Raw genomic sequence first — 112,844 nt, forward strand, 5'->3', positions numbered from 1 at the left:
CCGCTGCTGCCCCGGGGTGCGGTGCTGGCGCGGCACGGGGGCGACGAGTTCTCCCTGTTGCTGCCCGGCTCCGACGGCGAGCGGGCGCTGGCCGTCGCGGAGTCGCTGCGGGCGGCGCTGCCGCAGGTGGGGACGTCGGTGGGCGTGGCGCAGCTGGCGCTCGGCGACTCGCCGTCGGACCTCATGCGCCGGGCCGACGCCGCGCTGTACCGGGTGAAGACGCTCGGCCGCGGGCGCAGCGAGCTGGACGCCGACGGGCAGAGCCCGCTGGCGCGCGACCTCGCCGCCGCGCTCGCGGCCGGCCGCTCCGGTGGGCTGTCGGTCCATCTGCAGCCGATCGTCACCCCGGCGGACGGCGACGTCGTCGGCGTGGAGGCGCTGGTGCGCTGGGCGCACCCGTCGCGCGGGCCCGTCCCGCCGGCGGAGTTCGTGCCGGTGGCCGAGCAGGAAGGCCTCGTCGGCGCGCTGGGCGCGTTCGTGTGGACGGCGGCGTGCGAGGACGCGCGGACGCTGTCGGAGGCGACCGGGCGCACGCTGTTCCTGACGGTCAACGTGTCGGGTCTGGAGCTGGACGACCCCGGGTTCCCCGACCGGGTGCTGGCGACGCTGGCCGCGACCGGCTGGCCGGCGGAGCGGACCGTCGTCGAGGTGACCGAGAGCCTGGTCGAGGCGGAGACGACCCGGTCGGTGGCGGCGCTGCACGCGCTGCGCGAGCACGGGCTGCAGGTGGCGATCGACGACTTCGGCACCGGCTACTCGGCGCTGGCGCGGCTGGACACGCTGCCCACCGACTTCCTGAAGCTGGACAACTCCTTCGTCTCGGCGATCACCACCTCCAGCCGGCGGGCGCGGCTGCTGCGCAGCGTCATGGCGCTGGCCGACGCGCTGGAGCTGGTCCTCGTCGCCGAGGGCGTGGAGACACCGGAGCAGGCGCGGGCGCTGGTCGACCTCGGCTGCCCGCTGGCGCAGGGCTACCTGTACGGGCGGCCGAGGCCGGTCGGAGAGCTCGTCGCCGAGCTCGCACCCGGCGTCCGGGTGTAGCCGGCCGCCGTCGCCCGCGATACCGCCACGGCGCACGTACGGCCCCGGCCTGCGTGGCCGGGGCCGTCCGTGGAGAGGTGGTGGGCTCAGAAGCTGGACCGGGGCACCCCCATGCCGGGGTCGATGCGGGTCGGGCCCGACGCCGAGGGCTCCACGTCGAAGTCGAAGATCCCGGTGGGCAGGTAGACCGTCGAGCACGAGTTCGGGATGTCGACGACGCCGGAGAGCCGGCCCTCGATCGGTGCGGCCCCGAGGATCATGTAGCCCTGCTCCGGCGTGTAGCCGAACTTGGTCAGGTAGTCGATCGCGTGCAGGCAGGCGCGCTGGTAGGACAGGTGCGAGTCCAGGTAGCGCTGCTCGTCGTCCAGGGTCACCGACGTGCCGGAGAACGCCAGCCAGCGCTCGTACCGCGGGTCGACGTTGCCGGGCAGGAAGATGGCGTTCTCGCTGACGCCGTAGGTCTCCATGCCGCCCTTGATGACGTCGACGTGCAGGTCGATGAAGCCGCCCATCTCGATCGCGCCGCAGAAGGTGATCTCGCCGTCGCCCTGCGAGAAGTGCAGGTCACCGAGCGAGAGCTTCGCGCCGTCGACGAACACCGGGTAGAAGACGCGGCTGCCCTTGGTGAGGTTCTTGATGTCCTGGTTGCCGCCGTTCTCCCGCGGTGGCGCGGTGCGCGCGGCCTCGCCGGCCACCCGGTCGTAGTCGGCGCCCTGCAGCGTGCCCAGGATGGCGTCCTGGGGGAGCGGGGGCAGCGCCAGCGGCGGCACCCGGTCGGGATCGGTGTCGATCAGCGCCTGCTCGCGGCGGTTCCAGCGGGCGAGCAGCTCGGCCGACGGCGCGGTGCCCATGAGCCCGGGGTGGACGATGCCGGTGAAGGAGACGCCCGGGATGTGCCGGGAGGTGGCGGTCTGCCCGGAGAAGTCCCAGATCGTCTTGTAGGCGTCGGGGAACTGGTCGGTGAGGAAGCCGCCGCCGTTCTGCCTGGCGAAGATCCCGGTGTAGCCCCAGCCCTGGCCGGCGAGCGGCCCGGAGTCCTCCTGGGGGATCGGGCCGACGTCGAGGATGTCGACGATCAGCAGGTCACCCGGCTGCGCGCCCTCCACGTGGAAGGGTCCGCTCAGGCAGTGCACCGTCGACAGGGGCGCGTCGCGGATGTCGTCGGCGGAGTCGTCGTTGTGGATGGCGCCGTCGAACCACTCCCGGCAGTCGACGCGGAAGGTGTCACCCGGGCGCACGGTGACGTTGGCCGGGATGTCGGGGTGCCAGCGGTTGTGCCCGACGTACTGCTGCTCGGTGAACTTCTTCGACGAGTCGAGGGGGTACACGACTTTCGGCACGGGGGACCTCCAGGTCACAGGTGGTGCGCGTCCGGGTGCGAGCGGGTGCGGCGTGCGGGATCGGCGTCACCGCCTCTCGTGGGCGGTGGGGGTCCCGGAGCGGGGGGACGGCGGCACGTCGCCCTCCCGCAGCTCCGGCGCGGGCGCCGTCGCCTCGGTGGCCGCCGGTTCGCGCAGCCGCGGGGCGAGCGCCAGCGACGCCAGGCAGATGACGGCGAGGGCGATCGCCGACTCGGTGAGGTAGTCGCCCCAGACGCCGGTGAGCAGCAGGAACGCGGGGATGGCGGCGGTGAACACCCCGGCGACGATGGCCACGAGGCCGGTGAACCGGGTCCACTCCTCCCGCTTGAGCCCGAGGACGACCCAGAACAGCGCCCACAGGACCGCCCAGTAGAGCCAGATCACGCCGAAGGCCGGGTCGTCCAGGCGCCCGAAGTTGAGCCCGGCGTAGACCAGGGCGCAGCAGGCGACGAACGCGGAGAACCAGCCGAGCCCGGTGCCGTCCAGGTCGCCCAGCAGGTTGAACCCGACGTAGAGGTAGGTGAAGCCGAACAGGTACAGGCCCGAGGCGGCGAGGATCGTGTCGGGGTCACCGCCGGAGGTGACGATCAGGAAGGTCGGCGTGAGCACCTGCAGCCCGCCGACGAAGAAGTTCAGCGGCGCGGCCGCGCGGGCGTCCACCCACCCGAGCAGCATCAGCCCGTTCAGGATCAGCACGGCCCCGACGTAGAGCAGTCCGACGCTGGCCATGGGGACGTCCCTTCATCGCGGGAGGCGGAGCGGGCTGCTCGTTCTGGTGGGCGACGCCCGGCTCAGGGCCGGGGCAGGCGGCGGAGCGCGGGGTTGGCGGCGACCGGGGAGCGGCGGGCCGGTCGCGGACCGGGGGAGGACACCACCTCGGGTTCGTCGCGGGTCCGCTCGGTCCGGTCGATCAGGGCGCGCCGCGTGGGGTCGCCGAAGGAGAGGCGCGGCGGGGTGAAGACCCGCACTGCGGCGGACCCGCAGGTGGGGCAGCAGGTGGTCGGCTCGGCGGTGCCGATCGGGAGCGAGCGCTCCGTCAGCCCGTGGTCGTCGCATCGGTACACGTAGGAAGCCATCGCCGTCCTCGTCACTCGCGGTGTTCGAGCAGGCGACCCACGCTCTCGGGGGCCGGAGGACCGGTCAAGGCCTCCGGCGATCCAGCGGCAAGCGAGCTCGTTCCGGTACGTGAGAGCTTGCGCGCGCCCTCACGCAATGTGCGGTCCCGCGCGGGCTCTGCCTCTGAGTGCCGTGGCACTCAGAGGCAGAGCGGCCGCGGACCTGCTGTCGTCCCCGGTCGCTATACCTGGACGGGGACCGGCTCGGGCTCCGGACGCACGGCGCTCCGCTGCACCGATGCCGCGTGCGCCGCGCCGGCGGCGACCACGAGGGCGGCTGCCACGGCGGGGGCGGCGAGCGCGGTACCCGCGCCCAGCGCATCGGCGAGCACGCCGGTGAGCGCGGAGGCGACCGCCTGGCCGACGACGACGGCGGACCCGAGCATCGTCATGGTGGTCGCCGAGCGGCCGGCCGGGCTCAGCGCCGCGGCAAGGCTGTACAGGGTGACCAGCGTCGGCCCGACGCCGCAGCCGAGCACCGCGAGGGCGGCCACGAGCGCCGGCACCGACCCGGCGCACGCGTAGGCGATCGCGCCGGCGAGCAGCAGCGACCCGAAGGCGAGCCACCGCGCCCGCAGCGAGAAGCGCACCGGCAGGGCCGCGGTGCCGAGCGCGAGCACGGCCGACCCGATGCCCATGACGCCGTAGAGCAGGCCGGCGCTGTCGCCGTCGCCGTCGACGGCCAGGAAGCCGGTGAGCGAGGTCAGGGTGGCGCCGAAGAACAGGCCGACGCCGAGGGTGCCGACGACGACGGTGAGCAGCGGGAAGCGGGTGAGCTCGCGGACGGGTGCCCGCGCGGCCGCCGTCGGGTCCGTGCCGGGGTGCAGCCGGCCGGTGGGGTGCAGGGCGAACGCGGTGACGAACACGAACGTCAGCGCCGAGGCGCCGGCGATGGCGACCCACGGGGCGATCGCGGTGGCGAGCAGCCCGACGAGGAAGGGGCCGACGATGAAGACCATCTCGTCGGCGGCGGACTCGTAGGCCATCGTGCCGTTGACCACCCGCTCGCGGCGGTCGTGGTGCACCGACCGGCGGATGATCGCCATGAGCCGGGTGCGTGACATGGGGGCGATCTGCGGTGCGGAGGCGCCGATGAGGACCGACAGCGCCAGCAGCGCGGCGTCGGCCGCGGTGCTCGCGACGACCAGCGGGAAGACGCCCAGCAGGCTCGCGTTCACCAGGCCCACCGGGACGAGCACCCGGCGCTGCCCGAAGCGGTCGACGGCGGCACCGAGCAGGGGGCCGGCGAGTGCGGTGCCCAGGCCGGCGCAGGCGGAGTTGAGGCCGCCGAGGGTCACCGAGCCGCGCTCGGCGACGACGAGGGTGAGGACGCCGACGACCATCATCGCGAACGGCAGCCGCGCGATGAACGCGAGCGGGAAGTAGGAGAGACCGGCGGAGCGGAGCACCGCGGAGTCGGTGGGGCGCGTGTGGAACATGACCTCTGCTGGGCGGATCGGGCGTGCCGCCTTGATCCGCCGGCGGGGCCGGCAGCAGGTAGTTACACACGGACGTTCGGAACGACGACCGAGCCTATCGTGAGTGGGTACCGAGCGTCCTCAGGACGGCAATGTCATGGCGGCCGTCCCGTCATGGCGTCCCTGCGAACGCGGTCAGCATGCCGCCTCCCTAGTTCCGTTGTGATGGTGTTCTGGGGCAGGCTGTGACGCATGCGGCTCAAGCGAAGCAGGAGTCTCGCAACGTCAGGGGAGATTCGACACTCGTCCGCGTCCCGGAGCGGGTGCTTTGGCTCGTTAGTGTCCTGAAGCACCGTTGTGGGCATTGAGCAAAGGACGTAGAGCGGGATGGCGGAAGAAGCCTGGCACGAGGCGCGACTGATCCCTACTTCTGGGATCAACGGTGCGGAAGAGCAGGAGCGTCGCGCAACTTCGGCTCTCCTCGCCGTAGTGACTGCCGTGAGGGAGTTCGGCCGCGGTTTGACGCAGCCGCTCGGTGCACCGGCGGGCAACATCGAAGCCTTCATCGAGGTGCCGTTCCTGCTAGGCGACAAGCGCTGCTACCCCGACGGTTTGATCAGGGTGACGCGTGGCCAGCGGAGCTGGACGGCGCTCGTAGAGGTGAAGACGGGGACCAACGAGTTGGCTCCCGAGCAGCTGGAGAACTACCTCGATATCGCCCGGGACAACGGCTTCGATGCGCTGATCACCATCAGCAACGAGATCCCACCTTCAGCCGACCAGCACCCGACCAAGGTCGACAAGCGCAAGCTTCGCAAGGTCGCCTTGCACCATCTCCCGTGGAGCCAGATCTTGGCCGAGGCCGTGGTCCAGAAGGAGCACCGGGGCGTGGCTGACCCTGACCAGGCATGGATTCTTGGTGAGTTGATCCGGTATTTGGAGCACCCCCGGTCCGGTGCGCTGGAGTTCGAGGACATGGGGCCTTCGTGGGTCGCCGTCCGAGATGCCGTGAGCGCCGGGACGTTGCGTGCCACGGACAAGGGCGTTGCGGACGTAGCAGCCCGCTTCGATGCTCTGCTGAGGTATGCCTCTCTGAGGCTCGGGCGCACCTTAGGCACTGAGGTCGTCCCGGTCGTCAGTAGGCGGGAAGCCGCAGAGCCCGCCCTACGTACTGCGGCTCTTATCGAAGGTCTCGTCAAAGAGGGGCGTCTGAGCGGTGCAATTCGGATCCCCCACGCCGTCGCGCCGCTCAACATCGACCTCGATCTGCGGGCGAGCCGAGTAACTCTTCACGTGGATGTCGACGCGCCACGAGAGGGTCGGTCGACGACGAGGGTGAACTGGCTGGTGCGACAGCTGAAGGCGGCGCCGGATTCGGTTCGTCTGGAAGCGTTCGCCATGCACGCGCGAGGGCCAGGAGCGGCGGATCTGCTCAAGTCGGTTCGCGAAGACGCCAATCTCCTCATCCAGGACCCGAAGAGAGACCTCCGTTCTTTCCGTGTGGCGCTGACCAGCCCGCTTGGAACCAAGCGCGGCCGCGGTCGGGGTGCGGCCATCGATTCAGTGCTGGACGCGGTCGACACCTTCTACGGAGAAGTTCTGCAGCATCTGAAGGCGTGGACGGCTGCCCCGCCGAAGATGCGAGAGGTGGCAGACCTGCCCGGGCAGTCTCGGACGGACCTGGTGAGCACGGCGCTGTCGTCGCAAGACGGGGCGGAGCCGGTCGGCGACGCCGAAGCGGACGCCGCTGCTGACGACTCCGCCGACGAGTCGCAGGAGAAGTCAGTCTCTTAGCGGAGGTAGTCGGTCCCAGCCTTCGTCGGCCTGCGACGGGTCCTACTGACGGGGCGAAGTCCGTAGGACCGTTGCAGGCTGGCGCCGGAGCCTGCTGGCCCCTTGGAGAAGCAATTTCGGTGTCACGCGGTGAGCGGCGGGGCGCCGGCGAGCTCGGCGATGGGGGCGGACCACGCGTCGGGCGCCGTCCAGACGAAGCTGTGCGCGCCGGGGACGCTGCGGAACCGGCCGTCCCTTGCCCGGGAGCTGAGCTCGCGCGCCCAGGCCTCGGTGCAGAGGCGGTCGCGGTCGCCGTGGAGGACGAGCACGGGGCAGTCGACCCGCTGGATCGTGTCCTCCAGGCGGTCGGCGAGGTGGGCGGCCAGGGCGTGCCGGACCCGCCGCAGCCCGGCACGGCGCCGGTCGGGGGTGTGCTGGACGTCGAGCTCCGGAGGCTCGAGCTCGTGGTTGCGCCGCCAGGCGAGCAGGACCCGGCGCATGCTGCGGTAGGCCGGGTCGACGGTCGGGCTGGCGAGCACCAGCGCGCGCACCCGCCCGGGTTCGCGAGCCGCGACGTGGGCGGCGACCTGCGTGCCGCTGGAGTGCCCGACGAGCACCGGGTTCTCGGGCCCGCCGGCGGCGAGCCAGGAGGCGACCGCGTCGGCGTGCTCCACGACGTCCATCGGGTGCGGCGGCTCACCGCTACCGGAGAAGCCGGGCAGCTCGACGAGGTGCGCGCGGGTCCAGGTGCCGAGGGCCTCGACGGCGGGCTGCAGGTAGTTGGCGACGGCGAGGCCCGGGACGACGACGACCTCCGGGACACCGGGGCGAGCCGTGCCGGTCACGCGGCTGCGCAGCACGCCCCACGGGGTGGGGCGGTGCTGCAGCTCGACGGCCGGCGGCACGGTCTACCGGGAACGGCGGTCGGCGGTCATGGTCGGGACGCTAACGGCGGAGCGCCCGGCTCGCGCTGCGGGCGGGGCGCGGCGCTGGTTGAGTGGCCGGTGGCGGTGAGCCGACGCCGTCTGTCCTCGTACCTGGGAGTTCGCGATGTTCAGGAAGAAGACCGCAGCGGGAACCTCGAAGAGGTCGATGGCGCAGGCGCTGGGCGCCGTCGGGGCGGCGTTCGGGGCGATGAGCGTCCTGGCGCCGCGGGCGGTGGCGAACAGCTACGGCGTGCCGGTGACGCCGTCGGGCCTGCAGCTGCAGCGGCTGTTCGGCAGCCGGGCGCTGGTGGTATCCGCGCTGGCGCTGACCGCGAAGACCGACGAGGAGGTCGACCGCGGGCTGGCCGCCGTGGCGGCGATGAACCTGCTCGACACGCTGACCGCGCTCGCGGCGGCGGGCCAGGCGGGTGGCCGGACCACGACGCGGGCGATCACCAGCTCGCTGGCCTACGGCGCGGCGGCGCTGTGGATCCGCTCGCTGAAGGACTGACCCACCCCGCCACCTATCGCCGGTCGCGGGGGCAGCCGCTGCCGTAGATCCCTCCTTCGAGCTATCCAGCACCGCCCGGTGCGCGCCGAGGTCCTCCAGGAAGAGGTCTCGACGACGGATCGGGTGACGCATGAGGGACACGGCAGGCCGACCGGCCGGCAGGGGGTACCGCGGGATCGCGGTCCTGGCGGCCGCGGCACTGGGATTCGGGGGCACGGCCGTCATCGGCACGCTCGCCTCCGCGGCACCGGCGGTGCCGGTTCTCGAGGACTTCGGCCCGGCCGGCGACGGGCTCACCCGCCTCGTCGTCACGCTGGACGGCGGGGTCACCGCCGAGCAGGTGGCGCTGCTGGACGCCCACCCCGCGATCGCGTCGGCGCAGTCGCTGTTCGACGGCTCGGCGCTGGTCGCCGGGAAGGAGCTCGACCCGTCGGTCGTCACCGGGTTGCTGGCCGGCGCCCAGGTGACGCTCTCCGAGCCCGGCGAGGTCTTCGGCGAGTCCGTCTCCGACCCGTACTGGAGCACCTACGGCTGGAACCTCAGCAACACCGGCTCGAACTTCCACGGGCAGAGCGGCGTGGCCGAGGCCGACGTCTCCGCGCCGGAGGGCTGGCGGGCCGGCACCGGGCGGGGCCTCACCGTCGCCGTCATCGACACCGGGCTGGCGGTCAACCACCCCGATCTGCAGGGCGCGCTCTGGACCAACCCCGACCAGCCCTGCGGCACCGGTGACACCGACGCCAACGGCAAGCCGGGCGACTGCCACGGCTGGAACTTCTACACGAACTCCGCCGACGTCACGAACGCCGGGCTGGACAACTCGCACGGCACCACGGTGGCCGGCGCCGCCGGCGCCCGGGCCGGGAACGGCCAGGGCACCGCGGGCGTGGCACCGGACGTCACGATCATGCCGCTGGTCATCGGGGCCGGGCGAGATGTCAACCTGCACCTCGGCGCCGAGGCGATCCGCTACGCGGCGGAGAACGGCGCCGACGTCATCAACGCCTCCTGGGGCGGCCCTGGCGGGGCGGCGATCCTGACCGAGGCGATCGACTACGCGAACAGCCTGGGCGTCGTCGTCGTGGTCGCGGCCGGCAACGACAGCCTCAACCGCGACACCTCGCCGGTGTACCCGGCCAGCATCAACCGGCCCAACGTCATCACCGTGGGCGCCAGCACGGCCGCCGACACGGTCAGCGACTTCTCCGCCTACGGGGCGGGCACGGTGGAGCTGTTCGCCCCCGGGACGCTGGTGTTCTCCACGACGCCCGACGGCTGGTACAAGCTGGTGAGCGGCACCTCGATCGCGGCGCCGCAGGTCGCCGCGGCGGCGGCGCTCTACAAGGGCCTGGACCGCGAGGCGTCCGCACCCGAGGTGGTGCAGCGGCTGCTCGCCGACGTCGAGCCCCTGCCGGCCTTCGCCGGCAGGTCGGTGACCGGCGGACGGCTCTCGCTGACCAAGTTCGGGGAGACCGCGGCGCCGGTGCGGTACCGCTTCACGAACATGACCGCCACGGCCGGGACGGTGACCCCGCAGGTCGTCGCCAGCGGGTCGGTGCCGGGCGGTGCCTACGAGGCGCGGATCTCGCTGGGCATGGAGCACGGCGGCGACGTCCTGGCGCTGACGCAGCACGCGATCGAGCTGAACGGCCAGACGGCGACGACCGACGACGCCGGCGAGGCGCGCTTCTCGCTGGGCAACCGCGAGGGCCTCGGCTCGCTGGCGCTGACGCCGAGCACCGAGCTGGAGGACGGCCGGTACGTGCTGGTGGTCCAGCTGGCCAAGGACGGCGAGGCGCTCGGCATGGCCTACGCCGCGCCGCTGCTGGTCGGCGAGGAGGCGCAGCGCAGCGCGGACCCGGCGCCCGAGCCGTCCCCGGGGACGCCGGTCCCGCCGTCGGGCGGGAGCACGCCGGCGCCGTCGGTCGGCAGCCCGGCGCCCGGTGGCTCGACCCCCGCGCCGGGGACCTCCCCGAGTCCGGCTCCGACCTACCCGACCGCTCCGGCGCCGTCCCTCCCGGGTGCTCCGGCGCCGGGTGCGCCGGCCCCGTCCGTCGGTGCTCCGGCGCCCGGTGGTTCGGCTCCTGCGCCGGGGACCTCGCCGACGCCGGCGCCCGCCCCGTCGTCGCCCGTGGTGGGCGGCGGCCGGACCCCGGACGGCGGCAGCACCGCGCCGACCGCGCCGCAGCCCGGCAGCGAGACGCCGTCGTCGCCGGCACCCTCGGCGCCTGCTCCGGCGGCCCCTGCTCCGACATCGCCGGCCCCGTCGGCTCCTGCTCCTGCGCCGGCGGCACCCCAGCCGGTCACCGGTGGGCAGAAGCAGTACCCGTCGGTGGGGGCCTACCGGATCACCTCGATCTCGCCGTCGGTGGTGAACGCGTCCGGTGGCACCCGGGTGCGGATCAGCGGTTCGGGCTTCCGGTCCGGGGTGCTGGTGCGCGTGGGCAGCAGCACGGCGGTGCGGATCGTCGGCCTCAGCGGCACGGAGATCGTCTTCGAGTCGCCGAAGCTGGTGGCGGGCGTCTACGACGTCCACGTCTTCGCGCCGGACCGCTCGTCGACGGTGCTCGCCGGCGGGCTGACCCTGGTGACGGCGGCGTCGTCGCCGGCCCCCACGTCGCCCACCCCCACGTCGCCCACCCCGACGGCGCCCGCGCCGTCGGCCCCGGGCACCGAGCCCGGGGTGGACGCACCGGGCGGCACCCCGCCGGCCGGGGGGTCCGACGGCACGGTCCGCGGCCCGCGCGGGGAGCGGCTCCTGCCGTCCGCCCGGTTCAGCGCGCTGGCCCGCTCCATCTGGACCGTCGACTGCAGCAGCGGGTGCGGCGGGTTGAGCATCTGAGGTGAGCGACGGCAGCCCCGCGACGACTCCGGTCGTGGCGGGGCTGTCGCGTTCCCGGTGCCGGTCCTCGGCGTCACAGCATCCGGGCCCAGTCGTCGGCCAGGCTCATGCCGTAGCGGTGCCCGGCGCCGGGCGGGTGGTCGAGGGCCGTGACGAGGCCGGCGGTCACCTGCCAGAACGTCACCGCCGGCAGCCACGGCAGGTCACCGCGCGGGGCCAGCACCAGGCCGGGGTGCCATTCCGGGATGGGGTCGTCGTCGTTGCGGACGTCGGTGCACCCGGGGACCGGGGACGAGCCCGCCGATCCCGGCCGCCCGGCCAGCAGGCAGCCGTCGACGCCGCCGACCTCGGTCACCGCCGCGGCCGCGGCGGTCGCACCCAGGCTCTCCCCGAAGATCAGCAGCCGCGGTCGCTCGCCGGCGGGCAGGCTCGCCAGCTGGGCCCGGACCGAACCCAGGAGGGCCGTCGCCGACCGCTCCGCCTGGTCGGTGCCGAGCAAGTACTCCACCCAGCTCGGCCGCTGCGCGTACTGCACGGTCACGGTCGCGAGGTCCCCGCCGGTCAGCTGCTCCAGCGAGGCGACCGCCTCCTCGTCCACCCAGCCCGACCCCGTGGGCACGGCGATCACCACCGTCGAGCGCGCCAGCCCGCCGGCGGCGACCAGCTCCTCGACGGCCAGCCGGGCCCGCGTCTCGTCGGTCGGCGCGTCGGCCAGGTCGATCCGAACGCGGACGGGTGTTCCCGCCGGCACGTCGGGCGCCGCCGCGACGACCGGCACCCAGGCGGGCGCCGCGGCGGCTGCGCGCGGAGGCGCCGCCCCGCACCCGGCCAGCACCAGCACCGCCGCCATGCCGACGGCCAGGCGGGCCGACCGCACCCGCCCGTGGAGCACGTTCCGCACCTCCTCGAGGACGGCGCCGACCAGCCGCGCCGCGCACCACCACGTCACCGCGGTGAGCAGGCCGGCCAGCAGCCGCACCCACAGCGGCGGTTCGAGCAGCCACGGGGTGACGACGCAGACGATGCCGGCCGAGGTGGCGACCACGGCCGCCACCGGATGCCCCCTCACGCCGCCGCCCCGTCCCGTGCACCGGTCACCACACCGGCGATCTCGGCGAGCACCGCCGAGCCCGGGCGGAAGTAGCCGTCGTGCCGCCGGACGTCGTCCGCCGGGATCAGCCGGGCCCCGAACTCCGGGGCCGCCGGGTCCGCACCGTGCCCGAGGTCGCCGACCGCCAGGTGCGGCACGAAGCGGATCCAGTCCTCGGCGCCGCGCGCCGCGAACACCCGCGCGGAGGTCTGCAGCCCCGTGACGTCGGGCGCCCGCGCGCCCGGGCTGGCCAGCAGCACCACGTCGTCGGCGGCCAGCTCCGGCGCCGCCAGCGCGACGACGACGGCGCCGTAGCTGTGCCCGATCACCGTGACGTGCGGCGCCGTCCCCGACCGGAACCGGAGTTCCGCGACGGCGTCGACCAGAGCCGGCGCGGCCGCCCGCGCGAGCCGGCCGGTCGCCGCGTCGACGCCCGGGCCCCGCGGTGACTCGTAGCCGGCCCAGAGGACGACGGCGGTCCGCGGGCCGGCGGCCGAGGCCAGCGACCGGGCCCAACCCCACGGCCGGCGCAGCGGATCGGCGGGGTCGTGCAGGGTGGCCAGGTCGGTGTCGGCGCCCGGGACGAGGACCGCGACGGAGTCCGCCGTGGCCGGGTCGCCGATCGCGACCACGGCACGTCCGCGGCCGGCCGGGTCGCAGCCGAGCACGCGCACCGCGGCGTCGGAACCGGCGGTGAGGCGAGCGGACAGCTCGCCGGCGCAGCGGGGGTCGAGGCGGAGCGGGGCCCCTTCGGAGGAGGCCCGCGGCTGGGCGAGCAGCGACAGGCTGCCGACCAGGGACAACAGCCCCACGAGGAGGGCGAACAGCGGGGTGCGCATGCCGTCCGATCGAAGCTCCGCGAGCGCGCGCCGTCGTCACGCTGCGGAGCCGTCCTGGCGCGCTACCGGCGTCCGACGTGAGCGGAGCGTGCTACTCCGGTAGGGGGCGCACCTGCCCTTCCGGAGGGACGCGGCAGGGCGTTCTGCGTGGCTAGGCTCGCAGCGCGATGAAGCCGACCACCCTGCGCCGCATGACCGCGACCGGCGCCTCCGGCGCGTGGTCGGCGGTGCTCGCGGCGGTCCGGCCGGAGCAGCCGGCGTGGTCGGCGCCGTGGTCGCGGCTCCCGCGGGCCGGGACCGTCGTCCCGGCGCTGTTCGGCCTGTACGGGCTGGTCGTGGCCATCGCGGTCTCGAGCGCGGTGCTCAACGAACGCGGCGGGCTGCTCGGCGGGGTGGCCTTCCTCTACCTGCTGCCGGCGGCCCTCGGGCTCGCCGTCGCGCCCCGCCGTCCGCTCGACGGGTGGCTGGCCGTCACCTGCTGGCTCGTCGTCCTGCGGTTGCTCGTCCCGGCGCCGCCGGAGCGGCTGCCGGTGGTCGAGGTCTGGCACTGGCTGTTCTGGCTGCCGGTGCTGCTGCTCGCCGCGTGGGCCGCCCGCGGCCGCGCGCTACTCGGCGTCGCCCTGGTCTCGGTGGTCGCGCTGCTCCTGTTCGGGATCATCGACGCGGAGGCGGTGGACGCCGGGTCGTGGTCGACGGCGCTGGTGGGGGTGGCGATCCCGCTGGTGCTGGGCGGGGCGCTCGGGGCCCGGCAGCGGGCCCGCGCCGCGCTGGTCGGCGAGCAGGAGCGGGCCGAGGAGGCGCTGGCGCGGCAGGGTGCGCTGGCCGAGCGGGCGCGCATCGCCCGGGAGATGCACGACGTGGTCGCCCACCACATGTCGCTCATCGCCGTCCGCGCCGAGACCGCGCCGTATCGGCTGGACGAGGTGACCCCGTCGGTGCGCACCGAGTTCGCCGAGGTGGCGAGCGCGGCGCGGCAGTCGCTGGCGGAGATGCAGAACCTGCTCGGTGTGCTGCGCTCCGACGACGGCGCCGAGCGGGCGCCCCAGCCCGGCCTGGGTGACCTCGAGGAGCTGCTGCGCGCGGCGCGGGCCGCCGGCGCCGAGCTGCAGTGGGAGCTGCACCTGCCGGAGGCGCCCGCGGCGCTGGGGCTGTCGGCGTACCGGATCGTCCAGCAGGCGCTGGCCAACGCCGCCCAGCACGCGCCGGGTGCGCCCGTGCGGGTGCGCGTCGCCGGGGAAGGCGGGGTGCTGCGGATAGAGGTGGGCAACGGCCGGGGAGCGGCGACGCCGGTCGCGTCGGGCGGGGGGAGCGGTCTGCCCGGCATGCGGGAGCGCGCGGCGGTGCACGGCGGCACGGTGGAGGCGGGCCCGACGGCCGACGGCGGCTTCCGCCTCGTCGCCGAGCTGCCGCTGGCCGCGGGGGTGGACGCGTGATCGGGGTGCTCGTCGTCGACGACCAGTCGATGGTGCGGGACGGGTTCGCCGCGCTGCTGGCCGCCCAGCCGGACATCGAGGTGCTCGGCACGGCCGGCGACGGGCAGGCCGGCGTGGAGCTGACGACCGAGCTGACCGCCCGGGGGCGCGGTCCGGACGTCGTGCTCATGGACGTGCGGATGCCCCGGCTGGACGGCATCGAGGCGACCCGCGCCCTGCTCGGGGGTGCGCTGGACCCGGCGCCGCGCGTGCTGGTGCTGACCACCTTCGACCTCGACGACTACGTCTACGCGGCGCTGCGAGCGGGGGCGAGCGGCTTCCTGCTCAAGCACGCGCCGGCCGCGGAGCTGCTGCACGCGGTGCGGGTGGTGGCGGCGGGGGAGTCGCTGCTGGCGCCCGAGGTGACGCGCCGGCTGATCGCGCACTACCTCGCCACGGGACCCGCGCCCGGGAACGACCGGCGGCCCGCGCAGCTGGAGGCCCTCACGCCGCGGGAGACCGAGGTGCTGGCGCTGGTGGGCCGGGGCCTGTCGAACCGGGAGATCGCCGAGGCGCTGTTCGTCGTCGAGCAGACGGCGAAGACGCACGTCAGCCGGGTCTTCGCCAAGCTCGGCCTGCGAGACCGGGCGCAGGCCGTGGTGCTCGCCTACGAGACGGGGTTGGTCCGCCCGGGCGGGTGACCTCGGGCCGGTGCGGGTCGGGCCCCCGCCGTGGGACGACCTCTTCGCAGCCTCACCCGAGGTGCGTGGCGAACCAGCGCAGCTGGGCGGGGGCGGAGACCGCGAAGGCCTCGCCGACGTAGGCGTCGAAGTGGCCGACGGGCAGCACGAGGAGCTCCTTGGGCTGTCGCGCGCGCTCGTAGTACTCCAGCGTCAGGTCCGCGACGGTGAGGTGGTCCTTCGCGGCGACCACCATCATCAGCGGCGTGGGGGCGATCGCGCCGATGTAGGCACCGGGCTCGTACTCGACGAACATCTCCACCGAGCGCAGGGTGACCTCGTTGCGCCAGTTCGGGGCCCGGTCCTGGACCGGGCCGAAGAAGAAGTCGTGGGTGTCGTCGGTGGGCAGCGCCGCCATCTCGGTCGGGTCCTTCTCGTACGCGACCTGGATCATCGCCGGCGGTTCACCCGCGTAGCGCGCGGCGCGGTCGCCGTCGAAAGCGGCCCGCAGGCCCGCGAAGGCGTCGGCGCGGATGAGCCGGCGTGCATTGGCCAGCCCGCTGACCAGCGGCACCTGGGAGACCACGCAGCGCACCCGCCGGTCCAGCGCGGCGACGACCAGCACGTGTCCGCCGCTGTAGCTGGAGCCCCACACGCCGATGCGATCGGGATCGGTCCACGGCTGGGTGGTCGCCCAGGTGATCGCCGTCCGGTAGTCGCGGATCTGCTGCCAGGGGTCGATCTCACCGCGCGGCGTGCCGTCGCTGGCGCCGAGGTTGCGGTTGTCGTAGACGAGGACACCCAGGCCGCCCGCGGAGAAGTGCGCGGCGTAGTCGTCCAGCAGGTGCTCCTTCACGGCGGAGAAGCCGTGCGCCATGACCACCAGCGGAGCCGGCCCGTCGACGCCCTGCGCCGGGTAGTGCCAGCCGCGAAGCGTCACGCCGTCCTCGGTCGCGAACTCGACGTCTTCCCGCATGACTCCTCCTCCTGCGGCCCCGGCGGGCCTCCCGGTCGGAACCCTGCTCCGCGCCGGGGCCCCTGTCGTGACGATCCCTGCAGGTCCCTTGTCGATCCGTGCACGCGTCGGCCCTTGCGCGCGGGGTGGTGCCCCCGGTTCCATGCGGGACGACGGCAGCGTGGCCGGCGGCGGGAGGTCTCCATGGCCCTGGCAGCGGAGCGGTGGCGCCCGGAGTCGCTGCCCGAGGCCGACCGGGTCGATGCCCTGCTCGACCTGATCAGCGCGACGCACCTGCCGTGGTCGTTGACCCCGGGGGACGAGGCGCCCGTCGGGACCGATGCGCTGGTCCGCTACCGGATCGGCGACCTCGCGCTCGTCGACTGCCGCTGCGGCCCGTGCAGCGGGCACCGTGGCCCGTCGCAGCTGGCCGCGACCGACGAGGACGCCGTCGGGGTCCTCTTCGTGCGGGCGGGGGAGGAGCACGTGGAGGTGGGCGGCGAGCGCTCCGTGCTCCGGCCGGGGTCTGCCTTCGTGTGGCGCAGCGACGAGCCGGTGCGCTTCCGGGTGCCCGGGCGGCTGCACAAGTGGACGCTGCTGGTGCCGCGGAGCCGGTTCGCGGCCGACGTCGAGGGCGGCCGGGTGCTGGAACCCGCGGCGGCGGACCTGCTGGCCGGGCTGCTGGGCAGCACCCTCCGGACGGCCGGCGCGCTGGACCCCCGGCTGGCGGTGCCGGTGGCCGACGCCGCCGTCGGGCTGCTGACCGAGGCGCTGCCGGGGCGGGGACCGGCCGAGCCCTCACCCGATGCGGCGTGGCTGCGGATCACCGCCTACGTGCGGGCGAACCTGCGCGACCCCGACCTGACGCCGGAGCGGATGGCGGGCGCGGGATACGTCTCGCTGCGCGCGCTCTACGTGCTCTTCGCGAAGCGCGGCGAGACACCGGCTCGGTACGTGCGCCGGCGGCGGCTGGAGGCGGCGCGCCGCGAGCTGCAGCGTCGAGGCACCGGGGTGAGCGTCGCGGAGGTCGCCCACGGCTGGGGGTTCCGCGACTCGGCCACGTTCAGCCGCGGCTTCCGTGCCGCCTACGGCCTGACGCCGGACGACGTGCGCCGGGGTGCCTGCGGGGCCGGGCGGGCACGTACGCCGCTGCCCTCCTGAGCATCACTGCCGTGCACGTGGTCCGGTCTCGACACCGCGGGAACGGCACGGCAGCATCCGGCGACGTGACCGCTCCCGGACCCCACCGCTTCGTGGCCCACGTCGTCGACGAGTCGACCAACAAGATCCACGAGGACGACGTCGCGCGGCGGTACGGCTTCTCCGGGGCGCTGGTGCCCGGCGTCGAGCTGTTCGCCCGCACGACGACACCGCTGGTGGCGGCCCGGGGGACCGAGTGGCTCTCCCGGGGCTGGATCGACCTGCGTTTCCGGCGGCCCACCTACGACGGCGACGAGCTGCTGGTCGAGCCGGCGGACGGCCGGCTCACGGTCAGCGACCCCGCTGGGGAGGTGCGGTGCGTCGGCTCGGCCGGGCTCGGCGCGGACCGGCCCGATCTCACCGGCTACCGGCAGGTGGACCCACCGCCCGAGCCGGTGGCCGACCCGGTCATCGGCCCGATGGGCAGCGTCACCGAGGCCGGCACCGTGGCGCGCAACGACTGGTACCTGGACGTGATCGGCGAGCCGCTGGACCTGTACCGGCGGGAAGCGCTCGTCCATCCCGGGCTGCTGCTGCGGCTGGTCAACGAGCTGCTCATGCGCAACGTCGCCCTGGGGCCGTGGATCCACACGTCCAGCGACTGCCACTTCCTCGGCGTCGCCCGGCTGCCGGTGGTGCTGACCGCGCACGGGCGGGTCACCGGCGTGGGGCGCCGTGGCCGCCACGACGAGGTGCGGTACGACGCGCTGGTGCTGGCCGGCGACGAGCCGGTGCTGCACGTGCACCACACCGCGCTGTACCGGCTCGACGCGGCCTGATCCCCGGCCGGCTCGCGGACGACCACGCGATCGGCTGCGCGGCGTCTCCGATCTCGTTGCCGTGATCGCGTCCACGGCCCGCCGGCTCGTTGTCGCTCGACCGCTACGCCGGTCGCGGCCGGGACGGTGCCGAGGAAGGGTCCACGCCGCGGCAGTCGCGCAGGTAGGCCTCCCAGTCCCAGCCGGCCAGGAACCCGCGGGCGGCCCGCTCGCCGGCCGCGACGAGCCGGGCCCGCTCGGCCGGGTCGATGTCGAACTCGGTGAGCCCGGTGCCGACGGTGCCGATCGAGAAGGCGCGGCGGCGGACGCAGGGGGAGGCCAGGTAGGTGCGGTCCCGGCCGGTGACCGTGGTGGCGACCAGGGAGTCCAGCAGCCGCAGCGGGGGCGGCAGGTGCCGGACGCCGAACACCGAGACGTCCTCGTCGGCGAGCGTGTCGCCCACCCCCACGCCGAAGGTCGGCCAGCGGGGCGTGGCGGCGTCGGTGCGGTCGAAGGTCTCGATCGGGAAGTTGGACAGCACCCCGCCGTCCACCAGGGTCGACCTCCGCCCGGTGCGCGGGTCCCGCAGGCTCCGGGGCGCGAAGAAGTAGGGGATCGCCAGGGACGCGCGGACGGCGTCGGCCACCGGCTGGCGGTCGGGATCCAGGCCGAACTCGCGGTAGTCCCACGGCAGTCGCAGCAGCCGGCCCCGGGTGACGTCGGTCGCCGTCACCACCAGCCGGTAGCGCTGCCACGGCTCCAGCGCGGGGTCGTCCCCGGGGTCCTCGCGGCGCAGGTCCCCGAAGGTCACGACGCCGAGGTCGGCCAGCTCCCGGCGCACCCACTCGGTGATGTAGCGGCCCGGGTGCAGCCCCGACCGGAGCAGCAGCCCCGCCGCCGGCGCCAGCAGCGGCACCGGCGCCCAGGAGTCCGGGATGCGGTCGTACTCCAGCCGGGACTCTGCTGCCCGGATCCCGTCGGCGGAGAGCCCGGCGGCGAGGAACGCGGCCAGCACGGCGCCCGCCGAGGAGCCGGCCACCCGCTCGAACCGGTACCGGCCCAGCAGCTCGACGGCGGCGCCCGTGAGCGCGATCCCCTTGACCCCGCCGCCCTCGAGCACCAGGTCGGCCGGCAGGGGTCGCGGCGAGGTCATGCCCCACCGTAGGGGCGTCGCACCCCGTCGGCGCTGCGGTCAGGACGAGCCCCGCGGGGAGCCTGAGCGCGGCGGCATGTCCGGACGGGCGCGCGCCCCTCGGCTTCCGGGCTGCTCAGACCAGTTCGGGGACGCGCAGGTGGTGCAGGACGAGGTCGAACTCGGCGACATCGGTGGCCGACATGCGCAGCCCGCGGCGGAACTCGTCGCGGATGTACGTGGCCCGCTGGCGGGAGGCCTCCATGGAGCGGCGGTCGGCGTAGACGGCGGTGAGGGCGTTGTCTCCGGTCTGCCGGTCGAGCATGAGGCTGAGGCTGCAGAAGCCGGGCATCTCGTCCATCCGCGGGACGAGGTCGGTGCGGAAGACGTGGAGGACCTTGTCGAGGGTGACCGGGTCGACGCGGGACCAGGTGACCCGGGCGCAGGATTCGTCGCCGGCGGGGTGCAGCCGGTGCATCGCCACGATCTCCCACTCCCGCACCTCGGGTGCGGGAGCACCGAACTGCTTCGTCGCCTGCTCGCGCATCCGCTGGACCGCCTCGCGGGTCGCGGCCATCGCCTCTTCGCTCTCCCAGGCGGTGGTGACGATGCAGCGGCCGGAGCTCCGGTCGCAGAGCATCGACAGCCCGACGTAGCCGTCCATGTCGCCCACGGCGGGCATGACGGTGTCGCGGACGTCGGCGATGCCGGCGTCCAGGCGGTTCGGGTCGGCGGTGATCGTGGTGCTGCGGGCGTACATGCGCACTTCCTTCCGCGGGCAGGCGCGGCGCCCGGCGACGTCGCCGCGCGAGTCATGGTGCTCGGCTGCCCGGCGGTGTCAACGGGTTCGCGTGCGGGGCCGCGCCTGTGGCGGCACCGTCGAGGCCACGCGGACGGCGGCGACGGCGCGCGCCACGATCAGGCCGACGCACCGCCGTCCTGACCGGGAACGGCTAACGGGGGACGACGGTGACCGGACACCGTGAGCCCGGGGCCCGGCTGAGCCGGGCATCGGCGGTGACGACGGCGCAGCCGAGGGCCTCGGCGAGGGTCACGTAGGACGCGTCGTACGCCGACATGTTGTCTCCCAGCTGCCAGATGCGCTCGAGCAGTGGGGCCACCGGATGGCGGACCACGCCGAGTCGGCGCCAGGTGTCCAACGCGGCCCATGCCCGTTCGTCGGTCACCGCCCCTGCGGCGACCTGCCGACGCATCCCGTTGACGATCTCGGAGTCGATGAGATGGGGGACGTGGAGCTGCTCGCCGGCCATCAGTTCCCGAGCCGGTCCGGCGTTGAGCAGTGCCGAGAGTGCGGCCGAGGCGTCGACCACGATCACCGGGCGGCGCGTCCGGACTGCACGCACTCGACGATCGTGGCCGGGTCGACGTCCAGGTCCGGCAGCTCGCCGAGCAGCGAGGGGTTGTCCGCTCGACGCGAGGTCTCGGCCAGTTCACGTATCGCGAGAGCGCTGACGGAGAGTCCGCTCCGCGCAGCGAGGCGCTCCAGGCGTTCCACCACGTCGTCCGGGACGTTGCGGAGGTAGAGCGTCCTCATGTCGCACAATGCTAGCAATCTGCTTGCGGAACGCAAGCCTCGCTCGAGGCCGGCCGGGCGTTGCGGTGGGCAGCAGTCCGCGGAGCTCGGGGCGGGTGCGTCGGGCGAACGGACGGCCGGGAGGTCCGGGACCGCCGGGACTCCGCGTCGTCCGTCCGGGTGACGGCTGGGTCTGCCGGGGCGGGAGCGCGCCTTTCGTGTCGGTGGCGTCCGTTACTCCTTCGCTGAGCCGGGGACGTCCGGCAGGCTGCCGGCGACGGGGACACGGGGAGGCACGGGGCGATGCAGCGACTCGACGGACGGCTGGTGCTCAGCCCGACCGATCTGACGCACCACCAGGAGTGCCGGCACCTGACCCGGCTGGACCTCGGGGTGGCCGCGGGGGAGTGGGTGGCGCCTTCGGACGGGGCGACGCTGGAGACGCAGTTCGTCTTCGACCGCGGTCTCGAGCACGAGCGGAAGTACCTGGCGTCGCTGGTCGCGGCCGGTCGGACGGTCGCCGAGATCGCGGCCGCCTCCGGTGCCGACGGCCGCCGGAAGGCCGAGGCCGCGACGGTCGAGGCGATGCGCAGCGGCGTCGACGTCGTCTACCAGGGGACGTTCTTCGACGGCGCCTGGGGCGGGCAGGCCGACTTCCTGCTCCGGGCCGAGGTGCCGTCGCTCTTCGGCGACTGGTCGTACGAGATCGCCGACACCAAGCTCGCCCGCAAGCTGAAGGTCGCCGCGCTGCTGCAGATGGCGACCTACGCCGAGCGGCTCACCGTGCTGCAGGGCGTGGCACCGGAGCGGATCTCCGTCGTCACCGGGGACGGCGAGTCGCGGCCGTGGCGGCTGGTCGACGTCGCCGCCTACGCCCGCCGCGCGCGGGCCCGGCTGGAGACCTTCGTCGCCGCGCCGCCGTCCACCACTCCCGCGCCGGTCGCCTACTGCGACCAGTGCCGGTGGGCATCGCGCTGCGATGGCGAACTGCGGGACGCCGACGACCTCGGCCTGGTCGCGGGCATGCGCGGCGACCACCGCGACGCGCTGCGCGCCGTCGGCATCGGGACGCTGGCGGCGCTGGCCGCCGCGTCGCCGGAGCAGCTCAAGGCTTCGGGCATCGGTGCCGACGCGCGGACCCGGCTGCAGCAGCAGGCCGCCGAGCAGCTCAAGGAGCGGACGACGGGGGAGTCGTCACGGACGCTGCTCACCCCGGTCGAGGGACTCGGGCTGCTCCGGCTGCCGCCGCCCAGCGCCGGCGACCTGTACCTCGACTTCGAGGGCGACCCCTGGTTCGAGGACGGCGCGGGCATCGAGTACCTCGCCGGCATCGGCGACCGCTCCGGCGGGTTCACCGCGCTGTGGGCGCACGACCGCCCCGCGGAGAAGCAGCTGGTCGCCGACCTGATCGACCGGATCGTCGCCACCGCGCAGGCCGACCCGGCGATGCACGTCTACCACTACGCGCCCTACGAGGTGACCGCGCTCAAGAAGCTGACCGGCGGCTACGGCGTCCGCGAGGCGGAGCTCGACCAGCTGCTGCGCGAGGAGCGGTTCGTCGACCTCTATCCCGTCGTCCGGCAGTCGATGCGGATCAGCAAGGAGTCGTACTCGATCAAGAAGGTCGAGGCGTTCTACGGGCGTTCGCACGCCGGCGCGGTCGCCAGCGCGCTGGGCAGCGTCCTGGAGTACGAGGCCTGGCTGGACGACGGCGACCAGGCGCGGCTGGACGGCATCGAGGCCTACAACAAGGACGACGTCGACTCGACCCGCGAGCTGCACGACTGGCTCGAGGAGCAGCGCGCCGGGCTGGAGGCGCTGCACGGGACGCTGCCGCGGCCGACGGTCGAGGTGAAGGCGCCGGACGCGAGGGTGACCCAGGCGCAGGCCGACGAGCTGGTGCTGACAGCGCGGCTGCACGACGCCGGGCACGAGCTGCTGGGTGACCTGGTCGGCTGGCACCGCCGCGAGGATCGGCCGGCGTGGTGGGAGGTCTACCGGCTGCAGGACCTCGACGCCGAGGAGCTGGAGCGGGACGGGACGGCGCTGGGCGGGCTCTCCTTCGTCGGGTACCTCGGGCCGGAGAAGAAGAGCTCGCTGTACGAGTACGCCTTCCCGGTGCAGGACACGAAGCTCTCCGCCGGCGACGACGCGCTCGACGTGGACACCGCGAAGAAGGTCGGGACGGTCTTCGAGCTGGACGCCGCGGCCGGGCGGCTGGTGCTGAAGACGACGGCTCCCGAGCCGCCGCGGCCGCGCGGGCTCGGGCCCGGTGGGCCGCTCAACACCGCCGGCCTGCGGGCGGCGATCGCCGACACCGGTGGGGACGTGCTGGCCGGCCGCGACTGCCTCGGCCAGGCGCTGGTCGAGCGTCGCGTTCCCGCGGGAACGCGGCTGCGGGAGGGCGAGACGACGACCGACGCCATCGTGCGGCTCGGCCTGGCGCTGGACGGCGAGGTGCTGGCGATCCAGGGGCCGCCGGGGAGCGGCAAGACGACGGCCGCCGCCGCTCTGATCCGGGAGCTGCTGGACGCCGGCAAGAAGGTGGGCGTCACCGCGACGTCCCACGCGGTCATCGGCAACCTGCTCAAGGCGGTGGGGCGGCCGGCGCTGCAGAAGTGCGACGAGAGCCAGCACTGCGGGGCGCCCGGCGTCGCCTGGTCGGCGGACAACGGCGTCGTCGCCCGGGCGCTGGCGGACGGCAGTGCCCGGCTGGTCGGCGGGACGGCGTGGTTCTGGACCCGGGCCGATGTGGCGCAGGCCGTCGACGTGCTGGTGGTCGACGAGGCGGGGCAGTTCTCGCTGGCCAACGCGGTCGCCGTGGCGCGGGGCGCGCGGTCGATGGTGCTGCTGGGCGACCCGCAGCAGCTCGCGCAGCCGTCGCAGGCGGTGCACCCGGCTGAGTCCGGGGCCTCGGCGCTCGAGCACCTGCTCGACGGCCACGCCACCATCCCGCCCGACCGTGGGGTGTTCCTGGACCGCTCGTACCGGATGCACCCGGACCTCACCGCGTTTGTCTCCGACCTGGCCTACGAGGGCCGGCTGGAGGCGGCGGACGGCCGGGAGCGGGTGGCGGTGCTGGGGGAGGGGCCTCTGTCCGGAAGCGGGCTGCGGGTGCACCCGGTCGAGCACGTGCTGACGGCGGCGGACAAGAGCCAGCAGGAGGCCGACGCCGTCGCGCGGCTGTGGCACTCGGTGCAGGGCTCGATGTGGCGCAACCACCTGGGGGAGGAGGCGCCGATCGGGCCCGCGGACGTGCTCGTGGTGGCGCCGTACAACCTGCAGGTCGCGCTGATCAAGGCGGCGCTGCCGGACGGCGCGCGGGTAGGCACCGTGGACAAGTTCCAGGGCCAGGAGGCGCCGGTGGTCATCTACTCGATGACGAGCACCAGCGCCGACGACGCACCGCGGGGGGTGTCGTTCCTCTACGACCTGAACCGGCTGAACGTGGCGGTGTCGCGGGCGCAGGCGCTGGCCGTGGTGGTGCTGAGTCCGCTGCTGCTGGACGCGCCGGTGCGGACGCCGGAGCAGCTGCGCCGGGTCAACGCGCTGTGCCGGCTGGTGGAGTCGGCGACCGTCGTCTGATCCCGACCGCGGTGCGCGGGCCGGTGCGGGCGCGTGGTGTGATGCCAGTCAGGTGATGTCCGGGTCGGCGCTGGGGCCGGTCCGCTCGGCAGGAAGGTGGGCTCGTGGCCGGTACCGGTGAGGTTCAGCTCGAGGTGGACGGCGGCGTCGCGATCGTGACGCTCAACGCCCCTGACCGGCGCAACGCGCTGACGCCCGGGATGGCCGACGAGCTGATCGCGACGTTCGACGAGGTAGACGCCAAGCCGGAGGTCGGCGCGCTGGTCATCCGCGGTGTCGGCAAGTCGTTCTGCGCGGGGGGCGACGTCGCGACCCTGACCTCGGCCGGCAAGGACCCGGCGGCCCCGGACGCCTACGAGGGCATGGGGAAGATCTACGACTCCTTCTACCGGCTGGGCCAGGTTCGCGTTCCCACCGTGGCCGCCGTTCGCGGCTCGGCGGTGGGCGCCGGCATGAACATGCTGCTGGCGACCGACCTGCGGATCATCGCCCGTGACGCGCGTCTGCTGGCCGGCTTCCTCAAGCGCGGGATGCATCCGGGTGGTGGGCACTTCGTCATCCTGTCGCGGCTGATCGGCCGCGAGGCGGCAGCGGCGATGGCGCTGTTCGGCGAGGAGATCAACGGGGCCAAGGCTGTGGAACTCGGGCTGGCCTGGGAGGCGCCGGACGACGCCGCGGTCGAGGACCGGGCGCGTGATCTGGCTGCTCGGGTGGCCGCCGACCCGGAGCTGGCGCGGATCGCGGTGAGCAACTTCCGCAAGGAGGCCGTCACCGGCGCGATCCCCTGGGACGTCGCCATGCAGTCCGAGCGCCCCGCCCAGATGTGGTCCATGCGCCGCTCGGCTCAGTAGCCGGGCAGCCACCGCCGCAGCTCGCTGTCCACCGCGGCCGTGGCGTTCAGCGAATATCCAGCGAAAGCTGTCGATCCCCGCCCGCCACCTGCTGCCGCAGCGGGTGGCGTCCGTGCCCGTCGGCGTCCTCTGCCCTGGGCGGTGCCGTTAGATCGGAGGCTCGACGGGTTTGCTCCTGCAGCCAGCTGCGGGTGAACGTGTACCGCTCACGGCGCAGCGGCTGCAGGTAGGGGTCCAGGAGCGTGAGCAGGGCCGCGGGCGTGACGTCGTCCGGGCGCAGCAGGTGGGCCGAGGCGGCGATGCGGTGCAGGTGCGCGGCGTCGCCGTCCCGGCCGGCGACGAGCAGGGGGCCGAGCCGGGCCGGCCAGCCGTGCGGCATGGGCTGGTCCGACCCGAAGTCGAGGACGCCGAGCCGGCCGTCGTCCATCAGCCGGATGTTGCCGGGGTGCGGGTCCCCGTGCAGCCGACGGGCCCGTGAGGGGCCGGAGGTGAACAGGCGCGCGAGGACCTCGCCGCAGCGGTCGCGGTCCTCCTGGGTGCCAGAGGCGATGACGCGCGACCGGGGAGTGCCGTCGATCCACCGGGTGACGAGCACCTCGCCCTCGACGGCCAGCACCTCGGGCACGAGCACGTCGGGGTCGCCGCGGTGGGCGTCGCCGAAGGCGGTCTGGGCCTCTGCTTCGCGGGCGTAGTCGACCTCCTCGACGAACCGTCCGCGGAGCTCGGCGAAGAGGTCGCGGACGTCGAGGTGCGGGACCGCGGCCTTCACCAGCGGCGACAGTCCGTGCAGCATGCCCAGGTCGGCGACCAGCGCCTCGGTGGCGCCCGGGTACTGGACCTTGACGGCCACCGGCGTGCCGTCGGACCAGGTGGCGCGGTGAACTGCCCGATGCTGGCGGCCGCGGCGGGCCGGTCGTCGAAGTCGCGGAACCGCTCCCGCCACCGCGGTCCGAGTGACAGGCTCAGCTGCTCGTGGACGCGGACGGCCGGCATGGGCGGCGCCGCCTCCTGCAGCCGGACGAGCGTCTCGCGGTACAGGCCGGCCAGCTGCTCCGGGAGTGCGGATTCCATGGCGGAGAGCGCCTGGCCCATCTTCATCGCGCCGCTCTTGAGGTGGCCGAGCGTGGCGAACAACTGCTCGGCGGTGCGCTGCTGCACCTGCTCCGCGACGAGTTCGGCGGGGCGGCCGGCGAGGCGCTTACCGAGACCGAGGGCGGTGCGGCCGGTGTACGCGGCCGGCAGTGCGGCGAGACGGGCCGTCCGGGCGAGGCGTCCTCGCGCCGGCGTCCCCTCGTCCTGACCGGGCATGGCTACCAGGGGGTGGTCGGCTGGAGGACGGCCTCGGTGAGCGCCTGGGTGCGCAGGTGCGTGACCTCCTGGTACTCGGGGTCGGCGACCATGCGGCTGAACGCCTCGCGGGAGGGATAGCGAACGAGGAGGACGGCGTCCCAGTCCTGGCCCTGCTCGGCCACGAGCGGCGTGCCACCGTCGCCTGCGTAGAGGACCTCGCCCCCGTAGCGGGGGAGGAAGGTCTCGGACAGGGCCTTGGCGTACTCGTCGTAGGACTCGCGGCCGCCCTCGGCGAAGCGGAGCGGGTTCAGCATCACGACCGGACCGCCGGGGTCGTCCTGGAGGTAGCGCTTGAGGTCTGCACCGCGGGGGTCGATCGCCATGGGCAGACGCTACTGGCGCTCCTCCTGGGGCAGCGACGCCCGTCAGACCGTTTCCGGGACCCGCAGGTGGGCGACGGCGAGGTCCATCTCGGCGATGTCGGTGATGCGGGCGCCCATGGCCTGGGCGAACTGCTCGCGCAGGTGCCGGGCGTGCTTGCGGACCAGGGCGAGTGCGTCTCGGGTCTCGAAGGCGGTGACGCTGACGGTGCGGCCGGTGCGCCGGTCGACCAGCATGCTCAGGCTGTCGAAGCCCATCAGCTCCTGCAATCGCGGCATGAGGTTGTGCCGGTAGGCGTCGAGGAGTTCGTTCAGGCGGTTCGGCGGGATGCGGGCCCAGGTGACCTGGGCGCCGGCACCGTCCCCGGCGGGGCGTTCCCGGTGCAGGACGGCGATCTCCCACTCCTGGATGTCGAGGCCCTGGGCGCCGAGGGCCTGCATGAGCCGGATAGGGTGGACGTCCTGGGTGGCGGCGCGCATGGCGTCGGCGTCGGCCCAGGACGTGGTGACGATGCAGCGGCCGCTCTCGCGGTCGGTGAGCATCGACAGGCCGATGCAGCCGTCGATCTGCTGGATCGCCGGCATCACCTCGTCACGGGTGAAGGCGATGCCGGCGTCGAGGTTGTCGGGGTCGGCCTTGATGGTGGTGGATCGAGCGTGCATGCCGCCGCACCTTCCGCTCGTGGCGGCGCCCCGGTGGCATCGCCACTGGGGGTCACCCTGGCCGTGATCGATGTCCGCCGCAATGCCCGTCGCGGCCTGGCCGTGGAGCGCCGCGCGGCCGGCTGAGCCTGGGCGCGCCGGTCATCGGGATGCCGGGCTCGGACACGGGCGTCCCCTGCGGTTGGTCCTGCGTCCTTCCCCGTCTTCCGGCGCGCTCGCGGCAGGTCCTTCGGTCGTTCTCGGCCGGGTTCGACCGTGCCCGGCAGCACCCTGCGGTGGGGACGCCGAAACTGTCGTCCTGAACCAAGGGAGCTACGCAGCGTTGTCCGGCATGCCGTCCAGCGGGAGCTCCCGCCCGATGACCACCGGCAACCTGATGGCCGACTGCGAACGCTGGTGCCGGGACAACCTGCGCCGCCGGGAGGTGCCGGCTGCGAGCGGGACGACGCTCCGCCTGGTCGCCGCTCCGGTGGCTCCGCCGCCGGCCGCACGCCGTGGCAGTTCCCGGCCCGGCCCCGGTTGGCCAGGCATTCCGGTCGCGCGCACCGGCAGCTGAACCCAGCCGTTGCTGAAGGCGCCGGCACCGCAAGGAGGTCGTGCGCGGTGCGGTCGGCTGGGACGCCTGCGAACGGCGGGCGGGACGGCGAGGGGCAGATCGCCGCCTTCGGTGAGGAGCTTGCCCACGTCCGGGCGCGCGGCCTGGACAGCCTTGATCTACGCCTCAGCGGACACGGCCCGGTGATCACGCCGATCCTCGATCTACTGGCCCGCAGCTACTGCGACACCTGGACAGGGGCGCGTGTGCCGCTCATCGAGCTGCTGCTGACCAACGGCTTGGCGGCATGGCGCGCTCAGGGGTGCCGGAGCGAACCCGAGGTGATCGAGCGCCTGTTCTTCGCACGGGTGGGCACGCCGCCGAAGGAAGGCCTGCCCGGCCCGCTGTTCGACGCGGCGCGGTACATCCGTGTCTTCCCGGGCGTCGGGCCGGACGACCTGATCCGCAACGGCACCTTCACGGACAGTCAGACGGCGCTGGCCGTCTGCAAGACGACGGGCCGGCTGGTTGTGTCGGATCCGAGCGTCGGGGAACGGCCACGACAATCCGACGTCTGGATCCAGGTCATCGGCTCACCAGGGCTGACGCAGTTCGCGCCGCTCACCTACGGCGACATCGACCAGGCTGCGTTGGACCAGCTACCACAGTGTGAGAACGTCCCGTAACAGCAGTTGACTCCTCTCACTTCCGGCTGGCCCTTCTCCGCCTGTAGTCGCGCGCCCCAGGGCTTCGAGGCAGCCCAACTGGCAGGATCCACTGATGTCCGGACGCGTCAACCGCGTCCCTGAGGCCTTCGACCCGCTCGTCGGACCTCAGGCTCGACGAGGCTCGGCGACTGAATGCTCCTGACCGCAATGCCGCACCCACACCATCGGTCGATAGGAAGGGCGACCATTCTGAGCTATAATTGAGTCGGTAGAGCAAAATAGTCGTACACCACTGAAAGAGAACTGCAGAGCATGGAAAACCGCAAGATCACACTGGCTCAGTTGGAGTCCTTCCTCTTCAAGGCTGCCGACATTCTTCGCGGCAAGATGGACGCCTCTGAGTTCAAAGAGTTCATCTTCGGCATGCTCTTCCTGAAGCGTCTGTCGGACGAATTCGATGCGAAGCGCCGGCAGTTGAGGACGCAAGACTTCGCCCACCTCAAAGAACAGCCCGAACTGATAGAAGAGCTGCTTGAGGACAAAACGTCATACGGTGACACCTTCTTCGTGCCGCCTCGGGCCCGCTGGCATGAATCGTGGGTCGACGCAAACGGCAACGTGGTGCCGGCCCTGAAGGACCTCAAGCAGGACATCGGCAGCATGCTCAACAAGGCTATTGCTGCAATCGAGGATGAGAACGACGCGCTCGCCGGCGTACTCAAGAACAACATTGACTTCAATGCCGTCAAGGGTAAGACTAAGATTCCGGACCAGAAGTGGAAGGATCTGCTCGACCACTTCAACCAACCCGATTTCGTACTCGTCAACGACAACTTCGAGTTCCCGGATCTTCTGGGTGCGGCCTACGAGTACCTGATCAAGTACTTCGCAGACAGTGCCGGAAAGAAGGGCGGCGAGTTCTATACGCCCGCAGAAGTCGTGCGCCTACTTGTCGAGATAACCAACCCTCAGGCCGGCAACGAAATCTATGACCCCACCGTCGGCTCGGGCGGCTTTCTGATTCAGTCGCACCAGTACGTCGAGGAGCAAGGACAAGACGCTAACGACTTAGCGCTCTTCGGGCAGGACTCCAACGGCACCGTTTGGTCGATCTGCAACATGAACATGATCCTCCACAACATCACCCGCTTCACGATTGAAAACGGCGATACACTCGAGGATCCGCTCATCCTGCAGGGCGGACAAGTCCGCCGATTCGATCGCGTCCTGGCGAATCCCCCCTTCTCTCAGAATTACAGCCGGGCCAATATGAAGTTCACCAACCGCTTCCGCGAGTGGGCCCCGGAGACTGGCAAGAAGGCCGACCTCATGTTCGCCCAGCACATGCTGGCGAGCCTGAAGCCAAGCGGAATGATGGCGACCGTCATGCCCCACGGTGTACTCTTCCGCGGCGGCAAGGAGAAGCTCATCCGAGAGTTGTTCGTCAATGATGACGTCATTGAGGCGGTCATCGGCTTGCCGCCCAGTCTCTTCTACGGCACCAATATCGCCGCTTGCGTGCTGGTGTGCAACAAGAATAAGCCCGAACACCTCGCCGATAGAATTCTGTTCATCAATGCGGATCGCGAATTTGCCGAAGGGAAGAATCAGAACCGTCTTCGTCCCGAGGATATCGAGAAGATCAAGCATATTTTCAATCACAAGGTTGAGATCGACGGCTACTCACGTCTCGTTGAGGTGGCTGACATCAAGAAGCTGCACGACTACAACCTCAACCTCCGGCGCTACGTCGATAACACGCCCGAGGCAGAGCCGGAGGACGTCCAGGCCCACCTCATCGGTGGCGTCCCTGAGGTAGAGGTCGTGGCGCTGCAGCCACAGCTCAGAAAGTTCACGGTCGACGACGCTTGTGTGCTAGCTGCGGCTCGGCCTGGTTATCGACTCTTCCACGAGGACATCTCCAACCTGCGGGACCTTCGTCTGCGCCTCGAAGCCCAGCCAGGCATCGACAACACCTTCCAACGGCACAAGGCTCTGTTGGAGGACTGGTGGACGGTGGCTCGCGATGACTTCAGTCAGTTGTCAGACGGGCGAAGCATCCCTGACGTGCGCCTCGAACTGCTGACTTCGCTCCGGAACCGGCTAGTGGAGGCCGGCGTCCTGGATGAGTTCCAAAGCGCTGGCGTATTCGTCAACTGGTGGCAAAAAATCCGCTACGACCTCAAAACGATCGTCTCGACCGGATGGCACCAGAGCCTCATCCCCGACACGTACCTTGTCGCTGAATACTTCCGCGCTGAAGCCGACGAGATTAGCAACCTCAACGAGCGAATCGACACCTTGACGCAGGATCTGGGCGAGGCTATCGAGGCCGCGCAGGACACCGTGCAGTATGAAGCGGACGAGGAAGAGCAAATCACTGCTGCCCTCATGAAGAAGGTTCTCAAGGAGCTCATCGACGACCTGAAGCTCACCGAGGGCGATTCAGCCGCCCGGGAGCGTACCCAGCTGCAGCGCCATGAGTCCGCGATCAAGGCCGCTGAAACGGCAATCCGCCAGGTCAGGTCGGACCTGAAGAAGAAGTCCGCCGACCTTGACTTCAAGCTCACGCTGAAGCGGCTCGGCGGCGACGAATTTTCGGCGGAGGCCGCCGGCCTCATCCAGCAGCTCCACGCGCGCAAGGAGGGGCTGGACCCGACTGATCGTGCGGACAAGCGCAAGCTCAACGCCATCGCGAAGGACCTCAGGGTACTTGAGGAGCGCATCACCCGCATCGACCAGACGCTGAAGGAAGTTGGGGGCCAGCTCACGCCCGAGGAAGCTCGAGCGCTCATCCTCCGCAAACTGCATGATGTGGCATGGGTTCAGCTAGACCGCTACCTAAGCGCGGAACGACGACGACTGAGTGACAGCGTGGCCAACCTTTGGGCAAAATACGCGGTGAGTATCCGCCAGTTGGAAGCCGAACGCGACGAGTCTTTGAAGTCGCTCAACGAGTTCCTTGCACAATTGGGGTATGTGGAGTGAGCGCCAGCGTCAAGGCTCGCAGACTTCGCGGTCTCATCTCGATCGAGAAGGGCAAGCCGCCGTTGATCCAGCCCTATCATGGCTCGGACTCGGAGGTGTATCTCAGCCCCCAACTACTTCGTGGAAAAACCGCGATGGGTGAGACAGTTAAGGTCGGTTCGAACGCGGTTCACGCCGAACAGGGTGACACGATCATCATCTGGGACGGCGCGAACTCGGGGGAAATCCTCTTGGGTCGACCCGGCGTGGTCCCCTCGACCATGGCACGGATCAATCACGATGCCCGCTTCCTTCCGCAGTACTTCTATTATGCGCTCAAGCGTTGGGAGCATTACCTCAAGGCGCAGACATCGGGCTCTCGTGTCCAGCATGTGGACCGCGAATTGCTCGAAAACCTCGAGATCCTCGACTTGTCGGCCCCAGTTCAGCAGCGGATTGCCGAAACACTAATTGCCACCGATCAGGCCATTGACTCCACCGAGCGATTGGTCGCCAAGGCGGGCCTGATCCGCGCCGGCCTTCTGGTTGACCTCCTAACGAACGGAGTTGATGAAGCCGGCGAGATTCGCACGGAGCACACACACGTCTTTCGGGACTCGACTGTCGGCAGGATCCCAGCTGAGTGGGAGGTGTGTGCTCTGGGCTCAGTCGCTGATATCAGCAGCGGCGCCACCCTGGGCGGGCCGCCCACCGGTCCGAACACCGTCGAGCTGCCATACCTCCGCGTCGCGAACGTCCAAGACGGCTATCTCGACCTGCGCGAAGTCAAGTCCATCCGGGTACCCAGCGCGAGCGTGAACAAGTACCTGCTCCAGCCCGGAGATGTCCTCATGAATGAAGGTGGGGACTTCGACAAACTAGGGCGCGGCACAGTCTGGCGCGGCGAAATCGACCGCTGTTTGCACCAGAACCACGTTTTCAAGGTGCGGCCGCATGCAGGCGTCTTGGACTCCGACTTCCTGGCCGCGGTTTCGGCGTCGTCGTACGGCAAGTCCTTCTTTATTCTAGCGTCCAAGCAGTCGACCAACCTTGCCTCAATCAACGCGACCCAGCTGCGCGCCTTTCCGATTCCGCGCCCGGATTATGATGAGCAGTTGCGTATCGTCGAGATCCTGCACAAGCAAACTGCCGCAGTGGACATGGTTGCGCGGCAACTGGCGAAGCTGCGCGCAATGCGTGAAGGCTTGGTCCAGGACCTTCTCAGTGGACGAAAGCAGCTGGAAGAAATCACGGGGGAACAGCGATGAGACGAGACACCACGCCCGAGCACATCCGCTTGGACGAACGACAGCACGTCGAGAAGCCCTTCCTTGACCAACTTGAGGGACTCGGCTGGGAAATCCTTGATCTGGATGCCCAACAGGCACCCGCTGACTCGTTCCGCGAGACCTTCACCGAAGTTGTCATGTTGACCGTGCTGCGAGAGCGGCTCCAGGTCATCAACCCATGGTTGGAGGAGGACCAGGTCGAGGAGGTCGTCAAACGGGTTACGGCCAGCTTCCCCAGCACGGGGCTAATTGAAAACAATCAGCACCTTCTGCAGTTGTTGCTTGAGAACACCAGTGTCAGCGAGAACCGGACAGCTGGCGAGAAGAGCCCGACGGTCCGCATCGCCGACTTCGACAACGTCGCCAACAATCGTTTCACGGCCGTCTGTCAGTTCAAGGTGCGGATCATCGGCACGGAATTCCACATCCGGCCGGACATCGTGCTCTTCCTCAACGGGCTGCCGATTGTCGTTGTGGAATGCAAGTCGCCGAAGGTCAACGACGCCATCCCTGAGGCGATCGACCAACTGCTGCGCTATAGCGAGCAAAGGGGAGCGACGGGTGAGGGAAGCGCACCGCTCTTCTACTGCAACCAGTTCGTCATCGCGACCTGCCGGCAAGAGGCCAAGTTTGGCACCATCACGACACACTCGGAAAAGCACTTCTATCGCTGGGCCGATCCTTACCCGCGGACGCTTGATGAGCTTGACCACGGCGCCAGTAGTCCGAACGAGCAGCAGCGTCTGGTGGCGGGCATGCTCGACAAGCGCAACCTTCTCGATCTCATCCGGACCTTCACCTTGTTCTCTACCGACGACAAGGGGCGCACCATCAAGGTCGTCGGCCGGTACCAGCAGTTCCGAGCCGTCAAGCTCGCGGTGACGCGACTCTTGGAGGGTCGGACGCCCCGAGATCGAAGTGGCATCGTCTGGCACACCCAAGGGTCGGGCAAGTCGCTCACCATGATGTTTATGGTGCGGGAGATGTATCGCCATCCGACGCTGTCTAACTGGAAGGTTGTCTTCGTGACCGACCGGACGCAGCTTGAGGACCAGCTGGCCGAGACGAGTCGAGCGGTCGGCTACACCGTGAAGGTGGCGGACAGCATTCGGCAGCTCAAAGACCTGCTGCGGTCGGACACATCCGACCTAGTTATGGCCATGGTCCACAAGTTCCGCGAAGCTGATCTCGCGGACACGTTTCCAGAGCTGAACAGCAGTCCGAACATCCTGGTCATGACAGACGAGGCGCACCGATCGCAATACAAGTTGCTCGGCGCCAACCTCGACCGTGCGCTGCCGAATGCTGCCAAGATCGGCTACACCGGCACGCCGATCGATAAGACCGAGCAGGTCTTCGGTGAGTACATCGACAAGTACACCATGCGGGAAGCGATCGAAGACAAGGTAACGCTCGAGATAGTCTACGAGGGCCGCACGCATAACGCAGAGGTGGCTAACTCGGAGCAACTGGATGCCGACTTCGAGGATGTCTTTAGCGATTGCAACCTGGAGCAGCGGCTCCAAGTCCTCGGCTTTGGCTCGCGCGAAGCCTATCTGGAGGCTGAGTCAACCATCCAGGCCAAGGCGCAAGACATGGTTCGACACTATCTCGAGCACGTCTTCCCGAACGGCTTCAAAGCGCAAATTGTGGCGTCCTCCCGAGAGGCGGCGGTCCGCTACAAGCGGCATATCGATGCTGCGCTGCAAGAGGATCTTACGCGGCTCGAGGAGAGTAACCCGAATCGACTGAACCTTGACCGGCTGCGCGACCTAAAGACGGATGTCATCATCTCGGGCCGGCACAATGACTTGCCGCATCTTAAAGAGTTTACGAACCCCGCTCGTCATGAGTCGTCCATTAAGCGATTTAAGCTGGCCTTCCATGCCGAAGAGGACGGCGTCCGCGGCAATATCGGCATCCTGATCGTCAATAGCATGTTGTTGACGGGCTTCGATGCGCCTCAAGAGCAGGTTATGTACCTCGACAAGGTTGTGGTGGCCCACAATCTGCTGCAGGCAATCGCCCGCGTAAACCGTGTCGCCGGTGAAGGCAAAGACGTTGGCTTCATTGTCGACTACGTCGGCATTGGTCACCACCTGAAGCGGGCCATCGACAGCTATGACGAGCGGGAGCAAAAGGAGATACTCGAGACGTTGCGGTCGCCGGCCGAGGAGCTGCATGACCTCGAGGCTGCCAATGCGGTCGTGACTTCCTTCCTAAGTCAGCAGGGCCTCACCGACGTGACTGACCACGATGCCTTCTTCGATGTCTTCTATGACGAGGACGTGCGTTTTGCGTTCCTCACTGCCTATCGGCAGTTCGCCAAGGCTCTCAACGTGGTCCTTCCTTCCCGTGAGGCGTTGCGCTTCCTGCCCGACTATGTGTCCTGGTCCGAGATCAACGTCATGGCTGGAAAGCACTTCCGGGACGGGCGCATGAGCATGAAGGGCGTGCCCGAAAAGCTGAGGGCCATCGCGGATGCGCATCTCGAGTCAAAGGGCATTGAGGTCAAGGTCGAGCCGATATCTATCCTCGACGACGACTTTGAGCGCGAAGTAGCGCAGCATCCCCGGGCTCAAACGCGCGCGGCCGAAGTAGAGCATGCTATCCGGCATCACTTGGATGTCGACCTGGATGAGGACCCAGAGCTGCAAGCCTCGCTTGCCGCGGCACTTGATGCCATCATGCAGCAGTTCCGCGACAACTGGGACCAGATCTACGTGGAACTAGAGCGGCTGCGCGAACGGATCAAGCGCATTGAGTCGGAGCCGACGTACGGGCTGCACCGGAAGAAGCAAATGCCCTTCTTCCGAGCGTTGCGACGAGAGTTGTTCGGCGATCGGGACTTGAGCGATGACGAGATCGCGAGTCTTGTCGATCTAACGCAGCAGATATTCCTGACAGTCGAGCGGGAATTGAGCCTGACCGGCTTTTGGGAGAGTATCCCAGCCCGGAACAAGCTGCAGGCTGACATCCAGCGCCTACTGCTGTCGGAGGAGTTCGTCAAGCTGCCTGGGCTTCCTGCGAAGAGGAAGGAAGTCATCGCCCGACTCATGGAAATCGCTGAGATAAATGGCGACGTGATCCGCTATGCGGCATGAGCTGAAGTATGAGGTTATCTACTCGCCGCGCCGCAAGACCGTGGGGATCACCGTCGAGCGGGACGGCAGGCTGGTGGTTCGTGCTCCGTCGGGCGTCGATGACGAGGCTCTGTCTCGGGCGATTGCCTCTCGGGAGCGTTGGATTGCCGAGAAGCTGAGCCACCCGCAGAAGTACCCACCGACGCCGGCGCCCCGCAAGGAGTTGGTGTCCGGCGAGTCAATGCTATTCCAGGGGCACGAATATCGCGTTGAGCTCGTTGACACGAACACGAAGGATATCCGCTTCGAGGGTGCCTTCCTGGTTCCGCGGTCGCTCGGAGAGGACGCCCGCGCGGCCTTCAGGTCCTGGTATCAGGCAGCGGCCAGCGAACACTTGCTGCCGCGCCTAGAGGACTGGGCAACTCGTCTTGGCGTACGTCCGTCACGAACTCGAATCACCGATGACAGGTTTCGTTGGGGCTCTTGCTCCTCGTCGGGAAGCATCGGCATAAACTGGCGGCTCATAAAGGCGCCGACGTCAGTGTCAGACTATGTCCTCGCGCATGAGCTGGCCCACTTGCTCGAGTCCGCTCACGGAGCACGGTTCTGGTCAATCGTCCGAGCGCATGTTGCTTCAGCTGAGTCTTCCAGGAGATGGCTTCGGGAGTATGGGCACATTCTCGAGCAAGAGATCTAGAAGCAGCGGCTGGACGGACGGGCACGAAAGTCCTTTTCTGGTCGGGTGAGACTTATTACAATGCCTCTACCCTGAATGGATATTGAGTTCGCATGAAGGCCACCGAAGCGTCCCTCCTGCAGTTCTTGAAGAAGTCGCCACAGTTTGTCATTCCGATTTATCAACGGACCTACAGTTGGACCGATCGCGAGTGCCTGCAGCTTTGGTCGGACATCCTGCGGGCAGGGCGCGACGACGCTGTCAACGCCCACTTCGTCGGCTCGGTGGTCTACATCGAGCAGGGCCTCTATCAAGTCTCCAGCCAGGAACCGCTGCTCGTGATCGACGGACAGCAGCGGCTGACGACCGTGACGCTGCTGCTCGAGGCGCTGTCACGCCACCTTGGCGACAGCGAGCCGGTTGAGGGCTTCTCGGCGAAGAAGCTACGCAGCTACTACCTGCAGAACCCCCTGGAGTCAGGCGAGAAGGCCTTCAAGCTGCTGCTGACTCAGACTGACAAGGACAGTCTGACGGCGCTCATCCAGCAGCGTCCCCTTCCGGCGGGCGGCTCAGTCCGCGTGCAGCAGAACTTCCAGCTGTTCGAGGAGCGAGTCGCGTCGTTAAATGGCGAGCTGGCTGCGCTCTGTCGCGGTCTGAGCAAGCTGGTTATCGTCGATGTCTCGCTGAACCGTGCTCAGGACTACCCGCAGCTGATCTTCGAGAGCATGAACTCGACCGGCCGGGAGCTCAGCCAGGCCGACCTGATTCGCAACTACGTCCTGATGGGCCTGGATCCGGAGCACCAAACGGACCTGTACGAGCGGCACTGGCGGCCGATGGAGCGGGGCTTCGGTCAGGAGAGCTACGGCGCCTACTTTGATGCCTCCATGCGGCACTACCTGACCGTCAAGACGGGAGACATTCCGAATGTCCGGGCCGTCTACGTGGCGTTCAAGGAATACGCCCGCCGGCCGGCCGTCGCAGCCGCGGGCGTCGACGCACTGGTGGCCGACGTCCAGGACTACGCCGGCTACTACTGCGCCATGGCACTGAGCCGCGAAGCAGACAAGGCCCTGAGCGAGGCCTTCGCCGACCTGCGCGACCTGAAGGTCGACGTGGCCTACCCGCTGCTACTGGAGCTCTACCGGGACTACGCCACCGACGTGCTGCCACGGGAGGATTTCATCCGGGCGCTCCGGCTCATCGAATCGTACGTCTTCCGGCGGGCCATCTGTGCGATTCCGACGAACTCGCTGAACAAGACGTTTGCCACCATGGGCCGATCGCTCAAGAAGGATCGCTACTTGGAAAGCATGGTGGCCAGCTTTCTGCTGCTGCCGTCGTATCGCCGCTTACCGAACGACGAAGAGTTCCGCCGGGAGCTGGTCGTCCGCGACATGTACAACTTGCCCCGCCGCAGCTACTGGCTACGCCGCCTTGAGAACCATGATCGCAAGGAGCGGGTACTTGTCGACGAGTACACGATTGAGCACATCATGCCGCAGAACGAAAACATGTCCGAGGCTTGGCGCGAGGACCTCGGGCCTGATTGGCAGCGCATCCATGAGGCCAAGCTGCACACGCTGGGCAACCTGACCCTGACCGGCTACAACAGCGAGTACAGCAACAAGCCCTTCATCGACAAGCGCGACATGAAGGGCGGCTTCAAAGAGAGCCCGCTGCGGCTTAACGAGGGTCTTGGGCAGCTGGACCGCTGGGACGAGGCGGCCATCGATGCCCGGGCCTCAAAGCTGTCGGCAACGGCTGCGACCGTCTGGGCGCACCCGTTGATTGACGAAGAGGTGTTGGCTCAGTATCGCCCCAAGGCAGGGCAACAGCCATCGGCGTATTCGCTTGACGACCACCCGCACCTGGCGGCCGGAAAGCCGATGCGGGCCCTCTTCGATGTCCTCCGCACGGAGTTGCTGGCCTTGGACCCGAACATCATCGAAGAAGTTCTCAAACTGTACATCGCCTATAAGGCTGAGACCAACGTCGTCGACATCGTGCCGCAGGCCTCACGGCTCCGCCTGTCGCTCAATATGCCATTCCCTGAGCTCGCCGACCCGAAGGGGATCGCTAAGGACGTCACGAATCTCGGTCGCTGGGGCAATGGTGACGTTGAGGTCGGACTCACCAGCGTCGACGATATTCCTTATGTTCTGGGTCTCGTTAGGCAGTCCCTCGAGCGGCAACTGTCTAGCGGTGCCGTGGCGGTGGACTAATCGGCCAAACGCATAGACTTCGACGTTTGCTGACAGGGTTGATTATGCACGCATGTTGTTATAGATGTAGCAACATGCCGTCTCGTGCGTCGCGGTAAAATGACAATATGAGTGAGAAGCCTTAGGATCTTACAGCTCCTTTGCGGATCAACAACGCGACTACGTGACTCGTACTGTCGAGGACTGCAAGGTGCTTGTTCTAAAATCCCTTACGACAAGGACGAGAACAATGATTGGTGGGGCGGCAACTTCATTCGCGAACAGCGGGCTGTATATAGCTCACAAACGCGGTTCTTCGTGCCGCTCATCTCGACGGAGTACCTGGCCAAGCCAATCCCGATGGACGAGTTCTCGGCGGCCATGATGACGGTCGTCAGCAGGGTGACGGTTACGTCCTGCCTGTTCTGATGGGTGACGTCCGGGTTCCGACGGACCTGCTTCACCCACAGATCCACTACCTGCGTGGCAGTGACTACATGCCAGAAGAGCTTGCGCAACAGTTGGCTAACAAGGTCGGCTGTCGCGTGAGGCTGGCACGCCGCCGGCTGAGCTGGGTCTGGTCGTCGAGCACGCCCTGCAATTGCGGATGCCCCGAGTGCGCAGACCAACTGGAGCAAGTGCGAGGAAGTTTGGCTTGGGGCACGACGACTGTCTACCCACTCTTGCTGCGCCTGCTTGACCTGAGAGACAGAGGCGAGGCGACGTCGGAACAGGTCGCCGCGGCTGCCCTCTACGTCGAGAGCTACCTGGTTCGCCGGCTGATCGTCGGACGAGCCACGCAGGGCCTCAATCGCATCCTGCTCGCAACGGTCCACGAGGTGAGGTTCCGGGCGTCGACCTACCGGTCGCCAAGATGTCGATGCGTCCTGGCTTCCACGTCGAAGTGACCGTCTCCCAGATCGGTCCGCGACCCGCTGCTGCGACACCTCTCGTGGTTCAAGCGTCAGGTGGCGCCTGAGGAGCCTGGATCCGCCAGTGAGACGGCGTCGGCCGAGCAGGCGGCCGACCGGTCCTGAGACAACCCTCGGGGCATTCGACGCGCCTAAGCGACCTTGGCCGCATGGAACACATCTGCTGGGAGAGCGTGCTTTAGCTCCCAGAGAACGCGCATCGGGCGCTCGCCGGTATGCGTGAGGTATGACATCGGGCCGGCGTACAGGTATGGCGGCGTGCCCAGGGTTCCGTCTGCCGTCTTCGTCTCACGGATGAAGAGGTGCACGGACGAGCCCATCTCCCGGTGGTTGATGTACCGCTGACCCGTCGCGGACTTCTCGGCCGTGGTGCTCTGGGACTCCCACTGAAACACCGTCGGCGAGATGGCGTGATCCGCGTACATGGTGGTGGGGGAGAAGTGTGCCTCCGACTTCACCAGCGTCACGAAGAAGACGTCCGCCTGGTCTCGAGGGACCCAGCGCACTCCCGAGCCGAAGGTGCCGTTGAGGTTCTCCAGCCCGAAGGCAGCCAGCGCCTCGTTCCGGCTATAGCGAGCGTGTACGTGCAGCGGCCGGGAGTCGGCGACTTCCACGGCCGGTGCGACGCGATGGATGCGGTCGTGGAGAACCCCGCTCAGCTCACGCAGTTCTTCTGCCCGGCCCCGGTTCGCCAGAAGCCGCGCCAGGCTCGCCTCGACGCTGCTGAACGGCGTCCGAGCGTCGAAGAGCGAGAAGTGCAGCATCGCCGCTAGGCGACGCACTCGATCTGTCTGGTCAAGGTCTTTGGACTCGGTTACAGCCTGGAAGAACCGAAGACGCTCCACGTCGTCGACGTGCAACATCCGGCCAAGAGCAGCGCCCAACAGGTCGTCGTCCGGGCCTATGGGCCCGTCGTCCCAGCCTGCCGCGCGCTGAAGATCAAGCCAACTGCGGCCACTACCGCGGTAGAGGTCCTCGAGTTCGATGCCCGCTTCCTCGAGGAATTCGGCCATCGTTGGCCGCTGCACAGCGCGAGCCTCGGCCACGAGCCCCTTCCAGGAGACGTTCAGGGACTGCTTGATGTTGTCCAGCACGATCTGCTCGGCGACTCGGTCGAGCTCGATGTGACAGCCGGCCGGGAGAGTGGGGAAGCCCTGCGCCACGTCTCGCTGCAGTCCGCGACGTGAGGTGCCAGTGAGCGCCCGGAACCGGAGGTCGAAGCGGAACTCCTGGTGCTGAGCGCCGATGAAGTCGAGCACCGTCAGGCATGCCTTGTCCTCGGCCAGGCGGAGTCCTCGACCCAACTGCTGAAGGAACACGGTGGCGCTCTCCGTCGGCCGGAGAAAGAGCACCGTGTCGACAGTCGGGATGTCGAGGCCCTCGTTGAAGAGGTCGACCGTGAACAGCACGTTGAGGGCTCGATCCCGCAGGGCGGCCAGCGCAGCTGCGCGCTCTTCCCGCGAAGTCTGAGAGGTGATCGCTTGGCTGGGGATGCCTGCTGCGCTGAAGCGCTTGGCCATGAACTCGGCGTGCTGGATGCTCACGCAGAACCCCAGCGCCCGCATCCTGCCCGGGTTCTCCACCTTGTCGTGCACTGCTTGAAGAATGAGACGCACGCGGTGGTCGTCACCGGTGTAAACGGTCGTGAGCTCGGCGGTGTCGTAGCCACGACCGCGCTTCCAGCGGACCTGGTTGAGAGCCACGTCGTCGTGGATGCCGAAGTACTGGAACGGCGCCAGCAGTCCCTGCTCTAGCGCTTCCCAGAGCCGCAACTCCACCGCTGTGCGGCCGTCGAACCACTCCCGGACGTCGGCGCCGTCAGTTCGCTCGGGAGTGGCGGTCAGACCCACCAGCACCTTGGGCGTGAGGTGCTCAAGGAGCCGGCGGTACGTGGCGGCCATCGCGTGGTGAAACTCGTCTACGACCACTAGGTCAAAGTGCGCCGGGTCGAGCTCGGCGAGGTCTAGCTGAGTCAAGGACTGAACGGATCCGAAGACGTGGCGCCACTCGCGCGGACGCTGACCGCCGACATAGAGCTCACCAAAGTCGCCCTGCCTGAGCACGTGACGGAACGTTGACAGGCTCTGAACCAGCAGCTCCTCGCGGTGGGCGATGAAGAGAATCCGGTCAACGGTTCCTGCGTCGCGCAGGCGCTTGTAGTCGAGGGCGGAGACCACGGTCTTTCCGGTACCGGTCGCCATCACGACGAGGTTGCGCCACCGGTTGTGAATGGTCCGCTGAGCTTCGAGCTCGTCGAGAATCTCCCGCTGGTAGCCGAACGGGCGGACGTTAAGCGACGTGATTTCGATGGGGAGGTCGCTGGGACCGCCGCGTTCCGCGCTGAGCGCCTCTCGTAGGCGGTCGCCGTCCCGCTCCGGGTCGTACGTCTCGAACGACGGATCAGCCCAGTAGCTGTCGAACGTCTCGGCGAAGGTCTCGAGGAGGTGTGCCTGCTCAACGCTCGAGAGGCGAACGTTCCACTCCAGCCCGTCTGTCAACGCCGTCCTAGACATATTGGATGAGCCGACGTATGCCGTCGACATCCCCGTCGCCCGGCGAAACAGCCACGCTTTGGCATGGAGTCGCGTCGTGCGCGTCTCGTAGGAGATCTTGACGTCAGCACCCAACTCGACGAGGCGGTCGAGGGCCCGTTGGTCGGTAGCGCCCATGTACGTCGTCGTAATGACACGCACCCGACCGCCACGCTCCCGCAGGTCGAGTAGCGCCTTCTCGAGCACGCGAAGGCCTTGCCACTTGATGAAGGCGCAGAGCAGGTCGACGTCGTTCGCTGACGCAAGCTCGCGCGCTACTTCGTAGCCGATCCGCGGCTGACCGCGACCGTTCACCAGGAGCGCGCTCGACGAGAGTGGGACGGCGGGGCGTTCAGGAAACTTCGCTGGTCCCGGGACGACGCTCGGCGGAGCGATTGCCAATAGGGTACCGGCCGGATCGGCGACCGCGTCGTCCATGTCCGTCGCATCGGGCGCGAGCTCACCGATTGCGGCGATCATCCGGTTGGTCAATTTGACCTGGCGACGGATGGCCGCTGCGTCGCTGCCACCGGCCGCACGCAGAGCGCGACTGGCGAGTTGCGTGATGTGGCGGGCCAGGATCTCGTGTGCGTCCGCGGGGTCAAGCCCACCAAGCTGAACGAGGTCGGGCGTCGTCCCGGCGAGGTCCTTGCTCAGCCGGTCGGTGAGCAGGTGTTCGTACAGCCCGGGTCGCACGTCCGTCATACGCAGAACGTAATCGGACGCTTACGCGACTGGCGGATGCGACGCGAAGCCGGGCTCCGTACACCAGCACTGCTCAGCGACCGCCGACTCCCGGGTTCGCGACGACCGGAAGCGAGTTGGCTGCGGTCACCGCCAGCTTGCGGACTTCAGTGAGGTCTGCATGAAAGGCGTTGTGCGTGTTGCCGTCCAGGTTCAATGGCAGGTCCAGCAGCTCAATCAGCTGATCTTCGAGGTCCCAGGGACGCTCATGTGGAAGGAAGCTGACGTAGGCGCGCTCGGACATCCAGCGGGACAGCCTCTGTTCGCCGTCGACGAAGGTTTTCCGCGAGCCAGATCCGACACGCCTGAGCCCGACCCCGAGTTCCGTAGCGAGTAAGCAGCCCAAGGTTTTGCGAAGTGTCGACCCCTCAGCGTTGCCGGCGTAGTGCGTCGCGATGCGTTGCCGAAGCTGCCCTCTGCTCGCTGGGCGCCCGTTGCGCGGTGGCCCTTTCGGGCTGATGCCGGTGTACAGCAGCGTGACGCCGTCGACCTGGCGGCAGGCAGAAACATCTATCGGCGCAGGGAGTCGGTCGAACCACCATCCGTAGACGCCGGGGACGGCGGGAATGGGCGATGGAGGGCTCAGCACTTCCTCGCGACGCCACAGCCGCTCTGGCGACAGGAACTCCGCGACATCGGCGGGCAGGTTGCTGGTCATCGGTGCGTGCGCTGCACAGTCAGTCAAGAGTCGCGCGAACCCGCGTCTTATGCGGCGGACGCCGAATGATGTCGTCGTCCTCGGGGCTCCGCGGCACGTAGCTGAAGCCATTGGCTGTTGCGGGGTCGTAGTGCACGACCTCAGCGCGGTCCTCGAGACGAGACACCCACCCGGCGAGGCGCGACCACTCCAGGTCGGTCAGTGTTAGACGTCCGCGACCCCGTGCCTCCAGACGGAGCATGTACAGCGGATACGCCCGGCGGTGTCGCTGCTCGACGCCCCAAGGAATCAGGTCGTCGTCGCGCGCAATGCGCCTCGGGATGCCGCGCCGCATGCGGATGTTTCCCCACATCGACTCACGCGTCTCAATCTCGTACTTCCGCCGGTACTCCTGCACCATCCAGCCGTAGGAGCGTCCTTCGGCAAACCAGCGAAGACCCTCGCGCTCGTCCTGAATCTTGGACGCTGGCACGGCACATCCTTCCCGTCGTCGTGGGCCGGCCTGCGGCCGCCCCTCTCTTATCGGCCCAACGCTTTGAAACCTGATCGAGCCCTAGGCGTAGTGCCCACGGACCTGGTTGACGGCGTGTCTGGTTGATCAAGGAGGAGACCTCCGGACGTAGTGGGTGTGTCTAGGACTCACCACGCCGGAGGTCTCGTCTTGGAGGTTAAGCCGCAGCTATCCGTCTACGGACGCTGGTTGCTCGTACAGCGGGTCATGTCAGGCCGGCCGGTGGCGCACGTCGCCGCCGAGCTCGGAGTGAGCCGGGCGACCGGCTACAAGTGGTGGCGGCGCTGGCGGGAGGAGGGTCCTGCGGGCCTGCAGAGCCGCTCGAGCCGTCCGCACACCAATCCATATAGGACGCCGGATGAGATCGAGCAGCGAGTGCTGGCGCTGCGCCGTGACCGCCGGCTGGGCCCGGCCCGTATTGCCGGGATCCTGGAGTTGGCGCCCTCGACGGTGCACCGGATCCTGACGCGGCACGCCATGCCTCGGCTGGCTTGGCTGGACCGCCCAACCGGCACGCCGGTGCGCTACGAGCGCGATCGCCCCGGCGAGCTGGTGCACGTCGACATCAAGAAGCTCGGCCGGCTGCGCGACGGTGGCGGCTGGCGGGAGCACGGCCGCGGAAGTGATTGCGACCGCCGCTCACGAGCTGCTCGAAACCGCGGCGAACGGGTCGGCCACGAGTTCGTGCACTCCGCCGTCGACGACCATTCCCGCCTGGCCTACTGCGAGGTGCTGCCCGACGAGCAGGCCACCACCGCGACTGCGTTTTGGACCCGTGCGCAGGCGTTCTTCGCCCGCCACGGGATCACCGTGCAGCGCGTGCTGACCGACAACGGTGCCTGCTACCGCTCCTGACAGTGGTGCGAGCAGCTGACCGCCGCCGGCATCAAACACAAGCGCACCCGGCCCTACCGGCCGCAGACAAACGGCAAGGTCGAATGGCTCAACCGCACGCTGCTCGCCGAATGGGCCTACGCCCAGCCGTTCCGTTCAGGACAGGAACGGGCTGAGGCCTTGCCGCTCTGGCTGCACACCTACAACCATCACCGCGCCACACTTCACTCGGCGGACGTCCTCCGATCAGCCGGATCCCCGTCAACGACCTCCTGGGGCACTACACCTAGGGGTCATGCCGGATCGTCGGGACGGCTTGCGAGTAGCTACGAAGACGGAAGGGGAGGCGCGGCCGTGGTCATCGGCCGGTCGCGGCAGCCAGCACCAGCTCTGCGACGGCCCGGGCGAGCGCGGCCGCGAGAAAAGTGCCGAGGTGCCGCTACGGAAGCCGGTCGAGGTGCAGGGCGGCGTGCTGGTGCGCCTCTTCGTCGAGTCGGACAACCCGTACGCCGACGTCTTCGCGCGGCTGTGCGACGTCGGGCCGAACGGGCAGTCCATCAACATCATGGACCGGCTGGTCCGGCTCGATCCGCCAGCGGGGGAGGAGTCCTTGGAGGGGGATCGGGTGGTCGAGACGACGCTGCCCGACACCGCGCACCGCTTCCGCGCCGGGCACCGGATCCGGCTCCAGGTCTCCGGCGGCGCCCATCCGCGCTACGCGCGCAACCTCGGCACCGGCGAGCCGGTCGGTCAGGCCTCGCACGTGGTGCCGACCAACCACGGGGTCTGCCACGGGGGCACCGCACCGTCGTCCGTCACGCTGCTGCTGGCCTGATCGATCTGGGGACAAGTCGACAATCCGATCACATGTGCCCCTCCGGTCGCAGACGCATGGGACGCGCCTCGCGCCTACCGCGCCGGACCCGTTCCGCTTCGTAGCTTGGAGGCGTGGCCAAGCACTTCACCGATGAGACCGCCGAGTTCAAGATGCCCCTGCCCGGGCGGCACGCTGCTGCCGACACCGGCGAGCTCGCCGTCACCCAGAAGTTCGACCCCGGCTTCTCCCGGCGTCCGGCCGTGCCGGTTCCTCCCCGGGACGACGAGAGCCGCTGACCATGCGCAGCTCAGCCGGGGGATGCCGATGCTGACGTTCAACGACCTGCTGTCCCTCGAGGGTGTCGACCCGGCGCAGGTCCGCCTGGTCCGGCACCAGGACAACCGGCTGAAGCCCGGCCGGCTCTACGAGGCCTGGCGCAACGACAGATCCACGTTCGAGCGGTACCAGAGCGTCCAGCAGCGCAACCTCTTCGACGTGGGCGACCTGGTTGCCAGCTTCATCGTGACCGAGGCCCGGAAGACCGTGTTCGTCGGCCTCTACGAGGTCGCCGGCATCACCACCTGCCCGGCGGGCACCGTCGACGTCCTGACCAGCGGCGACGTGTCGGGCTACCACGGCTACGACCTGCGGCTGCTCGAGCAACTCGGCGACTACACCGACAAGGTCGTCATCGACTGGGGCGCCGGCACTCGGACCTGGGTCCAGCGAGCCGCCAACCAGCCCAAGCCGGTCCTCGAGATCGCCGAGCAGTACGAACCCCGTTTCCCCGGGTTTCGCGAGTTCATCCGGCCGGTCGACGACATCCCCACCCTCCCTCACGGCTGGCAGCAGGTGCTGCGCGCCGTGAAGGGCGTGTACCTGCTGGTCGACGTCGAGTCCGGACAGCAGTACGTCGGCTCGGCGAAGGGTGCCGACAGCCTGCTCGGCCGCTGGCTGGAGTACGCCAACGGCGGTGACGGCGGCGACGTCCGCCTCAAGGCCGTAGCCCGCCACGGCCGCCGCCACTACCAGGTGTCGGTGCTGGAAGTCGTCGACGGCAACACCCCCGACGACACCATCGAGCAGATCGAGTCGTACTGGAAGTTCAAGCTGCTCACCCGGCGCTTCGGCCTCAACGCCAACTAGCCGGCAGTGCAACGTGTGCCTCCGAGCTCCGGGAAGCACTTCAGTGGTGGAACTCGGGTGCGATGTCACCGCACCCGGGCGGCGAGCCGTTCCAGTGCGGCGGTGAAGCTGTCGTTCCAGAGGCCGAGGTGCGGCCAGCGCTCGGCGACGTGCGCCGTCGCATCCTCGACCGACATCCCCTTCTCGCGCACCAGCCAGCCACGCAGCACCAGCCCGGTACGGGAGGCGCCGCCGTGGCAGTGCACCAGCAGTCGGTGTCCCTCGTCCTGAGCGCCTTCATGTCGTCCAGGACGTCGGCGAGCATGACGTCGAGGTCGGCGTTGCGGCGTTGTCGGCGATGTAGGCCATCCGGTGCACCGGGTGCGGGAACGGCTCGCCCAGGCGGCACAGCGAGATGACGGCGAAGTCCTCGTCGCTGTACCGGGCGCTGTCGAGCTTGCCGGCCCAGATGCCGGCAGCCCTCGGGCGTCGCGCACCGCTTCCGGGCCGGGGACCGAATCCGGCTACAGGTCTCCGGCGGCGCCCATCGCGGTACGCCCGCAACTTAGGCACCGGGGAGCCGCTCGGTGAGGGCACCCGCGCCGTGCCGGTGAGCCACCGGATCGGCTCGGGCAGCGCGTCACCGTCGTCGATGACCCTGACGGCCGGCTGAACACGAGGCTGGTGTGACGGAAGGGTTCGTCGGCAACGGGAGAGGGCGAGATTGCGATTCCGCGGGGTGTCGGTGCGCTAGCGGTCGGGTGACGCGGCCGTACGTTCCCTGGAGCTCATCCCCGCATCTCGGAGGTCCAACCGGTGGTCCTGCCCCTCATTCCTCTTGCCCTCATGGGACTCGGCGCAGGCACGGGTATCGGTGGCGTAGTCACCGGCGTCATGGGCGGCCTCAAGATGAGGGACGCCCAGTCAGTCGCGGACGCGGCCCAGAAGCGCTACGACGAGTCGCTGGTGCTGACCCGGGAGCGTGTCAGCGAGAGCAACGAGCGCATCCAGCAGTACGGCCGCCAGCAGGAGCAGGCGCGCCAGCTGGTGATCAAGCGGATGGTCGCCTTCCTCGAGCGCCAGCGCAGGCACGTCAAGCCGGGGACGGCGCGGTTGCTCGACGGCGTCGAGGCGGAGCAGCGAGAGCTGGAAGCCTTCGCTGGGGCCCTGACCGCTGACGTGGGCTGGCTCAAGGGCGCCGGTATGGCCGCCCTGACGGGTGCCGGCGCCTCAGCCGGCATCCCGACTGCGGTCTCCGCCCTGGGGGTGGCCAGCACCGGAACCGCCATCAGCTCGCTGGGAGGCGCCGCCGCGCAGAACGCCACCTTGGCGTGGCTGGGCGGTGGAGCACTGAGTGCGGGCGGGGGCGGTGTCGCTGTGGGCGCCGCTGCCCTCAACGTGGTGACGATCGGCCCCACGCTGCTCGTCGGCGGCCTGACCCTCAGCTCCCAGGGGGAGAAGGCGATGACCAAGGCCAAGGAGCACGAGGCGAAGGTGAAGGTCGCCATCGAGGACCAGGCGGCCTTCCGGTCCTCCCTCGACGCGCTGGACGCGCGGACCGCCGAGGTCAGCGAGGTCCTCGCCGGACTGGTGCATCGCGCACAGGACGCCCTGTCCGACCTGGAGCCGCTGAACTTCGACCCGGCGGCGCACACCACCGAGTTCGACCGCGCCATGCGACTGACCCAGGCGGTGAAGGAGATCTGCACCGTGTCTCTGCTCGGGGACGACGGGCAGATCAACTCCGAGATGCTCCGCCTCATCCCTACCTACAAGGAGCTGACGTGACCGCCGCCAAGAAGCCGATCGAGGGAGAGGTCCTGCCGGCCGCAGGGAAGGCGGCGCTGCCCTCCTTCGATGCGCTCGGTGCCCTCAACAACGTCGTCGACGGCACGCTTGACTACCTCCGGCAGCGCGACGAGCAGCGGACGAAGCGCGCGTCGATCGAGACCTACGCGACGGTCGAGGTCACCCGCATCCGGGAGGCCAGCTCGCTGCTCAAGGGCTACTTCGAGCAGGTGTTCGCGGAGCGGTCGGCGACGATCGACGGGCTCTTCCGGCACTTGGACGGCGCCATGACCAGCGGCGACTCGACCGCGGCCGCGACCGCGCTCCAGGGCATCGTCGACCTGGCCAAGTCCTCGCCGCTGGCCGCGATGGGGGACCTGACACAGGTCCGCAAGGCGCTCGACGACCCGGATCACGTCTGGGAGCTGTAGTTCGAACGCTTCCAGCGATCGGTACCCGGTTACGACGACGGCGCGGCCGCGGACCTCGCCCGGTGCCAGGCCCTCGTAGTGGCCGTCAGTCGCGAGGAGATACGAAAGGGAAACGGCGGCATGGCGCTCGACACCGCTTCCGATGAACTGCTCGACGGTCCGTCGTGGAGCCGTCCGGGTCTCGACGTGGCTGCAGGCAGGTATCCGCTCTCCGTCGAGCGCCACGTGATGCGGATGGTCGACCACCTGGTACCGGGCGTCACGGCGGTGACTCCGCACGGACGGTATTACGCGCTGCACGGCCTCATCGCGGCCGAGGCGGAGAAGCGCGATCTCACGGTGCCGGCCGCTCAGGACCTGCTACGGCGGGCCGAAGTGACGTTGGCGACCGTGTCCTTCGCCCACCACTCCCAGGCCGACATCGGCTGGCTCCCGCGGGCCCATGGCGTCGATGCCCTCGCGCGGCGCCTGCAGACCGGCACCGTGGAACTCGACGACGCATCGCGCCACGGCGGTAACGGCTACGTGCAGAGCGTGTGGGGCTTCTGGGGGCCGTATGCGGGATCCGAGACGACCCTCGGCATCCTGACTCCCGGCCCGCGACCGGCCCCTGGTCCGCGGCTCGACGTCGCGGCGGTCCAGGAGGGCCTCGGGGACATCCTCCAGCTGGCGGCTCAGGACTCGCTGCACGTGGCCGACCTGACGGCAGTCGCCGAGCGGCTCTGCGTGTGCCGTGGCGGGGACCAGCCCGACGGCCGCTGGTTGGCACGGCTCATGTGTGCCGACGGCGCAAATCGGGAGCCCGACTCGCGTGCGGAAGCGCGACGGCAGACCGTGCGGCTGCTCGCCCGCATCGTCAGCACGCACGAGGTCACATCCTTCACCCGTGACGTGGGAGAGGTACTGGCCTTCGGCCGTTTCCTCACCGATGACCCGGTGACCTCCGGCGTGGACACCGCGGCGGTCTGGCGCGGCGTGGTCCTCCGCAACTACGCGGTCGGAGCATGGCGGCGGCTGTGGTCGTGGCTGGTGAGCCAGGTGGACGGATTCATGGCCGCCGAGGATCTGGCGGAACGGTTCGTCGCCGAGCTACCTCCTGGCACGGTGCAGGCCTTCCTCGACTCGTTGCCTGCCACCCGAGACGGCGACGGATTCCCGATTCCGGCCGAGGCGGCGCTGAGGACGTCCGGAGACCCGCTCCCGCTCGCCGAACTGCGCGTGCTGGCGGCCAGCGCTCGGCGGGTCGACGAGCTGGAAGGCCGGGTCCGAGACGCCTTCCTCGGCCAGCGCGGGATCGAGCTGGGGCCGGAATGGGTGAGCCGGCGCCTGGACGAGGCGAAGCCGCAGCAGCTCGCCGACTTCGCGCGTCGCCTCACGTTCGACCTGCTCGCCCGGTCCCAGCGGGTCGCACTGTCCAAAGCCCGCCGGCGCAGTGACGGTTCGTTGTGGTTGCCCACCCGGCTGCACGAGCGCGGTGGGTTCCTCTTCCGCACCAGCCAGGAAGGGCGCGGGGACGTCGGATTGCGCCTCGACCAGCTCGGCTCGGTACTGGCCAGTGCGGGGGTCCTGCAGTTCGACGACGAGGCGGCCCGGTGGGCCGTGACGCCGCCAGGGCAGGTGCTCGTTGGCTGAGACGAGCGCCCAGAACGACGCACCGGGCGGCCTGGCGTCCCCACTGAGCCTCCTCCTCGAGGAGGAGCGCAGGGGGGTGGGCGGCCTCCAGGAGATCCTGCTGCTGAGCTTCACGGCCGACCTCGGCTTCTTCGAATCCACCGTGCTGGGCGTCGCGCAGGCCACCGGGGCGCGGGTGACCGTCGTCGGTGACGTGGCGATGTCGCAGAACGATCCGCGGGCCGTACGGCGCGCGGGCCGCAGCTACCTCGCCGGGCTGGCGCGAGCCTCAGGTGCCTTCCATCCGAAGATCGTCGTCCTCGTCGGCCCGGAACGGGCGACGATCGCGCTGGGCTCGGGCAACACGACGGTGGCGGGCTGGCACGCCAACGCCGAACTGTGGACGGTGCTCCGCGCCACGCCCGACCGGCATCCGGCCTGCCTCCCCGACGTGGTGGACTGGCTCCGCGGGCTTCCCGCCCAGGTGCGGCTCTCGCCCGGGGTGCCGCAGGCACTGGAGCGGGTCTCCGGGTTGCTGTCGAACCTCGTCTCCTCGGGCAGACCGACCGCCGAATCGGTCCGCCTGGTGAGCAGCCTGCGCGCGCCCATCGTGGACCAACTACCGAGGGGGCCGGTGGACGAGCTCAACGTCTTCGCCCCCTTCCACGACCCCCAGGCCGCCGCGCTGCGGCGGCTGGTCGACCGCCTCGCGCCGCGTCGCCTCACGGTCGCCTACCAGCCGGGACTCACGGACCTGAACGGACCGGCCGTCGCCGCACTCGTCGAGCAGCATGGCGGCCGGATCGTGCGGGACGACGAGGAGCGCTACCGGCACGGCAAGCTCGTGGAGTGGGCCACCGGCGGCCGGCGATGGGCCCTCACCGGCAGCGCCAATATCTCCGCAGCCGCCCTGCTGCTGTCGCAGCCGCACGGCGGCAACTGCGAGCTCGGCCTCATCGCGCCCGTCCCGGAGAGCCTGCTGCCCATGGGGGACGAACAACCAGTCGCCGGGCTGCGGGCCGTGCCGGCGATGCCGCGGCCCTGGCGGAAGGAAGGGCCACTCCTGCTCGGTGCACTCCGTGTGCCGGAAGGGTTGGAGGTCCAGCTGGCGGCGCCCCTCGCCGCCGATGCGGTACTCCAGCTGTCCGCTGCCGCTGCGCCTCCGGAGTCGTGGGAGCGGGTCGCGGAGATCCCCGCGGGAGCGGAGTCGCACACCAGCACCGTCCCCGCCGACGCGGGCAGCCGGCTACGCCTCGTCGTCAGCGCGGCCGGGGTGCCGCAGTACAGCAACGTTGTCTTCGTGGTGGACGCCGATGCGGTCCTTCGCCGGGTGGGACTCCACAGCCCCCGGACGCCGACGACCCAGCCACGCGACCTCTTCGACGACCCGCGGCTGGCCGAGCGGTTCTTCAGCGACCTGCAGACGCTGCGCACCGGCGTCGGTCCCGGAGCCCCTCCCGCATCCGCTGCCGGCTCGACCGGGCACCTCGGGGCGACCGCCTCCCTGGACGCCGACGACGACGGGTGGGAGCGGTACCTCGACGAGTGCGCCGACCGGGTCGGCCAGCCGCTGATGCGATTCGCGCTGGGCCTTCCGGTTCCCGCTGGAACCGGAAGCGTGCCCTTCCAGGACCTGCTGCGAGTCTCCTGGGACGAGCAGTTCACCGACGACGACGAAGCAGCGCTCGACGACGATGCGGCCGAGACGGCGGACATCGCGGTCGAGGATGAGCGCTCCCGACCTCACCTGCCTGATCTGGAGCATGCTCCGGCCGAGGTGCGCCGCCGGTACCGACGCTGGATCGAGCGGTTGGTCGAGGCGGCCGCGACCCTCGGGCCGGCCGAGCGGATGCTGGTCGTCCGGCTGACCCTGTGGACCGTCGCGGCCGGTGCGTGGCCGCGCGCGGATCTGGCGTGGCTGCCCCTGCTGGCGAGAGCGACAGCGGTGCTGGACCGCGACGATCTGCCGCAACGGATCGAACCCCAGGTCGGCAGTCTCGCGGCAGTGGCACTGGCCGTGCTGCGCATGCACATCCCCCGAGCCGCCGTCACCGAGCACACCGTCGCCTTCGACAAGGCGGCCACCGCGGTCGGGCATCTACTGCCGGGGGCCACCGCCGCGTACGTCGACGAGTACTCCATCCTGCTCGACCGGGCGTTCGGCACGGCCGGGCAGACGGCCGCCATCCTCGACGTGGCCGGTGACCTGGTCCAGGCGGATCCCATCGCCGAGGCGGTGCAGACCATCGCTGAACGAGGGCGCGATGTCCATCGTCATGGCAACGCACTCCTGCACGTCACCGGTCCGTTCGCCCATGCCGCGCTGGTCGCCCTGCAGGCCGTGGGGGCGGCCGAGACCGAACCCCTGGTCGGGGCCTGGGCTACGTCCGATTCGGGGTCCTGGGCGCTGGTCGCCTGGAACCGACCCGATCTGCTCGTCGTCGAATCCATGGAACACGGGACGCGGTGGCGCCACTTCCGGCTCACCGGGCTGGTCGGTCCACGGGCTCTCGCGGCTCAAGGGGGATTCGTGAACGCGGTGCCCGTACGGCACGGTCCGCAGAACCGCCCCTTCCCGGGAGCTGAGGAGCTGGTGCGGAGGCTCGGGGTGCAGAGCCCGGTCCCGCCCGTGTGCCCGTAGGCCGCGCGAGCGCGGGTCAGTCGTGCTGCACGAGGCGCCAGGCTCGCTCAGGGCTGGGGGAGCCGACCCCGCAGGGACCCGAGCGTCTCCCCAGTAGCGACCTTCCAGAACTGCCAGCCGTTGACGCTGCCGCCGGTGATGGCGACTGCAGCGGCGGTGGGGCTGGGGTAGGCCCGTCCGTGGAGGGACAGATGCCCGTTGCTCGTGACGGTGGCCCGGTAGTCCGTGCCCTTGTAGCGGACCGTGAGCACATCCCCGACCGACAGCAGGGACGCTCGCAGCAAGGCGAAGACGTCGCCCGTGCCCTGGACCGAGGGCGGCCTCTCGATCGGCTTGGGTCGTGATGCAGCGTCGTCACCGGAGGCCTTGGCCGGGGCGGAACCAGCTCCGGCTGGCGGAGCGTCGCCGGTGACTGGACCGCGCAAGGCGCTCATGGGTACCAGCTCGCCGCTTCCGGACAGGATCCCCCAGAACTCCCAGCCGTTGACACTGTGTCCGGTCACGGCTCTGCCGGCCGACGAGAGCGACGTGTGCCGCTCACCGCCAACAGTCAGGGTGCCATCGGAATCGACGAGCGCGCTGGCCTCGTACGACGGGGTGGTCGGATGGAGAACGCTTCCGCCCTTCACCAGCCCTGCCTCGATGAGCGCGGAGAGAGTCTCCTCGTAGCGTGCTCGCCCACCCTGTTTCGTCGCCGGGAGTGGCGCCGTCTGGTCGGGGGTGTCCGGGTCAAGACCGAGCACGCGGAGCGCGCCGAGGACGGGGGCGATGATCGCCTCCAGTTGCTGGCGTTGCCACTGCGCGAGGGTTTCGTCGCTCGGTCGATTGCCGTTCCCGAGGACGATCCGGCTCGCCGAATCGAGGACGTCGTAGAGACGTCCTTCCAGCCACCCGACCTCCGCGCTGTTGAAACCCTGGTAGGGCCTGCGGATGAGCAGCGCGCGGCGCCAGCTCTCCCGAGCGCGGACGTGTTGGCGAACACGAGTGGTCAGGCCGCCCGGCGCCTTGCCGACGTAGACCCCGGCACAGCCGTCGGCATCGACGGGGTCCAGCAGCAGGTACGTCCCCGGCACGTTCCATTCGTCGTCCAACGCGAAAAGGCTGTCGCGAGTCGTGACGGCGAAGTCGAGGTTCGCGCCGGGGAGGTCGACAAGCAGGGGCTCCGCATTGCTCGCGGGCATGAACCAGGTCGCCCCGATTCCGCCCTGCCGTGGATCGGTACTCACACCCGCAGTCTGCCTGCGCGCCCGCTCGATGTGCTGCAGCGGCTCGGTCGATCGCCGCGGCAGGCTGAGGCGAAAGAGGACTTCGTCCACAGGTACGTCGAGCATGTCCGAGTACTCCGCGGCCATGTCGGTGGTGACATTGCTGCGTAGCTGCCCGGCAACGCGGCGAGCCGGGCGATGGCGGGCTCGTTCGAGTGAGAAACGCTGCTCGTCTGGGCGAGCCAGGCGCCGCGCCGTGCCACAGTTCGCGCGGTCGCCGGCCGAGAGGAGCTGTCTTGGGTACGTACCGACGCCAGGGGCACTGGCGCCGCAGCCCGAACGGCGGCAGGCACTGGGTCTCCGCGCACTCGGTCACCAGGGGTTCCGCCACGCGCCGACGTAGTAGCTCGTCGTCCTTCTGGTCGTCGTCGACGTGGTCCACCCCGAGCCGACCAACGCCGCCCCGGCCTGCACCCGCGCGACACGTGGTGCTGCCGTACTCATCGCGGTGGCAGCAGCCCAATGCGCAATGCCCGGTGTGCGGGGCAGCCGTGTACTTCTGGGCCAACGCGAATGGAAGTCGCGTCTACTTCGACGAGATGGGTCCGCCGTGGCCCAAGCACCCGTGCACCGACGCTCGGCTGGACGCGACGCCGGGTGGCGTCGGCTCGCTCGCGGCGTACGCGACGCGGTCCACGCCCGGGCAGTCGGCATACGGGTTCGAGTTCCGGCAGCGGTACGCGTCGGCGCCCGCTCAGGCGTACGAGATCGAGGACGTCTGGTGGGACGGGCTCGCCTCCTGGCTCCACGTCCGGAGGGTGGGCTGGTGGCGCCGTGCCGCCGTCTTCATGGTCCCATGCCCCATGCCTCGGGTGCCCGTCCGGCTGGTCTTCGTCGCTGGTGGACGGCTCTCGTTCCTAGATCCGGAGACGCTGCAGATCCTCACGTTCCCCGTCGTGACGGGGCGGCAGGCCGAGCAGCAGCGTGCGGACCGACTGGGACGCGAAAGCTGATCAGCGCGGCCCCTGGACCACGGCAGTGAAGCACCGCCTGAGTCACGCGGGCGAACGGCGAGCGAGGCGTTCAAGCGCGACGGTGAAGCTGTCGTTCCACAGGCCCAGGTGCGGCCAGCGCTCGGCGACGTGCGCCGTCGCCTCCTCGACCGTCATCCCCTTCTCGCGCACCAGCCAGCCACGCAGCACCAGTCCGGTGCGCGACGCGCCGCCGTGGCAGTGCACCAGCAGCCGGTGCCCCTCCTCCTGCAGCGCCTTCATGTCGTCCAGGACGTCGGCGAGCATGACGTCGAGGTCGGCGTTGTGCTCGTTGTCGGCGATGTAGGCCATCCGGTGCACCGGGTGCGGGAACGGCTCGCCCAGCCGGCACAGCGAGATGACCGCGAAGTCCTCCTCGCTGTACCGCGCGCCGTCGAGGTTGCCCGCCCAGATGCCGGGCAGGACCTCGGTCGGGCCGATCCGCGGGATCACGCCCGGGTCGTAGTTCTGCTGCACCCCGCCGTCGAGCGTGGCGGCGAGCTGCTGCAGGTCGGCCAGCCGCCACACCTTGTCGCCGTGGCCGGGCACCCGGCCGTGCACCACCGACGCCCACCGGCTCGGGATCCCGCCCATGCCGAAGACGGCCCCGGCCAGCCCGCCGGCGACGCAGGCGACCGTGTCGGTGTCGCCACCCAGGTCGATGACCAACCGCAGCACCTCGGCGAAGTCCCGGCCGTGCCGGAGAGCCCACACCGCCTGGCCGAGCGTCGGCCACACCGCACCGTTGGACTCGGTGGCCTGATCAGGCGTCCAGTCCGGCGCCAGCACCGCCGTCCACCGCTCCCGGTGCTCGGGCAGGACCGCCTCCAGCGCCGTCGGGATGGCAGCGAGCGGGTCGCCCCCGTCCAGCGCCACCCGCATCAGCTCGTGGAAGATCGCGCAGCCCTCGCCGGCCGACGGGTCGCCGTGGGTCAGCGCTGAGATCCGTCGGGCAGCGTCCATGCTCGCCTCGCGCCACTCCCGGGAGAACCGGATGGCGGCGGGCGTCGTCCGCATCAGCGAACCGTTGCCGGCCGCGTGCCCGGAGCGAGCGAAGTGCTCGGCCGCGGCGACGTCCCACGGCCGTCCTGAGCCGAGGACGGCGCGCGTCTGGTTGCCGATGTCCGGCGGTCCGGCCGCCGCCCAGGCGCAGAACCGCTCGAAGACGTCGGCCTCCTCGAGGCCGCCTCGCTCCACCAGCGAGGTGGCCACCAGCAGCGCCATCTGGGTGTCGTCGGTGAACTCGCCCGGCTCCCAGTCCAACGAGCCGCCGCCGCACATCTCCGTCTTCGACCCCCGCGCCGGCACCGGGAAGCGGGTGGAGAACTGCCCCGGCGGACCGAACTCGAACGGGGCGCCGAGGGCGTCGCCGACGGCGGAGCCGACGAGCGCGCCGGCCACTCGGTGGGAGCGGTGCATGCGCTGGGTCACCCAGGCATCCTGGCCGACGGCAATGCTGGGCGTGCGTGCGACGCCGGATGAGGCTCGTGATCCCGTCAGCGGGCCTGGACGAGCAGCGGCTGGGCGACCTCGCCGATCGAACCGCGTTCGTCCGACAGCTCGCCGTGGCACAGCCCGATGCCGTCGGAGGCGATCTGCGTGCGGCAGGCCAGGTGCACCCACTCGCCGTCCGGCTCGCGGGTCAGGTGCGTGGTCATGCCCGGCGGGATGGACCACCAGCTGTCGATGGGTAGCTCCACGGAGATGCCGTTGGCGGCGTCGGCGGCGATGAGCGCGCGGTCGAGACCGGTGACCGGCAACCCGGCGACCAGGGGGACGCGTACCCGGGTCCAGACGTCGGCCGGCCCCGGCTCCTGGGGCGACCCGGCGGTGTAGCGCCAGTCGATGGCCTGCCCGAAGCCCCAGTCGGGCAGGCCGAACAGTTCCTGCGGCGAGGAGTCGGGAACGGCGGGCGGCGGGCTGAGCTCGGTGACCACCGGCGGTATGGGCCCGACGGCGAGCGACCACACGCGGGCGACGGCGACGGTGCGGCCCTCCACGGTCATCACCGCCTCGGTCAGGTCGATCCGCCGTCCCGGGCGGACGGGCGACACCTCGACGGCGAGCTCGCGGCGGGGGATGGCGCCGAAGAAGTCGACGCTGATCCGCGCCGGGCGATGCCCCGCCCCCGTCACCCGGGCGGCGTCGGCGGCCAGGTGGGCAGCAGTGCGGACGGCGGTCCGCCGTGCTGGGCGCTGTGGTCCCACGGGCTCTCGGTGGCCCGGGTGGGCGCGAACCGGTTGTCGCCCAGCGGCAGGTAGAAGGCCTCGAACTTCATGACCGGCAGTCTGGCCGAGGTGGTCAGCTGGCGACCGGGCGGACGTGCCGTCGCCCGATCGGGTGGCAGTTCGGCGGATGCCTGCGCGGGCGGCCAGTTGCTGTCGGTGGTGCCTGTCATGGTCCGCCCCTGCCGTCATGGGGACGGCGCGGGGCAGGGGAGCGGCATGGGCGGGTCGGTCGGTGTGCAGGCGGGCGGGTGTGCCCCGGGTGCGGGCGGGAGGACTCGATCCCGCTGGTCTACGGGTTGCCGGGCTCCGACCTCTTCGAGCAGGCGGGGAGCGGCCGAGTCGCGCTCGGTGGCTGCCTGGTGATGGACGAGCAGACGGCGTTCGTCTGTCGCAGCTGCGGCCTCGAGTGGGGGCGCGAGTCCGACCCCACCGCAGGTGAGGCGGAGCTGGCCGGGCTCCTGGACGTCGAGTACGTCGAGCTGGTCCGGGCGTTGGGCGCCGGCTGGCGGCGGGAGAGCGCAGCCGACGGGCCGGACGGCGTCCGGTGCTTCGTCAGCGGCGAGCCGGCGCAGCTCGCGGTCGGCGTGCAGGGTCCGTGGTTCGTTCTCGACCGCCCGCTGACCTCGGCGGCTGACCGTCGCCCCGGTCCCCTCGCGACGGACGGCGTGCGGTTCACCCGGGACGAGCTGCTGCACGACCCCTGGTACGTCAGCCAGGCGGCCGAGGGGATCGCCTCGCGGCGGCGCCGGTCCTTCCGCTGGTGCCGCACCTGCCGCCGGGCCACCGCGCCCGAGTCGTTCGTCGCCGCCGAGGTCTCGTGCGAGCGGTGCGTCTCCGCCTACGCCGACCGGGCGGAGTAGCTCGGGCGCTCCCGTGGGGTCGTAGGTCCGGTCGACCGTGCCGATACAGAAGAGGCAAGCCGTCACCGACTCAGGAAGCTCACCGTGCCCAGGTCGACCGCATCACGGCCCCGCTCCCGGTCGACGACGGGTCGCGGGTCTGCGAAGCGCTCCCGGCCCACGAACGGCTCCGGGAGGCGATCGGGGCCGGCGAAGCGGAGGACGGCGAAGAACCGTCCGCGCTCTCGCCGCGCCGGCCGGCTCATACTGCTCGCGGTGCTGGTGGTCGCCGGCGTCGTCGTGTGGCCGGCGGTCAAGCCGCACGTGTCAGCCCTGCCGTTCCTCGACTCCGTGCTCGCCGGCACGTCGCCGTCCGGGCCCACCTGGCCGCTGACCGGCGTGCCGGCCGACACGACCCCCGACCGCCCGGCGCTCGTCGTGAAGATCGAGAACTCCGTCGCCGCCCGTCCGCAGACCGGCCTCAACGCCGCGGACATGGTGTGGGAGCAGGTCGTCGAGGGCGGCATCACCCGCTTCGTCGCCGTCTATCACTCCACCCTGCCGCCCGAGATCGGCCCCGTGCGGTCGATCCGGCCGATGGACCCCGCGATCGCCGCACCGCTCGGCGGGCTGCTCGCGTTCTCCGGCGGCGTGCCGACCTACATCGCCGCCGCCGAGGACGCCGGGCTGCAGGTGCTCCGTCAGGACTCCGGCGCCGACGGCTTCTTCCGGACGACGACCCGCTCGGCGCCGCACAACGTCCACGCGGTCCCGCAGACCCTCCTCGACCAGGCCGACGCCACGCACCGCTCCTCGCCCGGCACCCAGTTCCACCACGCCGCGACGGGGGAGCAGCCCACCGCCGTTGCCGCGGGGCAGCCGACGACCACGCTGGACCTCACGCTGTCGGGGATCAGCAGTCCCCGGTGGACCTGGAGCGCCGCGGACGGTCGCTGGCTGCGGGCCGAGGGGAGCACCCCGGCGGTCGAGGCGGGCGGCGCACGGATCGGTGCCGTCAACGTCGTCGTCCTGCGCGTCGACGTCGTCCAGACCGAAGCCCGCGATCCCGCCGGCAACCCCGTGCCGGAGACGATCCTGACCGGCAGCGGGCAGGCCCTCGTCGCCTCCGGCGGGCACACGGTCGTAGCGACCTGGTCCAAGCCGGCAGTCGGTGACCGGGTGGAGCTGACCGACGCGGACGGCGACCCCGTGACCCTGGCGCCCGGGAACACCTGGGTCGAGCTGGTACCCAACTCCGGAGAGGTCGCCACGGGCTAAGCGGGCAGCCGGCGATCCGGGGGAGCGAGCGGTCAGTCCCCGAGGACGACGAGCGCGACCGCGGATCGTGCCGTTGTGCAGCTTGCGGTCGGCCTCCGGCGCCGCGGCGACCCTCCAGGTCCCCGCGCGGACGACTCCGCAGGCGCCCGTCGGCCGCCGCGATGTAGTAGACCGACCCCGTGCCTCCCACAGCTGCCGACGACGTGACCGACGCACTCGACGCGGAGGTCCCCAAAGGCACCCGCCGGATCCAGCCCTTCCGCGGCGGCCGGTGATGGGGCACGTCTATCTCAGCCGCCGCTTGACGCCTGCCGCCATGGCCGCGGCCGGCGATCTCGGTGTGCCGCTGGTGGTGCACGACGACCCCGACCGGCCTCCCTCGCGCGAGCAGTTGCTGTCCGCTGTGCGGGGTGCCTCCGCGCTCATCACCCTGCTCACCGACCGGGTGGACGGCGAGGTCCTCGACGCCGCGGGACCCGGCCTGCGGATCGTCGCGAACGTCGCGGTCGGCTACGACAACGTCGAGGTCGCCGCGGCCCACGCCCGTGGCGTGGTGGTCACCAACACCCCGGGGGTCCTCGACGAGGCGAGCGCGGACTGCGCGTTCGCGCTCCTCCTCGCCACGTCGCGGCGGATCGTCGAGGCCGACCGGTTCATGCGCACGGGCGCCGACTGGATCTGGGGTCCGCAGTCCTTCGTCGGGCTCGATGTCAGTGGTGGAGCCACCCTGGGCATCGTCGGCCTCGGCCGGATCGGCATGGCCGTGGCCCGACGCGCCGCGGCCTTCGGCATGCGGATCCTCGCCACGGGCAGCCGCGCGTCGAGCGACGAGGCGGCGGCGTACGGCGTCGAGCCCGCCGACCTGCAGCGCGTGCTCTCCGAGAGCGACGTCGTGTCACTGCACTGCCCGCTCACGCCGGCCACCCGCCACCTCATCGACGCGGAGAAGCTGGCGACCATGAAGCCGACCGCCATCCTCGTCAACACCGCCCGCGGGCCCGTCGTGGACGAGGCCGCGCTCGTCCACGCACTGGAGAACGGCGTCATCGCCGCGGCCGGTCTCGACGTCTACGAGAACGAGCCGCAGGTGCACCCGGGGCTGCGCTCGCTGGACAACGTGGTGCTCCTGCCGCACATCGCCAGCGCCGGGCTGGCGACCCGCGACGCCATGGGCAGGCTCGCCGTCGACAACGTCCGCGCGGTGCTGGCCGGGGAGGAGCCGCGCACGCCCGTCGCCGGGGCGGTGGGTGAGGTGCGACCCGGGGCGACGTCGCCGTAGGGGCCGGCCGGCGGCGGGCATGGACGTGCCTGTGCTCGTGCGAGAGCGCCCCCGGGCGGAGGCGGCCGTGGTGGGCGTCTTCGCCCCCGGCCGGCGGTCAGTCCCCGGGGACGACGACGGCGCGGCCGCGGATCGTGCCCTCGTGCAGCCTCCGGTAGGCCTCCGGCGCCTGGTCGAGCGTGAACCGCTCCACCTCGACGTGGATCGCCCCGGCCCGCGCCAGGTCGAGCACCTCCATGAGTTCCGACCGCGTACCCCAGTACGGCGCCCGCACCGACGCACCCATCGGCGTCGAGAAGAACCCGGTGGGCAGCAGCCCGCCGCCGATCCCGACGATCTGGATGACGCCGTCCAGCGCCACCGACTTCCGGGCGATCTCCAGGGTCGGCGGCGCCCCGACCATGTCGAACACCACCTGAGCACCCACCCCGCGGGTCAGCTTGCGGATCTCCGCGACGGCGGACTCGTCCGACGGCAGCGCGCGGTGCGCTCCCACTTCGCGCGCGAGCATCAACTTCTGCTCGCTGATGTCCAGCGCGACCACGGTGGCGCCGGTGATCGCCCGCAGGATCTGGATGCCCACGTGCCCCAGCCCACCGGCGCCGATCACCACCGCGGTGCTCCCGGTCGGCAGCGCGGGGAGGCTGGAGACGATCGCGTGGTACGGCGTCAGCCCGGCGTCGGTCAGCGACACGGTGGCCACCGGGTCGAGGTCGCCGAGCGGGACGAGGTGCCGGACGTCGTCGACGACCATGTACTCGGCCAACGCGCCGGGGGAGCCGAGCCCCGGCGGCTGGATGCCCAGCTCGGCAGCGCGTGGGCAGTAGTTCTCCGCACCACGCGCGCAGGCGTGGCACAGCCCGCAGCCCCACGGCCCGTAGACGGCGACCGGCTCACCCACCTCGACGCCGGTGGCGCCCTCGCCCAGCGCGTCGACGACGCCTGCGCCCTCGTGTCCCAGTGTGAGCGGCAGCCCGTAGATGTACTGCTCGGCCGGCAGGCTCATGACGAACGCATCGGAGTGGCACAGCCCCGCGGCGGGGACCCGCAGCCGCACCTGCCCCGGGCCCGGCTCGGGAGTGGGGACGTCGACCACCTCGGGCTCGCCGCCGATGGTCCGGTACTGCACCGCGCGCATGCTGCTCCTCCGTCGCCGGGACGACGTCCCCTCGGACGCTAGGGCCTCGCCACGGCGATCGGCAGGCCGTCAGGTCCCGGCGATCAGGGCCCGAAGCCCCTATGAGGCGATCGCCGGGCGCGGCGGAGCGTCAGGTCGCCATCAGGTCCCGGGACAGAGGAACCGGCGTCGTTCCTGCGCGCCGCGGACGGCGCGCGCCCGCCCGTTGGCACAATAGGTCGTGTAACACGCCTATTTGTGCAACCGAGGGGATCGGCATGCTCACCGTCGACCAGGCCGCCGAGCGTCTCGGTGTCGAACCGGAGCAGGTCCGCCGGCTGATCCGCGCCGGAAAGCTGGCGGCCCACCGGGTGGGCCGCACACTCGTGCTCGACGAGGACGCCGTCGAGGGTCGGGCCCGCCTGCCGATCACGGCCGGACGTGCCCTCGCCCCGCGAACCGTGTGGGCCGCGCTCTGGCAGCTCTCCGGGGAGGATGTCGACTGGCTGCCGCCCGCCGACCGCTCCCGGCTGCTCGCCCGGCTGCGCGGCTACGACGCCGAGCGGCTGGTCGCCGCAGCCCGGGACCGGGCGGAGCGCCACGAGCTGCGGGTCCTGCCCGCCTACCGGCAGCGGCTGCTCGACGCCGACGGCGTCGTCCCTTCCGGGCTGACCGCGGCGGCCGTCGTCGGTGCCGACATCGTCGCTGCCGAGGCCGCGGCCGAGCTGTACTGCGCCGAAGCCACGCTCGACGAGCTGCGCCGCGAGCTCGGCCTCTCCGAGCGGGGGGAGGCCAACCTGGTCGTGCACGTGCCCCGGTACGAGGTGGACCTCACCGGCCGCGCCCACATGCCGGCCGCGGTCGTCGCCGTCGACCTCGCCGAGTCGCCCGACGTGCGCACCCGGCGAGCCGGACTCGACCTGCTCGCCGCCGCGCTGGGCGACCTCAGCCGGTGACCGCAGCGGAGGCGCGGGTCCAGCTGCCGGCGCTGGCCGGCCCGCTGGACACCCTCTGGGACCTCGTCCGACCTCGCCGAGCAGCTGCCGCCGACCGGCTGGGTGCTCGTCGGCGGCCAGATGGTCATGCTGCACGGGCTGGTCGCCGGGCGGGTGGCCACGCGGGCCAGTCAGGACGTCGACGTCCTCGCCGACCTGCTCACCGACGACGCCGGACTGGCGCGCTGCGTCCGTGCAGTGCGGGATCTGGACCTCGAACCGCAGCCGGACTCGGCCGGCAGGGTCTACCGCTTCGTCCGGGCCCGGGACCAGGCCCGCGCCGACGTCCTGGCCCCTGACCACACGCCCCCGCGGCGGCGGCTGCGCACGGTCGGTGGGGACACCATCCGCATCGAGGGCGGCACCCAGGCCCTGCGGCGGGCCATGCCCGTGCACGTGACCAAGGGCGAGCGGACGGCGCCGGTCCCGGTGCCGGACCTGCTCGGTGCCCTGGTGCTCAAGGCCGCCGCCTGGGCCACCGACGCCCGCGATGCGGAACGGCATAGCGGGGACGCCGCCTTCCTGGCCGGCCTGATCGCTGATCCGCTCGCCGAGCGGAACCGGTTCGCCGGCAGCGACCGCAAGCGGCTGCAGCGGCTCGACCAGGTGCTCGGGAATCCGGATGCTCCCGAGTGGCGCCGGCTCGGCGACGCCGCCGACGACGGTTACGCCACCTGGCGCCTCCTGGCGAGCTGAGCTCGGGTCACCGCTTGGTCACCGCCATAGTGCTGCTTCTGCAGCTAATGTGCATGCATGCCCGTCTCCGTGACGATCCGGGGCGTCCCCGATGACGCCAGGGATGAGCTCGCGGCGCGCGCGGCCCGAGCCGGTCAGTCGCTGCAGGAGTACCTGCGTGCAGAACTGGTGGCGCTCGCGCGGCGCCCCAGCCCGGACGCCCTGTGGGACCGCGTTCAACACCGCGTGCTCACCACCGGCAGCCGTTTGTCCGGTGACGCGATCCTCGAACTGCGCGACGCCGACCGACGGTGACCGTCGTGGTCGACGCGTCCGTCCTCGCTGCCGCGCTGATCGATGGGGGCTCGGACGGCTCCTGGGCGCGCGCCGGGCTGCGCGGCGAGGACCTCGCAGCGCCGGCGCACGTGTACGTCGAGGTGTCGAACGTGCTCCGGCGCGCCGTCCTCGCCGGCCGGCTCGGTGCGGACGTCGGCGCGCTCGCCCACCGTGACCTCGTCGAGCTACCGCTGACGTGTTTCCCGTTCGAGCCGCTGGCCGACCGCGTGTGGGAACTGCACGCCGGGGTCACCGCGTACGACGCCGCCTACGTCGCGCTGGCCGAGGCGCTCGACGCGCCGCTGTGGACCCTCGACCGGCGTCTCGCCGCCGCGTCCGGGCCGCGGTGCACCTTCCAACTGCCGCCGTGAGAGAACTGTGTGGACCTGAGCGGCTGCCCTTCCTCGACCGGCTGACCGCGCATCTCGTGGGCCGAGCCCGCGGCTAGGGTCCCGGATCGCCGCCCACCGAACTGGAGGCTCTCGTGCCCTGGACCGACCGCACGCTCCCCACGCCGCTCCCACGGCCGGCCCGTATGGCCGCCGCAGCGCTGAGCCAGCGGTGGCAGCTGCCCCCGGCCACCCACGAGGTGCGGGTGCTGCGCGGCGTCGACGTCCCGATGCGCGACGGCACCACCCTGCGGGCCGACGTCTACCTGCCGGCGTCGGCCGGTCCGCACCCGACCGTGCTGCTCCGCTCGCCCTACGGCCGCGGCCTCGGGTTCGCCTTCGCGATGACGGTGCCGTACGCCGAGCGCGGCTACGCGGTGGTGGTGCAGAGCGTGCGCGGCACCTTCGGCTCCGGCGGCGAGTTCAGCCCCGTCGTGCACGAGGAGCACGACGGGCAGGACACCGTCGCCTGGCTCCGCGAGCAGCCCTGGTTCGACGGCCGGCTCGCCACCCTCGGCCCCAGCTACCTCGGCTACACGCAGTGGGCCCTCGCCCTCGACCCGCCGCCCGAGCTGAAGGCGATGGTGCTGCACATCGGACCGCACGACCTCGCCCAGGCGGGCATGGTCGACGGCGCCTTCCAGCTCACCAACCTCGCCATCTGGACCGAGCTCGTGGCCCACCAGGAGCGGGTCAGCTTCCTGCGCGGGCTCTACCGGCTGATGACGGCGGAGCGGCGGCTGGCCCCGCACCTCGGCGAGCTCCCGCTGCAGGGGCTCGCCGAGCGGTTCGGCGGCGCCCCGGCCCCGTGGTTCGACGAGTGGCTCGCCCACCCCGACCTCGCCGACTCCTACTGGGACCGCTACCGCGCCACCCCCGCGGTCCACACGAGCACCGTCCCGACGCTGCTCATCGGCGGCTGGCAGGACTGGTTCGTCGAGCAGACGCTGTACCAGTACGCCGTCCTGCGCGACCGCGGCGTCGACGTCGGCCTCACCCTCGGCCCGTGGGCGCACCTCACCATCGACGCCGCCGTGACGACGCCGGAAAGCCTCGCCTGGCTCGCCACCCACCTGCCCGTCGACGGCGCAGCGCCCGTCCCGCAGCGGCCGGGCCGCGTCCGGGTGCACGTCACCGGCGCCCGCACCTGGCGCACGATGCCCGACTGGCCGCCGACCACCACCGACCGCGCCTGGTACCTCGCCGCGGGCGGGCGGCTGGCCGACGACGCCCCGACCGGGCCGGAGGAGCCCACCACCTTCACCTACGACCCGATGGACCCGACCCCGTCGGTCGGCGGGCGGGTGCTCGCCGCCAGCGCCGGCCAGCGGGACAACCGCGACCTGGAGGCGCGCGACGACGTCCGCACCTTCACCACCGCGCCGCTGCGCCGGCCGGTCGAGCTGCTCGGCGGCGCGCGGGTGCGGCTGTTCCACGAGTCCGACAACCCGTACGCCGACGTCTTCGTGCGGCTGTGCGATGTCGGCCCGGACGGTGCGTCGATGAACGTCACCGACCGGCTGGTGCGGCTCGACCCGGCGCCCGGCGAGGAGCCGGTGGCGGGGGAGCGGGTCGTGGAGACGACGCTGCCCGACGTCGCGCACCGCTTCCGCGCCGGGCACCGCATCCGGCTGCAGGTCTCCGGCGGCGCCCACCCGCGCTACGCGCGCAACCTCGGCACCGGCGAACCGCCCGGCGAGGGCACCCGCGGTGTGCCGGTGACCCACCGCATCTGCCATGGCAGCGCGGCGCCGTCGTCGATCACCCTGCCGGCGGGCTGACCCGCTCAGCGGCGAGGCGCTGCAGCGCGGCGGTGAAGCTCTCGTTCCACAGCCCCAGGTGCGGCCAGCGCTCGGCGACGTGCGCCGTCGCCTCCTCGACCGACATCCCCTTCTCCCGCACCAGCCAGCCGCGCAGCACCAGCCCGGTTCGCGACGCCCCGCCGTGGCAGTGCACGAGCAGCCGGTGCCCCTCGGCGTGGAGTGCGGCCATGTCGTCGAGGACGTCGGCCAGCACGGCGTCGAGCCCGGGGTTGTGCTCGGTGTCCGCGATGTGGGCGACGCGGTGCACCGGGTGGCCGAACGGCTCGCCCAGCTTGCAGAGCGAGATGACGGCGAAGTCCCGCTCGCTGAACCGGGCGCCGTCGAGGTTCCCCGCCCAGATGCCCGGCAGCACCTCCGCCGGGCCGATCCGCGGGATCACGCCCGGGTCGTTGGGCACCCACGGCTTGCTGTCGAGCAGCGTCGCCAGCTCCTGCAGGTCGGCCAGCCCCACCCGGTCGCCGGACCCGGGCACCCGGCCGTGCACCGCCGACGCCCAGCGCATCGGGATGCTCCCCATGCCGAACACCGCACCGGCCAGCGCCCCGGCGACGCACGCCACCGTGCCGGTGTCCCCGCCCAGGTCGACCCCCAGCCGCAGCACCTCGGCGAAGGACCGCCCGCGCCGCAGCGCCCACACGGCCGCACCGAGCGCCGGCTCCGCCGCGCCGTCCGGCCCGCCGTCCTCAGCCGGCGTCCAGCCCGGCGCGAGCACGGCCGCCCACCGCTGCTCGTCGGCCACCAGCGACAGCGCGGCGGGGACCGCCGCCAGCGGGTCGCCGCCGTCCAGCGCCACCCGCAGCAGCTCGGCGAACAGCACGGACCCCTCACCGTCCGCCGGGTCGCCGTGCGCCAGCGCCGCGATCCGCCGCGCGGCATCCGCGGAGGCCGCCGCCCCGGACCGCGCGCCCCAGATCGCCGCCGGTACCGCCGGCGCCAGCGAGCCGTTCCCCGCGGCCGCGACCAGGTCGGCCTCGTCCGGGCCGTCGCGCTCCAGCAGCGACCGGCCGACCTGCAGGGCCAGCCGCGTGCGGTCGGTGAACTCGCCCGGCTCCCGGTCGTCGGGGCCGCCGCACATCTCCGTCCGCGAGCCCCGCGCCGGCTCCGGGAAGCGGGCCGAGAACTGCCCCGGCGCGCCGGCTCCGAACCGCGCCCCGAGTGCATCACCGACCGCCGAGCCGGCGAGCGCGCCCATGACGCGGTGGCTGCGGTGCATGGACGGCACGGGCACTCCTCGGACGGCGGAATCGGTCCCAGCATCTCCCGCGGGACCGTGCGCGGGCCGAGGCGGGCACCCGTTCGCCACAGACGTCCCGGACGCAACAGTCGACCTGGGCTTTCCCCGCGGGTGCCGTGGCGGGCCCGTTCTGCTCCGTACGCTGGGCGAAACCTCCACGGAAGGACGGCGACGTGAGCAAGCACCTGCTGGACGAGACGGCCGAGTTCAAGATGCCCCGCATCGGTCGGCACGCCGCCCCGGAGACGGGTGAGCTCGAGATCACCCAGCGGCTGGAGCCCGCGGCCGGGCCGCGCCCGGTGCACCGGCCCCGGCCGGACGAGGGCATCCGGGAGCGCTGAGCCGCCGGGCGCCGCCCGCCCGCACCACCCCGCCCGGACGGCGACGCCCGCCGTCCGGGCCGGGGCGGCCACCGGCGCCCGCTCGGCGGCTTCTGCGACGATTCCCGTCACGCAGGAGCGCTGAGACCCCCGGGAGCCGTGCACGTGATCGTCGACCAGCCCGCAGTCCCGGCCGGGGGCGCGAGCCGATGACCGCCACCGGGCTCGCGGCGCGGGCCGTCGAGCGGATCAGCCTCCCGGTCTACGAGGCCGGGTCGATCGACGTCCCGTTCGTCGCCCTGGGCTGGTCGGCGGCGCTCTCCACCGACACCTGGTGGGAGGAGCACTCGCACCCGACGCACGAGCTGCTCTGGAACAGCCGGGGCGCGTCGTCGGTGACCGTCGACTCCCGGCTGTGGACCATCACCCCCGCGCACGGGCTCTGGCTGCCCGCGGGCATCCGCCACACCGGCTGGGCGCCCGCCGGCACCTGGATGCGCGCCGTGCACTTCTGCGTCGACGACGCGCCCCGGTTGGCCGACCAGCCCGTCGCCGTGGAGATCACCCCGCTGCTGCGGCTGCTGCTCGACCGGCTCGACGCCCCCGACCTCGACGCCGGCTCCCGCGCCACGACCGAGGCGATGGTGCTCGACGTCCTGCGCCCCGCACCGCGGGAGCTGCTGCTGCGCGTGCCGTCGTCCCGGCTGCTCGCGCCCATCGTCGACACGTTGCGCACCGACCCCGCCGACGACACCACCCTCGCCGGCTGGGCCGCCCGCCTGGGCGTCAGCACCCGCACCATCACCCGCGCCTTCCGCAGCGAGACGGGGCTCGGCTTCGGCCAGTGGGTCGCCGCCGCCCGCGCGCAGCACGCCATCACGATGCTGGCCCACGGCGCGGAGATCGAGCAGATCGCCGGCCGCGTCGGCTTCCGGTCGGTGAGCGCGTTCGGCGCCGCCTTCCGCCGCGTCACCGGCATGAGCCCCGGGCGGTTCCGCGCCCAGTAGGTGTCCGATTCGCGACATCGGGTGTCCTGATCGAGGGATTGTCTCCGGCCGGACGGTCACTCAGACTTCGGTTAGGCAATCCTTAGTTGATCACCGCGCCGCCGTGGCGCGCCCGGAAGGACACCATGACCCGCGCATCCCACCTGGCAGCCGCCTCCGCGGCCGCTCTGCTCACCGTCGGGCTCGCCGCCTGCTCCTCGTCGGAGGCGGGGGAGACCACCGGGTCCGCGGGGGAGTTCACGCCGATCACCATCGAGCACGCCCTCGGCACCACCACGATCCCGGAGATGCCCGAGCGGATCGCCACGGTCCAGTGGGCCAACCACGAGGTGCCGCTGGCCCTCGGCGTCGTGCCGGTCGGCATGGCCGCCGCCAACTTCGGTGACGACGACGGCGACGGCCTGCTGCCCTGGGTCGAGGAGCGGCTCGAGGAGCTCGACGCCGAGACCCCGGTGCTGTTCGACGAGACCGATGGCATCGACTTCGAGGCCGTGGCCGACACGAACCCCGACGTCATCCTCGCCGGTTACTCCGGCCTCACGCAGGAGGACTACGACACCCTCAGCGAGATCGCGCCGGTCGTCGCCTACCCCGAGGCGCCCTGGGCGACCCCGTGGCAGGACATGATCGAGGTCAACGCCGCCGGCATGGGCATGGCCGCCGACGGCGAGGAGCTCATCGCCGACCTCGAGCAGCAGATCTCCGACGCCGTCGCCGAGCACCCCGAGCTCGAGGGCACGGCCACCATGTTCATGACCCACGTGGACACCACCGACCTCAGCGAGGTCAGCTTCTACACGCCGCACGACACCCGGGCCGCCTTCTTCGAGGACCTCGGCCTGGCCACCCCCGAGAGCATCGCCGCGGCCTCCACCGACCCGGACGAGTACTCCGGCTCGATCAGCGCCGAGCGGATCGACACCCTCGACGACGTCGAGCTGATCGTCACCTACGGCGACCAGTCGCTGGTCGACGCGCTGGAGGCCGACCCGCTGCTGTCGCAGATGCCCGCCGTCCGCAACGGTGCGATCGTGCTGCTGCCCAACACCCCGCTCGGCACGGCCGCCAACCCGACCCCGCTGGCCATCCCGTGGGTGCTCGAGGACTACGTCGGCATGCTCGCCGAGGCCGCCGCCAAGGCCCCGTGACCTCGGTCGACACCCCGCCGGCCCCGGACGCCGCCGCCCTCCCGCGGCGGCGTCCGGGGCCGGTCCGGCTGCTCTGGCTGCTGGTCGTCCTCGCCGTCCTCGTCGCGCTGATGGGCGCCTCGGTGGCGATCGGCTCCCGCGGCGTCGGCTGGGCCGACATCGTCGCCGCCCTCGGCGGCTCCTCGGAGACCATCGCCGAGGCCGCCGTCACCAAGCGGATCCCGCGCACCGTTCTCGCCGTCGTCGTCGGCGCGGCGCTCGGGCTCTCCGGCGCGGTCATGCAGGGCGTCACCCGCAACCCGCTGGCCGACCCCGGCGTCCTCGGCATCAACATGGGCGCCTCGCTCGCGGTCGTCGTCGGGCTCGCCTGGTTCGGCCTGTTCTCCGAGACCGCGATCGTGTGGACGGCGATCGCCGGCGCCGCGGTCGCGGCCGTCTTCGTCTACGCCGTCGGGTCCCTGGGGCGCGGCGGGCCCACCCCGCTCAAGCTCGCCCTGGCCGGGGCGGCCACCGCCGCCGCGCTCACCTCGTTCGTCACCGCCATCGCGCTGCCGCGCGGCGACATCGCCGAGAGCGTCCAGTCGTGGGAGATCGGCGGCGTCGGCGGCGCCACCTTCGACCGCATCGGCACCGTGCTGCCCTTCCTCCTCGTGGGCCTGGCGATCAGCCTGCTGTCGGCCCGCAGCCTCAACTCCCTGGCGCTCGGCGACGACCTCGCCGCCGGCCTCGGCGAGCGGGTCGCGCTCGCCCGAGGCGTCGCCGCGCTGGGCTCGGTGCTGCTCTGCGGCGCCGCCACCGCCGTCGCCGGGCCGATCGCCTTCGTCGGGCTCGTGGTCCCGCACCTGTGCCGGCTGCTGGTCGGCATCGACCACCGGTGGCTGCTGCCGTTCTCCGCCCTCACCGGCGCGGCCCTGCTCACCGCGGCGGACGTCATCGGTCGGGTCGTCGCCCGGCCCGAGGAGCTCGACGTCGGCATCCTCACCGCCCTCGTCGGCGCCCCCTTCTTCATCTGGATCGTGCGCCGGCAGAAGGTGAGCGAGCTGTGACCGCCGTCGTCACCGCCCGGCCGGCCACCGTCGACGCCGTCGCCGCCGGCCGGGTGCGCCGCTCCGCCCGCCGGCGCACCGTCATCGCGGTCCTCGCCGGGCTGGTGGTCGTCACCTTCGCCGCCACGCTGATGGTCGGGCGGACCTTCTACCCGCCCGAGGACGTGCTCCGCGTCGTGCTCGGCCAGGAGGTGCCGGGCGCGTCGTTCACCGTCGGCCGGCTGCGGCTGCCGCGCGCGGTCCTCGCGGTCGTGGCCGGGCTCAGCTTCGGCCTGGCCGGGGTCACCTTCCAGACGATGCTGCGCAACCCGCTTGCCAGCCCCGACGTCATCGGCATCACCTCCGGGGCCAGCGCCGCCGCCGCCTTCGGGATCGTGGTCCTCGGGTGGAGCGGCACCGCGGTCTCCGCGCTGGCGATCGTCGCCGCGCTGGGCGTCGCGCTGGCCATCTACGGGCTGGCCTTCAAGGACGGCGTCGTGGGCACCCGGCTGATCCTCATCGGCATCGGCGTCGCCGCCATGTCGCGGAGCATCACCTCCTGGGTCCTCTCGGAGGCCGGGGCGTGGGACTTCGCCGAGGCGCTGCGCTGGCTGACCGGCAGCCTCAACGGCACCACCTGGGCGGCGACCCTGCCGGCGCTGGTCGCCCTCGCCGTGCTCGGCCCGGTGCTGCTGACCCGGTCGCGGGAGCTCTCCGCGCTGCAGCTCGGTGACGACACCGCCTCCGCGCTGGGCGTCCGGGTCGACCGCACCCGCGTCGTGGTGATCGTCGCCGCCGTCGGCCTGCTCGCCTTCGCCACCGCCGCGTGCGGACCGATCGCCTTCGTGTCCTTCCTCGCCGGCCCGATCGCCGCCCGCATCGTGGGGCCGCACGGCTCGCTGCTGGTCCCCGCCGCGCTCGTGGGGGCGCTGCTCGTGCTCGTCGCCGACCTCGTCGGCCAGTTCGCCCTCGGCACCCGCTTCCCGGTCGGCGTCGTCACCGGGGTGCTGGGCGCGCCCTACCTCATCTACCTGATCGTCCGCACCAACCGCACGGGAGGCGGCCTGTGACCCGCGACCGGAGGCTCGTCGCCGAGGGACTGACCCTCGGCTACACCGACGACGCCGTGATCGACTCGCTGGACCTGGCGATCCCGCCCGGCCGGATCACCGCCATCGTCGGCGCGAACGCGTGCGGGAAGTCCACGCTGCTGCGCTCGATGTCGCGGCTGCTCAGCCCCCGCGGGGGGCAGGTGCTGCTCGACGGCAAGGCGGTGCACCGGATGCCGGCCAAGGAGCTGGCCCGCATCCTCGGCCTGCTGCCCCAGTCGCCGATCGCCCCCGAGGGCATCACCGTGGCCGACCTGGTGGGCCGCGGGCGGCACCCGCACCAGCGGCTGCTGTCCCGCTGGAGCCGGGAGGACGACGAGGCAGTCGCCGCGGCGCTGGAGGCCACCCAGACCGTCGAGCTCGCCGACCGGCCGGTGGACGAGCTGTCGGGTGGCCAGCGCCAGCGGGCGTGGATCGCGATGGCGCTCGCGCAGCGCACCGACGTCCTGCTGCTCGACGAGCCGACGACGTTCCTGGATGTGAGCCACCAGGTCGACGTCCTCGACCTGCTCACCGACCTCAACCGCGCCCGCGGCACGACGATCGTCATGGTGCTGCACGACCTCAACCTGGCCGCGCGCTACGCCGACCACCTGGTCGCCCTGGCCGGGGGCCGGGTGCACGCGGCCGGGACCGCGGAGGAGGTGCTCACCCCGGAGACGGTGCAGGCGGTGTTCGGGCTGCCCAGCCTGATCGTCACCGACCCGGTGTCCGGGAAGCCGCTGATGCTGCCCCGCGGCCGGCACCACGACCTCGCGGGCGCCGAGGTGCTGACCGCGCACGGGTAGCCGCCAGAGCCGTGTCCGGGCCCGGGGTCCGCGCACCCGGCCCGGATGCCAGGCTGAGCGGGTGCCTCCCGTCCGCAGCTCCGGCGTCCTCCTGTACCGCCGCACCGGCGAGGCGGTCGAGGTGCTGCTCGGTCACATGGGCGGGCCGTTCTGGGCGCGGAAGGACGACGGCGCCTGGTCGGTCCCCAAGGGGGAGCACGACCCGGCCGAGGACGCCGAGGCCGCCGCGCGCCGCGAGTTCGCCGAGGAGCTGGGCTGCCCGGTGCCGGCCGCGTCGCTGCAGCCGCTCGGCGAGGTGCGCGGCCGCAAGCTGCTCGCCGTCTGGGCCGGCGAGGGCGACCTCGACGCCGGGGCGATCACCAGCAACACCTTCGAGCTGGAGTGGCCGCCGCGGTCGGGCCGGGTGCAGGAGTTCCCGGAGATCGACCGCGCGGCCTGGTTCGACCTCGCCACCGCGCGGGTGAAGATCGTCCGCGGTCAACTGCCCTTCCTCGACCGGCTGGGCGCGCACCTCGCCGGCTGACCGGCGGTCGGGTCAGCCGGTGCCCTCGGCGGCGATCAGGTCGGTGACCTCCTGCGGAGGCGTCGAGCAGTCGTCGGCCGACGGCTCCTGGTCCGAGGCCAGCCCCTCGATGCCGACGTCCTCGACCGGCTGGAAGCCGAGCCGCTCGAGGTGCGCGGGCACCCGGTTCTGGGCGTTCACCACGTGCGAGCGGGACAGCCAGCCCAGCCCGTCGTCCACCTGGAAGTCCATGCCGCCGCCGGGCGCCCGCTGCACGTGCCCGGGGGAGGGGAGCAGGCCGACCAGCTGCACGGCCTCCGCGGCGGACAGCTCCGCCGGCGGGGAGTCGAAGTAGTACCAGCCGGCCGCGCAGACGCCGTAGATCGTCGGCCCGAACTGGGCGTAGTTGACGTACAGCTCGAGCATCCGGCGGTCGTCGACGAACGCGGCCAGCTCGACGGCCAGGAGGGCCTCGACCCCCTTGCGCCAGGCGCTGAGCTCCTGGTTGAGGAACAGGTTCTTGGCCATCTGCTGCGGGATCGTGGAACCCGAGGGGTCGTCCTCTCCGGAGAGGTGGGCCGTCGCCCGGCTCCACAGCGCGTCCCACTCGAAGGCGCCCGAGCGGTAGGGGAGCTGCGCGTCCTCGTGCGCGATGACCGCGGCGAGGAAGTTCCGGGAGACGTGCTCGACCGGCACCGACTGCTGGATCGCGCCGTCGGGGTTGGCCACCATGAAGGCCGTCGTGGGCGGGTCCACCCAGCGCAGCGAGAGCACCACCAGCGCCTGGACGACGCCGACCACGGCCAGCACGCGGACGACGCGACGGACCAGCCCCCGGCGACGCCGCGGAGGGCGGTCCCGGCGACCCCGGCGGCCGCGCGGCGGCGGGAGCGGACGCTCGGGCGCGGGCGGGAAGGGGCCCTCCGGCCGGGCCGTCGGGTAGGCACGCCGCGGCTCCTCCCCGGGCCACGGGCGCGGCGGCGGCCCGTACTGCGGCGGTCCGTACGGCGGCTGCCCGTAGGGAGGCTGCCCGTACGGCGGCTGCCCGTAGGGAGGCTGCTCGTAGGGAGGCTGTCCGTACGGACGCTGCTCGTACCGCGGCGGGCCACCGGCCGGCGGCGGAGCGCCGTACCAGTCGTTGCCCACCGGCGGTGGACGGTCGAACCGGGGACGCCGGGCGGGCTCCGGCTGCGGCAGCGGCTCGGTGGGCCGGCGGCGGAGCCAGCGGGTGGTGCGGCGGTCCGGCGGGACGGGGGCCATGAGGCGGTGCTCCTCAGGTCGGCGTCGAACCGTCATCCTAGGGAGGTTTCCTGTGAGCCCCGTCGATGTCCGGCGTCCCGAGCCCCCGGAGCGACCGGACGGGCGAGTCGGTGCGAGGCGGGTCACCCCTGGCGGGGCCTCAAGGTCGGGCGCGGAACGGCCGACGTTCTCCAGGTGAGCCGGTCAGGAGCGCCCGAGGTGGCGACGCTGCGCGTCATGGCGCAGACGCTGGCCATCTTCTACGGCTTCGGCGGCGCCGCCGGGTTGCTCATCGCATCCGGGGCCCAGCCGGGTGCCCTCCGCTCGGTCCTGCTCGCGCTCTCGCTCACCGCGCTGGCAGCGGCGGTCGTCGTCGCCCGGTGGGGCGCCCGGTGGCCGCGCAGGGTCTTCGACGTGGCGGTGGGTGCCGCGGACGTCCTCATCGCCACGGCCGTCGTGGCCAGCCCCGACCCGGTCACCGCGCTGGCCGCCGCCACGCTCATCAGCTTCGTCGTCGTCGACGCGCACCTGTTCTTCACCGGGCGCCAGGCGTGGGCGCACCAGGCTCTCGCGGTAGCCGCCGTCACCGCGTCCCTGCAGGTCTCCGGTGGCGTGCCGCTCCCCACCGCGCTGGGCCTGGACGTCGTGCTCGTCGGCCTCGGCGTCGTCATCCGGCGGCTGGTCATCCGCGCCTCGGGCGCCAGCCGCGACCCCCTGACCGGTCTGCGCAACCGGCGCGGCTTCGACGAAGCGCTCGACGAGCTGCTGTCGGAGGCCGGCCGCACCCGCGAGCCGCTGTCGGCGGCGCTGCTCGACGTCGACCACTTCAAGTCGGTCAACGACACCTACGGCCACGAGGCCGGTGACCGCGTGCTGTGCCGGGTCGCCGACGTCTGGCGGGCGCAGCTGCCGGCCGGGGCGGTGCTCGCCCGGCACGGGGGCGACGAGTTCTCGCTGCTGCTGCCCGGCGTCCGCGCCACGACGGCGCTCGCCCTCGTGCGGCGCATCTGCGCGCTGCACCCCGACATCTCGCTCTCCTGCGGGGTGGCCGGCTACTCGTTCGGCGAGAGCGCCTCCCAGCTGATGCGCAGTGCCGACCGCGCCCTCTACGACGCGAAGGTCCTCGGCCGCGGCCGGGCCGAGCTCTTCGAGGGCACCGGTCCGGCGGTCGACGGCGCGATCCGACGGGGCACGCCGCGGGCCTGGTGAGCCCCGGCACGGCGTCCTGGCTCACCTGCGGTGGTCCTGGCTCACTGTCGACGCTGAGCCAGGACCCCTAACGATCAGGTCACCTGATCAACATCGCGTCACGGCAGGCCGGCGTGCGGGACGGCGACCTCCGTCGACACCAGCACCGCCTCGCGCACCGGTGCCCGCGTGTGCTCGTAGAAGTCCGGTGCGCAGCACAGCAGCAGCGTGCGGCCGTCGTCCCCACCCAGCGCGCAGGCGTAGACGCCCATGCCGTCCGGTGCGGCGATCTCCTCGACGATCGCGCCGCCGGCCGCCACCCGGACCACCCGGGAGTTCAGCCCGTCGGCGACCCAGACGTGCCCCTCGGCGTCGAGCGTGCACCCGTCGGGGGCGACCACCACCTGCCCGATGAGCTCCTCGACCGAGTCGCCCACCGGCATCGGGCCGAGCTCCGCCCACACCCGGCGGCCGCCCAGCGAGCCGTCGGCGGCGATGTCGAACGCCGTGAAGCGGTTGCCCCACGTCTCGCCGACGACCAGCGTGCCGCCGTCCGGGGTGATCACCGAGCCGTTCGGGAAGCGCAGGTCCTCGGCCACCACGGTCACCGTCCCGTCGGGGTCGACCCGCTTCACCGACGCAGGGGCGGGCGCGCCACCGCCCATGAGGTCGAAGCCGAAGTCGCCGACGAACGCCCGGCCGGCGGCGTCGACCACCATGTCGTTGAGGTGCCCGCCGCAGACCGCAGAGAGGTCGGCGTGCGTGGACACCTCGCCGTCGGCGACCCGGAGCAGCCGGTGGTCCTTCATCGACACCACGAGCAACGAGCCGTCGGGCAGCCAGCCCAGGCCCGAGGGCTGGTTCTCCACCTCGAGGACGACGTTCTCCCCGCCGCCGGGCGAGACCCGGCTGACGGTGCGCCGGTAGAAGTCCGAGACCCACCACTGCCCGTCGCGCCACCGCGGCCCCTCGAAGTAGGAACCGCCCTCCAGCACCGTCCGGAACTCTCGCGTCGCCATGGCACCGGACGCTACGACGCCGCGGCGCGGCGCACGAGCCGGTCCCGCGCTGTTTCACCGCTCCCCACCTGGGCAGATGCGAAGAATGCGTCGACGGAGAGTGCGCCGGTGATTGTGCGGGGGGTGTTCGAGCGGACCCTGCGGGCGGTCGAGCGCTGGGAGGTCCTCGACGCCCCCAGCTACCCGGTCGAGCACGGCATCTCGCTGACCTTCCTGCTCGCCGGGCGCTATGCACGGCCGCTGCAGGACCTGCTGCACGGTGTCTGGCTCGGCCACCCGCTGCACCCCGCCCTGGTCACCGTGCCGATCGGGTCGTGGACGGCGGCCCTGGCCCTCGACGCCCTGGACGCCACGGGCCGCGGCGGGCCGGGCTCCGGGGCGGCGGCCCGCACCGCGGTGCGGGTCGGCGTCGCCGGCGCGGTGGCCGCGGCGGCCACCGGGCTGACCGACTGGCAGCACGCCCACGACCAGGCCCGCCGCGTCGGGCTGGTGCACGCCGGGCTGAACAGTGCCGCGCTCGCGCTCTACACCTGGTCGCTGGCCGATCGGGCCCGCGGCCGGGCCGCCCGCGCGCGCGTCACCGCCGCCGCGGGCTACGCGGTCACCGTCGCCAGCGGCTGGCTCGGTGGCGCGCTCTCCTACCGGCACGGGATGGGTACCGACCACGCCGTCCGCAGCTACGAACCGCGGCGCTTCACCGACGCCGCCGCCCTGGCCGACCTGCCCGAGGGCGAGCCGGTGCCGGTGGACGTCGACGGCATGCCCGTCGTCCTCGTCGCCACCGGCGGTGCCGTGCAGGCCGTCGGTGGCCGCTGCCCCCACCAGGGCGGGCCGCTCGGGGAGGGCTGGCTGCACCGCGGCGAGCTGGTCTGCCCCTGGCACGGGTCGCGGTTCGACCTGGCCACCGGTGAGCCGGCCCAGGGCCCCTCCACCGCACCGCTGCCCTGCTTCGACACGCGGGTCCGCGAGGGCCGGGTCGAGGTGCGCCGCCGGGCCGACTGGCGCACGCCCACCGCGATCACCACCGTCCAGGAGGCATCCCGATGAAGGCCGACGAGGTTCTGACCGCCCACCACGACGTGCTGCGCGGGCTGCTGCGCGACCTGGCGGAGACGACCGGCGAGGAGACCGAGCGGCGGGAGGAGCTGCGCGGCCGGCTGCTGCGGGAGCTGGAGATCCACACCCAGATCGAGGACGAGCTGTTCTACCCGGCCGTCGTCGACGTCTCGCCGCTGCTCTCCCTCGCGCACGCCGAGCACCGGCAGATCGACGACCAGCTGGCCACCGTGATGCGCACGGCACCCGACGACCCGGAGTTCACCACCGAGGTGCGCATGCTGGAGAAGACGCTGCGCCACCACACGATGGAGGAGGAGCAGCGGATGTTCCCCCAGGCGCACGCCCTGGGCGAGGAGCGGCTCGAGCAGCTCGGCGAGCAGTTGCGCGCACGGCAGCGGGAGCTGGTGGAGTCCGGCGGCATGCGGCTGATCGTGCGGCTCAAGCGGGCGACGCTGCGCCTGGTGTGAACGCCCCGGTGCCCCGGCCGCATCGGCCGGGGCACCGGGGAGAGCGCCGGATCAGACGACGCGACGCGCGGTGTTGTAGCCCCACATCGAGTCCACCGGCACGACCGCCACCGGGTTGCCGTAGGTGGAGGAGTGCACCATCAGCCCGTCGCCGATGTACATGCCGACGTGACCGACCGGGTCGTAGAAGAAGATCAGGTCGCCGGGCTGCAGGTGGGCCCGGTCCACGTAGACCCCCGCCGTCGACTGCGCCCGCGAGGTCCGGGGGATCTCCACGCCCGCGGCCTGGTAGGCCGACCAGGTCAGGCCGGAGCAGTCGTAGCCGCCGGGGCCGGTGCCGCCCCAGACGTAGGGCTTGCCCTGCTGCGCCAGGGCCGTGTCGACGGCGACCTGGGCGGCGTGGGTGGGCGCCACGACGGGCGTGGTGACGACGGTCGTCGTGCCGCCGCCACCGCCGTCACCGGTGGAAGCGGTGGCGGCGAACGGGGTGAGAGCGATGCCCGCTCCGGTGAAGAGGGCGAGCGCCGCGCCGCGGACGGAGCGGCGGGTGGTGGACGTGCGCGTGGTCGTCATGGACGACGGTTCTCCTGTTCTCCATCGACCGCCTACCGGGTTAGCTGACGGGTTCGGGCGGGGAACTCGCCCGGCTTGACCGGCTCGCGGCCACGCTTCACCCCAGTGCTGCGGTGGGTCCCCGGTCCGGGCGGCGGTCGGATCCGACGCCCGGTTCGGCGGTGTCGGACGGGTGTCACCGGGAGCGGTGACGACGGGATCCCGTCCGGACCGCGACGACGCTAGGTCGGGATCCGTCCACCTACCCACCGGCCGACACGCGGGGGACCGGCCCGCGAGCGGCGTGTCGACCACGGGGGCGGGCCCGGGCGACTCGCGCGCCGACCACCGTGGACGCGCGGACGACGGCGCGAGGCGCGGCCTCGCCGGTCACCGATCGTCAGCGCACGCTTACTTCCTCTGTCGCGGCGGGTCCGCACGCTGTGCGCTCCGCCGTGTCCGCCGCGTACAGGGCTGATCCGGAGCCTCCCGGGACGCTGTCGATGGAGTGACTACACCTAGCAACGACGCACAGGGAGCGGGAGAACCGGACGTCGACGGTTCACTTCCCGGTGGCAGAGGCCTGGCAGTTTCCCGGACGTTCCACGGGGGATCTCGAGGCAAGGGGAGCAGGATGAAGGCAGGGAGGGCGGCCGTGGGAGCGGCCGCGGCGCTGGCGCTGGTGGCGGTGTCCCCGGCGACGGCACTGGCGGACGGCGGCGAGGACGACATCGTCACCGTGGCGGCGGGGCTGGACGGACCGCGTCAGCTCAGCGAGTTCAAGGGCCACCAGCTCGTGGTGGCCGAGGCCGACTCCGGCGAGGTGTCCTCGGTGGACCTGCGCGACGGGCGGGTCCGGACGCTGCTCAGCGGCCTGGGCAACGCGCAGGGTGTCGACTACAAGTACGGCGGCCTCTTCGTCGCGGTGGGCGAAGCCCCGCCGGCGGAGGAGGGGGCTCCCCCCGTGCCGCCCGGCACACCCAGCCAGGTGGTCGTCGAGGCCAAGCCGAACGGCCAGATCCTGCGCACGTGGGACCTCCTCCAGTACGAGCTGGACCACAACCCCGACGGGCAGCAGCAGTTCATGGAGGTCGACGGCGAGCAGGTGCCGATCGAGACGCTGTCCAACCCGTTCGCGGTGCTCGCTCAGCCCAACCGGCTGCTGGTCAGCGACGCCGGCGCCAACGCCGTCCTCTCCATCGACCTGCGCAGCGGGAAGATCAGCACGTTCTTCGTGCCGCCGACGGTCACCGACACCCCCGAGTGCGCGGAGGCCGAGAACAACCCCGGCACCGTGGGGTGCGACTCGGTCCCGACCGAGATCGCCGAGGGCCCGAACGGCCTCATCTACGTCGGCACGCTGGGCGCCGAGGCGCCCGGTGCGGCGCGGGTCTACGTGCTGGACCGGCACGGCGAGGTCGTCGACGTGATCGGTGGGCTGACGGGGGTCACCGGCGTCGCCGTCGACCCGCACGGCACCGTCTACGCGTCCAACGTCCTCGAGGGCTTCCCCGAGGGCCCGCCGGCGGAGGACTTCGACCCCGCCACGATCGGCGAGGTCACCCGCATCTCGCCCTCCGGCGAGCGGGCCACCGCGCAGGTGACCATGCCGACCGGGCTGGAGTGGACGCACGGGCACCTGTACGCCTCGGCGTGGAGCGTGGCCGGCTTCCTGGGCATGCCCGGCGCCGGTGAGGTGCAGCGCATCGGCTCGGGTGCGTTCACGGGCCTGCAGCCCTGATCGATCCTGCGAGGACGGCGGTGCCGCGACCGGGCCTTCCGGCCGCGGCACCGTCGTCTGCGGGGTGACCACCGCCACAGGCCGGTCGGCGGGTCGTGCGAGCATCGCCGGGTGGCCCGCCTGCTGATCGCCAACCGTGGCGAGATCGCCGTCCGCATCGCCCGCGCCGCCGCCGCCGAGGGGCTGACGTCGGTCGCCGTCGCCGCCGCCGACGAGCCGCACGCCCCGCACCTCGCCGCCGCGGACGAGGTCCACCTCCTCCCCGGCAGCGGTCCGGCGGCCTACCTCGACGCCGCCGCGGTCGTGCAGGCCGCCGTGGACACCGGCTGCGCGCTGATCCACCCCGGTTACGGCTTCCTCTCCGAGAGCCCGGCGCTGCCCCGGGCGTGCGGCGTCAGCGGCGAGGCACCGGCGGTGGTGGGCCCCGGCGCCTCCGTCCTGGAGACGCTCGGTGACAAGGTGCTCGCCCGCGCGGCCGCCGAGGCCGCCGGCGTGCCGGTTCCGCACGGCACCGGCGACGCCGCCACCTCGCAGGAGGTCGCCGACCTGCTCGACGCGACCGGCGCGGTGATGCTCAAGGCGCGGTTCGGCGGGGGCGGGCGGGCCACCCGCGTCCTGCGCCGGGGCGACGACGTCGCGGCCGCGGTCGCCGCGCTGGCCGGCGAGGCCCGCGTCGCCTTCGGCACCGAGGCGCTGCTGGCCGAGGAGCTGGTCGAGGACGCCCGGCACGTCGAGGTGCAGCTGCTCGGTGACGCCGGCGCGGACGTCGTCGTCCTCGGTGACCGCGACTGCTCGCTGCAGCGCAACCGGCAGAAGGTCGTCGAGATCGCCCCCGCACCGGACCTGCCGGATGCCGTCCGCGGCCGGCTGCACGACGCGGCGGCGGCGCTCGCCCGGCACGTCGGGCTGCGCGGGCTGGCCACCGTCGAGTTCCTCGTGCCCGCCGGGGCGCCCGAGCGGTTCGCCTTCCTGGAGTGCAACCCGCGGCTGCAGGTGGAGCACACGGTCACCGAGGAGACGCTGGGCCTGGACCTGGTGCGCATGCAGCTGCGGGTTGCCGCCGGCGCGACCCTCGCCGACCTGGGGCTGGCCGACGGTGCGCCCCGTCCGGTCGGCACCGCCGTCCAGGCCCGCGTCCTCGCCGAGACCCTCACCGCCGACGGCGCCGTCGTCCCCTCCGCCGGCACGATCACCGCCCTCGCGCTTCCCGGCGGCCCGGGCGTGCGGGTGGACACCGCCGCCCGCCCCGGCGCCGAGCAGAGCCCGCGCTACGACCCGCTGCTGGCCAAAGTGGTGGTGCACGAGCGGCAGGGCGCGCTCGCCGACGCGCTGCGCCACCTGCACCGGGCGCTCGGCGAGGTGCAGGTCGCCGGCGTCCCGACCAACACCGAATTCCTCCGCGCCCTGCTCGCGCGCCCGGACGCCGCACGCGCCACCACCACCTTCGTCGACGACCACCTCGCCGAGCTGGCCGGCAGCGCCGCGCCCGCGCCCGCGCCCGAGGCGGGGGAGGGGCTGCGCGCGCCGGTCCCCGGCACCGTCGTCGCGGTCGCGGCGGCCGAGGGCAGCACGGTCGAGCCCGGGGGAGCGGTCGTCGTCCTCGAGGCGATGAAGATGGAGCACGTCGTCGCGCTGCCGGCCGGCGGCACCGTGCGCCGGATCGCGGTGCGGGTCGGCGACACCGTGCGGCAGGGGCAGCTGCTCGCCGACGTGCAGCACGCCGACGGTGACGCCGCGGCCGACGCGGCGGCGATCGACCTCGACGCCGACCGCCCCGACCTCGCCGAGGTGCGCCGCCGCCACGAGCTGGGGCTCGACGAGCACCGCCCCGAGGTCGTCGCCAAGCGGCACGCGCTGGGCCGGCGCACGGCGCGGGAGAACCTGGCCGACCTCGTCGACGAGGGCAGCTTCCTGGAGTACGGGCCGCTGGTCTTCGCCGCGCAGGAGCGCCGCCGCAGCCGCGAGGAGCTGCAGCGGAAGACGCCCGCCGACGGCGTCGTCGGCGGCCTCGCCGACATCGCCGGCCACCCGGCGGTCGTCGTCTCCTACGACTACACGGTGCTCGCCGGCACCCAGGGCATGCGCGGGCACCTGAAGAAGGACCGGTTGTTCGAGCTGGCGGAGAAGCGGCGGCTGCCGGTCGTCCTCTTCGCCGAGGGTGGCGGTGGGCGGCCCGGCGACGTCGACCACCCGGTCGTCTCCGCGCTAGACACGGCGGCCTTCGCCCTGTTCGGCCGGCTGTCGGGGCTGGTGCCCACCGTCGGCATCGCCAGCGGCCGCTGCTTCGCCGGCAACGCCGCGCTGCTCGGCACCTGCGACGTCGTCATCGCCACCGAGGACGCGAACATCGGCATGGGCGGGCCGGCGATGATCGAGGGCGGCGGGCTCGGCGTGGTCGCACCGGAGGAGATCGGGCCGATCGACGTCCAGCACGCCAACGGGGTCGTCGACATCCGGGTGGCCGACGACGCCGCCGCCGTCGCCGCGGCCCGGCAGTACCTGTCGTACTTCCAGGGGCCGGTGGCCGGGTGGACCGCCCCCGACCAGCGGCTGCTGCGCCACCTCGTGCCCGAGAACCGCAAGCGGGTCTACGACATGCGCGCGGTGCTGGGGGCGCTGGCCGACGAGGGGTCGGTGCTCGAGCTCCGCGACGGCTGGGGCGCCGGCATGATCACCGCTCTGGCGCGGGTCGAGGGTGCGCCGCTCGGCGTCCTCGCCAACGTGCCCACGCATCTCGGCGGGGCCATCGACGCCGACGCCGCCGACAAGGCCGCCCGCTTCCTCCAGCTCTGCGACGCCCACGGCCTGCCGGTGCTCTCGCTCTGCGACACCCCGGGCTTCATGGTCGGGCCGGAGTCGGAGAAGACGGCGACGGTGCGCCACTTCTCCCGGCTGTTCGTCACCGGCGCCACCCTGTCGGTGCCGGTCGGCAGCGTCGTCGTCCGCAAGGCCTACGGGCTGGGCGCGCAGGCGATGGCCGGGGGCAGCACCAAGGTGCCGCGGTTCACCGTCGGCTGGCCGACCAGCGAGTTCGGGCCGATGGGCCTGGAGGGCGCGGTGCGCCTCGGCATGCGCCGGGAGCTCGCCGTGATCGAGGACGACGCCGAGCGGGCGGCGGCGTTCGACGCCGCCGTCGCCGCCGCCTACGAGAAGGGCCGCGGCCTCAACGTCGCCGCGCACTGGGAGATCGACGACGTCATCGACCCCGTCGACACCCGCCGCTGGATCACCACGCTGACCCGCGAGGCGGCGGCCACCCCCCGGCCGCCGGGCAAGGTGCGCCCGCACGTCGACACCTGGTGACCGACCGGGTGAGACTTGCCGCCCGGTGGTTGGCGGGGGCCGCCGCGGGGCAGGGATGGTCCTGATCAGCCGGCCGGCCGGCGAGCCGGTGCGACGACGAGGAGGCAGACATGGGAATGATGCGGAAGCTCATCGCGTCCGGGGTGGCGGCGAAGGTGTTCCAGGAGGCCAAGAAGCCGCAGAACCAGGCGAAGATCAAGAAGTTCATCGCGGACTTCCAGAACAAGAGCGGTGGCGGCGGCGGCGGCAAGGGTCGCGGCGCCACCCGCTGACCCCCGCACCGTGCGGAACCACGGAGCGACCCCCGGTCCCGAGGCAGCCGCCTCGCGGCCGGGGGTCGCTCCCGTTCCCGGGTCCGCCTCCCGGGCCCCGGTGAAGACCCGCGAGGAGCGCTGGCAGGAGCGGCTCGCCGTGCCGGTCCTGGTGGCCGCGCTGGCCTCGATCCCGGCCATGTTCCTCACCGTCGCCGAGGGCACGCTGGGCACCGCCGGGCACGCGATCGACGCCGTCAGCGGGCTGGTGCTGGTCGCCGAGACGGTGATCCTGCTCGTCGTCGCCGAGAACAAGCGTGCCTGGCTGCGCGGGCACGTGGGGCTGGTCGCCCTCACCGTCGCGGTGGTCGTCGCCGTCGTCTTCGCGCTCGGCCCGGTCCAGATCCTGCGGCTGGTGCGCACGGTCGGCGCCCTGCGCATCCTGCGCGCCGGACGGATCGTCAAGGCCGCCCGCAGCGTGAGCGACCGCATGGGGTTCACCGGCCGGCTCGCCCACGTCGCCGCCGCCGGGACCGGGGTGCTGGTCGCCGTCTTCGTCGGGGTGGTCCTCGCCGACCCCACGTCCCGCTCCCGCGACCTGCTCACCGCCGTGCTCGGCGAGATCAGCACCCCGGTGATCGTGGCGCTGTCCGCCGCCGCCGGGATCATCCTCGGCGTGGCCACCTACCTGCTCGCCCGCGACCCGGGCGCCGGGCCCGACGCGGAGGCCGACCCGCCCGGGGCCGCGTGATCCGATCGCCTCCCGGGGGTTCCCGTGCCGGCGCAGTGGGCATCCACCGGGGCATGGGAATCATGAGCAAGATCGCCAAGGGTGGCATGGCCAAGAAGGTCATGGACGAGGCCAGGAAGCCGCAGAACCAGCAGAAGATCAAGGACGCCGTCTCGAACTTCAGGAACAAGGGCAAGGGCACCGGCTCCGGCGGCACGACCGCGCGCTGACCGGGGCGGCGTCGACCGGCCGGGCACGAGGAGGGCCGAGATGACCGAGGGATCCATGACCGGCCGCCCCTACGGCGGCGCGAACGACCCGTCGAACGAGGCGGGGCTGCCGGGGGAGACCCCGGAGGAGGGCCAGGTGGGCGCCGCACGGGAGCAGTCGCCCCGGGCGGCCGAGGGAGGCATGTCCGGGGACGTGACCCGGACGCCGAGCGGCCAGGACGGCGACAAACCGGGCGGCATCGCCGACGCGACCGGCCCGCAGGGCTGAGCGTCCGGTAGACCTTGCGGTCGTGCACCGCATCGCCGTCCTGGACGACTACCAGTCCGTCGCAGCCGAGTTCTGCGACTGGTCCCGGCTGCCCGAACCGGCCGAGGTGGTGACGTTCGCCGACGCCGTCGCCGATCCGGATGCGCTGGTTGCCCGGCTGCGCGGCGTCGACGTCGTCGTCGCCATGCGGGAGCGCACGCGCTTCGGCCGCGACGTGCTCGAACGGCTGCCCGACCTGCGGTTGCTCGTCACCACCGGCATGCGGAACAAGTCGATCGACGTCGCGGCCGCCGCCGAGCTCGGCATCACCGTCTGCGGCACCGCGGCGTCGGGCACCGCCACCGCCGAGCTCACCTGGGCGCTGATCCTGGCCACCGTGCGGCACGTGCCGCAGGAGGACGCCGCCATGCGCGCCGGTGGCTGGCAGACCACGATCGGCACCGACCTGCACGGCGCCCGGCTCGGCGTCATCGGGCTGGGGCGGATCGGCGCGCAGGTGGCCCGCATCGGCGCTGCCTTCGGCATGGACGTCGTCGCGTGGAGCCAGCACCTCACCGAGGAGCGGGCCGCCGAGGTCGGCGCCCGGCTGGTGGGGAAGGACGAGCTCTTCGCGACCGCGGACGTCGTCACGGTGCACCTGCTGCTCTCCAAGCGGACCCGCGGCCTCATCGGCGCCGACGACCTGGCGCTGATGAAGCACACCGCCGTCCTGGTCAACACCAGCCGCGGCCCGATCGTGGACGAGGCCGCGCTGGTCGACGTGCTCCGCCGCGGCGCGATCGCCGGCGCGGGCCTGGACGTCTACGACGCCGAACCGCTGCCACGGGAGCACCCGCTGCGCGAGCTGCGCCGCGCGGTGCTGACCCCGCACCTGGGCTACGTCACCCGGGGCACCTACGAGGTCTTCTACGGGGAGGCCGTCGAGGACGTCGCGGCCTGGATGGCCGGCCGGCCGATCCGGGTGATCGAGCCCGCGTAGTCGGCACAATGGCCCCGTGCCGCAGACCGGATCGGGTGATCCCGGGCTGACGACGGCCGAGCTGCGGCTGGTCGCCCGGTACGCCGTTGAGTGCGCCGAGGAGGCGCTCCCGCTGTTCGAGCGGGCGCACCCCGACGACCACCGACCGCGCGCGGCGGTCGACGCGGCGTGGGCCTTCGTCCGGGGCGCGGACCGGTCGACGCTGCAACGCGTCACCTCGCTGGACGCGCACCGCGCCGCGAAGGCTGCCGCGACCGGGCCCGCGAAGCACGCGGCGCACGCCGCCGGTGACGCCGCCGCGGCCGCCTACCTCCACCCGCCCGGCGCCGTGCTCGGCTGGGCGTCGAGCGCCGCCCGGGCGTCCCAGGTCGGGCACATCCTGCGCGCTGCCGCGCACGCTGCCCGCGCAGCCGAGCTCGCGGCCGGCGGGGAGCCCGGCGTCGGGGACCGGCACCTCGGGCGGGCCCGGCTGCGCGCGATCCCGGACCTCGCGGACGTGGTCCGGCGCTATCCGCGCCCACCCGCAGGCACCGATCGGGTGGGGCAGCTGCTGCACGTGCTGGACACATCGCTGCGGGAGCCCTGAGCCGCGCGCCGCGGGCACCGCCCACCCGGTGGAGCGACGCGCGCTCACCGCCCTCCGGGAAGCCATCCGGGCAGCCATCCGGGCACCCCGACGACCGCCATGGTCAGCAGGAGCGTGCCGAGGACCAGCAGGGTCGTCGCCGCCGCGAGGAGCAGGCGGACCGCCGGCCGCTGGGCGGCCACCCACCCGGTCCACCGGATGACGTGCCGACGGGCGACCGCCAGCAGCCGCTCGGCCCAGGTGAACTCCGACGCGAGCACGGCCAGCCCGGCCAGCACGGTCAGCCAGCCCGGGCCCGGCAGCGGGACGGTCACCAGGCCGACCAGGACGATCACGGTCCCGACGAACCCGACGCCCGCCCGGTACGCCTGCTCGAGCGGCCGCGAGGCCGCCAGCCGACGTCGCCAGGCCCTCTGCCGGCGCGGGTGGGGCCGGCCGGGGTCGGCCCGACCCAGGCCGACCCCGACGCCCACGCCCGTCACCCGGCGTCCCGCCGCAGCAGCGACCAGCCACCGGCCGCCAGGGCCGCCAGCGCCCAGCCGCCCAGCAGCGCCGCCGCGTGGCCGGCCGTCAGGTCCGGCTCCCCGAGCAGGGTCCAGACGGCGCCCGACCCCGGGAGCCACTCGCCGACCTCGGCCGCCCACGCCCCGAAGGCCGGGAGCAGCAGCGGCAGCACCAGCTGCAGCAGGAACACGGTCGCCAGCGCACCCGCCGTCGACCGCAGCAGGAAGCCGACGCCGGCGGTGAGCACGCCGCCGGCCACGAGCACCGCCGCGACCCGCCCCAGGCTGTCGGTCAGGCCACCGGAGGACAGCACGAGGTCGGGCGCGACCAGCTTCGCGAGGAGGTCGGCGATGAGGGCGAGCAGCACCCCCGCCACGGTCACCACGGCCACCGGCACGGCGACCCGAGCGGCGAGCAGCACACCCCGGCGCGGCGTCCACTGCAGCGTCGGCGCGATCGCCCCGCTGCCGTACTCGGAGGTGACCGCGAGCAGCACCAGCACCAGCAGCGCGAACTGCCCGACCAGCGTGCCGAACTCGCCGGCGACCGTCGCCGCCACCGTCGTCCCCGAGGCGTTCGACATCTCCGCCTCGTCGACGGCGGCCATGGTCCCGATGCCGACGGTCGCCACCGCGGCCGCCAGCAGGCACCACCACGTCGCGCGCACCGTGCGCAGCCGCAGCCACTCGGCGCCCGCCGCCCGCGCGAGCACCGTCGCACTGCCGGGCTGGGCCGCCCGCAGGGTCGCGGCGGTCATGCCCGCACCTGCCCGGCCGGCTCGGGGGCGGCCGCCACCCGGTACTGGACGCTGTCCCCGGTGAGGTCGAGGTAGATCTCCTCCAGGGAGTGCTGCTGCTCGGCCAGCCGGTGCACGGCCACGCCGGTCTCCAGCGCCACGTCGCCCACGGTCTCGGCGGAGGCGCCCTCGACCAGCAGATCGCCGTCGCCGGTGGGGTGCACCCGCAGCCCCCGGCGCAGGAGGGCGCCGGCCAGGTCGTCGGCCGACGGCGTCCGCACCACGACCTTCCGGCCGGCGTGCTGGCCGCGCATCACCTCGGTGATCGGGGCGTCGGCGATCAGCCGTCCGCGGCCGATGATGACCAGGTGGTCGGCGGTCTGCTCCATCTCGCTCATCAGGTGGCTGGACAGCAGCACCGTGCGGCCCTCGTCGGCCAGCTCGCGCACCAGCCGGCGGATCCACCGGACGCCGTCGAGGTCGAGGCCGTTCATCGGCTCGTCGAACAGGAGGACGGCGGGGTCGCCGAGCAGCGCACTGGCGATGCCCAGCCGCTGCCGCATGCCCAGCGAGTAGCCCTTCACCCGTCGCCTGGCGGCAGATCCCAGCCCGACCTGGTCGATGACCTCGTCGACCCGCCGCACCGGGATGCCGTGCGTGCGGGCGGCGACCCGCAGGTGGTCGCGGCCGCTGCGCCCCGGGTGCATCGCCTGCGCGTCGAGCAGCGCACCGGCGGCCCGCAGCGGCTCGCCGAGGCGGGGGAACGGCCGGCCGGCCACCAGCGCCTGGCCGGAGGTGGGCCGGTCGAGCCCGAGCACCATGCGCATCGTGGTGGACTTGCCCGCGCCGTTGGGACCGAGGAAGCCGGTCACCTTGCCGGGCCGGACGTCGAAGGTCAGGTGGTCGACGGCGCGGACGGCGCCGTACTGCTTGGTCAGCTCGCGGACCTGGATCATGCGGAGCTCGCAGGGAGGAGGGGATCGGTCATGGCTGGAAGCGTTCCGGCAGCGGGCGGCCGGGCGGATCACCCCGCAGCGCCGACCCGGGTCCCCCGCGCGGGGGAGGACCGGGGCACACCGGCGGGGGAATCGCCCGGCGCTCCGGTCGGCCAGGATCGAACCGTGCCCCCGTCGACGTTCCCGCGGTCCACGGCCGAGATCGCCACCGGGCTGCGGTCGGTCGTCGCCACCGCGGCGAGCCCCGGCTGGCCCGGCCGCGTCCTGTACGCGCTCGCGACCCTGCCGATCGGCCTCCTCTGCGCGGCCTTCTACTTCGCGCTGGTGGGCTCGGTCGTGGCGGTCATCTACGGCGTCGGGGTCCTCCTCATCCTCGCCGTGCTGGCGGCCGCCCGCGGGTTCGCCGGGCTCGAGCGCCGGCTGACCCGCACCCTCCTGGCCGTCGACATCCCCGAGGGGGAGCGCGTGCGGCACCTCCCCGGCGTCGTGGCCAAGGTGCGGCGGCTGGTGGTGTCGGCCGGCACCTGGCGGGCGGTCGGCTGGCTGGGCGTCCGGGTGCTGCTGGGCGTGGCCACGCTCGCCACCCTCTTCTTCGGCATCGTGGCGCTCACCGGCCTCTGGTTCGAGGCCCGCTGGAACGTGGTGACCGCCCTGCCGCTGCTCGCGCTGATGGCCGTCGTCGCCGTGGTGACCCTCGTGCTGCTCGACCTGGTGGTGCGGCTGGCCGCCTCGGTCGCCCCCCGGCTGCTCGGCGCCGGGGCCGAGCAGCAGATCGCGGCGCTGCAGCAGAGCAGCCGCCGGCTCGCCGACCGCAACAAGCTGGCCCGCGACCTGCACGACACCATCGGCCACGCGCTGACCGCGAGCCTGCTGCAGGCCACCGCCGCGCGGCGCAGGCTCACCCCCGCCGACGACCGCCCGCCCCAGCCGGAGTTCGCCCGGCAGGCGCTCGAGCACATCGAAACCAACACCCGCAGCGCACTGGCCGAGCTCGACCGGGTGCTCACCGTCCTGCGGGCCGAGGACGGGGGCCGTGACCCCGCCCCCTTCGCCGCACCCACCCTCGCCGACCTCGACGGCCTGCTCGCCGGCCTGCGCGACGGCGGCCTGCCGGTCGCCCTCGTGGTCGACGGCCAGGTCGACGACGTGCCGCCCGGCGTGCAGGAGCTCGCCTACCGGGTCGTGCAGGAGGGGACGACGAACGTGCTCCGGCACGCGGGCACCCCGCTGACCGTCGCCCAGGTCGTCCGCGACGGCGACGCGCTGGTCGTGCGCGTCTGCAACGAGCGGGCCTCGCAGCTGGACAGCCGGCCCGGCCCCGGCGGCGGGCGCGGGCTGGCCGGGCTGCGGGAGCGCACCGCCGCCGCCGGCGGCACGCTCAGCGCAGAGCCCACGCCGTCCGGCGGCTTCGAGCTGTGCGTCTCCCTCCCGCTGGCGGGCGCGGCGTGACGCTGCGGCTGGTCCTCGTCGACGACGACGTGCTCGTCCGGTCGGGGTTGCGGGTGATCCTGGAGAGCGAGCCCGACCTGACCGTGGTCGGCGACGCCGGCACCGGCCGGGTGGCCCTCGACGTGGCCGCGCGCACCGACCCCGATGTCGTCCTCATGGACGTGCGCATGCCCGACATGGACGGCATCGCCGCCACCGCCGAGCTGGTCGCCCGCGATCCGCAGCGGCCGCGCGTGCTGGTGCTGACCACCTTCGAGGACGACGACTACCTGTTCCGCTCCCTCCAGGCCGGCGCCAGCGGCTTCGCGATCAAGCGGGCCGACCCCGACGAGCTGGTCGACGCGATCCGGGTGGTCGCCCGCGGCACCTCCCTGGTGCTGCCCGACCTGACCCGGCGGCTGATCGCCTCGCACGCGCCGTCGCGCGCCCGCGGCGCCGCCGCGCTGCCGGAGCTCACCGGCCGCGAGGCCGACGTGCTGCGGCTGGTCGCCGGTGGGCTGTCCAACGCCGAGATCGCCACCGAGCTGTTCCTCAGCCGAGAGACGGTGAAGACCCACGTCAGCAGCGTGCTGCTCAAGCTGGGCGCCCGGGACCGCACCCAGGCCGTCATCGCCGCCTACGAGAGCGGCTTCATGACCGGCTGAGAGCCGCCGCGAGCTGACCCCCGAGCGGGAGTGTCCCCGCCCGTCGTGTCGGTTCCCGCGCCCGGCCGAGAGCGCCGCGCCGCAGCCCGCAGCACCCTGTCGGCACGCGGGTCGAGCCGAGTCGCCGGACGTCGAGCCGCGTCAGCCCGCGGCTCGACGTCCGGTGCGGCGGCCAGACGTGTCGTCCGGCGCGCCACCGGATCGCACACGACCGCGCGAACGACCTCGGGTCGTCCGGGTCAGGCCGACCGCCACCGGGCGCGGTCGTCGGTGGCGGTCGTCGTGCAGACCATCGGCGTGCCCGTCTTCGTGACCCCGGTCGCGCCCTGCGACGAGCAGAACGCTCCCGGGTGGACGGTGCCGGCCGGGGCGGGGGCCGGCGGCGGGGGCGGCGGGGGAGCGGGCGCAGGGGCCGGCGCGGGCGACGGAGCAGGAGCCGGGGCCGGTGCCGGTGCCGGGGCGGGCAGCGGTGCGGGCGCCGGCTTCGGCGCGGGTGCAGCCGTCGACCGGGGTGCGGGGGCCGGCGCGACCGTGGTCGGCGCGGGCTCCGGCAGGACGGCCACCACACCGCCTGGCAGGGGCTCGCCCGGGCAGGAGGCGAGCACCGTGGCGATGGCGTTCTTCTCCGCCTGGGTCATCCACAGCTCGTAGCTCACCTTCACGGCCACCTGGCGAGCCACGTAGGCGCACCGGTAGCCGCGGTCCGGCGGCAGCCAGGTGGCGGCGTCGCCGTCGCCCTTCTGCATGTTGAGCGGGCCGTCCACGGCGAGCAGGTTCAGCGGGTCGTTGGCGAAGGCGGTCCGGCGTGACCGGTCCAGGGCCTGCGCGCCCTTCTGCCACGCGTCGGACAGGGCGACGACGTGGTCGATCTGCACGTCGTCGCTGGTGCCCTGCCCCCGCTGGAAGGCGATGCCCCGGCCGGAGTAGGGGTCGGCCAGATCGCCGGTCAGCACGATGCAGTTGCGGGTGCCGGCCTTGAAGGTCTCGCCGGTCAGGTCGCGCGCCAGGATGTCGTTGCGGGTGTCGCAGCCGTTGCGGTCGACGTCGACCCAGCCGGAGCCGAAGTTGTCCCGGTCGTAGCCCGTGCGCGGGGCCCGGCCCTTCACCTCCACCGCGGCGAGGGCGGCGAGCGCCGTGGTGCGGCCGGCGGCGTCGATGGCCTGGTCGGCCGCGGCGTCGTCCAGCAGTCCGGCCGTGCCGCTGGTGAGGGCGTCGACGGGGTGCGCCCGTTCAGCGGTCTCCGCCTCCGCGACCGCCGCGTCGACCTCCTCGTCGCTCGGGGACGGCGTCGGCGGCGCGGCGGAGTCGGTCGGGACGGCCGGAACCGTGCCGCTGGCGGCGGTCAGGGCAGCGGTCGGCGTGCCCGTCGCCGTCCCCACGAGGACGGCGGCGAGCCCGGCGGCGCAGACGATGCCCGCGACCCGCCGGCTGGAGATGAACGCCCACCGGGCCCGCCCGGTGATCGCCGCCCCGATGCCGATCAGGACGGCGACGACGCCGGCCATGAGCAGGCCGCCGCCGATGCCCTGGGTGGCGACACCGGCCACGACGAAGAGCAGGGTGACCAGCCCGACCAGGCCCAGCACCACCCGCTGCGGCCGGAACGAGACACGCGTGCCCATGAGCTTCCCCCCGGAACGAGACGACCAGGATTCGGAAGCTAGGTGGCGGGACGAGCGCGGAGAGGGTGCGACACGGGAGGGCGCCCCGGCCACCCCGGGCGCCCCAGGGGCACCGTCCGACGGGTCAGATGAGGAAGCGGTACGCCGTCGTGCCCGGTGCCACCAGCTGGATCCGCAGCGGGCTCGCCTCGATGCGGGCCAGCAGCGCCGGCAGCCCGTCCGCGCTCCCCAGCTCGATCCCGGTCAGCGCCGCGCCGGTCTCCCGGTTGTCCCGCTTCACGTACTCGAACAGCACGATGTCGTCGTCCGGGCCGAGCACCTCGTCCAGGAACCGGCGCAGCGCACCCGGCTCCTGCGGGAACTCGACCAGGAAGTAGTGCTTGAGGCCGCGGTGCACCAGCGACCGCTCGACCACCTCGGAGTACCGGCTGACGTCGTTGTTGCCCCCCGACAGCAGGCAGACGACGGTCTGGCCAGGCTCCACGGCCACCAGGCCACCGCTCACCGCCGCCGGCGACAGCGCGCCCGCGGGCTCGGCGATGATGCCGTCGGCCTGGTACAGGTCGAGCATCTCGGTGCAGATCTGGCCCTCGGGTACGGCGAGCAGCTCGGCGCCGGAGTCGCGCACCAGCGGATAGGTCACCGTGCCCACCCGCCGCACCGCCGCGCCGTCGACGAACGTGTCCATCTCCGGCAGCTCCACCGGCTCCCCGGCGGCCAGCGCCGCCGCCATGCCGGCCGCCCCCGCGGGCTCCACCCCGACCAGCCGGGTGGTGGGGGAGTGGTGGCGCAGCCAGGTGCCGCACCCGGCCAGCAGCCCGCCGCCGCCCACCGGCAGGACGACGACGTCGGGCGCGGCGCCCAGCTGCTCGAGGAGCTCCACCGCCACCGTCGCCTGCCCGGTCACGGTGCTCAGCGCGTCGAACGCCGGCACCAGGGCCGCCCCGGTGGTGGCCGCGTCCACCGCGGCCGCGGCGGCGGCCTCGTCGTAGGAGTCGCCGGCGACGACGAGCGTGACCATGTCGCCGCCGAGCGCGGCGATCCGCTCCCGCTTCTGCCGCGGCGTCGTCCCGGGCACGTAGACCCGGCCGGGCACCTGTAGGGCGCGGCAGGCGTAGGCCACCCCCTGCCCGTGGTTGCCGGCGCTCGCGCAGACCACACCGGCCGCCCGGGCGGTGTCGTCCAGCCCGGAGATGGTGTTGTAGGCGCCGCGGATCTTGTACGAGCGGCCCACCTGCAGGTCCTCGCGCTTGAGCCACACGTCGGCGCCGGTGAGCCCGGAGAGCCGGGCGTTGCGCTGCAACGGCGTCCGCTCGGCCACCCCGGCCAGCCGGCGGCCCGCCTCCCGGACCGCGGTGGCGAAGGAGTCGGGCACCGCGTCGTCGCCAGGAGTGCTGCTCACACCGCCCATCGTCGACGACACGCCCCGTGCCCGGACGGGGAGGTCACGGTTTGGTGGGTGATCTGCCCCACGGGTGGCCGCGCGGGCCTACGGTCGGCGCCCCCGGAAGCGGCGCGCGAGGCGGTGAGGTCGATGCCCGGAGCCCTGGTCGTCTACGAATCGGTGTCCGGGGACGCGAAACGGGTGGCGATGGCGGTCGCCCACGGGCTGTGCGGCCGGTTGTCGGTCGACGTCGCCTGCGCGCGCGAGGCCCCCATCCAGGTGCTGGCCGACGTGCGGCTGCTCGTGGTCGGCGGTCCCACGCACGCCTTCGGCATGCCCCGGCCGGTCACCCGGGAGAGCGCTGTCCGGGAGCACGGGGCCGTCGTCCCCGATGTCCCCTTCGGGCTGCACGAGTGGCTGGACACGGTGTGGTTGCCGCGCGGCATCCAGGCCGCCGCCTTCGACACCCGGATGGACCGCCCGGTGCTGGTCACCGCGCTCGACCACGCGGCTCGGACCGAGGAGAAGCTGCTCCGCCGGCTGGGCGCGACCCTGGCCGCACCGGCCGAGCACTTCCTCGTCGCGGACGTCGTCGGCCCGCTGCTGGACGGCGAGGAGGACCGGGCCCGGCGGTGGGGGCAGGCGCTGGGCGAACTGGTGGCGCCGCACCCGATCCCGGTGCGGGGCTGAGCCGCGGACCGGTCACAGCGGGTCGAGCAGCCGAAGGTGCGACTGGGTGCCCAGCCGCTTCTCGAAGGTCACCCGGTGCCGGCCGTCCTCCTGCACGAAGCGCAACCGGTCGACGAGCGCGCGCATCAGCACCAGCCCGCGCCCCCGGTCGTCCAGGGGCGAGGTGGGTGCGTCCTCGGTGGCGTCGGCGTCGAAGCCGGCGCCGCCGTCGAGCACGCTGATCCGGCACACCGCCTCGTCGATCGAGACGGCGACCTCGTAGGACTCGTGGTCGGCGGCATGGTCGACGACGTTCGCGCAGGCCTCGGTGAGCGCCAGCAGGATCTCGTCCATGGCAGTCTGCGGCACCGCCGAGTGCTCGAGCGCCTGCCGCAGCAGCCCGCGCGCCAGCGGCACGCTGTGCGCGTCGGTGGGCAACCGCACGCTGAAGTCGATGTTCACGGTCGCCCTCCCCTTCCCCGGTGGCCTACCCTCGGACCCCGGGGACGACGTGGTGCGGGAGGTGAACAGTGCTGTTCGACGTGGAGCGCACGACGGTCGCCGGGCGACCGGGCCTCACCGTGCGGGGTGAGCTGGACATCGCCACGGCCCCGCAGCTGGCCGAGGCCGCCGAGGCACTGCTGGCCACCGCGCCCGAGGCGGTCGTGGTCGACCTGACGCCGACGGACTTCCTCGACTCCTCCGGCGCCCGCACCCTCATCTCCGTCGCTCGCCGGGCCGCTGCCGTCGGCGCCGAGCTGCACGTCCTCGCCCCCCGGAGCAACCGCCCCGTGCGGCTGCCGATCGAGCTGCTGAAGCTCGAGGCGGTGGTGCCGATCGTGGATTCCGTCGGCGACCTGCCCGACCCCGTCGCCACGTAACGTCCCCTCGGTGACGAGCTCCCCAGCAGGCCCCACCACCGTCGACGACGACGCGCTCGCCCGCTGCGCCGAGGAGCCGATCGCCGTCCCGGGCGCGGTGCAGCCGCACGGTGTGCTCCTCGCGGTGGCCGAGCCCGGCCTCGGGGTCGTCGTCGCCTCCGCCAACGCCGCGCACCTCTTCGGCCGCCCGGTCGCCGGCAGTTCGCTCGACGAGCTGCTCCAGCCGGCCGACGCCGCTCGGCTGCGCGCGGGTCTGGCGGGCGACCTCGCCGAGCTGAACCCCCTGCGGGTGCGGGTGGCCGGCACCGACGTCGACCTCGTCGCGCACCGCGCCGACGGGCTGCTGGTCACCGAGTGGGAACCGGTCCGCGGCGCCGAGGAGGCCGGGAGCGCCTGGCACCGCCGGCTGCCGAGCGTGCTGCAGCGTCTGTCGGCCGCAGGCACCCTCGACGAGCTGTCCGACGTGCTGGCCCGCGACCTGCGCGCGCTCACCGGCTTCGACCGGGTGATGGTCTACCGCTTCGACTCCGCGTGGAACGGCGAGGTGATCGCCGAGGACCGCCGCGCGGACCTCGATCCCTTCCTGGGCCTCTGGTACCCCGCCAGCGACATCCCGGCCCAGGCCCGGGCGCTCTACGCCGCCAACTGGATGCGGCTGATCCCCGACGCCACCTACCAGCCGGTCCCGCTGGAGCCCGGGACGGTCGAGGGACGCCCGCTGGACCTCTCCGGAGCGATGCTGCGCAGCGTCTCGCCGGTGCACCTGGAGTACCTGGCCAACATGGGTGTGGTCGCCTCCATGTCGATCTCGCTGATCGACCGCGGCAGGCTCTGGGGCCTCATCGCCTGCCACCACTACGCCGGCCCGCGCCGCCCCTCCTACACCGACCGGATCGCTGCCGAGTTCCTCGGGCGCACCGCCTCGCTGTTGCTGCCCACGACTGTGGTCGCCGGTGAGCAGAGCGGCGTCGTCGAGGTCGCCCAGCGGCAGGCCGAGCTCGCTGCCGCCATCGGCCGTGCCCCGCGCAGGCCGGGCAAGGCCCTCACCGAGGGCGACGTCACCGCGCTGGACCTGATCCCCGCCGGCGGCGCGGCCGTGCGGATCGGTGGTGAGCTCCACCTGCTCGGCACCACCCCGCCGGCGGATCGGGTGGTCCCGCTCGTGCGGGCGCTGCTCGACGCCGGGGTACCCGCCACCGACACCGTCAGCCGGGTCGCTCCCGAGGCGGCCGATCTCGCCGGCACCGCCAGCGGCGTCCTGGTGGCCGAGGTGGCCGAGGTGGCCGGCGGCCGTGGGGACTTCGTCGCCTGGTTCCGGCCGGAGACGCTGCGCGAGGTGACCTGGGGCGGCAACCCGCACACCCCGAAGACGGCGCAGACCGACGCCGGGCCGCGGCTGAGCCCGCGCCGCTCGTTCGACGCCTGGAGCGAGACGGTGCGCGAGACGGCGCAGCCGTGGCGCGCGCACGAGGTCGCCGCCGCGCGCGCCTTGGCCGGCCTGCTCACCGAGACCGCCGTGAACCGTGCGACGGAGGACAACCGGCTGTCCGCCGCCCTGCAGCGCACGCTGCTGCTGGAGCAGCTGCCGACGGTGCCCGGCGTGGAGCTGGCCGCCCGTTACCTGCCCAGCGAGTTCGACGTCGTCGGCGGTGACTGGTACGACCTGGTGCCGCTGCCCGGTGGCCGGGTGTCGATCGTGCTGGGCGACGTCGCCGGGCACGGGCTCGCCGCCGCGGCGATCACCGCCCAGCTCCGGCACGCGCTGCGCGCCCACCTGCTGCGCGCCGCCGGCCCCGCCGCCGCCCTCGACGGGCTGAACCAGCTCATCGCCGCGCTGCTGCCCGGTGAGCTCGCGACCGCCGTCGTCGTGGAGCTGGACCCGGCCACCGGCGCGGTGGCCATCGCCAACGCCGGGCACCTGCCCGTGCTGCACGCGAGCGGCGGCGACGCCGATTACCTGCACGAGGGCCGGGGTCCGGCACTGGGGCTGCTGGACGTCGCCGGCTACCGAGAGGCACGGCTGATCCTCCAGGGCGACGACCGCCTGCTGCTGGTCAGCGACGGGCTCGTCGAGCGTGGGGCGGGAGGGCTGACCGCCGGGCTGGAGCAGCTGCGCGCAACCGTCGCGGGAGGGCCGGTGGAACCGCAGGCCCTGCTCGACGCGGTGCTCGCCGCGCTCGACCCACCGCGGACCGACGACGTGACGTTGCTCGGGATCGCCCGCACCTGAGCCATCGCGTGTGTCCGTGCCGCGGGGGCGGCGCGTGCTGAGGCACCCTGCTCGCGTGCGGAACGGGACGACGGGCCGCCCGGCGCGGCCCGGCAGCGCGCCGGGCTTCGTGCTGGTGTTGCTCGGCCTCGCCGTCGCCGTGGGCACGCTCGCGGTCGCCTGGGCACCGGCCGTGGGCGACGGGCGCCACGAGGTGTGCACGTCGCGCGGCGCGCCGTACTCCCCGCCCCACGAGTCCTGGCGGGTGGCGGGGACCGCGTCCGCCTGGCCGATCGGCGTGGTCTGCACCTGGACCGAGCCGGGCACGGGGGACGTCGTGCGCCAGGAGCCGGCGTGGGCGCCCACGGTCGTCGCCGGAACGCTCACCCTGCTCGGCTGCGGGTGGGTCGCCGCCGCCGCCGGGAGCCGTGTAACGGGTGCAGTACGAAGGGTGCGGGCGGCGGAGCGGCGGGCCGGTTCCGGCCGGGTGTCGCCCTAGCGTCGGCGGTCGGCCCCGTGCGGGAGCCGGACCTGCCCACGTCGGAGGAGTGCGAGCGTGACCCTTTCCACTCGGTGGGCTCCTCGGCTCGCTGCCCCCGCCCGCCGTCTCGGGACGGCGATGCTCCTCGTCGCGGCGCTCGCCGCCTGCGGTACCGAGCCGGGCACCCCGGCCGCGGCGCCCGCGTCGACCACCCCGCCGCCTCCGCCGGTGCTGTGGCCGCTCACCGGCCTGGACAGCCAGGGCACCGACGTCTACCGGCCCGCGCTGGCGGTGAAGATCGAGAACTCGGTCGACGCCCGCCCGCAGACGGGGCTCAACGCCGCCGACATGGTGTGGGAGCAGGTCGTCGAGGGCGGCATCCCCCGTTACGTCGCCGTCTACCACTCCACCGTGCCGGCCGAGATCGGCCCGGTGCGCTCGGTGCGGCCCATGGACGCCGCCATCGCCGCCCCGCTGGGCGGGCTCTTCGCCTTCTCCGGCGGGCAGCGGCCGTTCGTCGACGCCGTTGCGGCCTCGGGGCTGCAGGTGGTCAGCCAGGACGCCGGCGCCGGCGGCTTCCACCGGCTGCCCGGCCGGTCCGCCCCGCACAACACCTACGCCGATCCGCACGCGTTCCTGGCGCAGGCCGACCAGGCCCACGGGAAGCCGCCCGGCGGCCAGTTCCTCCTGGCCCGGACCCCGGAGGAGGCGGGCGCGGTGCTGGCGGGTGTGCCCACCGGCGTCGTGGACCTGAAGCTCTCCGGCATCAGCCGGCCGCGCTGGACGTGGAACCCGCCCGACGGTCGCTGGGTGCGCGCGGAGGCCGGCGTCCCCGCGGTCGAGGCCGACGGCACGCCGCTGCGCGCGACCAACGTCGTGGTCCTGCGGGTCGAGGTCGTCGACACCGCGTTCACCGACCCGGCCGGCAACCCGGTGCCGGAGACGGTGATGGTCGGCGGGGGAGAGGCGCTCGTCGCCACGGGCGGCAAGACGCTCGCCGCCACCTGGGCCAAGGGCGGCCCGGCGGATCCGGTCGCGCTGACCGGGCCGGACGGCAACCCGGTGTTCCTCGCCCCCGGCACGACCTGGGTGGAGCTGGTGCCGGTCCGGACCGGATCGGTCACGGTCGGCTGAGCCGACGGCGAGGGGCCGGCCGCGGGTTCAGGCGGCGCTGCGGGCGTGCACCCGGGCGTGCACCCAGCCCGCGAGGCAGTGCAGCGCGGAGTGCTGCTCGGCCGAGGCATACCCCTGCTCGAACTGGATGGCCTCGAGCAGCGCGGTGCTGTCGACGTCGCCACCCCGGAAGAAGCGGTCCAGCACCTGCCCGGAGTCGGTGTGGCTGGTGAAGAAGCCGGCGATGCCGAGCGCGACGGCGTCGGACACCGCGATGGTGACCGGGGCGTGCGCCATCGACCCGCGCCGGTCGAGGACCTCCTGGACGGCGGTCATGACCTGGTTCTCGGTGGCGGGCACCGTGGCCCGGCAGGCGATGCGCAAGACGTTCCTCCTTGAAATCGTTGTGCTCTCAAGGAATCGACCGAAGCGGTTCCGTGCTGCATCCCCCGTCCGGGTCAGGCGGTCAGCAGGCCGGTCGGCTGCTCGGTGAGGCGGCCGGAGTCCAGTGCGCAGGCCAGCGCCTTCTCCAGCACCGGCGTCACCGAGGCGGCGCGCCGCTTGTAGCCGAAGACCGTGGCGGTCGCGGTCAGCAGCTCCTCGCGCTGCATCCCCGCGGCGGCCCGGCACAGCGCCGCCATCGCGTTCGCGACCTCCTCCGGTGCCACGTGCTCGAGCGGCCGGTCGGTGCTCGACACCTGCCGGCGGAACCCGGTCCAGGTGGCCCGGTCGATCCCCTCGGGCCACAGGTGCTCCCCGTCGACGGCCGACGGCGGCAGCAGGGACAGCAGCATCTGCTTGCGCGCCTCCGTGGCCCGGTTGAGCCCGAACGCGCCCACGGTGAGCTTGGCCAGCCGGTCCACGTGGACCGGCCCCTCGGCCTTGATGCCGGCGACCATCACCCGGCGCACCGCGCGCGCGGCCTTCGAGGCCGGCAGCTCGTCGAGCACCGACTTCTCGCCGGCGGTCTTGGGGATCCACGGCACGAACGGTGTCTCGCCCTCCAGGGCGGTCGGTCCGGCGGGCTTCTTCGCGGCCGCCTTGGGCGCCGGGCGGGCGGTCGCTGTCGGCACCGCCATCGAGGTCACCGAGGAGCGCAGCGCGGCCACGCCCTTGAACGACTCGACGGCGGCGGTGGGCAACGGCACCGGGTCGGGCGTCGGCCGGGTGACCGCGGGGGCGGCGTCCACAGCGGCGACCAGCCGGTCGACGACGGAGGCCGGATCGGCCAGCCACGCCGGCAGCCACACCCGCTCGACGACCGGCCAGCGCAGCATGTCGCCCAGCACCTCCGGCGGCAGCCCGTCCCGGTCGCCGACCGTGCCGCGGCGCGCCCACGCCGGCCCGTCCAGCAGCACCGCCATCAGCGGGGTCTCCGGGTCGGCGGCTCGACTGATCGACAGGTCGATCCGGAACTCCGAGAGGCCGACGTCGGTGCGCACGACCAGCCCGCGCTCGCGCAGCGCGGCCGCGATCTGCTCGCGGTGCCGGTCGACCACCGCCGCCGAGCGCGGTGAGCGCGGCAGCACGTCGGTGCCCTGCTCGGCCATGTCGAGGTAGGCCCGCAGGTGCTTGATGCCCACCGAGGAGGTCTCCTCGGCCCGCAGCTGCGCCGGGTCGAAGGAGGTGAAGACGACGACCTGGCGCCGGGCCCGGGTGATCGCCACGTTGAGCCGGCGCTCGCCGCCCTGCCGGTTCAGCGGGCCGAAGTTCAGCGGCAGCGTGCCGTCGGCGGTGGGGGAGAAGCCGGTGGAGAAGAAGACGACGTCGCGCTCGTCGCCCTGCACGTTCTCCAGGTTCTTGACGAACAGGCCCTCGCCGTCGGTGCGGTCGAGCGCGGCGGAGAGCCGGTCGTCGTCGGCGTCGCGCAGCAGCGCCTCGATGTAGGAGCGCTGCTGGGCGTTGAAGGTGACCACGCCGATCGAGGGGACGGCGTCGATGCCCTCCCACTGCGGAACGGCGTCGAAGCGGCGGCGGATCTCGGCGACGATCGCCTTCGCCTCGACCGGGTTGGTGCGCAGCAGCCGGCCGGCACCCGAGCGGTGGAACGTCCCGGGCACCCGCACCAGCGAGACCCCGCGCCCGTCGGGCTCGGCCGAGGCGCGCCCGTGCGTGGGCGCCGGGAAGGAGGAGAGCCGGCTGTCGTAGTACTGGGCGTTGGAGAAGGCGATGAGCGACTCGTCCTGGCTGCGGTAGTGCCACGACAGCCAGTGCCGCGGCACCCGCGCCTGCACGCACTCGCCGAGGATCGACTCCTCGTCCTCGACCGCGGTCTCCACCAGCTCCACCGAGTCGTCGCTCGCCGTGGTCGTCGGCTCGAGGAACGACGTCGGCGGCATCTGCTTGGAGTCACCGACCACCACGGCGGCCCGGGCCCGGCCCAGGGCCCCGATGGCGTCGGCCACCCGGATCTGCGAGGCCTCGTCGAAGACGACCAGGTCGAACTGGTCGGCCCGCGCCGGGAAGAACCGGGCCACCGAGTCCGGCGACACCAGCACGCACGGCATGACGGCGGTGATCAGCTCCCCGTACCGGGCCAGCAGTTGCCGCACGCCCAGGCCGCGCCGCTGCTTGGCCAGCTCCCGCTGCAGCGCGCCGACCTGGCCGGTGCCCATCGCGGCGTCGAAGGGCCTCGCGGCCAGCACCGACGCCGGCAGCGCGGCCGTCAGGTGCTGGCGGACGGCCCGCGAGGCCTCGGTGAACCGGGCGATCGCCGCCTCGTGGGCCTCGGCGTCGAAGGCGTCCAGCCCGGTGGCGACCAGCCGCTCGGCCACCGACGCGGTCGCCAGGCCGCGGTCCAGCGCGCGCACCGCGTCGTCGGCCGCGACGGCGCCGGTGATCAGCATCGTCCGGGCGTCGAAGAGCCCGGCGTAGCGCAGCGGCTCCAGGGTGTCGAGGAAGGAGACCCAGCGGCGCAGGGACACGAGCACCGAGCGCTCCGCGCCGGACCCGGACGGGGTCAGCAGGCCGCGCTCCGGGCGGGTCATCGACCAGCGGAGCACCAGGCCGTCCTCACCGGCCCAGGCGGCGAGCTGGTCCGACGAGCTGCGGCAGACGGCCAGCAGCGACGTGAGGGCGTCGCGCAGCCGCGCGACGGCTCCGGCGGGCTCCGGTGCGGCGGGCATGCCGGCGACGATCAGCTTGCGCAGCGCGACGTGGAAGGGCGAGGACCCGTCGACGGCGATGCCGGCGCGGCGGAGCCACTCGACCTGGCGCTCGAGCAGCCCGGGGTCGGTGAAGGGGTTCCAGCTCGGCGGCGCGGTCAGCCCCGGCACGGAGCCGACCCGGCCGGCGATCGCCTGCACCGCCGTCTGCACCCGCCACAGGTTCTCCACCAGCAGCGGGACGTCCCTGGGCCGCACCTTCGCCCCCGGTCGCAGGGCGGCGGCGATCTCGTCGCGCACCGCGACCAGCCGCTTCCGGCGGCCCCACCACCCGGAGGCCGCGGCCGTCTGCGCGCGGACGTAGATCTCGGCCAGGGGCAGTGCGAGCACCTCGGGGGTCGCGACGTCGAGGCCGGGGTGCCGGAACGCGGTGAAGGCGGCGACCTCGCCGAGCACCGCGCCGGTCGCCGTGGTCCAGCGGCCGCTGAACGTCTCGTCGAGCACGTCGAGGCCCACCGGGGGGCCCGAGAGCAGGTGCACCAGCGCGTCGAGGTCCTCCGGCGTCCGGACGTGGCGGAGCACGCCGCCGAGCTCGGGGAACCCGGACACCTCGCGGACCGCCGCGTCGACCTCGGCCGCGGCCGCGCGGGCCGCCGGCAGGTCGATCTCGGGGGAGTCGACGAACGCCCACGGGTGCCGCGGCGACGGCCGGGTGAGGTCGGCGATGTCGGGCAGCAGCGCCAGCGCCCGGCGGACGGCGGTCAGCACCTCGGCCGGGGCGTTGGCCACGAACGGCTCGGGCACCGGGAGCGCGGGGACGTCGGTGCCGGCGGTGAGCTCCGCGGTGCGCGCGGTGTACAGCGACAGGCCGACGGCGTTCTCGGCGTGCAGCCGGTCGGCGTAGCGGGCCAGCTGCCGGCGGGCCGAGCGCAGCGTCTCCGAGTCGGTGGCCAGCCCCTGCTCGTCGACGGCGATCGCGTGCTCCAGCGCCAGCCGGATCTGCGCCCGGACCATCGACGCGCGCGACCCCTTGTCGTGCAGGTCGAGGGCGAACATGCCCATGCCCACGGCGTCCAGCCGACGGGCCACGACGTCGAGCGCGGCGCGCTTCTCGGCGACGAACAGCACGCGCTTGCCGTCGGCGACCGCGCGGGTGAGCAGGTTGGTGATGGTCTGTGACTTGCCGGTGCCGGGCGGGCCCTCCAGCACGAAGGTGCGGCCGGCGGTGGCCTCGGCGATCGCGCGCAGCTGGGAGGCGTCGGCGGGGACGGGCAGCCGGCCGGCGAGCTCGTCGAGGTCCACGTGGGCGGCGGAGTCGCGCGCCGGGTCGAGGAAGGGCTCGGTCGGCTCGTGCACGAGGTGGTGCACCAGCGGGTTCCGGCTGAAGTCGCCCCAGTGCTCGTCGAGGTCCTTCCAGAGGCGGTACTTGGCGAACTGCAGGATCGCCAGGTCCGCCGTCGCCTCGACCCGGTAGGGCAGGCCGTGGCCGACGAGGCCCACCCGCACCGCCTCCAGGGCGCGCTCGAGGTCCGGGGTGCTCTCCGCGGTGTCGCTCAGCGCCGGGACCACCAGGCCGTGCACCTGGCGCAGCTTCTCCAGGAGGCAGTAGTTCGGGGTGCTCGCCCCGGACTCGTCCAGCGACAGCCGGTAGGAGCCGGTGCGCCCGACCGGCGCGAGGACGACCGGCACCAGCAGCAGCGGGGAGCGCAGCGGTCGGCCGTCGAGCTCCCACACCAGCGAGCCGAGCGCCAGGTAGAGGTTGTTGGCGCCGGTCTCCTCCTGCACCGTCTTGGCCCGGTAGGCGAGGTTGCGCAGCCGGGGCAGGTACCCGCCGGAGGTGACGTCGGCGTGCACCTCGCGCCGCTCGACCAGCAGCTCGGTGAGCCGCTCGGCGGGCAGGTCGCCGGCGCCGGCGAGCCCGCGCTCGGTCTGCACGGCCGCCAGCCGGTCGCCCGGCAGCAGCGTGATCGGGGTGCCGTCGTGGATGAAGTTGTCCAGGATCGGCAGCGCGGTGCCCGGCAGCGTGAGGGGCAGCCCGGCGCGCTCGGTGTAGTTGATCAGCCGGTTGCGCAGGCTCAGGTCCAGCAGCGCGTTCTTCCACTGCTGCACCCGGGGCGGCGCCTCGGGACGGCTCGGCTGGTGGGCCGGCACCGGCCCGGCGGGGAACGCCGGGGTGCTGTGCTCGGCCGGCCGGTACTCCACGACCTGCAGCAGGCCCTCCGGCGTCCGGGCGCGCGCCGGCAGCGGGAGGATGCCGTCGCGCCGGGCGCGGTGGACGTCGGTGACGCCGAGGACGCGCTCGAGCTCGCCGGCGAGCCAGCGCTCGTACGCCGGGGCGTGCAGGTCGGCGCCGGGCTCGCCCGCGCCGGTGAGCAGCGTGGTCTCGACCAGGCCGATCAGCCCGAGGTCGACCAGGTTGACCAGCGGCGCGGCGTCGGTCGTGGCGGCGGACTCGGAGCTGCGCTCCTCCCGCCAGTAGCCGAGGAAGGCGTGCGCCCCGCCCGCCATCGCCCCGCCCGCCGGCACCCCGCCGGCGCCCTCGGCCAGCCAGAGCAGCGGCCGGATGCCGGCCTGCTCGAGCGCCGCCGCGAGGAGGACGACGGCGTCCAGGGGCGTGGCCACCCGCCAGGTGAGGACGTCGCCGGGGGAGCGCACCTGCTGGCCGAGGTCGGCCCAGCTCAGCGGCGGCTCGGAGTGGCGGACCCCGCGGCGGCGCACGACCTCGGCCAGCGCCGCGACCACCTCGTCCACCCGCTCGGCGGTGGCCGCGTAGCCGACCATGGCGCCGCTGCCGGTCCGCTCCGCCAGCAGCTCGCCGGCCTCGGTGACCAGCCCGGTCACCGCGGGGTGGTTGGGCATGACGTGCGCGGCGAGCATCTCGAGCGCCAGCGGCAGGGGAGTGGCCAGCCACTGGTTGGCGGCGAGGACCTGCACCGGCGCGGAGGCCTCGCCGATCAGCGTGTCGTCGAGCCACACCTCGACGTCGACGACGCCGGGGCGCTGCTCCTCGACGTGCAGCATCGCGGCCGGGTCCATGACCAGGCCGATCCCGGTGAGCACCGTGGTGCGGCCGCCGTCGACGTCGGCCAGCAGCTCGACGGCCTGCGCGATCGGGCCCTCGGCGTCGCGCACCGACAGGCGCACGGTGACCCCGCGCAGCGAGCGCTGCGAGGTGAGCGCCAGGCGCGAGACGACCGGGATGCGGTTGTGCGCCAGCGCGTAGCTGAGCACCGGCGTGGAGGTCAGCTCGATGGAGACCACCGTCGGCGGCGCGACGACATCACCGAGCTGGATGTCGGCAGGGCTCTCCATGTCACCTGTCTACCGGGTCGGACGGACTGGTCCGCCCATGGTCCCCGACGGGAGGGGCGGATGTGACAGGAGAGCCCGATCGTTGCCGGGGATCACAGATCCGCGGCCAGTCGACGGTTCCGATCCCAGCCGGTCCTGCCGATGGCGGGCCGCCGTCCCGCCGGGTGCCGGACAGGGGCATGCGGATCGTCTGCCTCTGAGTGCAGGAGCACTCAGAGGCAGAGCATCGACGGAGGGGTGCCGGTCCCCGGGTTGCCGAGGGGCGGCCCGGCGCGGCAGGTTGCCCGTCATGAGCACTCCGCGACGGCACGACTCCGGGCTGGCGGTCGAGGAGCGCGGGCACGTCCGCGTGCTCACGCTCGACCGGCCCGAGCGGCGCAACGCGCTCTCCACCGAGCTGCAGGCCGACCTCGTGGAGGAGCTGCTGCGGGTCGCCGAGGAAGGGGTGCGCGCGGTCGTGCTCACCGGTACCGGGCCGGCGTTCTGCGCCGGTTTCGACCTGAAGGAGATTCGCGCCGCCGACCAGCGGGGCGAGCGGTTCCGGCCGCCGATGAACCGGCCGGCGCGGTCGGTGTTCGAGGTCGTCACCGAGACGCCCGTCCCGGTGCTCGCCGCCCTCAACGGCCCGGCGGTCGCCGGCGGGTTCGAGCTGGCGCTCGCCTGCGACCTGCGGATCGCCTCGCCGGCGGTGCGCTTCGCCCTGCCCGAGGCGGCGATCGGCATGGGAGCGAACTTCGGCTCGGTCGTGCTCCCCAAGCGGATCCCGGTCGGCATCGCGCTGGAGCTGCTGTTCACCGGCGACCCGATCGACGCCACGGAGGCCCAGCGCTGGGGGCTGGTGAACCGGCTGGTCGCGCCCGACGAGGTGCTGCCCGCGGCGCTGGAGCTGGCCGACCGGATCGCCGGCAACGCGCCGATCTCCGTCCGGCGGATGAAGGAGACCGCGATCAAGGCGCTGGAGCTGCCGCTCTGGCAGGGGCTGCGGCTCGACGTCGGCCCCAACCCCTACCTCAGCGAGGACCGCGCCGAGGGGATCGCCGCCCGGCTGGAGAAGCGCCCGCCCCGCTGGACCGGCCGCTGAACCCGACCGTGGGCGCGGATGGGCAGATCCGCGGCCGGGATCTGCCGATCCGCGCACGAGGCAGGTCCGGGGAGCGGAATTCGGAAACGGGTCGCTCATGACGTTCGGGTAACGGCTCGTCCCACCCGTCAGATCCGACTGCAACCCGGGGCTGCGGCCTGCGAGGGTCCGTCTGTCCGTGCCGGTACCGACCCCGAGGAGACGACATGACCTGCGCGCACTGCGGAGCCGTGCACCAGCGAGGCCGCTACTGCGTCGGCTGCGGCAAGACCATGCCGCCGTCGTCGCTGCCGCCCCGCCCGGTCCGCCTGGCCCCGCGCCCGCCCTACGAGGTCACCGACGACATGACCCAGCCGGTGCTGCGCTTCGACGTCCGGCCGCGGCGCGCGCACGCCCAGGAGAACCTGCCGGCCCAGGCCGGCTGAGCCGAGCGGCCGTCGCGGTCAGGGCCTCGTCACCCGTCCGGGTGACGAGGCTCACTGCTAGCAATCCGCTTGCTCTTGTTAGCACGCGGAGGATCCGGGGCACACACAGAGACGTCAGGTCATCCTCGATCTCTGGAGCTGCATCCCCCATGACCGACAACAACGCCAAGATGATCAACCAGTTGCGCGCCCTCGTCCTGCTCACGCAGACCGAGGAGCAGATCGCACGGACGCGGATCAGCCAGGCCCGCACCGACGCCGTCCGTCGGGAGCTCACCCAGAACGCCGACAACGCCGCGGCCCGCACGCTCGAGATCACCGAGCGGCTGCGCGCCCTCGGTGGTGTCCCCGACGTCGTGACGCCGGTCGTCGGCCGGCTCTCCGCCGCCCTCAAGGCCACCTTCGAGCAGTCGACCTCCATCGAGGAGGCGCTCCTGCAGGACCTGCAGCTCGAGCACCAGCTGCTCGACCGCGCCACCTACCTCAAGGTGCTCGCCGAGACCGCCGGTGACGTCGAGACCCAGCGCCTGGCCGAGAAGCTCGTCGAGGCGCACCAGGCGACCGTCGAGTGGCTCACCGTGGTCCTGGCCGAGGAGGCCCTGGGCGGCCCGGCGGCGCTCGTCGCCACCCCGGTGCAGAAGGTCGCCGGTGCCGTGGCCCGTGGCGTCAACGCGCCGGTCCGCTTCTGGGCCAACACGGTCAACCACGCCGTCGACACCGTGCGGCACGCCGGTGAGGAGACCTCCGACCGGTTCTCCGCCGCGGGTGACCGCGCGTCGGCGTTCACCGGGGCCGTCCGCGAGACCCTCACCGTCGGCCGCGCCGCCTCGCTGCGCCGCGCCGAGCGGATCGCGCAGCGCGAGGGCAACCAGGACGCCGCCGACGCCGCCCGGGCCACCCGCGAGGAGCTGGGCGACGTCACCGCCGACGAGCTGCCGATCAAGGCCTACGACTCGATGTCGGTGCAGGACGCCGTCAAGGCGATCAAGCAGCTGAAGACGCCGCACGACGTCAACGTGATCATCCGCTACGAGGAGACCCACAAGAACCGGTCGAACGTGGCGAGCGCCGCGCAGACGCAGCTGGCCGCCCTGGCCAAGGAAGCCGTCGGCGTCGACAAGTGAAAGAGGACCCCGTCCTCCTCACCCCTCGCAGGCTCGGGGTGAGCCTCGGGACGGGGCCAGCACGCGGAGGGCCCGCATCCCCACGGGGGGTGCGGGCCCTCCGCGTGGGTGAAATCCCGCCTGCGCCGGGTTTGGCGCTCTTACGTCGAAGGGGAAGCTCGACCCATGACCATCACACCCGAGGCCCTCGAGGCGGAGTTCTCGCTGACGACGGCCGCCACGCGGCTCGACTTCCTGAGTCGCCGCGACAACGGCGATACCGCTCTGAACACCGTCCGTGACGACGACGCCGACGACTGGTCGGCCTCCCTGCGCGACACCGGTACCCAGCTCGACGTGTACGAGGCGCTGGAGCTGCTCGCCCTGGGCGAGGTCGTCTCGCGCCGCGCGCACGACAGCCAGCTGGTCGGGATCCGCGCCGCGCTGCGCGGGGGTGCGGAGTGGGACCAGATCGCTGCCGCGCTGGGGATCACGCCGGAGCAGGCCTGGGACTCCTTCACCGAGTCGATCGACCGCCAGCTCGACGCCGAGGCCGCCGCGTCGGCCCGCGAGCTCGCCGGCACCCGCCCCGGCCGCTGACCGACGAGGTCAGCGCACCTCCACGCCCTTCCAGAACGCCACCCTGCCCGAGATCTGCTTCGCGGCGTCCTTCGGCTCCGGGTAGTACCAGGCGGCATCCGGGTTGCGCTGCCCGTCGACCTCCAGGCTGTAGTAGGAGGCGGTGCCCTTCCAGGGGCAGACGGTCTGCTTCTCCGAGGGGCGCAGCACGTCGTCGCGGACGGCTGCGCGGGGGAAATAGGCGTTGCCCTCGACGGTGACGATGTCGTCGGACTCGGCGACGACGACGCCGTTCCAGGTGGCGGTGGTCATACCCCGATCGTCCTCCGCCCGCGGTCGCTGCGCCGGTCGCGGCCGCGGGGAGTGACGCCCGGTAGCGCGGGCATGAAGGAGGTGGCCGGCCCCCGGGCGGGCCCACCCCGCTCCACCGACCCCAGGAGACCACCCATGGCGCACCCCGACCACCGCGGCGACGACGACCGGAGCGCCGGGGAGGGCACCCCGAAGGGCAGGAGGCTCGGCCGCATCCTGATCCCGCTCGGCATCCTGCTCGTCATCGCCGGGATCTTCACCTACATCCTCGTCGTCGCCCAGACCAGGACCGACGACCAGGACGACGACCAGGGGGCGGCGGTCCCGTCCGTCGTCCAGGAGGTGCCCGCGCCGCTGCCCGGGTGACCCTGGGTCAGGAACCCAGCAGCGCGAAGGTCGCGACGGCGTGGACCAGCGCCTTGCCGTCCTGCTCCACGTCCGCCTCGCAGACCGTCAGGTGCTCGCCCCGCGTCCGCAGCCGGGCGGTGACCTGCAGGGCGCCTGGCTTCCCCGGCCGCAGGTAGGTGACCGTCAGCTGGCTGGTCGCGGGCACCTCGCCGTCACCGGTGGTGGTCCGCACCGCCTGGCCCATCGCGGTGTCGACGAGCGTCGCCAGCACCCCGCCGTGCAGGGTGCCGGCCGGGTTGAGGTGCTCCTCGGTCACCTCGAATTCCATCCGGGCCGCGCCCTCGCCGGCCGATTCCGGGCGGGCGCCCAGCCGTTCGGCGTACCCACCTGTGGTCACGTCGTCGCTCATGGCGGGGCGGCTACCCCGCGGGCCGCGGTCGCACGCCCGGTGCCCGGCGTCACGCTCCCCGGGCGGCCACGTTTCCGTCGTCACGCCGCTCGAGGAAGAACGCGCCGAGCGCACCGGCCAGCGTCGCGAACACGGCCACCGAGTAGGTGGCCAGGGCGATGTCCAGGACGCGCGCGACGTCTGCGTCGGCGGTGAGCGGCCGGGCGCTGATCGTGGCGAGGGCCGCGTCGTAGAGCGCCGTGCCGTAGGAGTCGTAGGCGCCGAGCACGTACAGCAACTGGCTGGACGCCAGCACCACCACGACGGTCACCGCACCGAGCCAGGCGATCCGGCCGCTCAGCAGGCGCCCCGCCGAGCGGGATCCACGGACCGCGGCCGACACGACGCCGCCGACCCGCGCCGCACGCAGCAACGTCAGCGCGCGGGCGAACCGCAGGAACGGCACCGCCAGGAAGACCACCTGCCACCAGTTGCGCGTCCAGAAGCGGCGCTGGTCGCGGGCCGTGGCGGCCCGGTGGATGAACTCCGCCACGAAGACGGCCCACAGCACCCAGCCGACGACGCTCAGCGTCGTGGTCAGCCACGGCTGCCGGGCGAGGGACTGGCCGAGCACCACCAGGACGAAGACCAGCCCGAGCGCACCCATCGGCTTGTCCAGCCGCCGGGCCAGGCCCTCCCGCTCCGGGGCGTCCGGTGCCTCGACGGGGTCCCGGTCGTCGGGGTTCTCGAGGGGATCGGGTCCCGTGCGCGGCTGCATCCGCGCCCCATACCCGCGACGAGCGCTCCCGCCCCCGTCCTGCCGACGAACGGTCGCAGGGGAGACGGCGGGGCCGGCGCGGAGGCGGGTCAGGGCAGCCGGTGCAGCAGCTGCCGGGCGACCGCGACCGCTTCCGGGGGCGGCTGCCCGGCGGACGCCGCCCGCAGCCAGGCGGCGAGCGGTCCGGCGAGCGCGGGGGAGAGGGCGGTGATCCACCCGGCGCTGCGCGCGCGGGCGTCGGCGACGTGCTCGGTGGCCCCGCCGGGACCGTGGGCGACCACCTCCGGCCGGCTGGCCAGGAGGCCGGCGAGACGCCAGTCACCGGGCGTGGTGCACGCGGCCAGCGCTTCCAGCCGGTCCGCGGCCTCGCGCACCAGGTCGGCCGCGGCGGCCGGCACCTGCGCGCCGCTCACCGTGGTTCCCGGCGCATCGGGACGTGCGGGATGCCGTCCTCGAGGTAGCCCGGACCGCTCCGGCGGAAGCCGAACCGCCCGTACCACTGCTCCAGATGCGCCTGCGCGCCCAGGGTGAGCGGGCCGTGCCCGTGGTCGGCCAGCGCCTGCTCGATCAGCCGCCCGGCCAACCCCCGCCCGCGCGCCGCCGCCACGGTGGCCACCCGGCCGATGGCGCGCGTGGCGCCGTCATCCAGGACGCGGATGGTCGCCAGCACCTGACCGGCCTCCTCGAACCAGAGGTGCTCGGTGGCCGGCTCGACGTCGCGCCCGTCGAGCTCGAGGTAGGGGCACTCCTGCTCGACCACGAAGACGTCGACGCGCAGCCGGCACAGGGCGTAGACCTCGAAGGGCGTGAGCTCGGCGAACCGGGCGCGGCGCAGCAGAAGTTCGGGGACGGACGTCCCGGTGGAGGTCATGCCGACGTTTCTAGCCCAGGCAGCCGGGCGGCGATCGGAGGGGAGTAAGGCGCCGAGCCCGGGTAGGGGACCGGCATGTCGATGTGGAGCCCGCTGGAACCGAACCTCGGCCAACCCGACGAAGGCATCCCCGCCGCGGACCCGGGAGCCGGCGCCCCCCCGCCCGCCGACGGGTTCGGGGAGGGCGGGGAGGAACCCGACCGCTCGCCGGAGACCGACCGTCCCGCGACGGGGGCCGGCAACGACGACGCCGACCCGCCGGACGACCCGACCTTCCGCACCCCCGACCCGCACGACGTCGGCCCGGCGTCGGAGAACTGACCGGCCCGCCCGATGGGCGACCGGGCGCGGCACGGCGTTCCCGACGGCCGGGAACGCCGTGCCGAGTGGTCAGCCGCCGTAGCGGGCGGCGGCCCGGGCCCGCGCCTTGGCTGCCTCCGCCTCGCGGTCCTTGGGCGGGGCGGTGGTGACCAGGGCGTCGAGGAGCCGGGCCGAGGCCGCGGCCACCTCCGCCACCGCCCGCTCGAACACCTCGGCGTTCGCGCGCGACGGCT

General features: G+C 72.6%; 103 protein-coding genes, 3 pseudogenes and 1 riboswitch (2 of these 107 cut by a window edge). Of the genes and pseudogenes, 64 read left to right on the forward strand and 42 right to left on the reverse strand.

Going from position 1 to position 112,844, the window contains the following annotated elements; all coding sequences use genetic code 11:
- On the forward strand, positions 1-1,041 hold the 3' portion of the coding sequence (locus ACI8AP_RS06240; protein WP_456588474.1) for a putative bifunctional diguanylate cyclase/phosphodiesterase. It extends 708 nt beyond the left edge of the window; the window shows 1,041 of its 1,749 coding nt (coding positions 709-1,749); its start codon lies beyond the left edge, outside the window; it ends in the stop codon at positions 1,039-1,041.
- A gap of 86 nt (positions 1,042-1,127) precedes the next feature.
- Here ACI8AP_RS06240 and fmdA read toward each other — a convergent pair whose 3' ends face one another.
- The 4 genes from fmdA to ACI8AP_RS06260 form a co-directional block, all read right to left on the reverse strand.
- A complete protein-coding gene (gene fmdA / locus ACI8AP_RS06245) occupies positions 1,128-2,381 on the reverse strand; it encodes a formamidase (protein ID WP_456588475.1) in 1,254 nt (417 codons plus the stop codon).
- 66 nt (positions 2,382-2,447) lie between these two features.
- Complete coding sequence (locus ACI8AP_RS06250; protein WP_456588476.1) at positions 2,448-3,131, reverse strand: AmiS/UreI family transporter; 684 nt, start codon at positions 3,129-3,131, stop codon at positions 2,448-2,450.
- A 62-nt stretch (positions 3,132-3,193) separates the two neighbouring features.
- The gene (locus ACI8AP_RS06255) at positions 3,194-3,478 is read right to left on the reverse strand and encodes an FmdB family zinc ribbon protein (protein WP_456588477.1); all 285 of its coding nucleotides are present in this window, start codon (positions 3,476-3,478) and stop codon (positions 3,194-3,196) included.
- Positions 3,479-3,699: 221 nt separating this feature from the next.
- On the reverse strand, positions 3,700-4,956 hold the full coding sequence (locus ACI8AP_RS06260; RefSeq protein ID WP_456588478.1) for an MFS transporter: 1,257 nt from the start codon (positions 4,954-4,956) through the stop codon (positions 3,700-3,702).
- Between the two features lie 477 nt (positions 4,957-5,433).
- Here ACI8AP_RS06260 and ACI8AP_RS06265 point away from each other — a divergent pair, with 477 nt between their 5' ends.
- Complete coding sequence (locus ACI8AP_RS06265; RefSeq protein ID WP_456588479.1) at positions 5,434-6,729, forward strand: hypothetical protein; 1,296 nt, start codon at positions 5,434-5,436, stop codon at positions 6,727-6,729.
- 122 nt (positions 6,730-6,851) lie between these two features.
- Here the strand turns inward: ACI8AP_RS06265 and ACI8AP_RS06270 are convergent, their stop codons facing one another.
- The gene (locus ACI8AP_RS06270) at positions 6,852-7,613 is read right to left on the reverse strand and encodes an alpha/beta fold hydrolase (protein ID WP_456588480.1); all 762 of its coding nucleotides are present in this window, start codon (positions 7,611-7,613) and stop codon (positions 6,852-6,854) included.
- Between the two features lie 145 nt (positions 7,614-7,758).
- Between ACI8AP_RS06270 and ACI8AP_RS06275 the strand changes: the two genes are divergently transcribed.
- Together ACI8AP_RS06275 and ACI8AP_RS06280 are read left to right on the forward strand one after the other, a co-directional pair.
- The gene (locus ACI8AP_RS06275; RefSeq protein ID WP_456588481.1) at positions 7,759-8,145 is read left to right on the forward strand and encodes a hypothetical protein; all 387 of its coding nucleotides are present in this window, start codon (positions 7,759-7,761) and stop codon (positions 8,143-8,145) included.
- A gap of 130 nt (positions 8,146-8,275) precedes the next feature.
- Positions 8,276-10,987 (forward strand): S8 family serine peptidase, encoded by a 2,712-nt coding sequence (locus tag ACI8AP_RS06280; RefSeq protein WP_456588482.1) that lies wholly within the window; start codon positions 8,276-8,278, stop codon positions 10,985-10,987.
- 73 nt (positions 10,988-11,060) lie between these two features.
- On the opposite strand, the gene ACI8AP_RS06285 is transcribed toward ACI8AP_RS06280, so the two are convergent.
- Positions 11,061-12,041, reverse strand: coding sequence for an alpha/beta-hydrolase family protein (locus ACI8AP_RS06285; RefSeq protein ID WP_456588483.1), 981 nt, complete (start codon positions 12,039-12,041; stop codon positions 11,061-11,063).
- 11 nt (positions 12,042-12,052) lie between these two features.
- Entirely contained in the window at positions 12,053-12,916 is an 864-nt protein-coding gene (locus tag ACI8AP_RS06290; protein ID WP_456588484.1) for an alpha/beta hydrolase, read from the reverse strand.
- 167 nt (positions 12,917-13,083) lie between these two features.
- Here ACI8AP_RS06290 and ACI8AP_RS06295 point away from each other — a divergent pair, with 167 nt between their 5' ends.
- Complete coding sequence (locus tag ACI8AP_RS06295; protein WP_456588485.1) at positions 13,084-14,349, forward strand: histidine kinase; 1,266 nt, start codon at positions 13,084-13,086, stop codon at positions 14,347-14,349.
- Positions 14,346-15,029, forward strand: a complete 684-nt coding sequence (locus tag ACI8AP_RS06300; protein ID WP_456588486.1) for a response regulator — start codon at positions 14,346-14,348, stop codon at positions 15,027-15,029. Before ACI8AP_RS06295 ends, ACI8AP_RS06300 begins: the two co-directional genes overlap by 4 nt.
- A gap of 52 nt (positions 15,030-15,081) precedes the next feature.
- On the opposite strand, the gene ACI8AP_RS06305 is transcribed toward ACI8AP_RS06300, so the two are convergent.
- Positions 15,082-15,984 (reverse strand): alpha/beta hydrolase, encoded by a 903-nt coding sequence (locus tag ACI8AP_RS06305; protein WP_456588487.1) that lies wholly within the window; start codon positions 15,982-15,984, stop codon positions 15,082-15,084.
- A 183-nt stretch (positions 15,985-16,167) separates the two neighbouring features.
- Here ACI8AP_RS06305 and ACI8AP_RS06310 point away from each other — a divergent pair, with 183 nt between their 5' ends.
- Together ACI8AP_RS06310 and ACI8AP_RS06315 are read left to right on the forward strand one after the other, a co-directional pair.
- On the forward strand, positions 16,168-17,124 hold the full coding sequence (locus tag ACI8AP_RS06310; RefSeq protein ID WP_456588488.1) for a helix-turn-helix domain-containing protein: 957 nt from the start codon (positions 16,168-16,170) through the stop codon (positions 17,122-17,124).
- Between the two features lie 65 nt (positions 17,125-17,189).
- Positions 17,190-17,942: a hypothetical protein gene (locus tag ACI8AP_RS06315; RefSeq protein WP_456588489.1), complete on the forward strand. Its 753-nt coding sequence runs from the start codon at positions 17,190-17,192 to the stop codon at positions 17,940-17,942.
- 103 nt (positions 17,943-18,045) lie between these two features.
- Here the strand turns inward: ACI8AP_RS06315 and ACI8AP_RS06320 are convergent, their stop codons facing one another.
- The 4 genes from ACI8AP_RS06320 to ACI8AP_RS06335 form a co-directional block, all read right to left on the reverse strand.
- Positions 18,046-19,074 (reverse strand): patatin-like phospholipase family protein, encoded by a 1,029-nt coding sequence (locus tag ACI8AP_RS06320; RefSeq protein ID WP_456588490.1) that lies wholly within the window; start codon positions 19,072-19,074, stop codon positions 18,046-18,048.
- A gap of 115 nt (positions 19,075-19,189) precedes the next feature.
- Positions 19,190-19,813: an antibiotic biosynthesis monooxygenase family protein gene (locus ACI8AP_RS06325; RefSeq protein ID WP_456588491.1), complete on the reverse strand. Its 624-nt coding sequence runs from the start codon at positions 19,811-19,813 to the stop codon at positions 19,190-19,192.
- A 193-nt stretch (positions 19,814-20,006) separates the two neighbouring features.
- Positions 20,007-20,417: a type II toxin-antitoxin system VapC family toxin gene (locus ACI8AP_RS06330; protein WP_456588492.1), complete on the reverse strand. Its 411-nt coding sequence runs from the start codon at positions 20,415-20,417 to the stop codon at positions 20,007-20,009.
- Positions 20,387-20,608 carry a FitA-like ribbon-helix-helix domain-containing protein gene (locus tag ACI8AP_RS06335; protein ID WP_456588493.1) on the reverse strand — a complete coding sequence of 74 codons (222 nt, stop codon included), beginning with the start codon at positions 20,606-20,608 and terminating at the stop codon, positions 20,387-20,389. Before ACI8AP_RS06335 ends, ACI8AP_RS06330 begins: the two co-directional genes overlap by 31 nt.
- A 282-nt stretch (positions 20,609-20,890) precedes the next feature.
- On the opposite strand from ACI8AP_RS06335, the gene ACI8AP_RS06340 reads away from it, so the two are divergent.
- On the forward strand, positions 20,891-24,172 hold the full coding sequence (locus tag ACI8AP_RS06340) for a TM0106 family RecB-like putative nuclease (protein WP_456588494.1): 3,282 nt from the start codon (positions 20,891-20,893) through the stop codon (positions 24,170-24,172).
- 104 nt (positions 24,173-24,276) lie between these two features.
- Positions 24,277-25,023, forward strand: coding sequence for an enoyl-CoA hydratase/isomerase family protein (locus ACI8AP_RS06345; RefSeq protein ID WP_456588495.1), 747 nt, complete (start codon positions 24,277-24,279; stop codon positions 25,021-25,023).
- A gap of 46 nt (positions 25,024-25,069) precedes the next feature.
- Here ACI8AP_RS06345 and ACI8AP_RS06350 read toward each other — a convergent pair.
- The 3 genes and pseudogenes from ACI8AP_RS06350 to ACI8AP_RS06360 form a co-directional block, all read right to left on the reverse strand.
- Positions 25,070-26,331: pseudogene (locus ACI8AP_RS06350) on the reverse strand (ABC1 kinase family protein).
- Between the two features lie 2 nt (positions 26,332-26,333).
- A complete protein-coding gene (locus ACI8AP_RS06355; RefSeq protein WP_456588496.1) occupies positions 26,334-26,696 on the reverse strand; it encodes a DUF1330 domain-containing protein in 363 nt (120 codons plus the stop codon).
- Between the two features lie 42 nt (positions 26,697-26,738).
- Entirely contained in the window at positions 26,739-27,356 is a 618-nt protein-coding gene (locus ACI8AP_RS06360) for an antibiotic biosynthesis monooxygenase (protein WP_456588497.1), read from the reverse strand.
- A 603-nt stretch (positions 27,357-27,959) separates the two neighbouring features.
- Here ACI8AP_RS06360 and ACI8AP_RS06365 point away from each other — a divergent pair.
- From ACI8AP_RS06365 to ACI8AP_RS06390, 6 genes are all read left to right on the forward strand, one after another.
- Entirely contained in the window at positions 27,960-28,577 is a 618-nt protein-coding gene (locus tag ACI8AP_RS06365) for a hypothetical protein (RefSeq protein WP_456588498.1), read from the forward strand.
- 294 nt (positions 28,578-28,871) lie between these two features.
- A complete protein-coding gene (locus ACI8AP_RS06370; protein ID WP_456588499.1) occupies positions 28,872-31,547 on the forward strand; it encodes a type I restriction-modification system subunit M in 2,676 nt (891 codons plus the stop codon).
- Positions 31,544-32,794, forward strand: coding sequence for a restriction endonuclease subunit S (locus ACI8AP_RS06375; RefSeq protein WP_456588500.1), 1,251 nt, complete (start codon positions 31,544-31,546; stop codon positions 32,792-32,794). The genes ACI8AP_RS06370 and ACI8AP_RS06375 overlap by 4 nt, the downstream gene beginning before the upstream one ends.
- Positions 32,791-35,919 carry a type I restriction endonuclease subunit R gene (locus tag ACI8AP_RS06380; RefSeq protein ID WP_456588501.1) on the forward strand — a complete coding sequence of 1,043 codons (3,129 nt, stop codon included), beginning with the start codon at positions 32,791-32,793 and terminating at the stop codon, positions 35,917-35,919. Before ACI8AP_RS06375 ends, ACI8AP_RS06380 begins: the two co-directional genes overlap by 4 nt.
- Positions 35,909-36,595 carry a M48 family metallopeptidase gene (locus ACI8AP_RS06385; RefSeq protein WP_456588502.1) on the forward strand — a complete coding sequence of 229 codons (687 nt, stop codon included), beginning with the start codon at positions 35,909-35,911 and terminating at the stop codon, positions 36,593-36,595. Before ACI8AP_RS06380 ends, ACI8AP_RS06385 begins: the two co-directional genes overlap by 11 nt.
- A gap of 92 nt (positions 36,596-36,687) precedes the next feature.
- Positions 36,688-38,799: a GmrSD restriction endonuclease domain-containing protein gene (locus ACI8AP_RS06390; RefSeq protein WP_456588503.1), complete on the forward strand. Its 2,112-nt coding sequence runs from the start codon at positions 36,688-36,690 to the stop codon at positions 38,797-38,799.
- Between the two features lie 1,042 nt (positions 38,800-39,841).
- Here ACI8AP_RS06390 and ACI8AP_RS06395 read toward each other — a convergent pair.
- The 3 genes from ACI8AP_RS06395 to ACI8AP_RS06405 all read right to left on the reverse strand — a co-directional run bounded on the left by ACI8AP_RS06395 (position 39,842) and on the right by ACI8AP_RS06405 (position 44,115).
- On the reverse strand, positions 39,842-42,946 hold the full coding sequence (locus ACI8AP_RS06395; protein ID WP_456588504.1) for a DUF3427 domain-containing protein: 3,105 nt from the start codon (positions 42,944-42,946) through the stop codon (positions 39,842-39,844).
- A 73-nt stretch (positions 42,947-43,019) separates the two neighbouring features.
- Positions 43,020-43,643 (reverse strand): GIY-YIG nuclease family protein, encoded by a 624-nt coding sequence (locus tag ACI8AP_RS06400; RefSeq protein ID WP_456588505.1) that lies wholly within the window; start codon positions 43,641-43,643, stop codon positions 43,020-43,022.
- A gap of 19 nt (positions 43,644-43,662) precedes the next feature.
- On the reverse strand, positions 43,663-44,115 hold the full coding sequence (locus ACI8AP_RS06405; RefSeq protein WP_456588506.1) for a hypothetical protein: 453 nt from the start codon (positions 44,113-44,115) through the stop codon (positions 43,663-43,665).
- Positions 44,116-44,361: 246 nt separating this feature from the next.
- Here ACI8AP_RS06405 and ACI8AP_RS06410 point away from each other — a divergent pair.
- The 4 genes and pseudogenes from ACI8AP_RS06410 to ACI8AP_RS06425 all read left to right on the forward strand — a co-directional run bounded on the left by ACI8AP_RS06410 (position 44,362) and on the right by ACI8AP_RS06425 (position 46,951).
- Positions 44,362-45,278 (forward strand): annotated as a pseudogene (locus ACI8AP_RS06410) (IS481 family transposase).
- Positions 45,278-45,823: pseudogene (locus tag ACI8AP_RS06415) on the forward strand (CocE/NonD family hydrolase); the annotation flags it as partial. The pseudogenes ACI8AP_RS06410 and ACI8AP_RS06415, both read left to right, overlap by 1 nt.
- Before the next feature lie 113 nt (positions 45,824-45,936).
- Positions 45,937-46,101, forward strand: coding sequence for a hypothetical protein (locus tag ACI8AP_RS06420; protein ID WP_456588507.1), 165 nt, complete (start codon positions 45,937-45,939; stop codon positions 46,099-46,101).
- 28 nt (positions 46,102-46,129) lie between these two features.
- Positions 46,130-46,951, forward strand: coding sequence for a GIY-YIG nuclease family protein (locus tag ACI8AP_RS06425; protein ID WP_456588508.1), 822 nt, complete (start codon positions 46,130-46,132; stop codon positions 46,949-46,951).
- A gap of 65 nt (positions 46,952-47,016) precedes the next feature.
- Here the strand turns inward: ACI8AP_RS06425 and ACI8AP_RS06430 are convergent, their stop codons facing one another.
- Positions 47,017-47,196, reverse strand: a complete 180-nt coding sequence (locus tag ACI8AP_RS06430; RefSeq protein WP_456588509.1) for a hypothetical protein — start codon at positions 47,194-47,196, stop codon at positions 47,017-47,019.
- 580 nt (positions 47,197-47,776) lie between these two features.
- Here ACI8AP_RS06430 and ACI8AP_RS06435 point away from each other — a divergent pair.
- The 4 genes from ACI8AP_RS06435 to ACI8AP_RS06450 all read left to right on the forward strand — a co-directional run bounded on the left by ACI8AP_RS06435 (position 47,777) and on the right by ACI8AP_RS06450 (position 53,401).
- A complete protein-coding gene (locus ACI8AP_RS06435) occupies positions 47,777-48,718 on the forward strand; it encodes a hypothetical protein (protein ID WP_456588510.1) in 942 nt (313 codons plus the stop codon).
- A complete protein-coding gene (locus ACI8AP_RS06440) occupies positions 48,715-49,149 on the forward strand; it encodes a hypothetical protein (RefSeq protein ID WP_456588511.1) in 435 nt (144 codons plus the stop codon). Before ACI8AP_RS06435 ends, ACI8AP_RS06440 begins: the two co-directional genes overlap by 4 nt.
- Before the next feature lie 120 nt (positions 49,150-49,269).
- On the forward strand, positions 49,270-50,781 hold the full coding sequence (locus ACI8AP_RS06445) for a hypothetical protein (RefSeq protein WP_456588512.1): 1,512 nt from the start codon (positions 49,270-49,272) through the stop codon (positions 50,779-50,781).
- Positions 50,774-53,401: a hypothetical protein gene (locus tag ACI8AP_RS06450; protein WP_456588513.1), complete on the forward strand. Its 2,628-nt coding sequence runs from the start codon at positions 50,774-50,776 to the stop codon at positions 53,399-53,401. Before ACI8AP_RS06445 ends, ACI8AP_RS06450 begins: the two co-directional genes overlap by 8 nt.
- A gap of 47 nt (positions 53,402-53,448) precedes the next feature.
- On the opposite strand, the gene ACI8AP_RS06455 is transcribed toward ACI8AP_RS06450, so the two are convergent.
- Positions 53,449-54,753 (reverse strand): restriction system modified-DNA reader domain-containing protein, encoded by a 1,305-nt coding sequence (locus tag ACI8AP_RS06455; protein WP_456588514.1) that lies wholly within the window; start codon positions 54,751-54,753, stop codon positions 53,449-53,451.
- 404 nt (positions 54,754-55,157) lie between these two features.
- Here ACI8AP_RS06455 and ACI8AP_RS06460 point away from each other — a divergent pair, with 404 nt between their 5' ends.
- Positions 55,158-55,619: a hypothetical protein gene (locus tag ACI8AP_RS06460; RefSeq protein ID WP_456588515.1), complete on the forward strand. Its 462-nt coding sequence runs from the start codon at positions 55,158-55,160 to the stop codon at positions 55,617-55,619.
- A gap of 42 nt (positions 55,620-55,661) precedes the next feature.
- On the opposite strand, the gene ACI8AP_RS06465 is transcribed toward ACI8AP_RS06460, so the two are convergent.
- From ACI8AP_RS06465 to ACI8AP_RS06475, 3 genes are all read right to left on the reverse strand, one after another.
- Positions 55,662-57,068, reverse strand: coding sequence for an ADP-ribosylglycohydrolase family protein (locus ACI8AP_RS06465; RefSeq protein WP_456588516.1), 1,407 nt, complete (start codon positions 57,066-57,068; stop codon positions 55,662-55,664).
- 65 nt (positions 57,069-57,133) lie between these two features.
- Positions 57,134-57,772 carry a thioesterase family protein gene (locus tag ACI8AP_RS06470; protein ID WP_456588517.1) on the reverse strand — a complete coding sequence of 213 codons (639 nt, stop codon included), beginning with the start codon at positions 57,770-57,772 and terminating at the stop codon, positions 57,134-57,136.
- Positions 57,769-57,915 carry a hypothetical protein gene (locus ACI8AP_RS06475; RefSeq protein ID WP_456588518.1) on the reverse strand — a complete coding sequence of 49 codons (147 nt, stop codon included), beginning with the start codon at positions 57,913-57,915 and terminating at the stop codon, positions 57,769-57,771. The genes ACI8AP_RS06470 and ACI8AP_RS06475 overlap by 4 nt, the downstream gene beginning before the upstream one ends.
- 198 nt (positions 57,916-58,113) lie before the next feature.
- Here ACI8AP_RS06475 and ACI8AP_RS06480 point away from each other — a divergent pair, with 198 nt between their 5' ends.
- The 3 genes from ACI8AP_RS06480 to ACI8AP_RS06490 all read left to right on the forward strand — a co-directional run bounded on the left by ACI8AP_RS06480 (position 58,114) and on the right by ACI8AP_RS06490 (position 61,261).
- Positions 58,114-58,725, forward strand: coding sequence for a hypothetical protein (locus ACI8AP_RS06480; protein ID WP_456588519.1), 612 nt, complete (start codon positions 58,114-58,116; stop codon positions 58,723-58,725).
- A gap of 255 nt (positions 58,726-58,980) precedes the next feature.
- Complete coding sequence (locus tag ACI8AP_RS06485; RefSeq protein ID WP_456588520.1) at positions 58,981-59,982, forward strand: DUF3048 domain-containing protein; 1,002 nt, start codon at positions 58,981-58,983, stop codon at positions 59,980-59,982.
- A gap of 301 nt (positions 59,983-60,283) precedes the next feature.
- Positions 60,284-61,261 carry a 2-hydroxyacid dehydrogenase gene (locus ACI8AP_RS06490; protein WP_456588521.1) on the forward strand — a complete coding sequence of 326 codons (978 nt, stop codon included), beginning with the start codon at positions 60,284-60,286 and terminating at the stop codon, positions 61,259-61,261.
- 97 nt (positions 61,262-61,358) lie between these two features.
- Here ACI8AP_RS06490 and ACI8AP_RS06495 read toward each other — a convergent pair whose 3' ends face one another.
- The gene (locus ACI8AP_RS06495) at positions 61,359-62,399 is read right to left on the reverse strand and encodes an NAD(P)-dependent alcohol dehydrogenase (RefSeq protein WP_456588522.1); all 1,041 of its coding nucleotides are present in this window, start codon (positions 62,397-62,399) and stop codon (positions 61,359-61,361) included.
- Between the two features lie 257 nt (positions 62,400-62,656).
- Between ACI8AP_RS06495 and ACI8AP_RS06500 the strand changes: the two genes are divergently transcribed.
- From ACI8AP_RS06500 to ACI8AP_RS06520, 5 genes are all read left to right on the forward strand, one after another.
- On the forward strand, positions 62,657-63,334 hold the full coding sequence (locus ACI8AP_RS06500) for a helix-turn-helix domain-containing protein (RefSeq protein ID WP_456588523.1): 678 nt from the start codon (positions 62,657-62,659) through the stop codon (positions 63,332-63,334).
- A 102-nt stretch (positions 63,335-63,436) separates the two neighbouring features.
- Positions 63,437-64,069, forward strand: coding sequence for a hypothetical protein (locus tag ACI8AP_RS06505; protein WP_456588524.1), 633 nt, complete (start codon positions 63,437-63,439; stop codon positions 64,067-64,069).
- A gap of 57 nt (positions 64,070-64,126) precedes the next feature.
- A complete protein-coding gene (locus ACI8AP_RS06510) occupies positions 64,127-64,363 on the forward strand; it encodes a FitA-like ribbon-helix-helix domain-containing protein (protein ID WP_456588525.1) in 237 nt (78 codons plus the stop codon).
- Between the two features lie 5 nt (positions 64,364-64,368).
- The gene (locus tag ACI8AP_RS06515; protein WP_456588526.1) at positions 64,369-64,755 is read left to right on the forward strand and encodes a type II toxin-antitoxin system VapC family toxin; all 387 of its coding nucleotides are present in this window, start codon (positions 64,369-64,371) and stop codon (positions 64,753-64,755) included.
- Between the two features lie 113 nt (positions 64,756-64,868).
- The gene (locus ACI8AP_RS06520) at positions 64,869-66,554 is read left to right on the forward strand and encodes a CocE/NonD family hydrolase (RefSeq protein WP_456588527.1); all 1,686 of its coding nucleotides are present in this window, start codon (positions 64,869-64,871) and stop codon (positions 66,552-66,554) included.
- Here ACI8AP_RS06520 and ACI8AP_RS06525 read toward each other — a convergent pair.
- Positions 66,535-67,809, reverse strand: coding sequence for an ADP-ribosylglycohydrolase family protein (locus tag ACI8AP_RS06525; protein WP_456588587.1), 1,275 nt, complete (start codon positions 67,807-67,809; stop codon positions 66,535-66,537). The two genes, ACI8AP_RS06520 and ACI8AP_RS06525, sit on opposite strands and share 20 nt — an antisense overlap.
- Before the next feature lie 194 nt (positions 67,810-68,003).
- Here ACI8AP_RS06525 and ACI8AP_RS06530 point away from each other — a divergent pair, with 194 nt between their 5' ends.
- The 7 genes from ACI8AP_RS06530 (at position 68,004) to ACI8AP_RS06560 (ending at position 73,750) form a co-directional block, all read left to right on the forward strand.
- A complete protein-coding gene (locus ACI8AP_RS06530; RefSeq protein ID WP_456588528.1) occupies positions 68,004-68,171 on the forward strand; it encodes a hypothetical protein in 168 nt (55 codons plus the stop codon).
- Between the two features lie 188 nt (positions 68,172-68,359).
- On the forward strand, positions 68,360-69,157 hold the full coding sequence (locus ACI8AP_RS06535; RefSeq protein ID WP_456588529.1) for a helix-turn-helix domain-containing protein: 798 nt from the start codon (positions 68,360-68,362) through the stop codon (positions 69,155-69,157).
- A 125-nt stretch (positions 69,158-69,282) separates the two neighbouring features.
- The gene (locus ACI8AP_RS06540) at positions 69,283-70,305 is read left to right on the forward strand and encodes an iron-siderophore ABC transporter substrate-binding protein (protein ID WP_456588530.1); all 1,023 of its coding nucleotides are present in this window, start codon (positions 69,283-69,285) and stop codon (positions 70,303-70,305) included.
- Entirely contained in the window at positions 70,302-71,351 is a 1,050-nt protein-coding gene (locus tag ACI8AP_RS06545) for a FecCD family ABC transporter permease (RefSeq protein WP_456588531.1), read from the forward strand. The genes ACI8AP_RS06540 and ACI8AP_RS06545 overlap by 4 nt, the downstream gene beginning before the upstream one ends.
- Positions 71,348-72,400, forward strand: a complete 1,053-nt coding sequence (locus tag ACI8AP_RS06550) for a FecCD family ABC transporter permease (RefSeq protein WP_456588532.1) — start codon at positions 71,348-71,350, stop codon at positions 72,398-72,400. Before ACI8AP_RS06545 ends, ACI8AP_RS06550 begins: the two co-directional genes overlap by 4 nt.
- Positions 72,397-73,227: an ABC transporter ATP-binding protein gene (locus ACI8AP_RS06555; RefSeq protein WP_456588533.1), complete on the forward strand. Its 831-nt coding sequence runs from the start codon at positions 72,397-72,399 to the stop codon at positions 73,225-73,227. The genes ACI8AP_RS06550 and ACI8AP_RS06555 overlap by 4 nt, the downstream gene beginning before the upstream one ends.
- A 61-nt stretch (positions 73,228-73,288) precedes the next feature.
- Entirely contained in the window at positions 73,289-73,750 is a 462-nt protein-coding gene (locus ACI8AP_RS06560; protein WP_456588534.1) for an NUDIX domain-containing protein, read from the forward strand.
- A 12-nt stretch (positions 73,751-73,762) separates the two neighbouring features.
- Here ACI8AP_RS06560 and ACI8AP_RS06565 read toward each other — a convergent pair whose 3' ends face one another.
- Positions 73,763-74,989, reverse strand: a complete 1,227-nt coding sequence (locus ACI8AP_RS06565) for a transglycosylase domain-containing protein (protein ID WP_456588535.1) — start codon at positions 74,987-74,989, stop codon at positions 73,763-73,765.
- Between the two features lie 174 nt (positions 74,990-75,163).
- Here ACI8AP_RS06565 and ACI8AP_RS06570 point away from each other — a divergent pair, with 174 nt between their 5' ends.
- Entirely contained in the window at positions 75,164-76,177 is a 1,014-nt protein-coding gene (locus tag ACI8AP_RS06570) for a diguanylate cyclase domain-containing protein (protein ID WP_456588536.1), read from the forward strand.
- 98 nt (positions 76,178-76,275) lie between these two features.
- Here ACI8AP_RS06570 and ACI8AP_RS06575 read toward each other — a convergent pair whose 3' ends face one another.
- Positions 76,276-77,175, reverse strand: coding sequence for an SMP-30/gluconolactonase/LRE family protein (locus tag ACI8AP_RS06575; protein WP_456588537.1), 900 nt, complete (start codon positions 77,173-77,175; stop codon positions 76,276-76,278).
- Between the two features lie 123 nt (positions 77,176-77,298).
- On the opposite strand from ACI8AP_RS06575, the gene ACI8AP_RS06580 reads away from it, so the two are divergent.
- The gene (locus ACI8AP_RS06580; RefSeq protein WP_456588538.1) at positions 77,299-78,222 is read left to right on the forward strand and encodes a Rieske 2Fe-2S domain-containing protein; all 924 of its coding nucleotides are present in this window, start codon (positions 77,299-77,301) and stop codon (positions 78,220-78,222) included.
- Entirely contained in the window at positions 78,219-78,701 is a 483-nt protein-coding gene (locus ACI8AP_RS06585; RefSeq protein ID WP_456588539.1) for a hemerythrin domain-containing protein, read from the forward strand. The genes ACI8AP_RS06580 and ACI8AP_RS06585 overlap by 4 nt, the downstream gene beginning before the upstream one ends.
- A gap of 51 nt (positions 78,702-78,752) precedes the next feature.
- Here ACI8AP_RS06585 and ACI8AP_RS06590 read toward each other — a convergent pair whose 3' ends face one another.
- Positions 78,753-79,274 carry a C40 family peptidase gene (locus ACI8AP_RS06590; RefSeq protein ID WP_456588540.1) on the reverse strand — a complete coding sequence of 174 codons (522 nt, stop codon included), beginning with the start codon at positions 79,272-79,274 and terminating at the stop codon, positions 78,753-78,755.
- Positions 79,275-79,288: 14 nt separating this feature from the next.
- Positions 79,289-79,445, reverse strand: a riboswitch (cyclic di-AMP (ydaO/yuaA leader).
- A gap of 463 nt (positions 79,446-79,908) precedes the next feature.
- Between ACI8AP_RS06590 and ACI8AP_RS06595 the strand changes: the two genes are divergently transcribed.
- From ACI8AP_RS06595 to ACI8AP_RS06630, 8 genes are all read left to right on the forward strand, one after another.
- Complete coding sequence (locus ACI8AP_RS06595; protein ID WP_456588541.1) at positions 79,909-80,994, forward strand: ScyD/ScyE family protein; 1,086 nt, start codon at positions 79,909-79,911, stop codon at positions 80,992-80,994.
- Positions 80,995-81,105: 111 nt separating this feature from the next.
- Complete coding sequence (locus ACI8AP_RS06600) at positions 81,106-84,297, forward strand: carboxyl transferase domain-containing protein (RefSeq protein ID WP_456588542.1); 3,192 nt, start codon at positions 81,106-81,108, stop codon at positions 84,295-84,297.
- A gap of 110 nt (positions 84,298-84,407) precedes the next feature.
- Positions 84,408-84,569, forward strand: a complete 162-nt coding sequence (locus ACI8AP_RS06605) for a hypothetical protein (RefSeq protein ID WP_456588543.1) — start codon at positions 84,408-84,410, stop codon at positions 84,567-84,569.
- A 100-nt stretch (positions 84,570-84,669) separates the two neighbouring features.
- Positions 84,670-85,299, forward strand: coding sequence for a hypothetical protein (locus ACI8AP_RS06610; RefSeq protein WP_456588544.1), 630 nt, complete (start codon positions 84,670-84,672; stop codon positions 85,297-85,299).
- Positions 85,300-85,352: 53 nt separating this feature from the next.
- Entirely contained in the window at positions 85,353-85,508 is a 156-nt protein-coding gene (locus tag ACI8AP_RS06615) for a hypothetical protein (protein ID WP_456588545.1), read from the forward strand.
- Positions 85,509-85,548: 40 nt separating this feature from the next.
- Positions 85,549-85,776 (forward strand): hypothetical protein, encoded by a 228-nt coding sequence (locus ACI8AP_RS06620; RefSeq protein WP_456588546.1) that lies wholly within the window; start codon positions 85,549-85,551, stop codon positions 85,774-85,776.
- 22 nt (positions 85,777-85,798) lie between these two features.
- A complete protein-coding gene (locus ACI8AP_RS06625) occupies positions 85,799-86,755 on the forward strand; it encodes a D-2-hydroxyacid dehydrogenase family protein (RefSeq protein WP_456588547.1) in 957 nt (318 codons plus the stop codon).
- Between the two features lie 16 nt (positions 86,756-86,771).
- Complete coding sequence (locus tag ACI8AP_RS06630; protein WP_456588548.1) at positions 86,772-87,341, forward strand: putative immunity protein; 570 nt, start codon at positions 86,772-86,774, stop codon at positions 87,339-87,341.
- Between the two features lie 44 nt (positions 87,342-87,385).
- On the opposite strand, the gene ACI8AP_RS06635 is transcribed toward ACI8AP_RS06630, so the two are convergent.
- From ACI8AP_RS06635 to ACI8AP_RS06645, 3 genes are read right to left on the reverse strand one after another with little or no spacing between them, the layout of a single operon-like run.
- Positions 87,386-87,823 carry a TIGR02611 family protein gene (locus tag ACI8AP_RS06635; protein ID WP_456588549.1) on the reverse strand — a complete coding sequence of 146 codons (438 nt, stop codon included), beginning with the start codon at positions 87,821-87,823 and terminating at the stop codon, positions 87,386-87,388.
- Positions 87,820-88,602 carry a hypothetical protein gene (locus ACI8AP_RS06640; protein WP_456588550.1) on the reverse strand — a complete coding sequence of 261 codons (783 nt, stop codon included), beginning with the start codon at positions 88,600-88,602 and terminating at the stop codon, positions 87,820-87,822. Before ACI8AP_RS06640 ends, ACI8AP_RS06635 begins: the two co-directional genes overlap by 4 nt.
- Entirely contained in the window at positions 88,599-89,537 is a 939-nt protein-coding gene (locus tag ACI8AP_RS06645; protein ID WP_456588551.1) for an ABC transporter ATP-binding protein, read from the reverse strand. The genes ACI8AP_RS06640 and ACI8AP_RS06645 overlap by 4 nt, the downstream gene beginning before the upstream one ends.
- Before the next feature lie 165 nt (positions 89,538-89,702).
- On the opposite strand from ACI8AP_RS06645, the gene ACI8AP_RS06650 reads away from it, so the two are divergent.
- Together ACI8AP_RS06650 and ACI8AP_RS06655 are read left to right on the forward strand one after the other, a co-directional pair.
- A complete protein-coding gene (locus tag ACI8AP_RS06650; RefSeq protein ID WP_456588552.1) occupies positions 89,703-90,986 on the forward strand; it encodes a sensor domain-containing protein in 1,284 nt (427 codons plus the stop codon).
- Positions 90,983-91,630: a response regulator gene (locus tag ACI8AP_RS06655; protein WP_456588553.1), complete on the forward strand. Its 648-nt coding sequence runs from the start codon at positions 90,983-90,985 to the stop codon at positions 91,628-91,630. The genes ACI8AP_RS06650 and ACI8AP_RS06655 overlap by 4 nt, the downstream gene beginning before the upstream one ends.
- A gap of 239 nt (positions 91,631-91,869) precedes the next feature.
- Here the strand turns inward: ACI8AP_RS06655 and ACI8AP_RS06660 are convergent, their stop codons facing one another.
- Complete coding sequence (locus ACI8AP_RS06660; RefSeq protein WP_456588554.1) at positions 91,870-93,252, reverse strand: HNH endonuclease family protein; 1,383 nt, start codon at positions 93,250-93,252, stop codon at positions 91,870-91,872.
- Positions 93,253-93,376: 124 nt separating this feature from the next.
- Complete coding sequence (gene ilvA, locus ACI8AP_RS06665; RefSeq protein WP_456588588.1) at positions 93,377-94,663, reverse strand: threonine ammonia-lyase IlvA; 1,287 nt, start codon at positions 94,661-94,663, stop codon at positions 93,377-93,379.
- Positions 94,664-94,786: 123 nt separating this feature from the next.
- Between ilvA and ACI8AP_RS06670 the strand changes: the two genes are divergently transcribed.
- Entirely contained in the window at positions 94,787-95,326 is a 540-nt protein-coding gene (locus ACI8AP_RS06670) for a flavodoxin family protein (RefSeq protein WP_456588555.1), read from the forward strand.
- Between the two features lie 12 nt (positions 95,327-95,338).
- Here ACI8AP_RS06670 and ACI8AP_RS06675 read toward each other — a convergent pair whose 3' ends face one another.
- Complete coding sequence (locus ACI8AP_RS06675) at positions 95,339-95,767, reverse strand: ATP-binding protein (RefSeq protein WP_456588556.1); 429 nt, start codon at positions 95,765-95,767, stop codon at positions 95,339-95,341.
- Between the two features lie 68 nt (positions 95,768-95,835).
- On the opposite strand from ACI8AP_RS06675, the gene ACI8AP_RS06680 reads away from it, so the two are divergent.
- The 4 genes from ACI8AP_RS06680 to ACI8AP_RS06695 are packed head-to-tail and all read left to right on the forward strand — an operon-like array spanning position 95,836 to position 100,010.
- The gene (locus ACI8AP_RS06680) at positions 95,836-96,186 is read left to right on the forward strand and encodes an STAS domain-containing protein (RefSeq protein WP_456588557.1); all 351 of its coding nucleotides are present in this window, start codon (positions 95,836-95,838) and stop codon (positions 96,184-96,186) included.
- 10 nt (positions 96,187-96,196) lie between these two features.
- Positions 96,197-98,416 (forward strand): SpoIIE family protein phosphatase, encoded by a 2,220-nt coding sequence (locus ACI8AP_RS06685; protein ID WP_456588558.1) that lies wholly within the window; start codon positions 96,197-96,199, stop codon positions 98,414-98,416.
- Between the two features lie 55 nt (positions 98,417-98,471).
- The gene (locus tag ACI8AP_RS06690) at positions 98,472-98,894 is read left to right on the forward strand and encodes a hypothetical protein (RefSeq protein ID WP_456588559.1); all 423 of its coding nucleotides are present in this window, start codon (positions 98,472-98,474) and stop codon (positions 98,892-98,894) included.
- A 57-nt stretch (positions 98,895-98,951) separates the two neighbouring features.
- Entirely contained in the window at positions 98,952-100,010 is a 1,059-nt protein-coding gene (locus ACI8AP_RS06695; protein ID WP_456588560.1) for a DUF3048 domain-containing protein, read from the forward strand.
- A 27-nt stretch (positions 100,011-100,037) separates the two neighbouring features.
- Here the strand turns inward: ACI8AP_RS06695 and ACI8AP_RS06700 are convergent, their stop codons facing one another.
- Both ACI8AP_RS06700 and ACI8AP_RS06705 read right to left on the reverse strand, forming a co-directional pair.
- On the reverse strand, positions 100,038-100,373 hold the full coding sequence (locus tag ACI8AP_RS06700) for a hypothetical protein (protein ID WP_456588561.1): 336 nt from the start codon (positions 100,371-100,373) through the stop codon (positions 100,038-100,040).
- A gap of 74 nt (positions 100,374-100,447) precedes the next feature.
- A complete protein-coding gene (locus ACI8AP_RS06705; protein WP_456588562.1) occupies positions 100,448-106,405 on the reverse strand; it encodes a DUF4011 domain-containing protein in 5,958 nt (1,985 codons plus the stop codon).
- 289 nt (positions 106,406-106,694) lie between these two features.
- On the opposite strand from ACI8AP_RS06705, the gene ACI8AP_RS06710 reads away from it, so the two are divergent.
- The 4 genes from ACI8AP_RS06710 to ACI8AP_RS06725 all read left to right on the forward strand — a co-directional run bounded on the left by ACI8AP_RS06710 (position 106,695) and on the right by ACI8AP_RS06725 (position 109,614).
- Entirely contained in the window at positions 106,695-107,486 is a 792-nt protein-coding gene (locus ACI8AP_RS06710) for an enoyl-CoA hydratase/isomerase family protein (RefSeq protein WP_456588563.1), read from the forward strand.
- Between the two features lie 206 nt (positions 107,487-107,692).
- Positions 107,693-107,911: a hypothetical protein gene (locus ACI8AP_RS06715; RefSeq protein WP_456588564.1), complete on the forward strand. Its 219-nt coding sequence runs from the start codon at positions 107,693-107,695 to the stop codon at positions 107,909-107,911.
- Between the two features lie 149 nt (positions 107,912-108,060).
- Positions 108,061-109,035, forward strand: coding sequence for a ferritin-like domain-containing protein (locus tag ACI8AP_RS06720; RefSeq protein WP_456588565.1), 975 nt, complete (start codon positions 108,061-108,063; stop codon positions 109,033-109,035).
- 165 nt (positions 109,036-109,200) lie between these two features.
- Positions 109,201-109,614 (forward strand): hypothetical protein, encoded by a 414-nt coding sequence (locus ACI8AP_RS06725; protein ID WP_456588566.1) that lies wholly within the window; start codon positions 109,201-109,203, stop codon positions 109,612-109,614.
- Positions 109,615-109,623: 9 nt separating this feature from the next.
- On the opposite strand, the gene ACI8AP_RS06730 is transcribed toward ACI8AP_RS06725, so the two are convergent.
- Complete coding sequence (locus tag ACI8AP_RS06730) at positions 109,624-109,905, reverse strand: DUF427 domain-containing protein (protein WP_456588567.1); 282 nt, start codon at positions 109,903-109,905, stop codon at positions 109,624-109,626.
- Positions 109,906-110,040: 135 nt separating this feature from the next.
- Here ACI8AP_RS06730 and ACI8AP_RS06735 point away from each other — a divergent pair, with 135 nt between their 5' ends.
- Complete coding sequence (locus tag ACI8AP_RS06735) at positions 110,041-110,271, forward strand: hypothetical protein (protein ID WP_456588568.1); 231 nt, start codon at positions 110,041-110,043, stop codon at positions 110,269-110,271.
- Between the two features lie 7 nt (positions 110,272-110,278).
- Here ACI8AP_RS06735 and ACI8AP_RS06740 read toward each other — a convergent pair whose 3' ends face one another.
- From ACI8AP_RS06740 to ACI8AP_RS06755, 4 genes are all read right to left on the reverse strand, one after another.
- Positions 110,279-110,662: a PaaI family thioesterase gene (locus ACI8AP_RS06740; RefSeq protein ID WP_456588569.1), complete on the reverse strand. Its 384-nt coding sequence runs from the start codon at positions 110,660-110,662 to the stop codon at positions 110,279-110,281.
- A gap of 49 nt (positions 110,663-110,711) precedes the next feature.
- A complete protein-coding gene (locus ACI8AP_RS06745) occupies positions 110,712-111,419 on the reverse strand; it encodes a hypothetical protein (protein WP_456588570.1) in 708 nt (235 codons plus the stop codon).
- Between the two features lie 89 nt (positions 111,420-111,508).
- Positions 111,509-111,832: a hypothetical protein gene (locus ACI8AP_RS06750; protein WP_456588571.1), complete on the reverse strand. Its 324-nt coding sequence runs from the start codon at positions 111,830-111,832 to the stop codon at positions 111,509-111,511.
- Entirely contained in the window at positions 111,829-112,290 is a 462-nt protein-coding gene (locus ACI8AP_RS06755; RefSeq protein WP_456588572.1) for a GNAT family N-acetyltransferase, read from the reverse strand. The genes ACI8AP_RS06750 and ACI8AP_RS06755 overlap by 4 nt, the downstream gene beginning before the upstream one ends.
- A 75-nt stretch (positions 112,291-112,365) precedes the next feature.
- Between ACI8AP_RS06755 and ACI8AP_RS06760 the strand changes: the two genes are divergently transcribed.
- Complete coding sequence (locus tag ACI8AP_RS06760) at positions 112,366-112,611, forward strand: hypothetical protein (RefSeq protein WP_456588573.1); 246 nt, start codon at positions 112,366-112,368, stop codon at positions 112,609-112,611.
- Between the two features lie 69 nt (positions 112,612-112,680).
- Here the strand turns inward: ACI8AP_RS06760 and ACI8AP_RS06765 are convergent, their stop codons facing one another.
- Positions 112,681-112,844 carry the 3' portion of a DUF2277 domain-containing protein gene (locus ACI8AP_RS06765; RefSeq protein ID WP_456588574.1) on the reverse strand. The gene runs 106 nt beyond the window's last position, so 164 of the gene's 270 nt are visible here — the last part of the coding sequence; its start codon lies beyond the right edge, outside the window; the stop codon is at positions 112,681-112,683.

It is taken from the genome of Blastococcus sp. SYSU DS1021 (genome assembly GCF_054050995.1).

Excerpts from the sequence above, each read along its gene's own strand:
- ACI8AP_RS06250 (WP_456588476.1), bottom strand. The coding sequence starts at position 3,131 with ATGGCCAGCGTCGGACTGCTCTACGTCGGGGCCGTGCTGATCCTGAAC.
- ACI8AP_RS06255 (WP_456588477.1), bottom strand. The coding sequence starts at position 3,478 with ATGGCTTCCTACGTGTACCGATGCGACGACCACGGGCTGACGGAGCGC.
- ACI8AP_RS06260 (WP_456588478.1), bottom strand. The coding sequence starts at position 4,956 with ATGTTCCACACGCGCCCCACCGACTCCGCGGTGCTCCGCTCCGCCGGT.
- ACI8AP_RS06275 (WP_456588481.1), top strand. The coding sequence starts at position 7,759 with ATGTTCAGGAAGAAGACCGCAGCGGGAACCTCGAAGAGGTCGATGGCG.
- ACI8AP_RS06280 (WP_456588482.1), top strand. The coding sequence starts at position 8,276 with ATGAGGGACACGGCAGGCCGACCGGCCGGCAGGGGGTACCGCGGGATC.
- ACI8AP_RS06290 (WP_456588484.1), bottom strand. The coding sequence starts at position 12,916 with ATGCGCACCCCGCTGTTCGCCCTCCTCGTGGGGCTGTTGTCCCTGGTC.
- ACI8AP_RS06295 (WP_456588485.1), top strand. The coding sequence starts at position 13,084 with ATGAAGCCGACCACCCTGCGCCGCATGACCGCGACCGGCGCCTCCGGC.
- ACI8AP_RS06305 (WP_456588487.1), bottom strand. The coding sequence starts at position 15,984 with ATGCGGGAAGACGTCGAGTTCGCGACCGAGGACGGCGTGACGCTTCGC.
- ACI8AP_RS06310 (WP_456588488.1), top strand. The coding sequence starts at position 16,168 with ATGGCCCTGGCAGCGGAGCGGTGGCGCCCGGAGTCGCTGCCCGAGGCC.
- ACI8AP_RS06320 (WP_456588490.1), bottom strand. The coding sequence starts at position 19,074 with ATGACCTCGCCGCGACCCCTGCCGGCCGACCTGGTGCTCGAGGGCGGC.
- ACI8AP_RS06325 (WP_456588491.1), bottom strand. The coding sequence starts at position 19,813 with ATGTACGCCCGCAGCACCACGATCACCGCCGACCCGAACCGCCTGGAC.
- ACI8AP_RS06335 (WP_456588493.1), bottom strand. The coding sequence starts at position 20,608 with ATGAGGACGCTCTACCTCCGCAACGTCCCGGACGACGTGGTGGAACGC.
- ACI8AP_RS06340 (WP_456588494.1), top strand. The coding sequence starts at position 20,891 with ATGCAGCGACTCGACGGACGGCTGGTGCTCAGCCCGACCGATCTGACG.
- ACI8AP_RS06355 (WP_456588496.1), bottom strand. The coding sequence starts at position 26,696 with ATGGCGATCGACCCCCGCGGTGCAGACCTCAAGCGCTACCTCCAGGAC.
- ACI8AP_RS06360 (WP_456588497.1), bottom strand. The coding sequence starts at position 27,356 with ATGCACGCTCGATCCACCACCATCAAGGCCGACCCCGACAACCTCGAC.
- ACI8AP_RS06370 (WP_456588499.1), top strand. The coding sequence starts at position 28,872 with ATGGAAAACCGCAAGATCACACTGGCTCAGTTGGAGTCCTTCCTCTTC.
- ACI8AP_RS06380 (WP_456588501.1), top strand. The coding sequence starts at position 32,791 with ATGAGACGAGACACCACGCCCGAGCACATCCGCTTGGACGAACGACAG.
- ACI8AP_RS06385 (WP_456588502.1), top strand. The coding sequence starts at position 35,909 with ATGCGGCATGAGCTGAAGTATGAGGTTATCTACTCGCCGCGCCGCAAG.
- ACI8AP_RS06390 (WP_456588503.1), top strand. The coding sequence starts at position 36,688 with ATGAAGGCCACCGAAGCGTCCCTCCTGCAGTTCTTGAAGAAGTCGCCA.
- ACI8AP_RS06395 (WP_456588504.1), bottom strand. The coding sequence starts at position 42,946 with ATGACGGACGTGCGACCCGGGCTGTACGAACACCTGCTCACCGACCGG.
- ACI8AP_RS06400 (WP_456588505.1), bottom strand. The coding sequence starts at position 43,643 with ATGACCAGCAACCTGCCCGCCGATGTCGCGGAGTTCCTGTCGCCAGAG.
- ACI8AP_RS06425 (WP_456588508.1), top strand. The coding sequence starts at position 46,130 with ATGCTGACGTTCAACGACCTGCTGTCCCTCGAGGGTGTCGACCCGGCG.
- ACI8AP_RS06435 (WP_456588510.1), top strand. The coding sequence starts at position 47,777 with ATGGGACTCGGCGCAGGCACGGGTATCGGTGGCGTAGTCACCGGCGTC.
- ACI8AP_RS06445 (WP_456588512.1), top strand. The coding sequence starts at position 49,270 with ATGGCGCTCGACACCGCTTCCGATGAACTGCTCGACGGTCCGTCGTGG.
- ACI8AP_RS06455 (WP_456588514.1), bottom strand. The coding sequence starts at position 54,753 with ATGGCCGCGGAGTACTCGGACATGCTCGACGTACCTGTGGACGAAGTC.
- ACI8AP_RS06475 (WP_456588518.1), bottom strand. The coding sequence starts at position 57,915 with ATGAAGTTCGAGGCCTTCTACCTGCCGCTGGGCGACAACCGGTTCGCG.
- ACI8AP_RS06495 (WP_456588522.1), bottom strand. The coding sequence starts at position 62,399 with ATGCGCGCGGTGCAGTACCGGACCATCGGCGGCGAGCCCGAGGTGGTC.
- ACI8AP_RS06500 (WP_456588523.1), top strand. The coding sequence starts at position 62,657 with ATGCTCACCGTCGACCAGGCCGCCGAGCGTCTCGGTGTCGAACCGGAG.
- ACI8AP_RS06510 (WP_456588525.1), top strand. The coding sequence starts at position 64,127 with ATGCCCGTCTCCGTGACGATCCGGGGCGTCCCCGATGACGCCAGGGAT.
- ACI8AP_RS06525 (WP_456588587.1), bottom strand. The coding sequence starts at position 67,809 with ATGCACCGCAGCCACCGCGTCATGGGCGCGCTCGCCGGCTCGGCGGTC.
- ACI8AP_RS06535 (WP_456588529.1), top strand. The coding sequence starts at position 68,360 with ATGACCGCCACCGGGCTCGCGGCGCGGGCCGTCGAGCGGATCAGCCTC.
- ACI8AP_RS06540 (WP_456588530.1), top strand. The coding sequence starts at position 69,283 with ATGACCCGCGCATCCCACCTGGCAGCCGCCTCCGCGGCCGCTCTGCTC.
- ACI8AP_RS06565 (WP_456588535.1), bottom strand. The coding sequence starts at position 74,989 with ATGGCCCCCGTCCCGCCGGACCGCCGCACCACCCGCTGGCTCCGCCGC.
- ACI8AP_RS06575 (WP_456588537.1), bottom strand. The coding sequence starts at position 77,175 with ATGGCGACGCGAGAGTTCCGGACGGTGCTGGAGGGCGGTTCCTACTTC.
- ACI8AP_RS06585 (WP_456588539.1), top strand. The coding sequence starts at position 78,219 with ATGAAGGCCGACGAGGTTCTGACCGCCCACCACGACGTGCTGCGCGGG.
- ACI8AP_RS06590 (WP_456588540.1), bottom strand. The coding sequence starts at position 79,274 with ATGACGACCACGCGCACGTCCACCACCCGCCGCTCCGTCCGCGGCGCG.
- ACI8AP_RS06605 (WP_456588543.1), top strand. The coding sequence starts at position 84,408 with ATGGGAATGATGCGGAAGCTCATCGCGTCCGGGGTGGCGGCGAAGGTG.
- ACI8AP_RS06615 (WP_456588545.1), top strand. The coding sequence starts at position 85,353 with ATGGGAATCATGAGCAAGATCGCCAAGGGTGGCATGGCCAAGAAGGTC.
- ACI8AP_RS06620 (WP_456588546.1), top strand. The coding sequence starts at position 85,549 with ATGACCGAGGGATCCATGACCGGCCGCCCCTACGGCGGCGCGAACGAC.
- ACI8AP_RS06640 (WP_456588550.1), bottom strand. The coding sequence starts at position 88,602 with ATGACCGCCGCGACCCTGCGGGCGGCCCAGCCCGGCAGTGCGACGGTG.
- ACI8AP_RS06645 (WP_456588551.1), bottom strand. The coding sequence starts at position 89,537 with ATGATCCAGGTCCGCGAGCTGACCAAGCAGTACGGCGCCGTCCGCGCC.
- ACI8AP_RS06660 (WP_456588554.1), bottom strand. The coding sequence starts at position 93,252 with ATGGGCACGCGTGTCTCGTTCCGGCCGCAGCGGGTGGTGCTGGGCCTG.
- ilvA (WP_456588588.1), bottom strand. The coding sequence starts at position 94,663 with ATGGGCGGTGTGAGCAGCACTCCTGGCGACGACGCGGTGCCCGACTCC.
- ACI8AP_RS06670 (WP_456588555.1), top strand. The coding sequence starts at position 94,787 with ATGCCCGGAGCCCTGGTCGTCTACGAATCGGTGTCCGGGGACGCGAAA.
- ACI8AP_RS06705 (WP_456588562.1), bottom strand. The coding sequence starts at position 106,405 with ATGGAGAGCCCTGCCGACATCCAGCTCGGTGATGTCGTCGCGCCGCCG.
- ACI8AP_RS06710 (WP_456588563.1), top strand. The coding sequence starts at position 106,695 with ATGAGCACTCCGCGACGGCACGACTCCGGGCTGGCGGTCGAGGAGCGC.
- ACI8AP_RS06715 (WP_456588564.1), top strand. The coding sequence starts at position 107,693 with ATGACCTGCGCGCACTGCGGAGCCGTGCACCAGCGAGGCCGCTACTGC.
- ACI8AP_RS06720 (WP_456588565.1), top strand. The coding sequence starts at position 108,061 with ATGACCGACAACAACGCCAAGATGATCAACCAGTTGCGCGCCCTCGTC.
- ACI8AP_RS06725 (WP_456588566.1), top strand. The coding sequence starts at position 109,201 with ATGACCATCACACCCGAGGCCCTCGAGGCGGAGTTCTCGCTGACGACG.
- ACI8AP_RS06730 (WP_456588567.1), bottom strand. The coding sequence starts at position 109,905 with ATGACCACCGCCACCTGGAACGGCGTCGTCGTCGCCGAGTCCGACGAC.
- ACI8AP_RS06735 (WP_456588568.1), top strand. The coding sequence starts at position 110,041 with ATGGCGCACCCCGACCACCGCGGCGACGACGACCGGAGCGCCGGGGAG.
- ACI8AP_RS06740 (WP_456588569.1), bottom strand. The coding sequence starts at position 110,662 with ATGAGCGACGACGTGACCACAGGTGGGTACGCCGAACGGCTGGGCGCC.
- ACI8AP_RS06745 (WP_456588570.1), bottom strand. The coding sequence starts at position 111,419 with ATGCAGCCGCGCACGGGACCCGATCCCCTCGAGAACCCCGACGACCGG.
- ACI8AP_RS06755 (WP_456588572.1), bottom strand. The coding sequence starts at position 112,290 with ATGACCTCCACCGGGACGTCCGTCCCCGAACTTCTGCTGCGCCGCGCC.
- ACI8AP_RS06760 (WP_456588573.1), top strand. The coding sequence starts at position 112,366 with ATGTCGATGTGGAGCCCGCTGGAACCGAACCTCGGCCAACCCGACGAA.